General features: G+C 71.4%; 102 protein-coding genes and 4 pseudogenes (1 of these 106 cut by a window edge). 41 read left to right on the top strand and 65 right to left on the bottom strand.

What is annotated here, in order from left to right; genetic code table 11:
- A protein-coding gene (locus ACIQRW_RS33960) for an MMPL family transporter (RefSeq protein WP_403767971.1) crosses the window boundary here: on the top strand, positions 1-1,379 show its 3' portion. The gene continues 853 nt to the left of window position 1, outside the view; the window shows 1,379 of its 2,232 coding nt (coding positions 854-2,232); the start codon falls outside the window, past its left edge; it ends in the stop codon at positions 1,377-1,379.
- On the opposite strand, the gene ACIQRW_RS33955 is transcribed toward ACIQRW_RS33960, so the two are convergent.
- A complete protein-coding gene (locus tag ACIQRW_RS33955; RefSeq protein WP_403767968.1) occupies positions 1,357-2,250 on the bottom strand; it encodes an aminoglycoside phosphotransferase family protein in 894 nt (297 codons plus the stop codon). The two genes, ACIQRW_RS33960 and ACIQRW_RS33955, sit on opposite strands and share 23 nt — an antisense overlap.
- Positions 2,251-2,353: 103 nt before the next feature.
- On the opposite strand from ACIQRW_RS33955, the gene ACIQRW_RS33950 reads away from it, so the two are divergent.
- The gene (locus ACIQRW_RS33950; protein ID WP_403767965.1) at positions 2,354-3,232 is read left to right on the top strand and encodes an ATP-grasp domain-containing protein; all 879 of its coding nucleotides are present in this window, start codon (positions 2,354-2,356) and stop codon (positions 3,230-3,232) included.
- A gap of 250 nt (positions 3,233-3,482) precedes the next feature.
- Here the strand turns inward: ACIQRW_RS33950 and ACIQRW_RS33945 are convergent, their stop codons facing one another.
- The 3 genes from ACIQRW_RS33945 to ACIQRW_RS33935 form a co-directional block, all read right to left on the bottom strand.
- Positions 3,483-4,370, bottom strand: coding sequence for an adhesin (locus ACIQRW_RS33945; protein WP_403768097.1), 888 nt, complete (start codon positions 4,368-4,370; stop codon positions 3,483-3,485).
- Between the two features lie 174 nt (positions 4,371-4,544).
- The gene (locus ACIQRW_RS33940) at positions 4,545-6,470 is read right to left on the bottom strand and encodes an MFS transporter (RefSeq protein ID WP_403767963.1); all 1,926 of its coding nucleotides are present in this window, start codon (positions 6,468-6,470) and stop codon (positions 4,545-4,547) included.
- 162 nt (positions 6,471-6,632) lie between these two features.
- Positions 6,633-9,230, bottom strand: a complete 2,598-nt coding sequence (locus ACIQRW_RS33935; RefSeq protein ID WP_403767961.1) for a serine hydrolase — start codon at positions 9,228-9,230, stop codon at positions 6,633-6,635.
- A gap of 192 nt (positions 9,231-9,422) precedes the next feature.
- Between ACIQRW_RS33935 and ACIQRW_RS33930 the strand changes: the two genes are divergently transcribed.
- The 3 genes from ACIQRW_RS33930 to ACIQRW_RS33920 all read left to right on the top strand — a co-directional run bounded on the left by ACIQRW_RS33930 (position 9,423) and on the right by ACIQRW_RS33920 (position 11,681).
- Positions 9,423-10,142, top strand: a complete 720-nt coding sequence (locus tag ACIQRW_RS33930; RefSeq protein ID WP_003968450.1) for a GPP34 family phosphoprotein — start codon at positions 9,423-9,425, stop codon at positions 10,140-10,142.
- Between the two features lie 255 nt (positions 10,143-10,397).
- The gene (locus ACIQRW_RS33925) at positions 10,398-11,255 is read left to right on the top strand and encodes a helix-turn-helix transcriptional regulator (protein ID WP_010064569.1); all 858 of its coding nucleotides are present in this window, start codon (positions 10,398-10,400) and stop codon (positions 11,253-11,255) included.
- A gap of 219 nt (positions 11,256-11,474) precedes the next feature.
- Positions 11,475-11,681 carry a DUF397 domain-containing protein gene (locus ACIQRW_RS33920; RefSeq protein ID WP_265601053.1) on the top strand — a complete coding sequence of 69 codons (207 nt, stop codon included), beginning with the start codon at positions 11,475-11,477 and terminating at the stop codon, positions 11,679-11,681.
- A 119-nt stretch (positions 11,682-11,800) separates the two neighbouring features.
- Here ACIQRW_RS33920 and ACIQRW_RS33915 read toward each other — a convergent pair whose 3' ends face one another.
- Positions 11,801-12,709 (bottom strand): hypothetical protein, encoded by a 909-nt coding sequence (locus ACIQRW_RS33915; protein WP_403767957.1) that lies wholly within the window; start codon positions 12,707-12,709, stop codon positions 11,801-11,803.
- A 102-nt stretch (positions 12,710-12,811) separates the two neighbouring features.
- Between ACIQRW_RS33915 and ACIQRW_RS33910 the strand changes: the two genes are divergently transcribed.
- Both ACIQRW_RS33910 and ACIQRW_RS33905 read left to right on the top strand, forming a co-directional pair.
- Positions 12,812-13,594 (top strand): SDR family oxidoreductase, encoded by a 783-nt coding sequence (locus ACIQRW_RS33910; RefSeq protein ID WP_403768094.1) that lies wholly within the window; start codon positions 12,812-12,814, stop codon positions 13,592-13,594.
- A 427-nt stretch (positions 13,595-14,021) separates the two neighbouring features.
- A complete protein-coding gene (locus ACIQRW_RS33905; RefSeq protein WP_403767954.1) occupies positions 14,022-15,602 on the top strand; it encodes a sodium:solute symporter family protein in 1,581 nt (526 codons plus the stop codon).
- Positions 15,603-15,651: 49 nt separating this feature from the next.
- On the opposite strand, the gene ACIQRW_RS33900 is transcribed toward ACIQRW_RS33905, so the two are convergent.
- The 10 genes from ACIQRW_RS33900 to ACIQRW_RS33855 form a co-directional block, all read right to left on the bottom strand.
- On the bottom strand, positions 15,652-16,767 hold the full coding sequence (locus ACIQRW_RS33900; protein ID WP_403767951.1) for an ADP-ribosylglycohydrolase family protein: 1,116 nt from the start codon (positions 16,765-16,767) through the stop codon (positions 15,652-15,654).
- 199 nt (positions 16,768-16,966) lie between these two features.
- Positions 16,967-17,755: an inositol monophosphatase family protein gene (locus ACIQRW_RS33895; RefSeq protein ID WP_403767948.1), complete on the bottom strand. Its 789-nt coding sequence runs from the start codon at positions 17,753-17,755 to the stop codon at positions 16,967-16,969.
- Positions 17,752-18,378: a hypothetical protein gene (locus tag ACIQRW_RS33890; protein WP_403767945.1), complete on the bottom strand. Its 627-nt coding sequence runs from the start codon at positions 18,376-18,378 to the stop codon at positions 17,752-17,754. The genes ACIQRW_RS33895 and ACIQRW_RS33890 overlap by 4 nt, the downstream gene beginning before the upstream one ends.
- Entirely contained in the window at positions 18,375-19,232 is an 858-nt protein-coding gene (locus tag ACIQRW_RS33885) for a carbohydrate kinase family protein (protein WP_403767943.1), read from the bottom strand. The genes ACIQRW_RS33890 and ACIQRW_RS33885 overlap by 4 nt, the downstream gene beginning before the upstream one ends.
- A gap of 2 nt (positions 19,233-19,234) precedes the next feature.
- Positions 19,235-20,500 carry a DUF4145 domain-containing protein gene (locus ACIQRW_RS33880; RefSeq protein WP_403767940.1) on the bottom strand — a complete coding sequence of 422 codons (1,266 nt, stop codon included), beginning with the start codon at positions 20,498-20,500 and terminating at the stop codon, positions 19,235-19,237.
- Between the two features lie 70 nt (positions 20,501-20,570).
- On the bottom strand, positions 20,571-21,833 hold the full coding sequence (locus ACIQRW_RS33875; RefSeq protein WP_403767937.1) for a hypothetical protein: 1,263 nt from the start codon (positions 21,831-21,833) through the stop codon (positions 20,571-20,573).
- Between the two features lie 253 nt (positions 21,834-22,086).
- Positions 22,087-22,704: an AAA family ATPase gene (locus ACIQRW_RS33870; RefSeq protein ID WP_403767934.1), complete on the bottom strand. Its 618-nt coding sequence runs from the start codon at positions 22,702-22,704 to the stop codon at positions 22,087-22,089.
- Positions 22,705-22,755: 51 nt separating this feature from the next.
- Positions 22,756-25,170, bottom strand: coding sequence for a tetratricopeptide repeat protein (locus ACIQRW_RS33865; protein ID WP_403767931.1), 2,415 nt, complete (start codon positions 25,168-25,170; stop codon positions 22,756-22,758).
- Positions 25,171-25,182: 12 nt separating this feature from the next.
- Positions 25,183-25,353, bottom strand: a complete 171-nt coding sequence (locus tag ACIQRW_RS33860; RefSeq protein WP_403767928.1) for a hypothetical protein — start codon at positions 25,351-25,353, stop codon at positions 25,183-25,185.
- Between the two features lie 43 nt (positions 25,354-25,396).
- Entirely contained in the window at positions 25,397-26,194 is a 798-nt protein-coding gene (locus ACIQRW_RS33855; protein WP_403767925.1) for an SDR family NAD(P)-dependent oxidoreductase, read from the bottom strand.
- A 59-nt stretch (positions 26,195-26,253) separates the two neighbouring features.
- On the opposite strand from ACIQRW_RS33855, the gene ACIQRW_RS33850 reads away from it, so the two are divergent.
- Positions 26,254-26,628, top strand: a complete 375-nt coding sequence (locus ACIQRW_RS33850; protein WP_403767923.1) for a MerR family transcriptional regulator — start codon at positions 26,254-26,256, stop codon at positions 26,626-26,628.
- Here the strand turns inward: ACIQRW_RS33850 and ACIQRW_RS33845 are convergent.
- Positions 26,606-28,003 carry an MFS transporter gene (locus ACIQRW_RS33845; RefSeq protein WP_403767920.1) on the bottom strand — a complete coding sequence of 466 codons (1,398 nt, stop codon included), beginning with the start codon at positions 28,001-28,003 and terminating at the stop codon, positions 26,606-26,608. The two genes, ACIQRW_RS33850 and ACIQRW_RS33845, sit on opposite strands and share 23 nt — an antisense overlap.
- A 31-nt stretch (positions 28,004-28,034) precedes the next feature.
- A complete protein-coding gene (locus tag ACIQRW_RS33840; protein WP_403767917.1) occupies positions 28,035-29,375 on the bottom strand; it encodes an FAD-binding oxidoreductase in 1,341 nt (446 codons plus the stop codon).
- A gap of 166 nt (positions 29,376-29,541) precedes the next feature.
- Here ACIQRW_RS33840 and ACIQRW_RS33835 point away from each other — a divergent pair, with 166 nt between their 5' ends.
- Entirely contained in the window at positions 29,542-30,687 is a 1,146-nt protein-coding gene (locus ACIQRW_RS33835; protein ID WP_403767914.1) for a LuxR C-terminal-related transcriptional regulator, read from the top strand.
- Positions 30,688-30,893: 206 nt separating this feature from the next.
- Here the strand turns inward: ACIQRW_RS33835 and ACIQRW_RS33830 are convergent, their stop codons facing one another.
- Positions 30,894-31,091 carry a hypothetical protein gene (locus ACIQRW_RS33830; protein WP_403767911.1) on the bottom strand — a complete coding sequence of 66 codons (198 nt, stop codon included), beginning with the start codon at positions 31,089-31,091 and terminating at the stop codon, positions 30,894-30,896.
- Positions 31,092-31,512: 421 nt separating this feature from the next.
- Between ACIQRW_RS33830 and ACIQRW_RS33825 the strand changes: the two genes are divergently transcribed.
- Positions 31,513-31,824: a hypothetical protein gene (locus ACIQRW_RS33825; RefSeq protein WP_403767908.1), complete on the top strand. Its 312-nt coding sequence runs from the start codon at positions 31,513-31,515 to the stop codon at positions 31,822-31,824.
- Here ACIQRW_RS33825 and ACIQRW_RS33820 read toward each other — a convergent pair.
- The gene (locus tag ACIQRW_RS33820) at positions 31,821-32,066 is read right to left on the bottom strand and encodes a hypothetical protein (protein WP_403767906.1); all 246 of its coding nucleotides are present in this window, start codon (positions 32,064-32,066) and stop codon (positions 31,821-31,823) included. The two genes, ACIQRW_RS33825 and ACIQRW_RS33820, sit on opposite strands and share 4 nt — an antisense overlap.
- A gap of 142 nt (positions 32,067-32,208) precedes the next feature.
- On the opposite strand from ACIQRW_RS33820, the pseudogene ACIQRW_RS33815 reads away from it, so the two are divergent.
- A pseudogene (locus ACIQRW_RS33815) lies at positions 32,209-32,466 on the top strand (DUF6879 family protein); the annotation flags it as partial.
- Positions 32,467-32,478: 12 nt separating this feature from the next.
- A pseudogene (locus ACIQRW_RS33810) lies at positions 32,479-33,170 on the top strand (Scr1 family TA system antitoxin-like transcriptional regulator).
- Positions 33,171-33,382: 212 nt separating this feature from the next.
- Here the strand turns inward: ACIQRW_RS33810 and ACIQRW_RS33805 are convergent.
- Positions 33,383-33,679, bottom strand: coding sequence for a sulfatase (locus ACIQRW_RS33805; RefSeq protein ID WP_403767903.1), 297 nt, complete (start codon positions 33,677-33,679; stop codon positions 33,383-33,385).
- Positions 33,680-33,827: 148 nt separating this feature from the next.
- Between ACIQRW_RS33805 and ACIQRW_RS33800 the strand changes: the two genes are divergently transcribed.
- From ACIQRW_RS33800 to ACIQRW_RS33790, 3 genes are all read left to right on the top strand, one after another.
- On the top strand, positions 33,828-34,655 hold the full coding sequence (locus ACIQRW_RS33800; protein WP_403767900.1) for a helix-turn-helix domain-containing protein: 828 nt from the start codon (positions 33,828-33,830) through the stop codon (positions 34,653-34,655).
- Positions 34,652-34,852, top strand: a complete 201-nt coding sequence (locus ACIQRW_RS33795; protein ID WP_403767897.1) for a DUF397 domain-containing protein — start codon at positions 34,652-34,654, stop codon at positions 34,850-34,852. Before ACIQRW_RS33800 ends, ACIQRW_RS33795 begins: the two co-directional genes overlap by 4 nt.
- Positions 34,853-34,987: 135 nt before the next feature.
- Positions 34,988-35,593: a hypothetical protein gene (locus tag ACIQRW_RS33790; RefSeq protein ID WP_403767894.1), complete on the top strand. Its 606-nt coding sequence runs from the start codon at positions 34,988-34,990 to the stop codon at positions 35,591-35,593.
- 34 nt (positions 35,594-35,627) lie between these two features.
- On the opposite strand, the gene ACIQRW_RS33785 is transcribed toward ACIQRW_RS33790, so the two are convergent.
- Positions 35,628-36,026: a hypothetical protein gene (locus ACIQRW_RS33785; RefSeq protein WP_403767892.1), complete on the bottom strand. Its 399-nt coding sequence runs from the start codon at positions 36,024-36,026 to the stop codon at positions 35,628-35,630.
- Positions 36,027-36,100: 74 nt separating this feature from the next.
- Here ACIQRW_RS33785 and ACIQRW_RS33780 point away from each other — a divergent pair, with 74 nt between their 5' ends.
- Positions 36,101-36,664, top strand: coding sequence for a TetR/AcrR family transcriptional regulator (locus tag ACIQRW_RS33780; protein WP_403767889.1), 564 nt, complete (start codon positions 36,101-36,103; stop codon positions 36,662-36,664).
- Positions 36,665-36,686: 22 nt separating this feature from the next.
- On the opposite strand, the gene ACIQRW_RS33775 is transcribed toward ACIQRW_RS33780, so the two are convergent.
- Together ACIQRW_RS33775 and ACIQRW_RS33770 are read right to left on the bottom strand one after the other, a co-directional pair.
- Positions 36,687-37,328, bottom strand: coding sequence for a maleylpyruvate isomerase N-terminal domain-containing protein (locus ACIQRW_RS33775; protein WP_403767886.1), 642 nt, complete (start codon positions 37,326-37,328; stop codon positions 36,687-36,689).
- Positions 37,325-38,209 (bottom strand): NAD(P)-dependent oxidoreductase, encoded by an 885-nt coding sequence (locus ACIQRW_RS33770; RefSeq protein ID WP_403767883.1) that lies wholly within the window; start codon positions 38,207-38,209, stop codon positions 37,325-37,327. Before ACIQRW_RS33770 ends, ACIQRW_RS33775 begins: the two co-directional genes overlap by 4 nt.
- 136 nt (positions 38,210-38,345) lie before the next feature.
- On the opposite strand from ACIQRW_RS33770, the gene ACIQRW_RS33765 reads away from it, so the two are divergent.
- Entirely contained in the window at positions 38,346-39,335 is a 990-nt protein-coding gene (locus ACIQRW_RS33765; protein ID WP_403767881.1) for a GlxA family transcriptional regulator, read from the top strand.
- A gap of 49 nt (positions 39,336-39,384) precedes the next feature.
- Here ACIQRW_RS33765 and ACIQRW_RS33760 read toward each other — a convergent pair whose 3' ends face one another.
- The 5 genes from ACIQRW_RS33760 to ACIQRW_RS33740 form a co-directional block, all read right to left on the bottom strand.
- Positions 39,385-40,263, bottom strand: a complete 879-nt coding sequence (locus ACIQRW_RS33760) for an NPP1 family protein (RefSeq protein ID WP_403767878.1) — start codon at positions 40,261-40,263, stop codon at positions 39,385-39,387.
- 139 nt (positions 40,264-40,402) lie between these two features.
- Positions 40,403-40,537, bottom strand: a complete 135-nt coding sequence (locus ACIQRW_RS33755; RefSeq protein ID WP_403767875.1) for a hypothetical protein — start codon at positions 40,535-40,537, stop codon at positions 40,403-40,405.
- A gap of 88 nt (positions 40,538-40,625) precedes the next feature.
- A complete protein-coding gene (locus tag ACIQRW_RS33750; RefSeq protein WP_403767872.1) occupies positions 40,626-45,089 on the bottom strand; it encodes a trypsin-like peptidase domain-containing protein in 4,464 nt (1,487 codons plus the stop codon).
- 10 nt (positions 45,090-45,099) lie between these two features.
- The gene (locus ACIQRW_RS33745; protein ID WP_403767870.1) at positions 45,100-45,474 is read right to left on the bottom strand and encodes a CU044_2847 family protein; all 375 of its coding nucleotides are present in this window, start codon (positions 45,472-45,474) and stop codon (positions 45,100-45,102) included.
- A 105-nt stretch (positions 45,475-45,579) separates the two neighbouring features.
- A complete protein-coding gene (locus tag ACIQRW_RS33740; RefSeq protein WP_403767867.1) occupies positions 45,580-48,162 on the bottom strand; it encodes a bifunctional FO biosynthesis protein CofGH in 2,583 nt (860 codons plus the stop codon).
- A gap of 150 nt (positions 48,163-48,312) precedes the next feature.
- Between ACIQRW_RS33740 and ACIQRW_RS33735 the strand changes: the two genes are divergently transcribed.
- Positions 48,313-49,014 (top strand): HAD family hydrolase, encoded by a 702-nt coding sequence (locus ACIQRW_RS33735; protein ID WP_403768091.1) that lies wholly within the window; start codon positions 48,313-48,315, stop codon positions 49,012-49,014.
- Between the two features lie 102 nt (positions 49,015-49,116).
- On the opposite strand, the pseudogene ACIQRW_RS33730 reads toward ACIQRW_RS33735, so the two are convergent.
- From ACIQRW_RS33730 to ACIQRW_RS33720, 3 genes and pseudogenes are all read right to left on the bottom strand, one after another.
- Positions 49,117-52,603 (bottom strand): annotated as a pseudogene (locus ACIQRW_RS33730) (hypothetical protein).
- A gap of 210 nt (positions 52,604-52,813) precedes the next feature.
- Complete coding sequence (locus tag ACIQRW_RS33725; RefSeq protein WP_403767865.1) at positions 52,814-54,298, bottom strand: peptidoglycan D,D-transpeptidase FtsI family protein; 1,485 nt, start codon at positions 54,296-54,298, stop codon at positions 52,814-52,816.
- Positions 54,299-54,497: 199 nt separating this feature from the next.
- A complete protein-coding gene (locus tag ACIQRW_RS33720; protein WP_403767862.1) occupies positions 54,498-55,343 on the bottom strand; it encodes an LLM class F420-dependent oxidoreductase in 846 nt (281 codons plus the stop codon).
- 120 nt (positions 55,344-55,463) lie between these two features.
- On the opposite strand from ACIQRW_RS33720, the gene ACIQRW_RS33715 reads away from it, so the two are divergent.
- Positions 55,464-55,940 (top strand): sel1 repeat family protein, encoded by a 477-nt coding sequence (locus ACIQRW_RS33715; RefSeq protein ID WP_403767859.1) that lies wholly within the window; start codon positions 55,464-55,466, stop codon positions 55,938-55,940.
- Between the two features lie 61 nt (positions 55,941-56,001).
- On the opposite strand, the gene ACIQRW_RS33710 is transcribed toward ACIQRW_RS33715, so the two are convergent.
- On the bottom strand, positions 56,002-58,869 hold the full coding sequence (locus ACIQRW_RS33710; protein ID WP_403767857.1) for a GNAT family N-acetyltransferase: 2,868 nt from the start codon (positions 58,867-58,869) through the stop codon (positions 56,002-56,004).
- 114 nt (positions 58,870-58,983) lie between these two features.
- Here ACIQRW_RS33710 and ACIQRW_RS33705 point away from each other — a divergent pair, with 114 nt between their 5' ends.
- Positions 58,984-59,712: a siderophore-interacting protein gene (locus ACIQRW_RS33705; protein ID WP_403767854.1), complete on the top strand. Its 729-nt coding sequence runs from the start codon at positions 58,984-58,986 to the stop codon at positions 59,710-59,712.
- 67 nt (positions 59,713-59,779) lie between these two features.
- On the opposite strand, the gene ACIQRW_RS33700 is transcribed toward ACIQRW_RS33705, so the two are convergent.
- The 7 genes from ACIQRW_RS33700 to ACIQRW_RS33670 all read right to left on the bottom strand — a co-directional run bounded on the left by ACIQRW_RS33700 (position 59,780) and on the right by ACIQRW_RS33670 (position 68,453).
- On the bottom strand, positions 59,780-60,145 hold the full coding sequence (locus tag ACIQRW_RS33700) for a DUF6463 family protein (RefSeq protein ID WP_403767851.1): 366 nt from the start codon (positions 60,143-60,145) through the stop codon (positions 59,780-59,782).
- A 37-nt stretch (positions 60,146-60,182) separates the two neighbouring features.
- Positions 60,183-61,769: an APC family permease gene (locus ACIQRW_RS33695; protein ID WP_403767848.1), complete on the bottom strand. Its 1,587-nt coding sequence runs from the start codon at positions 61,767-61,769 to the stop codon at positions 60,183-60,185.
- Between the two features lie 227 nt (positions 61,770-61,996).
- On the bottom strand, positions 61,997-63,463 hold the full coding sequence (locus ACIQRW_RS33690) for an aldehyde dehydrogenase family protein (RefSeq protein ID WP_403767845.1): 1,467 nt from the start codon (positions 63,461-63,463) through the stop codon (positions 61,997-61,999).
- Positions 63,460-65,199: an amidohydrolase family protein gene (locus ACIQRW_RS33685; RefSeq protein WP_403767842.1), complete on the bottom strand. Its 1,740-nt coding sequence runs from the start codon at positions 65,197-65,199 to the stop codon at positions 63,460-63,462. The genes ACIQRW_RS33690 and ACIQRW_RS33685 overlap by 4 nt, the downstream gene beginning before the upstream one ends.
- Before the next feature lie 269 nt (positions 65,200-65,468).
- Entirely contained in the window at positions 65,469-66,590 is a 1,122-nt protein-coding gene (locus tag ACIQRW_RS33680; protein WP_073871763.1) for an LLM class flavin-dependent oxidoreductase, read from the bottom strand.
- Positions 66,591-66,699: 109 nt separating this feature from the next.
- Positions 66,700-67,497, bottom strand: coding sequence for an SDR family NAD(P)-dependent oxidoreductase (locus ACIQRW_RS33675; protein WP_403767839.1), 798 nt, complete (start codon positions 67,495-67,497; stop codon positions 66,700-66,702).
- A gap of 11 nt (positions 67,498-67,508) precedes the next feature.
- A complete protein-coding gene (locus ACIQRW_RS33670) occupies positions 67,509-68,453 on the bottom strand; it encodes a TIGR03619 family F420-dependent LLM class oxidoreductase (protein ID WP_403767836.1) in 945 nt (314 codons plus the stop codon).
- Between the two features lie 241 nt (positions 68,454-68,694).
- Between ACIQRW_RS33670 and ACIQRW_RS33665 the strand changes: the two genes are divergently transcribed.
- Together ACIQRW_RS33665 and ACIQRW_RS33660 are read left to right on the top strand one after the other, a co-directional pair.
- A complete protein-coding gene (locus tag ACIQRW_RS33665) occupies positions 68,695-69,099 on the top strand; it encodes a VOC family protein (protein WP_403767833.1) in 405 nt (134 codons plus the stop codon).
- A gap of 70 nt (positions 69,100-69,169) precedes the next feature.
- Positions 69,170-70,021, top strand: a complete 852-nt coding sequence (locus ACIQRW_RS33660) for an aldo/keto reductase (RefSeq protein WP_403767830.1) — start codon at positions 69,170-69,172, stop codon at positions 70,019-70,021.
- Between the two features lie 154 nt (positions 70,022-70,175).
- On the opposite strand, the gene ACIQRW_RS33655 is transcribed toward ACIQRW_RS33660, so the two are convergent.
- The 3 genes from ACIQRW_RS33655 to ACIQRW_RS33645 all read right to left on the bottom strand — a co-directional run bounded on the left by ACIQRW_RS33655 (position 70,176) and on the right by ACIQRW_RS33645 (position 71,741).
- Complete coding sequence (locus ACIQRW_RS33655; protein ID WP_403768088.1) at positions 70,176-70,520, bottom strand: DUF6924 domain-containing protein; 345 nt, start codon at positions 70,518-70,520, stop codon at positions 70,176-70,178.
- A 156-nt stretch (positions 70,521-70,676) separates the two neighbouring features.
- Positions 70,677-70,847: a DUF397 domain-containing protein gene (locus tag ACIQRW_RS33650; protein ID WP_403767827.1), complete on the bottom strand. Its 171-nt coding sequence runs from the start codon at positions 70,845-70,847 to the stop codon at positions 70,677-70,679.
- Positions 70,848-70,895: 48 nt separating this feature from the next.
- Positions 70,896-71,741 carry a helix-turn-helix domain-containing protein gene (locus ACIQRW_RS33645; RefSeq protein WP_403767824.1) on the bottom strand — a complete coding sequence of 282 codons (846 nt, stop codon included), beginning with the start codon at positions 71,739-71,741 and terminating at the stop codon, positions 70,896-70,898.
- 261 nt (positions 71,742-72,002) lie between these two features.
- Here ACIQRW_RS33645 and ACIQRW_RS33640 point away from each other — a divergent pair, with 261 nt between their 5' ends.
- The 4 genes from ACIQRW_RS33640 (at position 72,003) to ACIQRW_RS33625 (ending at position 74,558) form a co-directional block, all read left to right on the top strand.
- Positions 72,003-72,419: an ATP-binding protein gene (locus tag ACIQRW_RS33640; RefSeq protein ID WP_403767821.1), complete on the top strand. Its 417-nt coding sequence runs from the start codon at positions 72,003-72,005 to the stop codon at positions 72,417-72,419.
- Between the two features lie 111 nt (positions 72,420-72,530).
- Entirely contained in the window at positions 72,531-72,764 is a 234-nt protein-coding gene (locus ACIQRW_RS33635) for a hypothetical protein (RefSeq protein ID WP_403767819.1), read from the top strand.
- 88 nt (positions 72,765-72,852) lie between these two features.
- Complete coding sequence (locus ACIQRW_RS33630; protein ID WP_403767816.1) at positions 72,853-73,299, top strand: hypothetical protein; 447 nt, start codon at positions 72,853-72,855, stop codon at positions 73,297-73,299.
- A gap of 146 nt (positions 73,300-73,445) precedes the next feature.
- A complete protein-coding gene (locus tag ACIQRW_RS33625) occupies positions 73,446-74,558 on the top strand; it encodes a glycoside hydrolase family 43 protein (RefSeq protein ID WP_403767814.1) in 1,113 nt (370 codons plus the stop codon).
- A gap of 37 nt (positions 74,559-74,595) precedes the next feature.
- Here the strand turns inward: ACIQRW_RS33625 and ACIQRW_RS33620 are convergent, their stop codons facing one another.
- From ACIQRW_RS33620 to ACIQRW_RS33605, 4 genes are all read right to left on the bottom strand, one after another.
- Positions 74,596-75,492 (bottom strand): MOSC domain-containing protein, encoded by an 897-nt coding sequence (locus ACIQRW_RS33620; protein ID WP_403767811.1) that lies wholly within the window; start codon positions 75,490-75,492, stop codon positions 74,596-74,598.
- Positions 75,493-75,881: 389 nt separating this feature from the next.
- The gene (locus tag ACIQRW_RS33615; RefSeq protein ID WP_403767808.1) at positions 75,882-77,417 is read right to left on the bottom strand and encodes a multicopper oxidase family protein; all 1,536 of its coding nucleotides are present in this window, start codon (positions 77,415-77,417) and stop codon (positions 75,882-75,884) included.
- Positions 77,414-77,866: a hypothetical protein gene (locus tag ACIQRW_RS33610; protein WP_403767805.1), complete on the bottom strand. Its 453-nt coding sequence runs from the start codon at positions 77,864-77,866 to the stop codon at positions 77,414-77,416. Before ACIQRW_RS33610 ends, ACIQRW_RS33615 begins: the two co-directional genes overlap by 4 nt.
- Before the next feature lie 101 nt (positions 77,867-77,967).
- A complete protein-coding gene (locus tag ACIQRW_RS33605) occupies positions 77,968-79,083 on the bottom strand; it encodes an amidohydrolase family protein (protein WP_403767802.1) in 1,116 nt (371 codons plus the stop codon).
- Positions 79,084-79,171: 88 nt separating this feature from the next.
- On the opposite strand from ACIQRW_RS33605, the gene ACIQRW_RS33600 reads away from it, so the two are divergent.
- From ACIQRW_RS33600 to ACIQRW_RS33590, 3 genes are all read left to right on the top strand, one after another.
- A complete protein-coding gene (locus ACIQRW_RS33600) occupies positions 79,172-79,696 on the top strand; it encodes a MarR family winged helix-turn-helix transcriptional regulator (RefSeq protein ID WP_403767798.1) in 525 nt (174 codons plus the stop codon).
- Positions 79,697-79,843: 147 nt separating this feature from the next.
- Positions 79,844-80,290, top strand: a complete 447-nt coding sequence (locus ACIQRW_RS33595) for a PIN domain-containing protein (protein ID WP_403767795.1) — start codon at positions 79,844-79,846, stop codon at positions 80,288-80,290.
- Between the two features lie 123 nt (positions 80,291-80,413).
- Complete coding sequence (locus tag ACIQRW_RS33590; protein WP_403767792.1) at positions 80,414-81,022, top strand: hypothetical protein; 609 nt, start codon at positions 80,414-80,416, stop codon at positions 81,020-81,022.
- 109 nt (positions 81,023-81,131) lie between these two features.
- Here ACIQRW_RS33590 and ACIQRW_RS33585 read toward each other — a convergent pair whose 3' ends face one another.
- Positions 81,132-83,054: an AMP-dependent synthetase/ligase gene (locus tag ACIQRW_RS33585; protein ID WP_403767789.1), complete on the bottom strand. Its 1,923-nt coding sequence runs from the start codon at positions 83,052-83,054 to the stop codon at positions 81,132-81,134.
- An 81-nt stretch (positions 83,055-83,135) separates the two neighbouring features.
- Entirely contained in the window at positions 83,136-84,431 is a 1,296-nt protein-coding gene (locus ACIQRW_RS33580) for an acetyl-CoA C-acetyltransferase (protein WP_403767786.1), read from the bottom strand.
- Between the two features lie 100 nt (positions 84,432-84,531).
- Here ACIQRW_RS33580 and ACIQRW_RS33575 point away from each other — a divergent pair, with 100 nt between their 5' ends.
- Together ACIQRW_RS33575 and ACIQRW_RS33570 are read left to right on the top strand one after the other, a co-directional pair.
- Positions 84,532-85,854 (top strand): 3-oxoacyl-ACP reductase, encoded by a 1,323-nt coding sequence (locus tag ACIQRW_RS33575; RefSeq protein ID WP_403767784.1) that lies wholly within the window; start codon positions 84,532-84,534, stop codon positions 85,852-85,854.
- Positions 85,855-85,859: 5 nt separating this feature from the next.
- The gene (locus ACIQRW_RS33570) at positions 85,860-86,744 is read left to right on the top strand and encodes a MaoC/PaaZ C-terminal domain-containing protein (RefSeq protein WP_403767781.1); all 885 of its coding nucleotides are present in this window, start codon (positions 85,860-85,862) and stop codon (positions 86,742-86,744) included.
- Here ACIQRW_RS33570 and ACIQRW_RS33565 read toward each other — a convergent pair.
- Positions 86,741-87,385, bottom strand: a complete 645-nt coding sequence (locus tag ACIQRW_RS33565) for a TetR/AcrR family transcriptional regulator (protein WP_403767779.1) — start codon at positions 87,383-87,385, stop codon at positions 86,741-86,743. The genes ACIQRW_RS33570 and ACIQRW_RS33565 overlap by 4 nt on opposite strands.
- A 276-nt stretch (positions 87,386-87,661) precedes the next feature.
- Here ACIQRW_RS33565 and ACIQRW_RS33560 point away from each other — a divergent pair, with 276 nt between their 5' ends.
- Positions 87,662-89,317 carry an IS200/IS605 family accessory protein TnpB-related protein gene (locus ACIQRW_RS33560; RefSeq protein WP_403767777.1) on the top strand — a complete coding sequence of 552 codons (1,656 nt, stop codon included), beginning with the start codon at positions 87,662-87,664 and terminating at the stop codon, positions 89,315-89,317.
- A 5-nt stretch (positions 89,318-89,322) separates the two neighbouring features.
- Positions 89,323-89,700: pseudogene (locus tag ACIQRW_RS33555) on the top strand (alpha/beta hydrolase); the annotation flags it as partial.
- A gap of 85 nt (positions 89,701-89,785) precedes the next feature.
- On the opposite strand, the gene ACIQRW_RS33550 reads toward ACIQRW_RS33555, so the two are convergent.
- From ACIQRW_RS33550 to ACIQRW_RS33530, 5 genes are all read right to left on the bottom strand, one after another.
- Positions 89,786-91,171, bottom strand: coding sequence for a dicarboxylate/amino acid:cation symporter (locus ACIQRW_RS33550; RefSeq protein ID WP_403767775.1), 1,386 nt, complete (start codon positions 91,169-91,171; stop codon positions 89,786-89,788).
- Between the two features lie 445 nt (positions 91,172-91,616).
- Complete coding sequence (locus ACIQRW_RS33545) at positions 91,617-91,910, bottom strand: DUF4229 domain-containing protein (RefSeq protein ID WP_215106163.1); 294 nt, start codon at positions 91,908-91,910, stop codon at positions 91,617-91,619.
- 127 nt (positions 91,911-92,037) lie between these two features.
- Entirely contained in the window at positions 92,038-92,559 is a 522-nt protein-coding gene (locus ACIQRW_RS33540; protein ID WP_403767772.1) for a GNAT family N-acetyltransferase, read from the bottom strand.
- Between the two features lie 117 nt (positions 92,560-92,676).
- The gene (mqnE, locus tag ACIQRW_RS33535; RefSeq protein WP_265603948.1) at positions 92,677-93,840 is read right to left on the bottom strand and encodes an aminofutalosine synthase MqnE; all 1,164 of its coding nucleotides are present in this window, start codon (positions 93,838-93,840) and stop codon (positions 92,677-92,679) included.
- A 49-nt stretch (positions 93,841-93,889) separates the two neighbouring features.
- Positions 93,890-94,345, bottom strand: a complete 456-nt coding sequence (locus tag ACIQRW_RS33530; protein ID WP_018961621.1) for an Lrp/AsnC family transcriptional regulator — start codon at positions 94,343-94,345, stop codon at positions 93,890-93,892.
- 121 nt (positions 94,346-94,466) lie between these two features.
- Between ACIQRW_RS33530 and ACIQRW_RS33525 the strand changes: the two genes are divergently transcribed.
- Entirely contained in the window at positions 94,467-94,613 is a 147-nt protein-coding gene (locus ACIQRW_RS33525; RefSeq protein ID WP_007460445.1) for a hypothetical protein, read from the top strand.
- Between the two features lie 22 nt (positions 94,614-94,635).
- On the opposite strand, the gene ACIQRW_RS33520 is transcribed toward ACIQRW_RS33525, so the two are convergent.
- Positions 94,636-95,322: a UbiX family flavin prenyltransferase gene (locus tag ACIQRW_RS33520; protein ID WP_403767768.1), complete on the bottom strand. Its 687-nt coding sequence runs from the start codon at positions 95,320-95,322 to the stop codon at positions 94,636-94,638.
- A gap of 120 nt (positions 95,323-95,442) precedes the next feature.
- Here ACIQRW_RS33520 and ACIQRW_RS33515 point away from each other — a divergent pair, with 120 nt between their 5' ends.
- Complete coding sequence (locus ACIQRW_RS33515; protein ID WP_403768084.1) at positions 95,443-96,069, top strand: rhomboid family intramembrane serine protease; 627 nt, start codon at positions 95,443-95,445, stop codon at positions 96,067-96,069.
- A gap of 6 nt (positions 96,070-96,075) precedes the next feature.
- Here the strand turns inward: ACIQRW_RS33515 and mqnP are convergent, their stop codons facing one another.
- Positions 96,076-96,996: a menaquinone biosynthesis prenyltransferase MqnP gene (gene mqnP / locus ACIQRW_RS33510; protein WP_403767765.1), complete on the bottom strand. Its 921-nt coding sequence runs from the start codon at positions 96,994-96,996 to the stop codon at positions 96,076-96,078.
- The gene (locus tag ACIQRW_RS33505; RefSeq protein ID WP_403767762.1) at positions 96,993-98,450 is read right to left on the bottom strand and encodes a menaquinone biosynthesis decarboxylase; all 1,458 of its coding nucleotides are present in this window, start codon (positions 98,448-98,450) and stop codon (positions 96,993-96,995) included. The genes mqnP and ACIQRW_RS33505 overlap by 4 nt, the downstream gene beginning before the upstream one ends.
- Before the next feature lie 207 nt (positions 98,451-98,657).
- Between ACIQRW_RS33505 and ACIQRW_RS33500 the strand changes: the two genes are divergently transcribed.
- A complete protein-coding gene (locus tag ACIQRW_RS33500) occupies positions 98,658-99,014 on the top strand; it encodes a PLD nuclease N-terminal domain-containing protein (RefSeq protein ID WP_403768081.1) in 357 nt (118 codons plus the stop codon).
- Between the two features lie 135 nt (positions 99,015-99,149).
- The gene (locus tag ACIQRW_RS33495) at positions 99,150-100,463 is read left to right on the top strand and encodes an aldehyde dehydrogenase family protein (protein ID WP_403767759.1); all 1,314 of its coding nucleotides are present in this window, start codon (positions 99,150-99,152) and stop codon (positions 100,461-100,463) included.
- A 62-nt stretch (positions 100,464-100,525) separates the two neighbouring features.
- Here ACIQRW_RS33495 and ccsB read toward each other — a convergent pair whose 3' ends face one another.
- The 7 genes from ccsB to hemL form a co-directional block, all read right to left on the bottom strand.
- Positions 100,526-101,611 (bottom strand): c-type cytochrome biogenesis protein CcsB, encoded by a 1,086-nt coding sequence (gene ccsB / locus ACIQRW_RS33490; RefSeq protein ID WP_403767756.1) that lies wholly within the window; start codon positions 101,609-101,611, stop codon positions 100,526-100,528.
- Entirely contained in the window at positions 101,608-103,428 is a 1,821-nt protein-coding gene (locus ACIQRW_RS33485) for a cytochrome c biogenesis protein ResB (RefSeq protein ID WP_403767753.1), read from the bottom strand. The genes ccsB and ACIQRW_RS33485 overlap by 4 nt, the downstream gene beginning before the upstream one ends.
- Before the next feature lie 4 nt (positions 103,429-103,432).
- Positions 103,433-104,155, bottom strand: a complete 723-nt coding sequence (locus tag ACIQRW_RS33480) for a cytochrome c biogenesis CcdA family protein (RefSeq protein ID WP_251145395.1) — start codon at positions 104,153-104,155, stop codon at positions 103,433-103,435.
- Positions 104,156-104,219: 64 nt separating this feature from the next.
- Positions 104,220-104,822, bottom strand: a complete 603-nt coding sequence (locus tag ACIQRW_RS33475; RefSeq protein WP_403767750.1) for a TlpA family protein disulfide reductase — start codon at positions 104,820-104,822, stop codon at positions 104,220-104,222.
- Positions 104,823-104,889: 67 nt separating this feature from the next.
- The gene (locus tag ACIQRW_RS33470) at positions 104,890-106,146 is read right to left on the bottom strand and encodes a hypothetical protein (protein WP_403767747.1); all 1,257 of its coding nucleotides are present in this window, start codon (positions 106,144-106,146) and stop codon (positions 104,890-104,892) included.
- A 558-nt stretch (positions 106,147-106,704) separates the two neighbouring features.
- Positions 106,705-107,433: a histidine phosphatase family protein gene (locus tag ACIQRW_RS33465; RefSeq protein ID WP_403767744.1), complete on the bottom strand. Its 729-nt coding sequence runs from the start codon at positions 107,431-107,433 to the stop codon at positions 106,705-106,707.
- On the bottom strand, positions 107,430-108,701 hold the full coding sequence (gene hemL / locus ACIQRW_RS33460; RefSeq protein ID WP_403768078.1) for a glutamate-1-semialdehyde 2,1-aminomutase: 1,272 nt from the start codon (positions 108,699-108,701) through the stop codon (positions 107,430-107,432). Before hemL ends, ACIQRW_RS33465 begins: the two co-directional genes overlap by 4 nt.
- Before the next feature lie 331 nt (positions 108,702-109,032).
- On the opposite strand from hemL, the gene ACIQRW_RS33455 reads away from it, so the two are divergent.
- Positions 109,033-109,617: a hypothetical protein gene (locus tag ACIQRW_RS33455; protein WP_073746161.1), complete on the top strand. Its 585-nt coding sequence runs from the start codon at positions 109,033-109,035 to the stop codon at positions 109,615-109,617.
- Between the two features lie 184 nt (positions 109,618-109,801).
- On the top strand, positions 109,802-110,140 hold the full coding sequence (locus tag ACIQRW_RS33450) for a hypothetical protein (protein WP_403767741.1): 339 nt from the start codon (positions 109,802-109,804) through the stop codon (positions 110,138-110,140).
- On the opposite strand, the gene ACIQRW_RS33445 is transcribed toward ACIQRW_RS33450, so the two are convergent.
- On the bottom strand, positions 110,046-110,648 hold the full coding sequence (locus ACIQRW_RS33445; protein WP_403767738.1) for a TIGR03086 family metal-binding protein: 603 nt from the start codon (positions 110,646-110,648) through the stop codon (positions 110,046-110,048). The genes ACIQRW_RS33450 and ACIQRW_RS33445 overlap by 95 nt on opposite strands.
- A gap of 145 nt (positions 110,649-110,793) precedes the next feature.
- Between ACIQRW_RS33445 and ACIQRW_RS33440 the strand changes: the two genes are divergently transcribed.
- Together ACIQRW_RS33440 and ACIQRW_RS33435 are read left to right on the top strand one after the other, a co-directional pair.
- Complete coding sequence (locus ACIQRW_RS33440; RefSeq protein ID WP_403767736.1) at positions 110,794-111,615, top strand: DUF6597 domain-containing transcriptional factor; 822 nt, start codon at positions 110,794-110,796, stop codon at positions 111,613-111,615.
- Between the two features lie 118 nt (positions 111,616-111,733).
- Positions 111,734-112,468 carry a Mut7-C RNAse domain-containing protein gene (locus ACIQRW_RS33435; protein ID WP_403767733.1) on the top strand — a complete coding sequence of 245 codons (735 nt, stop codon included), beginning with the start codon at positions 111,734-111,736 and terminating at the stop codon, positions 112,466-112,468.
- Positions 112,469-112,558 lie beyond the last annotated feature (90 nt).

Raw genomic sequence — 112,558 nt, 5'->3', positions numbered from 1 at the left:
CGACCGTGGCGGCGGCCCTCGGGTCACTCCTGGTGTTCCCCCAGTACTTCCTCCGCTCGTTCGGCTTCGCGGGAGTCGGTGTCGTCGCCGTCGCCGCCGTAGCCACGCTGTTCGTCATGCCGGCCCTGTTCGTCGTCCTGGGGCACCGCGTCAACAGCGGCCGGCTGCCCTGGGTGAAGCGGGGGCGCGTCGATGACCGCACACCCCTGTGGGGGCGGCTGGCCCGCGCCGTCATGCGACGGCCCGCGATCACCGCCCTGCCCGCGCTCGCCGTGCTGCTGCTGGCGGCGAGCCCGCTGCTCGGCATCACCTTCGGCACCCCGGACGAGCGCGTGCTGCCCGAGGGCGCCGAGAGCCGCCAGGTCGCCACGGCGCTGCGGGAGGACTTCGACGGCAGCGAGGAATCGGCCCTCCACGTCGTCATCGACCAGCCGGTGGCCGAGGCCCCGTTGGCGTCGTACGCGGCCGGACTGTCCGGGCTCGACGGCGTCGTACGCGTCGAGACCGGCTCGGGAAGCTACGTCGGGGGAGAGTCCGCCGCCGACGGCCCCGGGAACCCCGCCCTCGGCCGGCCCGACGCGCAGCGGATCACCGTGGTGAGCGCTCTGGAACCGAAGTCGGACGCGGCCCAGAGCCTGGTGGAGGAGGTGCGTGCGACCGATCCGCCCGCCGGGGCGAGCCCGCTGGTGGGCGGTCCCGACGCCCAACTGGTCGACTCCAAGACCTCCATCGGCGACCGGCTGCCCATCGCCGTGGCCCTGATCGTCGTCACCACCTTCGTCCTGCTCTTCCTCTTCACCGGCAGCGTCGTGCAGCCCCTGCGGGCGCTGGTCCTCAACATCGTCAGTCTGGCGGCGACCCTCGGCGTGATGACCTGGATCTTCCAGGACGGCGCCCTCTCCTCACTGCTCGGCTTCACGGCGCAGCCGATGGAGATGTCGATGACGGTCCTGATGTTCTGCATCGCCTTCGGTCTTTCCATGGACTACGAGGTGTTCGTCACCAGCCGGATCAAGGAACTCCACGATCTCGGCGAGGACAACGAGTCCGCCGTGACCCACGGCCTCGGCCGCACCGGGCGCATCGTCAGTGCGGCGGCGCTCCTGCTCGCGGTGAGCTTCTTCGCCTTCGGCACGGCCGAGATCAGCTTCATGCAGATGTTCGGTCTGGGCAGCGGGCTGGCCATCCTCATCGATGCCATAGCCGTACGCGGTGTGCTCGTCCCCGCCGCGATGCGTCTGCTCGGCCGATCGGCCTGGTACGCGCCCGGCCCCCTGCGGAGGTTCCACGACCGGTTCGGGCTCAGTGAGAGCGCGCCCGGGGTGGTTCCGGCACCCGCCGTGAACGCGCCGCGCGTCAAGGACTCGACGGGGGTCTGACCCGCGCACGGGAGTGGTCGGTGAGGATCTCGGCGATCACGTGCGCCGCGATCCTCGCCATCACCGGGTTCGTTTCCCGGTAGTGCGCGAGCTCCATCAGGGCGATGGACAGCGCCCAGCCCCGCCCTCGCGTCCAGGTGGCGTCGTCGGCCGCGACCGCCGTACGGAACGTCTCCCTGGCCCCGGCCGTCAGCAGGTACCAGGCCGCGATCAGGTCGACGGCGGGGTCGGCGAGACCGGTGCAGCCGAAGTCGATGACCGCGGTGAGGCGGCCCTCCGCGACCAGGACGTTGCCCGGCTGGAGGTCCCCGTGCACCCAGACGGGCCGGCCCGTGAAGGGCTCCGCGGTCAGGGCCTCGTTCCAGGCGGCGGTGGTGCTCGCCCGGTCCAGGACCCCGTCCAGGGTCGCGAGCGCCTCACGGGTCGCCGGGTCGCGGGAGGCCAGAGGTTCGCTCCGGTAGGCGGGCGGGGCGTCCGCCGGGTCGACCCGGCGCAGCGCCAGCACGAACTCCGCCAGATCGGCCGCGAGCAGGTCGGAGCCCGAAGAGCCGTCGCCGGGCCCCGGGTTCGTCCCGTCCAGCCAGGTGCAGACCGACCAGGGCCGGGGAAATGCCTCGTCCGGAACCCCCTGGGCCAGCGGGAGGGGTACGGGGAAGGGCAGCCGCGATGCCAGCAGGGGCAGCCAGCGATGCTCCGTCGCCACATCCGCCGCACTGCCCTCGGTACGGGGCAGCCGTACGGCCTTGTCGACGCCCAGGCGGTAGATCGCGTTCGCGGTCCCGGTCGCGCCGGCCGCCTCCACGCGCAGGTCCGCCCAGTGCGGGAACTGGGCGGCGATCAGGCCGCGTACGAGCGACGGTTCGATGATCATGCGCCGATCGAACCAGGTGGCCCCGGGCCCGCACAACGGGTCCCCGCCCCGCCGGAGAAAAGCCGGTGCGGCGCGGCGTCCCCGTACGGGAGGATCTGCGGCCATGACCCGCCCGCCGCGCACCCTCGTCCTCCCGCCCCGGCTCACCGCCTCCGCCCGGACGCTGCGTGCCACCGCGCTGCGGCGCGGGCTGCGCGTCGTGGAGGCGACGGCCTCCGCCGTACCGGAGGGGCTGGGTGGTCCGGGGTGGGCGGAGTCGCCGGAGTGGCCGGAGGGTGCGGGGCCGGCCGCGTCCACCGTTGGCACCGCCAGCACCGCCAGCACCGGGAGCACCGGGAGCACCGGGGGCGAAGGGCACGCCGTGCATCTGCACGCCGGGCCCTCCTTCGCCGACGTCGTGGCCCCCACGCTCGGGATCGCCCTCCTGGAGGCCCCCGCCGACTGGCTCGCGCGGCTCCCCCGGGCGCTCACCCGGCGGGAGATCCGGGCGATGCCGATCGACGAGGCGTACCGGCTGCGACGCCCCGCCTTCGTCAAGTCGCCCAACGACAAGAGCATTTCGGCGCTCGTGTACGCGGACGGGTCCCGGCTGCCAGGACCGGATGCCGTGGACCCGGCGACCGTGGTGCTGGTGAGCGACGTGATGACGTTCGCCGTCGAGTACCGGCTCCATCTGCTCGACGGGGCCGTCCACGCGGCCGGGCAGTACGCCGAGTCCGGCCGGCTCCGGCTCGGGCCGGCGGACGGTGACGCGCTCGCCTTCGGACGGGAGGTCCTCGCGGCCGCCGGGGAGACCCTGCCGTCCGCGATCGTTGTCGATGTCGGCCGGGACGACGAGGGCCGATGGGCCGTGATCGAAGCCAACGCCGCCTGGGCGAGCGGGTGTTACTCGGCCGACCCGGGCCGGGCCCTGGACACGGTCCTCCGTTCCGCCGGACCCGCCACGGACCTGTCGCCGCACGACCGCGGCTTCGTGCGGTAGCCGGGAGGACCGGTCGGCCCTCGCGGGCGCGCACATCCGCACAGCCGCACAGCTTCACAGCTGCACAGCCGCACAGCTGCACAGCCGCACATCCGCACATCCGCACAGCCGCACAGCCGCCGAGCCAATCGGTCGCTCAGTGTCGCTCGGTCACTCAAGCACTCGCTCACTCAGGCACTCAAGCACTCGGTCACTCAGTCACACAGCCACTCAGGCACTCAGGCACTCAGCCACTCAGCCACTCAGCCACTCAGTGGCAGGACGCTCTCATCTGGGCCGCCGCGTGGTGCGCGCCGACGCGCTTCGCATCGCCCCAGTCGCGGCCCCGGTCGATGAGCTGGACGGCGAAGACCTCGCCCTTGACCGGGTAGCTGCGCACCGGGACCGCTCTCCCCCGGTGTTCCGTCTGGCGCACGGCGAAGCCGGTGTACGCGGAGTCCGCGTCGTCCGGGTCGGAGAGCACCCGGTAGACGGTCGGGTCCCCGGCGGCGTCGCGCGGGCTTCCGCCCCCGGGGACGAAAACGGTCAGCGCGCACTCGCTGAACCCCCGGCCCAGCCGCCAGGACCAGGTGGCCGTGGAGCCCCGGTCCTCGGTCGGGCTGCCCGACATCGGGACCGCGCTGAACCGGCCGTCGCACCCGCCGCCGTCGAAACCGCCGGAGTCGACCGTGTACCAGCCCGCGTTCCCGCTCTCGAAACGGCCGCGCTCCCGGTAGGTGCCCGCCGCGCAGCCGGGGCCCGCCCACTGGCTGAAGCCGCGGCCGCCACCGGGGGACACGGACGGGCCGGGCGGAGTGCCGCGGGGCGCGCCGGGCGCCTCCGTTTCCGTATCCGTGCCCGCGTCCGGACCCGGGCCGATCCTGGTGGGGGCCGCGCCGCCGACACGGTCGGGGAGCGCGCCCGCCCGGCCCGCCGCGTCCGTACGGGTGCTGCCGCCGCCCACGCTTCCGCCGCCCTGGACCAGCAGCGAGGCGACGGTGACCAGGCCTCCGGCCACCGCCACGACGCCCGCCGCGAGCAGCGCCTTACGTCGGCGGGGCAGGGTGGAGAGGCGACCCGTCAGCGTCTCGCGCACGACCCAGGAGCCGTCCGCTCCGGGCGCCCGGGACGCCCCCGTACCGCAGTCGGGGCAGACCATTCCGGGCAGCGCGCCTCGGCGCCCACCGCCGCAGTGTTGGCACGTCATGGCAGGACACCTTGCCAGGGCGCTGCCCGCGGAGGGAGATCCCGTACCCGATGGCCCGTACACGGGAGAGCGGGCAGGAGAGCGAGCGGAGCACCGAGCGGGACGCCGAACGGAACACCAGGGGGGTCAGCTCAGTTCTTCGGGGCAGGGCGTGCCCGGCTGGAGCTGGTACGGGGCCGCCAGCCGGTACACGCCCGGTCGTGGCGCGAGCAGTTCGGTCCACTCGTCGCCGTACGGGCCCTCCTCGACCTTGTTCAGGCAGCCGTTGGTGTTGAGATAGGTCTTCGGCGCGGTCTCGTCCGCCTTCGACCGCGCCTTCGACTCCTCGGTCTCCAGCGGGCGTTCCACGCTCTTGCCCTCCTCGTCGACGAGGGCGAGCCAGCGCGTGTACGGGATGCGGATCAGCACCCGGCCCGCCGACTTCACGGTGATCGTCAGCTCGTCCGCGCCCGCCCGCTCCACCGTCGCGGGCGGGTCGGCGAGCGGCACCGGGTCCAGGACCCGGAAGAGCTTCCAGTTCGCGTCGCCCCAGATCTCGCGCAGGTACGGCTGCCCCTGCTCGACCAGCTCCGCCTCCTGGATCGCCCCGTTGTCCGGCCGGTCCTTGGGCAGCACCACGTAGTGCACGGCCCAGCGGTCCAGCCACTCCCGGTAGTTCACCGGGTCGAGCGTGTCGTCGTAGAAGAGCGGGTTGCGCTTCATGTCCGCCTGGCGGTTCCAGCCGCGCGCCAGGTTGACGTACGGGGCGAGCGCCGATGACTCGCGGTGACTGCTCGCCGGCACCACCTCGACCCGCCCGCGCTCCGCCTCCACCTGCTGGAGCTGGTTGATCAGCGGGGCCAGTTCCCGGTTCCAGGACGCGGCGGGCGCGGTCCGGACGATGTCGTCGACGCCCTTGAACCCGATCCAGAAGTTGAGGCCCACGAAGGCCAGGACCAGGGCGTACCAGCGGCGGCTGCGCGGCACCGCGTACGGCAGGGCGGCGAGCAGCGCCACCCCGGCGAACAGCATCGCCATGCGCGTGATGTTCGACCCGATCTGCGAGTCGATGACGTACGTGAGCAGCGTGCCGACCCCGTAGACGGCGGCGGCGGTGCGGACCGTGCTCCAGTCGCGCGGTACGAGGACGTACACGAGGGCCGCGAAGAGGAACGGCAGCGACAGCGTCCCGAGCGACATCGGCTGCGTACCGGAGAACGGGAACAGCCAGGAGGACAGCCCCACCACGGCGACCGGGGCGAGCCCGATCGCGTACGCGCCGGGGCGTCGTTTGTGGAGGAACAGCGCCGCCGCGACGACGCCCAGGAAGAGTCCGGCGACGGGGCTGGACGCGGTGGCGAGCGCGGCGAGCGGGGCTGCGACGCCGGCCTTGGCCCACCGCTTGTACCGCCAGCGGTAGGGCCAGCAGAACACCGCGGCCACCGCGCCGACGGCGAACATCATGCCGAGCCCGAAGGTCACCCGGCCCGACAGCGCGTTGCACAGGAACGCGAAGACCCCGGCGAGCGAGCAGGCCAGCGGATTGCGGACGGCCGGGACCCGCACGAGGATCAGCGCGGTCAGCGCGGAGGAGACCGTGCCGACGATCATCATCGTCGTACGGACGCCGAGCAGCGACATCAGGTAGGGCGAGACCACGCTGTACGAGACGGGGTGCATGCCCCCGTACCAGGCCAGGTTGTACGCCGTGCCGGGGTGCCGGCCCACGAACTCGGCCCAGGCGTCCTGTGCGGCGATGTCGCCGCCCGTGTTGGCGAAGAAGAAGAACCAGAGGAGGTGGGCGACGGCGGCGGCGGCCGTCGCGATGGTGACGGGGTGCCGCAGCAGGCGACGGGCCCTGGCCGACGACGGCTCGGAGGCTGCGGGGCCCTCTGCGGGCCCCGCGGGCCCGGGAGTCCCGGCGGCCGTGGAGGGATCGGAGGAACCAGAGGAATCAAGGGGAGTCGGAGACTCCGGGACACGGGGGGACGGCACGCGTACGTGCAGGGCGTCGCCCACGGCCCCTGTGGTCTCGTCCGCCTCGCGGCCGGGCTTCGGCTCCGCGGTGGTCACTACGGCTCTCCCCGTCCTCCGCCGGCCCCGTACCTCTTCAAGGACGCGTCCCAGCGTCCCTGAGTTGTCCGGGGACGCTAACACGTACCCCCTGCACGTATCTCTGTCATAAACGGGGAGGGGCGGCCCACGGCGTCGCCCGCCCCTCCCCGCTCCGGTGTCTCAGCCGATCCTGGCCAGCTTGTCGCCGAAGGCCGGCTCGGTCAGATCGCTCTGCAGCACCACCGGTGCCGTGACCTTTCCGGTGCCGGTGCCCACGGTCACCATGCCGACCTCGCTCCCGGCCTTCGCGGCGTGGTCGATGCCCTCGCCGTTGTCCGTGACCTTCAGCTCGACCTCCAGGCCGGACCAGCCGACCGCCTTGAGGTTCTTGGTGGCGACCACCGGGGTCTGTCCGCCGAACCCGTTGTCGACGTACCCGACGACGTCGCCCTTCTTCACCACCGTCGCCGAAGTCGCGGCCTCCTGCGCGTCCTTGATCAGCTTCAGGCTGTTCTGGAGGGACAGCTCCAGGCTGTCGTAGACCCGCCCGGTACCGGCCTGCTGGCCCATGACCGCTCCGTAGATCCACAGCACCTTGCCGTCGACCTTGGTGTTCGCGGACCAGAGCAGATTGCCGCCCGCCGGGGTGGAGGACCCGGTCTTGATGCCGCTCACGCCCGGCTGCAGCAGGAGGTTGTTGTTGTTGTAGATCTTGCCGTCTATGCCCTCGATCTCGATCTCGGGCATGTCCACGATCCCCCTGAAGACCTCGTTGCGCATGACCGCCTGCGCCAGCTTCAGCTGGTCGGTGGCGGTGGAGACCGTGGTCTTCTCCAGCCCGCTCGGGTCCGTGTACGTCGACCCGGTCATGCCGAGCTCCTTGGCCGCGTCGTTCATCTTGTCGATGAACGCGTCCTCGGAACCCGCGTCCCAGCGGGCGAGCAGCCGCGCCGCGTTGTTCCCCGAGGGGATCATCAGCAGCTGGAGCATCTGACGCTGGCTGAGCTGCTGCCCCTTGGTCAGCGGGGCCGTCGACTCGTCGGGCCGCTTGGACTCGTCCTCGGCCTTCTGGTCGACGGTGATCGTCTCGCCCTCCTCGTCACCCTTGAGGGGGTGCTCCTGGAGGATCACGTAGGCGGTCATGACCTTCGCGACGCTGGCGATCGGGGCGGGCTTCTGCGCGCCCTCGGACCCGAGCGACCCGACGCCGTCGACCATCACGGCCGACTGCCCCTGACCCGGCCAGGACAGCTTCGTCGCGCCGCCCTCGAAGGTGTACGTCGGCTTCGCCGTGAGCTCCAGCGAGGGCTCCGGCAGCGGGCGCATCACCTGCACGATCGCAAAGACGATCAGCAGGAGGAGCACCAGCGGGGTCCAGATCTTGACCCGCCGGACGGCGGTCCGGACCGGGGTCTCCGCGGGCGGCGGGGTGTTCGTCAGCTCGGCGAGCAGGTCGAGCGGCGGCCTCGGCGGCAGCGGCTGCTGCCGGGTCCGCTCGGCCGCCGCCCAGGACGGCGCGGCGGGCGGCGGGGAGGCCGGGGAGGCGGTCTCCGGGGTGCGGACGGGCGCCTCGGGCCCTGCCTCGGGTCCGGTCCCGGTCCCGGCCCCGGTCCCGGCCCCGCGCTCCGGCTTGCGGGGCGCGGGGGCGGACCGTACGTCGGAGCGCAGCGGCACGAACGTGCTCGTGCGCTCCGCCTCGCTCTCGGGCTCGTTCCCGGGCTTGTTCTCGCTCTTGTCCCCGGGCCGGTCCAAGCTCGGGGGGAGCTTCAGCGCGGTCGTCGCCTGGTCGACCCGGTCGGCCGCGCCGACCGGCTTGACCGCCTTGAAGATGGCGGTGGGCTGATCGATTCCTCGCAGGTCGGAGGCGTCGGACGCGCTGTCCGGCTCCGCGTCGCCCTTCGGCTCGGTCTTCGGTTCGGGCTTGGATTCGGGCGTGGCGGTGGGCGTGGGGCCGGCCTTCGGCTTGTCGTCGGGCTCGCCCTTCGACTCCGGCTCAGCGTCCGCCGCGTCCTCGTCCGCCTCGGGCTTCGGCGTCGCGTCCGCCTCGGGCTCCGGCTTGCGCTCGGCGTCCACCTCCGCTGTCGCGGAGGGCTCGTCCTCGGCGTCGGACGCGGACTCGGCACCGGAGTCCGCGTCGGCCTCGGTGTCCGCCGCCGGCTTGTCCTCGGCCTCGGCATCGACCCACGCGGCCACCGCGGCACGCAGCCGGCCGTCCCCGGCCTCACCATCGGGCTCGGCAACCGTCGCCGTGCTGGGCGTCGCCGTGCTGGACGTCTCCGCGCCCGTGTCCGGGCTCGTGCCGCCCTCGGCGGCTCCCGTGCCCTCCGAAGGCGTACCGGCCTCCTCAGAGGCCGTGGAGGCCGCCACAGGCGCGCTCTCCGGCTCGGCGGCGGTCTCCGCGTCGGCCTCGGCCCCGGAACCGGCCGCGGAATCGACATCCGGCTCGGCCGCCGCCTCCGATGCGGTCTCCGGCTCGGCCGCTGCCTCCGATGCGGTCTCCGGCTCGGATGCGGTCTCCGGCTCGATCTCCGGCTCACGCGCCGCGGAAGGGGATTCCGCCTCGGGCTCGCGCCGGGCGGCGTCCTCCGGAAGTCGGGGACGGAAGACAGCGGTCGCGGTGTCGGACGTGGCGCCCGAAGCCGCGCCCGCATCCTCGTTCCCGCCCGCGTCCGTGTCCGCGCCGGGGTCACGGAACACGGCGAAGCGCGGGTCGCGTTCCTCCGCAGCCGTCCCCGACGACTTCTGCTGCTCCGTTTTGTCGGGGGACTCGCCCGCCACCGATGCCTCCTCATGCGCTGCGGGGTCACCCCGCGCTGTCCGAACCATCTACCAGTGTCCTGTGTGAACCCCTGGCCGAGCTGCTAGACGAGAACGACATACCTACTGGTTCCCTTACAAAGCAGGCAGGCGCTCTCGACAGACCAATGTGAGAGGGGTCACCCTGTCAGACATCCACGCGGGGAGGCATGGATGGGCAGGAGCCGCAGAACAATCCCGGAGGAGCTTTTGCTGCTCGCTCTGGACCCGACCACGGGTACCACAGCGCAGCCGCAGTCGCTCGACCTCGGCCTGGCCGGGGCACAGCTAGTGGAGCTGGCTCTGGCAGGACGGATAGCCCCTGACGGGGATCGTATCGCCGTGGTGATGCCACGGCCGACAGGAGATCCGACTCTGGACTCCGCACTGGAGCTGCTGCGCCGTCGTGGCAGCCCGGTTCGGGCGGTCCACTGGATCGGCGGGCCCCGCCTGGGGCTGCGCCAGATCTATCTCGCTCATCTGGAGCGGTGCGGCATGGTTCATGCCGTGGCGGGCCAGATGTGCGGAGTGCTGCCGACGACTCGCTACCAAGCGACGGAGACGGCGATCAGCCGGGACATCAGGAACCGGCTGGACAGCGCGATCCGTACCGGCGTACCGCCGGACCCGCGGACCGCGGCGCTCGCCGCACTGGCCCACGCGGTCGGACTCGGCAAGCATCTGTACCCCGGGAACGAGGGGCGCTCATCGCGCTCCCGGCTCCGGGACCTGATCAGGCACGACCCGATGGGCGGACTCGTGGCGCACGCCGTGATGGACGTCCAGAACGGGGTGGCCGTCCAGCCACGCCGTACGCAGCAGGCAGCGGGCGTTCCGTTGCAGCCGCAAGCACAGGCCCGTCGCGGCAGCATGGCGCACACCGCCGCGAGCTGACCGCACGGACCTGAGAACAGCACAACGCCGTACCGTCGCCTGTCGTCACAGGGCCCGGTCCGGGAGCCGCACCACGCACGGGGCAGCCGGTAGTCACCACCACCGGCTGCCCCGTGCGCTTGCGCGCCCTCCCGCACACCGGTGCGTACGCCCCCGCGCCCCGCGTGTGGCCGTTTCCCAGCGCGGCCGGGGCAAGGGGTGGCAATCTGCTGAGCAGTAGATACGCACAGCTACATAGCCGGAGGTGCCGTTTCCGTGCCGTCCAACGTCAATCCCACTGTCAGGCGACGCAGGCTGGGTCAGGAATTGCGTCGCCTGCGCGAACTCAAAGGCATGACGGCCGAGGAAGTGGCGGAGCGGCTGCTGGTCTCGCAGTCGAAGATCAGCCGCCTGGAGAACGGCCGCCGGTCCATCAGCCAGCGCGATGTACGCGACCTCTGCGGGGTGTACGAGGTCGAGGACCACCGCATCGTCGACTCGCTGATGCAGATGGCGAAGGACTCCCGCCAGCAGGGCTGGTGGCACGCCTTCGGCGACATCCCGTACAGCGTCTACATCGGCCTGGAGACCGACGCGGAGTCGCTGCGGGTCTACGAGCCGCAGATGGTCCCGGGCCTGCTCCAGACCCGGGCGTACGCCGAGGCGTTGATCAGCGGCGCGCTTCCCGAGGCCCCTCCGTCGGACATCGAGAAGCGGGTCAACGTACGGTCGCGACGTCAGGACCGGGTCAACGCGCCGGAGAACCCGCTGCGGCTGTGGGCCGTGATCGACGAGTCGGCGCTGCGCCGGGTGGTCGGCGACAAGCAGGTGATGATCGACCAGCTGGAACACCTCGTCGAGCAGTCCCACCTGCCGCACGTCACCGTGCAGGTCCTGCCGTTCGACATGGGCGCGCACCCTGGCATCAACGGCCAGTACGCGATCCTGGAGTTCCCGGACGCCGCGGACTCCAGCGTCGTCTACATCGAGGGTGTCACGAGCGATCTCTACCTGGAGAAGGCGAACGACGTGCAGCGCTACAGCGTGATGTACGAACACCTGCGGGCGCAGGCGCTGAACGTGGAGCAGACCCGGGAGTTCATCAGCAAGATCGCGAAGTCGTACACGAGTTGACGCGTCGGAGCCGGCGCGTCGGATATGAGCCATTCCGGAAGAAGCGAGTGGGCGGCGGTATGGTACACCGCCGCTCACTCGCCATGGAAGGCTTACCGGAGAAAGACCATCCGGACGAGTGAACGGCCATCTCATGGGCGGGGCTTGGCGAGTAGCGTCGATCACGCCAATCGGAATCAGGTTGGTGCGACCCACCCAACTCTCTGAACCGGAGTGAACATGGCAATTCTTCAGGGTGCTACGGACAAGTGGACGAAGTCGTCGTACTCCGGGGGCAACGGCGCGTGCGTCGAGGTCAAGTCCCCGGTCGCGCTGTCCATCGCCGTACGTGACTCGAAGGCCCCCGAGGGCCCCTCGCTCACCTTCGTCCCCGGTGCGTGGAACACGTTCGTGCGCGACGTCGCCACGGGCACGGTCAACGCCTGACCTCGCACGACCGCACCACCCCGCACCACCGCACCACCGCACCACCTGATGGAGCCCTCTCGACCGGTTCGCCGTCCTGGCCGAGGGGGCTCGGCACGATCCGGCGCCGTTCCGCGGCGTCACCGCAGCCGGTCGACGTACCGGTCCGTCCCCGGAACGGTCGGCACGAACGGCGCGACCAGCTCGACCCGCCCGAGACCCGTCTCCGCGACCGCCGCGTCCAGGCCGGTGAAGCGCTCCTCCCAGCAGCTCCGCGGATCCTCCTGGAGGAACCACAGCAGCGTCAGCCGGGTGTCGACCCCCTCGACCTGCTTCACGTACGTCATCCGGTCGCCGGGCAGGGGCGTCGGCCGGAACACCGTGACCATGGCCGCGGGCGACCCCTTCAGCCGCTTCGGAAGATGGCGCGAGCGCAGCCATTCCAGCAGCTCCGCCCGCTGTTCGGGCCCCTCCGCGTCGACGACCTGGAGGACGAGACCCGCGTACGGGTGGTCGAGCGCGTGGAAGTCCCGGGGGCCGGCGGCCCCGTCGCGGTAGACGGTGGCCTCGTGGTCCTGGAAGGCCGTGAACACGTGGGTCCGGTCCTGGTAGACCCGGCCGTCCCGGTTCAGCCGCTTGTTGATGGCGACGGTCCACTTCATGTGGTCGTCGTAGCGCCCCTCGGTCACCCAGTACGTCGACAGATAGCACCCCGCTCCGACCGGCCGGGCCACCGCCGACTCCTCCGGATACCGCAGCTCCTGGAGGTCCTTGGTGGCCACCCAGCGCCGCCCGGCGAACATCCACGGCATCGCCGTCGCACCCGCGTAGTAGTGGTCGTCCTCGTACCAGCGGTTGTACGCGTACTCATGGCCAGGATGCGGTTCGACCATGGTGATCAGGGCGTGCCCCGGGCGCACCCCGTACGGTCCCGCCCCCGCCAGCTCCGCGTACCGCTCGCTCCCCGCACCGCCGCCGCTGTCCGTGCCACTGCTCCCCGTGCCGCTTCTCCCCGTACCGCTGCCCCCCGTACCGGCGCCTTCGGCCATCGCCCCTGCCCGCCTTCCTCTTCTTCCGTCCTCTTCCATCGACTCCCGCATCCCCCTACTCTGACGGTTCGTCAGATGAACTTCCAGGGCCGGGAGGCGCCGATGTTGCTCGCGGGGAAGACCGTCATCGTGTCGGGCGTCGGACCGGGGCTCGGGCACCGGGTCGCTTCGAGCGTCGTCCGGGACGGCGGGCGTGCGGTGCTCGGGGCGCGTACGGCGGCGAACCTGGCCAGGTCGGCGGCGGAGATCGACCCCGAGGGCCGGCACACGGCCCACCGGTCGACCGACATCACGGACGAGGCGCAGCGCGAGGCGCTGGCGGCCCTGGCGGTGGAGCGGTTCGGGGGGATCGACGCGGTGGTCCATGTCGCCGCCTGGGACAGCTACTTCGGCGGACTCCAGGACGCGGACTTCACCACGTGGCAGTCGGTCATCGACGTGAACCTCCTGGGCACGCTGCGGATGACCCGGGCCTGCCTGCCCGCCCTCAGGGAGCGGGGCGGCTCGGTGGTGGTGATCGGCACCCAGTCCGCGGTGGCCGCGCCCTCCCAGGTGTGGCAGGCGGCGTACGCGGCGTCCAAGGGGGCACTCACCTCGGCGATGTACTCGCTCGCCCGGGAGCTGGGCCCGGACCGGATCCGGGTCAACACGGTGCTGCCGGGCTGGATGTGGGGGCCGCCGGTGCAGGCGTACGTCCAGTTCACCGCGGGCTCCGAGGGCGTACCGGAGTCCGAGGTGCTGGCCCGGCTCACCGAGCGGATGGCGCTGCCGGAGCTGGCCACCGACGGGGATGTGGCGGAGGCGGTCGCCTTTCTGGCCTCCGACCGGGCCCGGGCGATCACCGGCCAGTCACTGCTGGTCAACGCGGGCGAGCTGATGCGCTGACGCACGGGCCACCCAGCTCGCGCCCAGCTCGCGCAGGCGCCCCGGGCCGCCCGTCCTCACTCCCTCGCACCGCTACTCGTACACGAGGCGCCCTCCCTCTCGACTTCTCGGCCGCACGGGACCCGCATCCCGTGCGGCCTTCGCGCGTTGCCGCGTACTCCCGGACCTTCTCTGCACAGCCTGACGAAGTGCCCGCCCATCGTGTGGCCGCGGTCACGTTCGCGACAACGCCCCACAAGGTCAAGAACGAGTAAAATCGTTCGCCTTGCTGACCTGCGTTCACATCTATGACCAGCAGGCAGCCTTGACCGAGTGCCCTCACAGGGGGTTCAATCCCCGAAGTCCCCGCTCCCGCAAGGGGACGCCGCTGAACGGCCGTACCGACGAAGTGCGTTCCCGTTCACAAGGCGGACCCCTGGAGGGGGACATGAACAGTCTCGACTGGGCTGTACTCATCGGCTACTTCGGCGTGATGGTCGCGATCGGACTCTGGTCGCACAAGCGCGTGGACAACGTCAGCGACTTCTTCACGGCCGGCGGCAAGATGCCGTGGTGGCTGTCGGGCATCTCGCACCACATGTCCGGCTACAGCGCGGTGATGTTCACCGGCTACGCCGGCATCGCGTACCAGTACGGGATCACGTCCTTCGTGACCTGGTCACTGCCCATCGCCATCGGCATCTTCATCGGCGCGAAGCTCTTCGCGCCCCGGCTGAACCGGCTGCGCTCGCGGCTCCACGTCGCCTCGCCGCTGGAGTACCTCAAGAACCGCTACAACATCCAGACCCAGCAGGCGCTCGCCTGGTCGGGGCTGCTGCTGAAGATCGTGGACGTCGGCGCCAAGTGGGCCGCCATCGCCACCCTGTTGTCCGTCTTCACCGGGCTCTCCATCACCCAGGGCATCCTGATCACCGGGGTCGTCACCGGGATCTACTGCACCGTCGGCGGGTTGTGGGCGGACGCCCTCACCGAACTGGGCCAGTTCATCATCCAGCTGTTCGCCGGGCTGGCGATGCTGTTCGCCGTGATGAGCAAGCTCGACGGCTTCGCCACCCTGTGGACGGTCTGGGACAAGCTCCCGGAAGGGCACGCGGACCCGACCGCCGGCCCGTACACGGTGACGTTCCTGATGGCGTTCCTGTTCATCAAGACGTTCGAGTACAACGGCGGCATGTGGAACCAGGCCCAGCGGTACATGGCGACCGACTCGGCCGCCTCCGCCACCCGGTCCGCCCGGCTGTCGGCGATCCTGTGGTTCGTCTGGCCGCTGGTGCTGTTCTTCCCGATGTGGGTCGCCCCGCTGCTGGTCGACGCGCAGAAGCCGGACGCCTCCGACAGTTACGCCCTGATGACCGAACAGCTCCTGCCCCACGGCCTGTTGGGTCTGGTCATCGTCGGCTTCTTCTCCCACACGATGGCCATGTGCTCCTCGGACGCCAACGCCATCGCGGCCGTCTTCACCCGGGACATCGCCCCGACGCTCTCGAAGGCGGCGCGCGGCTGGAACGAGCGTGCCGGGCTGATCGCGGCCCGCTGGACCACCGTGGCCTTCCTCGCACTGTCGATGGCCATCGCGACGCAGATCAACTCCCCCGCGTTCAAGGACATCATCACCGTCGTGATCAAGTGGGTCGCCGGGCTGATGGGCCCGATCGCGATCCCGTTCATGCTGGGTCTGCTGCGCCCGTTCCGGAAGTCCGGGCCGACGGCGGCGCTGGTCAGCTGGGCCTCGGGCCTGTTCGCCTTCTGGCTGGTCAACTACCCGATCCACTGGGCCGTCGAGGGCGGGGTGCCGCTCCAGTACCAGGTGTCCGTGCCGCTCGCCGTCTCGCTCGTGCTCTACATCCTGATCGGCCACGTGAAGCCGGAGGACACCCCGGAGCGCGACGCGCTGCTGACCCGCATCAACGAGGGGGACGGGGACGACGACGGGGACGGCACGGCGACGACCGCCGTGATCCCCGCCCAGGACGGAGGCCCGGCCCCCGCCCCTCGGCCCCACGGGTAGTCGGCCTGCCCCGCCCCTCGGCCGCGCGGGTGGTCGGCCTGCCCCGCCCTCAGCCGCGCGGGTAGCGGGCCAGCCAGCCCGGGGCGACGGCGGCCGGGCTGTGCAGGGCGGGGCCCTGGGTCATCTCCATCGCGAAGTCGTCGGCCAGTTCGAGGAGTGTGGCCCGTCCCTCCAGCTCCGCGAGCCAGGCCGGCGGCAGCGCGGTCTCGCCGTGCAGCGCCCCGAGCAGCGCCCCGCAGACCGACCCGGTGGCACGGGAGGGGCCACTGTGGTTCACCGCGAGCCGCAGCCCGTGCCGGACGTCCTCGCTGACCAGCGCGCAGTACACGGCGACGGCGAGGACCTCCTCGGCGGCGTCGCTCGCGCCCAGCGCCTCGATCAGGGCCGGGCCCGGGATGCCCTGCCGCACGGAGCCGAGGGCCTGCCGCAGGGCCTCGGTCACCGGCTCGTGGCCGGGGCGCTCGGTGAGAAGGGCCAACACGTTCTGCACGGCCCCGTCCAGGCTCTCGCCGCGCGCGAGACCGTGCACCAGTACGGCGAAGGCTCCGGCGGCCAGCTGGGCGGCGGGATGCCCGTGGGACTGGGCCGCGCACTCGACGGCCAGCTGGAGCACGAGCCCCGGCTCCCAGCCCACCAGGAGCCCGAAGGGCGCGGACCGGGTGAGCGCGCCCGCGTCCCGTGCGGTGGGGTTCTTCGGCCGGTCGAGGGTGCCCATGACGGGGTCGCCGAATCCGCCCAGGCATTCCCGGGCCGGCTCGCGGCGGGCGTAGAGCCACTCCTCGGCGGCCAGCCAGCCGTTGTCCTCGCGCCGCTCGTCGGGCCCCCAGTCGTGCTGGGTGGCGGCCCAGCGCAGATGGGCCCGGTGCACATCGGTGGGCGGGTGCCAGGCCCCGGTGTCGCGGCGGACCTGGGCGCGGATCAGCCCGTCGACGGTGAAGAGGGTGAGTTGGGTGAGGGCGGTGACGGCGCCGCGTCTGCCGTGCGCCGGGACGTAGTCGACGACCCCCTCGACGCCGTGGGCGGCGCGGATCTCCTCCAGCACCAGCCCACTGACCCCGGCCCCGAGCGCGTCCCCGACAGCTCCGCCGAGCAGGGCCCCACGGACCCGGCTGCGGAAGTCCTGCTGTTCGGCCCGGCCCCAGACCGCCGTGGTCCCTGTGCTCACCCCGCACCCTCCCCGTCACCACGTACTCGCCCCGCGCGGGCCTCTGCGGGCGACCGCGCAAGCACTGTAATCGAACGGGAACGGGCCGTAGAGGGGGCGACCTGGGTACGTACGGGTATGTCGACGGACGTCCCGCAGGTCGTTTTTGACCGGGTCGGTACGCCGCGCCTCACCTGTTCCACAGCCCGTGGAGGGGCCGTCAGCTGTCGAGCGAATCCCAGAGCGCAACGAGCTCACGGGCGACCGGATCGGCGCCCGCAACCAGGATCGGGGAGTGCGAGGTGTAGGCGCCCCCGCCCGCTCCCAGCACCGAGCCGCCGCTCTCCCGTACCAGGGCGGCGCCCGCCGCCACGTCCCAGGGGCCGGGGCCGAGGCAGACGCAGGCGTCCAGCCAGCCCTCCGCCACCCCCACCAGATCCAGGCTCATCGCACCTTGCAGTCTGATCCGGTGGGCCACGTCGTACAGCCGGCTGATGAGCCGGGCGGAGCGTGTACGGCCGGAGCCCGTTCCCGTCAGGCCGACCACCGCCCCGGAGAGACTGCGGCTGCCCTGCACGCCTGCAGCCTGCGCTCCCCCGGCTTCCGTGGTCCAGCGCCGGCCGAGAGCGGGTGCATGCACCACACCGAGCACCGGCGTCCCGTCCACCACGCAGGCGAGCGAAACGGCGTACCCGGGGGCTCCACGGGTGAAGTTCATCGTCCCGTCGATGGGGTCCAGCAGCCAGCATGTATCGGGAACCGGGCCCGGGCCTGTCGATTCCTCCCCGACGACGGGGATATCCGGAGTGCGATCCACGAGAACGCGGGTCATCCGCCGCTCCACCTCGACGTCGGCATCGGTGACTTCCTCCCCCGAAGGCTTGAACCGCCTGTGCGTCCAGAGCCGGCCCGACCCCTCCCCGGCCAGCCACTCCACCCCGGCGTCCACGGCATCCCGGGCGAAGCGGTGCAGGGCGGCCGCGTCATACAGCGTGTGCCGGGGGCTCATACGGCGGCGACCGGTCGCTCTGCCAACTTCTCCGCGTGGGCGCCGTGCTCTCCCATCGCGTAGAAGCTGAACCGGTCGAAGGTCCACTCGTCGGGTACGCGGGTGCGCTCGGGTGCGGTCCGTACGAGTTCGAGTGCGGTGGCCTCGTCGGTGCGCCCGAGCGTGATGTGGGGTGCGTAGGCGTCGCCGGTATAGCGGTAGCCGTACCGGGCGAAGCTGACACGCTCGGACTCCGAGAACCTGGAGGTGTCCTTCGAGGTGTCGAACGCCTGCCGGTCGAGGCGAGGGGCAAGGCCGTCGAGGACGACTTCCTGGACCTTCTCCAGCAGCGCGGGCCGTTCGACGGACATGAAGAGCCAGCCGGTCGGTTGGTACACGATGCCGACGGACGCGAGCGACAGTTGCCCGGGCAGGCTCACGGACGCTCCGATCCTCGCCAGTTCCCGCTCGGGGTCCAGATCGTCCTCGAAAGGTCCCTGGAAAACGGTCAGGTGGGGCAGGTTGCCGTCCTCGCTCAGTGGCGGTTGCAGCGGGCGGTCACCGCCCAGACTCTCTTGCAGCCGGATGGCAACGCGTGTGTGATCCGCGCGGGGAAGCAGGGCGACGCCGAGCCACCTGGTCATGGATGAGCTCCTATCTTCGTGATTACGTGCAACGCGGCATCAAGCCCTCTGCGCAGGCATCCGGACGGCGGCTCGCCGAACAGCCAGCCGGCGATGACCCCGGCGTTGAAGGCGTCACCGCCCCCGGTACGGTCCACGGGCTCCACGGCTGTCGTCGGTTCGCGCACCAGCGCACCGGACGGTGCGGCCCAGAGGGCGCCCTCGGCACCCTGCGTCAGAATCACCTCTCCCGACAACCGCTCCGCGTAGTGCAGGGCGGTACCGGCGGCGTCCCCCGGCAGGGCGCGGGGAAGCCGGCCCGCCTCGTCGGCGTTCATCAGGTTCAGCCCCGGCCCCTCCGCCAGTTCGCTCATGTCCCGGCCGTTCCATTCGACCGAGACGGTACGGCCGGTCCGGCGAGCGAGACCCACAACACGGCCGAGCTCGGGCGTGGGGACTCCGACGACGTGGACATGGTCCACGGCCACCACGTCCGACTCCGTCACTGCCCGGAACGCCTGATCGCGGTCGGCACCGGCAAACGTCATCATCCGTTTGCCGGTGCCGGACGAGATCACGATGGCCATGCTTGTCCGCAAGGAGGTGTCCACGCGCATCAGCGCCGTGTCCACTCCTCCGTCCCGCAGATCGTCCAGGCACAGGCGGCCCAGCGCATCGTCGCCCACCGCTGACACGAGCCTGACCTCGCAGCCCTGGCGGGCCAACCCCAGGGCCGTGTTCGCCGCCGAGCCACCGGGACGCGCCTCACAGGCCTCGCCCCGGACCTTCTCGTGCTCCTGAGGGAAGTCCTCCGCCTGCACGATGATGTCGAAATTGGTCCCGCCCAGTACCAGGACGCGTTTCTCGCCGGTCACGGTCACGGGTCCCCCAGACGGTAGCTCTCGAACAGGACGTGGCGCACCAGCCGCTCCCGGCTGCCCCGGGTGCTCTGGAGAGGAAACGAGGCGTGTGCGATCAGCTCATCGACGGTGGTCTCCAGGCGGTCCACGTCGGTACCCATGTCGTGGAAACGACGCATCAGTTCACGGAAAAGGTCGTGCGGCCGGAAACCGATCGACGACAGCCAGGCACGGTTCGCGATGAGAACGTTGGCAGCCGCCGACCGTAACCGTGCCTGGGCCGGGGCCGGAAGCATGTCGGAGTTCAGCAGCTCGAAGTAGTCGTCCTCGTCCCGCGCATGCATCCGGAGGTTCTGTCCGCCGACGGCCAGGACGTCCCGGTTCAGATGGAAGAGTTCGAGACCCAGGTGATGCGGCACGTCGAGAATTCGTACTCCCCTCTCCCGTAGCCCTGCCTCGTCCGTGGCGAACGCGGTGAGGACGTTGGCGAACATGTCGCTGTACCTGGGTACGGCGATTTCCGCGCCTGCCGGGTCGGCAAGGAATTCCTCGGCCGTCGCGCCGCCCCAGCGTCCACCTCGCGCGGCGAGAAGATAGAAGTTCCGGCCCCCCATCGAGTGGCCGAGGCGGCCCACGGAGGCCACCCGGTGCGCCAGCTCCCCATCCTCCTCGATCATGCTCCGGAGCCGTTGCTCGTTGTAGATCGCCAGGTCCAGTCGCCCCTCCGCGACCTCACTGACCAATTGGTCCGACCACGGAAGCTGTACACACACCAGGCGGTGGTTGCGTCGGGCCAGCACCTCGTCGAAGCCACATCCCAGAATCAGCGCCTTCACCACGATCAGCGTGGAATCGGCCAGGCGGCTCGTGCCGGGCGTGTTCTGCACGGCGGCCAGTGCCTCACGCCCTTCGCTCTCGGCGAACGACGAACTGGTCCGTCCGTACCAGGCCGCCAGCTGGGTCAGGGCGTTGAGACAGGGCTGCACGTCCTCGGCGGAGATCTCGTCCCCCGAGCCGTCGTGGGCGTGGCTGCCGAAGTTGCCGTAGTTCTGGATCGTGCGGATGGCGAGCACCATCTTGGCCGGTACGACCCCTTTGGCCGTGAGGACCGTGAGCAGGGATTCGAGCGTCGGCTTGGATCCGATGGCTTCCCTCATCGCAAGGTCCAGGAGGATCGCCTCCGCCGCTCGCCGTGCCGTACTGAGGAACACCTCGGGATCCGATTCGGCATAGCGCAGGGCCTTCTTGTAGAGCCGGAGAGACTCGCCCTCGTTGACCGTCACGTCGACCGTGTCCTGTTCGGCAGTTCGTACCTGATGCTAACAACTTGGCTGAGGGGGCAGTCGGTTGATCTCAATCGTCGGAGGTGCGGCTCCCGCGCAGCGAGGCGAGGACGAGGCGGCCGTACCGAGTGGTGAAGGCGGCTGCCGTGGCGACGAAAGCAACGGCCAGGGCAAGCAGGAGGTGGCGGGGGTCCTCGTCGCCGAGCACCTGCAGGATGCTCAGTGCGGTGCCGAGCGGCAGGCCGAGGATCGTCAGCACACCGAGGGCACCGGCGATCTGCTGCCCGTCCTGCGTCTGGACGAGCCGGGAGTAGTCGGCGGCCTCGGCGAGGATCTCCTCGAACCGGGCGGGCAGCCGGTACTGCTCGTGATAGGCGAGCAACAGTTCGTTGGCCGGGCCGTGAGCGGTGAGGTGTTGACGCCAGTAGGTACTCCGGAACCCTGCGATGTCCCGTTCGAGTTCAGTGACGCGGCGGGCCAGCCCGGGGCCGTCGAAGACCCCGGAGAGCCCGTCGGTCAGCTCGTCGATGTGGTCGCGCTGCGCGATGCCGAGAAGGAGGGCGTCCAGGTAGACGGAACGGACGTGCAGGGCGGCGAAATCGTAGAAGTCTCCGTCGCCCTCGTCGGGCCGGTGACCGAGGAACGCGGCACCGTGGCGCAACACGAGCGCACTCCAGTCGGCCGAGATCCGCACGGCACGCTCGGTCTGGCCGGGCAACTGCTCCGGGGCGGTGGGAAAGTCCGCCTCGTTGGAGCGGGAGGCCAGCGCCCAGAGCCAGCGGTCGGCCGTCTCCGGAAGCGCACCGCCCGAGCGCAGAGCAGCGGTCTCGGTGGGGCCCGGGGTCAGAAAGGCAACGGTGTACGGGTGCGTGGCGGCACCCAGGGCCATCGGCGAGGCAACGCCTGCGAGAAGGACGTCGGGAGCGAGCGGGCCATCCATCGGATCGGGCCCGGCGCCCGCCCGGCCTCCCAGCGCCCGGAGCACATCCAGTAACCGTTCCGAGGGGACGCTGAGGTGCAGGACGGCCTGTGCGTGGTGCGGATGCAGCTCCGTCGGGGTGCGCAGGATCTCCAGGCCGTGCAGATGGAGTGGGCCGTGGACGACGTCGACGAACAAGTGCCAGCGGCGCGGCCGTTGCGGTGACCCGTACAGCGCGCGCCCCGCAGCTGGGGTGAAATACGTCTGGCGCGAGCCCACATCCGTCCGGTGGCCGCCGACCTCGAAGGGAATGGGCCCCTCGGCCCACACGTCGGGGTCGGCGTGGAGCCGGACCGGAATGATGAGGCTGACCGACTGCCGTAAGCCGACGCCGGAACCCACGTCGGCGGTCATCCGTGCCCTGCCCGGTACGTGCGACCTCCGTGCCCACGGTGTTCGCGCACCGACACCCCCGTCTTCAGTGTTCGCTGTACGAAGCAGGGAAAGGTTACCGGGTTCCTCTCAGCACATGCCAAGGATTCTGTTGCCGCTCGTACATCGCCACGTCCCCGCGCCACGGTGCTAACCGTGCGCCCGGACCGAGCGCCCCGGTACGTACGGGTATGTCGACGGACGTCCGCAGGTCGCTTTTGACCCGGTGAGGAGGTCAGCGTCCGGGGCAGGTCCGAGCCGCCGCTGTCGCCAGCACGGCGTCGGCCAGCTCCCCGGCCGTACGTCCGCCGCCGGTGTCGACCGTGTCCAGACCCAGCGCGTCCACGGCCTCCAGCATCAGCGCCTGAAAGCGGACTGTACGGGCCAGGAACCGGTCCATGAGGTGCCGTTCCGCTTCCGTGGCCTCCTCGTAGCGCCCCGCCGCCCGCACCCGGTCGCGTACGACCGTGTCGTCGGCGGTGAGCCATACGGCGGCCGTACGGGGAACCGTCAGCCGGGCGACCCACGCGGGCCAGAGCGCCGAGCCCTCCAGGACCAGGCCGGGAGCCCCGGCCCCCGCACGGTCGGTGATCAGCTCCTCGATGCGCGGTCGGAGCCGTTCGTAGTGGTCGAGGACCGAGGCGAGGAGTTCGTCGGTGGTCAACGTCCCGTAGTGCTCGGCGACATGCGGCGGCACCTCGTGCTCCGGGGTCCGCCAGGGCCGTCCCGGGTGCCGGGCCAGGCCGTCCGTGGAGCGGTGCTCGAATCCGAGCCGCTCCGCCACCGCCTCGGCGACGGTCGTCTTCCCGGTGTTCGAGGTCCCGCCGATCAGCACCACCCGCACATCGCGCATGCCTCCGACCATAGGCCCGGGCGTCGGACAGCGAACGGCAGACGGCAGGGCCTACGGTCTCCCCACCGCCCCCAGCCGCTCCCGCTGCGCCCGCGCCCACGCGTAGTCCGGGTCCAGCTCCAGCGCCCGGTCGAGGTCCGCCAGCGCCTCCGGGGTCCGGCCGAGCGCCTCCAGCGCGAGGGCCCTGCTGCCGTGCGCCCAGGCGTAGTCGGGGTCCAGGGCCAGGGCCCGGTCGTAGCAGGCGACGGCCTCCTCCGGCCGGCCCGTCGCCCGGTACACCTCGCCCCGCTCCCCCTCCGTTCCGGCCAGGCCGGGGGACAGCTCCTCGGCCCGGTCCAGGTCGGCGAGGGCGCCCACCGGATCGCCCAGGACGGTGCGGACCCGGGACCGCCTCACCAGCGCCCAGGCGTACTCCGGCCACAGCGCGATCGCCCGGTCGAAGTCTTCGAGCGCCTCCTCGTGCCGGCCCAGCGCATGGCGGACCAGGCCCCGGCTGCCCAGCGGCACGGCGTCGGACGGGTCGAGGGCGTGCGCCCGGTCCAGGACGGTCAGGGCCTCCTCCAGGCGGCCCATCCGCCGGTAGGTCTCCCCCCGCTCGCGCACCGCCCAGGCCCAGGAGGGCGCGATCTCCTCGGCCCGGTCCAGATCGGCGAGGGCCTCCTCGTAGCGGCCGAGCGAGCGCAGGATCACCGCCCGGCCCTGGTGGGCGCGTTCGCTGCGCGGGTCCACGGCGATCGCCCGCCCGTGGTCGGACAGCGCGGCGTCGAGCTCCCCGGCGCGGAAGCGGTGCCAGGCGCGCACCACGAGGGCGGCGGCCCGGTCCGTGTCGGGCAGCTCGGCCCGGGTCAGCAGGAGCCCGAGGGCGGCGGTGGGGCGGGGGCCGTGGTCCGTTATGGCGGCCAGCAGGTCCCGGCCCCAGTCGCGCAGTACGGCGCTGTCGGCGTCCTCGCCCGCCTCCGCGAGGGTCCGGGCCCAGTGGCGGGCGCGGGACGGGGCCTGCCCGCACAGCTCGATCCCGGCGCGCAGGGCCTCGGGCAGCGCGGTGCGGGGGCGGGCGCAGAGCCGGTGGTAGAGCACGTCCAGGGCCGCCCGGCGCCAGGGCTGCTCGGCCCAGAGGCGTTCCGGGTCGATGCCCTCGGCCGCCGCGTCCCGCCGGGCGACGAAGGCGTCGGCCAGCCGGTCGTGCGCCGCCTTCCACCGTCGCGGCGAGCCGGTGCGCTGGAGGCGGAGTATCGGGGCCCGGACGACGGCGTGGTAGCGGGAGTGGCCGGAGTGCCGCTCGGCGACGAACGGCAGCTCGTGCAGCCAGTCGTAGAGATCGGGCACGGCGTGCGGCCCGTTCCGCGGTGCGGCCACGGCGACGGCGACCAGGTCCTCGTCGAACCGGCGCGGCAGCGCGCAGGCGAGCGCCGCCGCCCGGCGGGCCGGGTCGCTCTCCCCGGCCAGGAAGCGTTCGACGGCGGTGGCGTTCGCCTCCCCGGCCGCCCCGGGGTTGGCGGCGAGCGTGGAGACCAGGACGGGCAGCCCGCCGGAGAGCCGCAGCACCTCCCGTACGACGGACTCCGTCACCACCCCGCGCCCGTGCAGGAGTTGGCGTGACTCGGCCTCGGTGAACGGCCCGAGCGGTACGTCGGCGACCAGCCGGCTCCGGTCTCCCCAGTGCACGGGGTCGAGGCGGCGCTGGCCGGCCAGGGTGAGCACGAGGTTGGCGGGCAGGTCGCCGTACCGCCCGGGGGTCAGCAGGTCCGCCAGCCACCGGTCCAGTTGGGGTGCGGTGCGCTCGTAGGTGTCCAGGAAGAGGGCGATCCAGGGCACGGTGTCCGCGACCCGGTCCAGCTCGGCGACGAAGACCGGGGTGAGGACCCGTACCGGGTCCGCCAGCAGCAGCGCCTCCTCCTGCTGCCGGACCCGGCCCCCGAAGATGACCGCCCGCAGTCCGCCCGCGCCCCGCGCCACGACCGCCGGGTCGATGCCCCCGGCGAGCGCCCCGACGACGGGTATCGCCCCGGCCGCGATCAGCCCGGCCTGCGCGGCGGCGAGCGCCCCGGGGGAAGGGGCCCCGCCCGGCGTCTCGCTGTCCGCCGCGAGCCGGCCGGCCGCGTCGTGGCGCGCGCGCCGGTAGGTGGCGAGCAGCCGGTCCAGTGCCTTGAGCGGGTATCCCTGCTCGGCGAACTGCGCGGCAAAGTCGGCGAGTACGTCCGGCACGGAGTCGGCGCTCTCGTCGACCGACGCGGTCAACGCCCCGAACTCCCCTGCCGCCTCGCGCCATTCCCGTACGAGCGAGGTCTTGCCGACCCCGGCGTTGCCCCGCACATGGAAGACGAACCGGTGCCGGGGGTCCTCGGGCGGCAGCGCGAAATTGGCGCGGTACAGGTCGAGTTCGGCCTGCCGCCCGACGAAGGCGGCGCGGCGCTGCCCTTCGACGATCTGCTGGAGGGAGAGGCGGCGGGGGCTGGGCGGAGGCATGGAGCCAGTCTGTCAGCGGACCCGGCTGTCCGGGAGCCGGGCGTCCGGGAGCCAGCCGTCCGGGACCCGGGCGGCCAGGAGCCGGGCGGCCATGGTTCTGCCGCCCGCGCCCCGGGCGGCCATGATTCTGCCGCCCGTGACCCGGGGGGCCGTGATCCTGCCGCCAGTGACCCGGGCGGCCATGACCCTGCCGCCCGCGCCCCTGGCGCCTGCCGGCCCGGGCCCGTCAGACGCCGAGGCCCTGGCCGAACCCGCCGTCCACGGTCAGTTCCACTCCGGTGGTGAAGGTGGCCTCGACCGCGAGGTACAGCGCGGCGGCCGCGACCTCTTCCACGGTGCCTCCCCGGCCCATCGGCGTGGAGGCGTTGCCCTGTTCGACGAACTCGGCGCGCTGCTCCTCGGTCAGTTCGGCCACGCCCATGGTGGGGGTGAGGATGAAGCCGGGGGCGATCGCGTTGACGCGGATCCCCTGGGGAAGCAGCTCGGCGGCGAGCACCTTCGAGAAGGCGGCGACGGCTTCCTTCGCCGCGGAGTAGGCGCTGAGACCGGGGAATATCCGGTCGTTGGAGACGGTGGTGAACACGATCGAACCGCCCTCGGCCATCAGCGGCGCCAGCCGCTGGACGGTGAAGAAGGCCCCCTTGGCGTTCACGTCGAAGATGCGGTCCCATGACTCCTCCGTGACCTCTTCGAGCGTCTGGAACTCCGCGATGCCCTGGTTGACGAACAGGTAGTCGATACCGCCGAGGCGGTCGGAGACCTGGTCGCGGAGGGCGTCGATGGCGTCGGCGTCGGTGGCGTCGGAACGCACCGGGTGCGCCAGCGGCGTGCCGAGCGCCGCCTGCGCCTCGGCGAGCCGCCGGTCGCTGCGCCCGGTGTACATCACTTCGGCGCCGCGGTCGGTCAGCGCCCGGACGATGGCCCGGCCCATGCCGATGGTGCCGCCGGTGACGACCGCCTTCCGGCCGGCCAGGGCCTTCGGGTCGATGGGGGAACGCTGCTGGGTCTTGCGGTTCGTTGTCATGCCGGTGAAGCTAGACCTTGACATTGACGTCAGAGTCAATCTTCTGTGCCGGGAGTCACATGTTCATCGGCGAGCTGTCGAAGCGCACCGGTATCAGCACCAGGAGCCTGCGGTACTACGAGCAACAGGGGTTGCTGCGACCGCGGCGACGGACCAGTGGCTACCGCGAGTTCAGCGAGCCCGACGTCGCCGCCGTACGCCGGATCCGGATCCTGCTCGCGGCCGGACTGAACACCGACCTGATCCGGGAAGTGCTGCCCTGCATGGCCGAGGAGGGCGCCATCCTGGCGCCGACCTGCGAGGAAATGGCTCAGGACCTCAAACAGGAGCGTGAGCGCATGGGCCGCTCCATCGAACAGCTCCAGGCCGCCCACTCCATGCTCGGCTCGATCATCCACGCGGGCGAGGCGATCACCGGCGGCCGACGCGCCTGAGCCATCGGCCCCGGCGCGGCCCGGAGCCCGTACGCCCGGCCGGGGTGAGGGCGGCCAGCGCGGCGATCAGTGGGAAGAGCGCCACCACACCGAGCGCCGTGGAGAGCGGCATCGACTTCGCCAGCGCGCCCGCGGTGGCGCTGCCGACGCCGCCGCCGACGAAGAACGTGAGGTTGAGCAGCCCCATCGCACCGCCGCGCCTGGCCGGTTCGATGTGACCCGACATCAGCGCGGTGGTGAAGACCTGGGTGACGGAGAACGCGGAGAAGCCGAGCGAGGCGCCGAGGATCAGCAGCAGCACACCGGAGCCGGTCAGCGCGCCGGCGAGGGCCGCGGCGAAGGCGAGCGAGACCGCGGCGAGGAGCCGGTTGCCGTGGCCGCCCGCGGTGAGCCGGCCGGCCAGCCTGGAGAGCACCGCACCGACGACCGCGCCGGGCAGCAGCCGGACGCCGACGGACAGGATGCTCCAGCCGTGGTCGCGGACGAGGAGCTGCGGTACGGCGTACATCGCGGCGAACAGGCCGCCGTACACACCGATGCCGATGACGGCGGCCTTCAGGAACACGCGGTCGGTGACGAGCGCGCGCGGCACGAAGGAGGTGTCGCTGCCGCGGGTGCGCCGGGTGAGTCCGGCGGCCGACAGGACCAGTACGGCGGCGGTGGCGATCACCAGCCGGGTGCTGAGCGCGAGCGCGGAGGACTGGATCAGCACGAGGAACGACATGGCGGTGAGCGTCAGCAGAGCGGCGCCCGGCAGGTCCATCGAGCGGCCGGAGTTCTTGCGCGCCGGCGCCCCGGCCAGGCACAGGGGAACGATGAGCAGGGAGAGCGCGGGCAGGACCAGCGCGATGCGCCAGGTCACCCACTCGGTGAAGACACCGCCCGCCAGGGTGGCGCCGGCCGAGAAAATCGCCATCGTCGCCCCGAATCCGGCGAACACCTGCGGCCGCCGGTCCGGCGGCACCGAGGCGGTGAGCGCCATGGCGCAGGCCGCCATGGCACCGGAGCCGGCGGCCTGGACGAAGCGCCCGGCCACCAGGACGCCGAGGTCGGTCGCGACGAGGCAGATGACGGCGCCGACCGCGAGGGCCAGCGAGCCGAGCAGCAGGGCGGCGCGAACGCCACGAGTGTCGGCGAGGCGGCCGAACAGCGCGGTGCCGACCCCGAGGGCGAGGGCATGGGCGGTCAGTACCCAGGCGGTGGCGGTGGAGGAGGTGTTCAGGGAGGACGCCACGTCGGGCAGGGCGATCCCGGCGGCGGTGACTCCGAAGACGACCGGGCCGAACAACGCCCCGTAACGCAGCCCGTCCGAGCGGGCTCCCGGGGAGGAGGCGGTGCCGGTCGACGCGGTCGACGCGGCCTCGTGCGTGGTCACGATGGACTCCAAAGGATGACGGCCGACTCGTTCACGGGCGCGGCGCGATGTTGTGGTTGAGCCGGAAGAGGTTGTCGGGGTCGACCACGGCCTTCACGCGCGCCAGCCGGCCCAGGGTCTCCGGGTCGAAGCACTCCGCCGCCGCGTCGGCCGTGTCCGCCCCCGCGAGAAAGTTCAGATAACGGCGGCCCGTGCTCCAGGGCTCCATCGCCCCGAGGACCACGTCCGGCGAGTCCGGGGGCGAGAGCGTCGCGAGCGTGAACGCGCCCTCGCGGACGCCGACCGCGTTGGGCACCTCGGCGGGCCGGGAGAGCGCGCCGCCGAGGTGCCGCACCTCGACCATCAGATCGCCGCACGACGAGCCGGCGCCGGCCACCCGCAGGAGCGCCTCGGCGGCGTCGCGGCCCAACTCCCGTAAGACGATGTTGCGTTCGTGGTACGGCAGCGGATGCGTCGGATCCTGGTGGATGTCGGCCACCGCCGCGTACGGCATCTCGGCGACCGAGTCCGCCAACGGCGTACCGCACGCGCGCAGCGGACGGACGAGCCGCTCTCCCTCCTCGGCCCGGCCGGTGAACGCGATCCGCACATGCGCGGCGAACGTTCCCCGGAGGAACTCCGGCACGTCCGGCACGTCCGGCAGCCGCAGGAGCGACAGGGAGGAGGTCATCTCCTCGGGGACGGTCGCGGTCCACTGCCGCCAGGTGTGCAGGGCCTGCGCCGCCTGCTCACCGGGGAAGTGGATCCCGCCGCCGTAGAGCCGGCGCACCGGCATCAGGCCGAACCACAGCCCGGTGACGATGCCGAAGTTCCCCTTGCCGCCGCGCAGCGCCCAGAAGAGGTCCGGGTGCCGGTCGCGGGTGACCTGGCGGATGCTCCCGTCGGCGGTGACGACCTCGATACGGGTCACGTGGTCTGCGGCGAACCCGAACTGCCGCCCCAGCGGCCCGAGTCCACCGCCCAGCGTGTAGCCCACGACACCGACCAGCGGGGACGACCCGTTGAGAGGGGCGAGCCCGTGCGGTGCGGCGGCGGAGATCACCTGATGCCACTGGACCCCGGCCTCCGCGTATGCCGTACGGGTGAGGGGGTCGACGGCGACCGCGTTCATCCGGCGCGTGGAGACGAGGACACCGCCGCGCGCGGACGCCGCGATGCCGTGGCCGGTCGCCTGAACGGCGACCGGTATCGCCTCCCGGGCGGCGAAGGACACCGCGGCGGACACGTCCCCGGCCGACCGGGCGGCGACGATCACGTCGGGCCGGTGCCGGGCGATGCGGTTGAACCCCGCGAGCTCCGTCTCGTACCCCGCGTCCCGCGGAGTGAAGACCTCACCCTTGAGCCGTGCGACGAGCCCGTCCAGGGAGCTCACGGCAATTCCCGGATGTACGGATGGTTCGGGTGGTCCGGCCACGATCACGTCCTTCCTCTCGCGCCGAGCGTCGGCGGGTGAGGAGCAGTGTTCTCGTCCGGAAGGGCCTCTCCCATCCCCTACTTGAGGGGTTGGAAGGGCCCGGCGGAACTGGCACATTCATGGGATGACCGGTTCGACGACCTCCCGCACCTCGGCCTCCCGTACGTCGGTCGGCCGGGCGGAACTGCTCTTCCGGACCGCGAGGGCCACCGACGCCCTCGGCATGTTCGCCGAGGCCTCGGCCCACCTGCGACGGCTCATGCCGTACGACGCGGCGGTATGGCGCGTCACCGACCCCGTGACCGGCATGATGACCGCCCCCATCCGCGCGGAGAACCTGGACGAGGGCGGCTGCGCCGTCTACTGGGAGTCCGAACTGTTCACCGAGAACGTCAACCTCTTCCGCGACCTGGCGCGGGCCCCCGTGCCGGTCGCCGGGCTCCGGCAGTCCACCGGTGACCTGCCCGCGCGCAGCGCGCTCTACGAGACCTTCATGCGCCCGCGGGGATTCCACGACGAATTACGAGCGGTCCTGCGCGTGGGGGGCAGCCCTCAGGGTCACATCAGCCTGTTCCGGACTGAGGGGCGCCCGGCCTTCGACGACGCCGAGACCCGGCTGATCGCCTCCGTCGTCACTCCGCTCGCCAAGCAGCTGCGCTCGTTCGCCGAGCCCGCCCCGCAGCCGCAGCCGGATGACCAGCACGGCCCCGGGCTCCTCCTCTTCGACCCGAACGGCACTCTGCTGTCGTTCAACGACGACGCCCTGGCCTACCTCGACACGCTCCCCGAAGGCCCCGCCGCCCCCTCGCCCCAGGGCATCCGCGTGCCGTCCTGGATCCAGGCGACCGCGATGAAGGCCCGCGCGGTGGCCCAGGAACGGGACCGCGGCCAGGCCCGCGCCCGGGTACGGAACCGGGCCGGCCGCTGGCTGGTCTGCCACGCCTCCTGCCTGCGGGAGGCGGGCGGCGGACCGGGCGCCTCCGCCGTGGTGATCGAGCCCGCGAAGAGCTCGGAGATCGTCCCGCTGATCGTGGACGCGTACGAGCTCACCGACCGGGAGACCGAGGTCACCCAGTACATCGCCCGCGGCCTCCCGACCGGCGAGATCGCCGCACAGCTGCACCTCTCCCCGCACACCGTCCGGGACCACATCAAGGCGGTCTTCGAGAAGGTCGGGGTCTCCAGCCGCGGCGAACTGGTGGGCAAGCTGTTCACCGAGCACTACGCGCCCCTGGCCGAGAAGACCATGACCCGGGTCCGTACGGACTGACGGCAGGTGGGCCCGCACCTCTTCCCGGGGGCGCCGCTCTGGCTCCGATCCGCTTCCGGGTGGCCGTCGCAGCGTAGCCTCACCTCCTAACCCAGCACGAGGCCCCCGGCGGTATCTCCGGGGGCCTCTCGCGTGCTCGCCGGTCCTGGGGGGAGGCCGGGGCGGGGTCTCGTGCGCTCCGTGGTGCCACCGGAGGCCGGGACGACCTATGCGGCGAGGGGCGGCTCCTCGTCGTCCGCCGGGGGCGGCACGTCGGGCTTCTTGAAGCGCTGCCACGAGTCCCGAGCGCGTCCGGCCGAGTCGATGACGTCGGGGACCTGGTCCAACAGCGCCTTGATCGCGATGAGGAACACTGAGGCCACGCCAGCGACGGCGAGAATGGTGATGATGGCGGTGTCGTCCACCGATCCCTACCTTCCCTGTCATGGGTCGGATCGGGTGCGCAGGCAGCCTCGATCCGAACCCTACGGTTCGGACCGAGACACCCGCGCTGACACACGAACGCGCAAATGTTCTCGGGACAGACTGAACTGGCCCAGTCTGTTTACAGCGAGTGAAGCAGCGCTACGTCTTCTCGCTGAGACTTGGCGTGTGTCGGACCGGGAAGGGTCCCGCAAGCCTACGAGTGCGTGGCGTCTGAAGTCAGCATTGCGCCGACCCTCTCCACGTCCAGTGCCATGCGACCTCTGGACGTTCTCATTTTAGCGCAGGTGCTCAGGGCTGGGATAGTGCAACTGGAGTTCAGCCGCGCCGGGTTCGGCGCGGTCGGGCCATTGCGGGCTATCAGCGCACAGGACCGCTCATTCCCCACTTATGATCCTCGGCATGACTACACAGAACCCCAATCCCGCCTGTATGTGCGGTAGTTACTCGTTCGAGGTCCCGGTGCACGAGAACGTCGGTGGCGACAAGGTGTGGCAGCTCAAGGCCACCGGGTGCGCCGCGACGACCCAGAGCAGGTTCGCGCCGGGGCACGACGCCAAGCTCAAATCGCTGATCATCCAAGCCGGAGTCGGCGGCCACCAGGTCCGGCACATCACCCGCGACACGGTGGTGGCCAAGGACGCGTTGAGAGTGGCCGCCGACCTGGGGTGGGAGGACCTCGTGCGGGACGCCATCGCCCGGGGAAGCAGCTAAGTCTTGTCGGCCTCGGTCACCGGCTTGATGCGATCCATCGGCACGTCCCACTCCTGACCACCGCCCTGGGGTCGCATGAATGCCTGACGCTTGTGCAGCTTGCCGTTCGACTTGCAGCGCTCCTCAATCACGCCCACCAGCCGACCCGTGCGCTCCGAGACCGTGTCCATCACAAGGGTTCCGCGCGGGTAGGGCAGCGCGCCGTGTCTGAGGGTTGTTGCTGGCTTCCGCTGCTGGGTCACTCTCGGCCCCCTCGCTGAAGCGCTACGGCCAAGCGGGCTACCACGTCGGAGCGCACGCCCTCAAGCTCAACGAGATTCAGCGCGGGGGACGCGAGGTCTACCCGCAGTGAGGGAAGGACGATCCCGACTTCGGCCAGCGCCCCGGCACAACGCGGCGGTCGGCGAGGACATACGCTACCTCTGGCGCGAGGACGCGGCCGATCTGCCCGCCGAAGACTTCTGGATCTTCGACTCACGCATCGTCGCCCTGCTGCGGTTCGACGACCAGGACAACATCGTAAACATCGAGCTGATCACGGAGCCTGCCGAGGTCGTTCGGTACGCCATCGTCCGCGACGCGGCCATGCACCACGCTTTCCCGTACGACCAGTTCGCGGCGCAGGTGGCCGTGACCGAATAGCGCGCGTGACCGGTGAGCACCGACTACCAGCAGGCAAGGGCGGCCCTCGGTGCGCGACTGCGCGAACTGCGGTTCTCGTGTCCTGATGGTCGGCTCACCGGTCAGCAGCTTGCCCAGCGGCTCGGCTGGCAGGGCTCCAAGGTCAGCAAGCTGGAGAACGGCAGGCAGACGGCCACCCCCGAGGATCTGAAGGCTTGGACCGACGCGACTGAGCAGCCGGACGTATACGCCGAGCTTGCCGCCCTGCTGGCCGGGTTCGAGTCCCACATCCGGTCATGGCGCAGGGCGCCGGCGAACGGCTTCAGGCCGCTGCACGAAGGCTTGAGTGCGGAGATCGACCGCACCTCAGAGATGTGGATCTGGGAAGAGTCGGTGGTCCCGGGTCTGTTGCAGACGCCCGAGTACGCCCACCACGTCGTCCAGCGCTATTCGAAGCTGCTGGGCGGAGCCAGCGACATTGAGGCCGCCGTGCGCTCCCGGGTGCAGCGTCAGGAGTGGCTGTACCGCCCTGGTCGCAAGCTGCACGCCCTGATGTGGGAAGCCGCGTTGCGGTCGCTGATCTGCCCGCCCTCGGTGCTGGCCGCCCAGCTCGATCGCCTCACCGGAATGATCGGGTCTGGCGCACCCTCCGCGAGTCGGCCGTGTACGGGGCCGACGCCCACAACGTCATCAACTCGGCCAGGCGCGCGCTGAACCCGTGTTGAGACGATCGGACACGTCCTTCTGAGGGTCAGCGGCGGCACCACCGGCGGCATTCGGGACGCAACGAGGAGGCGTCCCGGAGGGCTTTGAATAAACGATCTTCGGTCTGCTCCCGCTCCTGGTCGCGGGGTTCGACCAGGCTGCTCTTGTCGGCGGCCTGCCTCTGCTGCGGGAGCTGGAGAGGTGGCTCTGGAGACAGGTCTCCCCGCGCCCGTCACCGGTCACCGGCGTCCGGCAGCCGTTGCCCCCGGCTGTGCGCGACGAGCAGCACGTCCCGCAGGGACAGGAGGGCCTGCGTCAGCGCGAACCGCACGGCGACCTCGCCGGCCGCCTGGTCCGCCAGCACTTCCCGCGCCCCTTCCAGTACGACGTTCCCGCACTCGATCTGCTCCTCCTCCATGTCGTCGGCGAGTCGGGAGAGCCTGCTGTTCGGGTCGCCGGTGCTCAGGTAGCAGGGCTTGCCTTCGAGGGACCTCCAGGGGAGGAGGCGCAGCTGCGAGGTGTCGTTCATGTCGTTTCGTTCCTTAGCGCGAGGAGGTGCCGCTGACGGGTGGTGATCACTGTTCGTGGCCCCATCGTCACGGTCGTCGCCCTACGCTCGACAGAGGCACGCGATTGCCTGCGAACAGGACAACGGCGAGGGGCTCAGGGAGTCAGGGATGACCGAAGTCGCGGAAGCGGAAGCGGAGTCGGGGCGCGCGGCCCTGGGGAGCGCCCTGCGGTACTTACGGCAGAAGGCGGGGCTGTCGCTCGGCCAGCTCGCCGAGAAGAGCCGGTACGACAAGAGCTACCTGTCACGCCTTGAGGCGGGGAAACGGCTCTCCAAGCCGGCGGTGATGGAGGACCTGGACCGGTTCTACGACACCGGCGGGCTGCTGGTCGAGCTGTGGAAGGTGGCGCGGCGGGAGGTCTTCAAGGACAAGTACAAGGAGTTCATGCGGCTGGAGTTCGGGGCTCGCATCATGCACAAGTACGCCCTCGGAATTCCTGGGCTGTTGCAGACCGAGGATGTGGCGCGCGCCCTGTTGTCCGGCGACCAGGAAACGGAGAGCGAGGCCGAGTCGGTCGAGGAACAGGTCATAGCGCGCCTGGGCCGCCAGCAGTTGCTCTTCCGCAGTCCGGCCCCCACAGTCCGCATCATCATGGACGAATACGGGTTGCGCCGTCCGGTGGGCGACGCGAAGGTGTGGGAAGCCCAGTTGGAGCACCTGATCAAGATCGCGGAGCTGCCGATGGTCACGCTTCAGGTGCTGCCGTTCTCGGCCGGGGCACATCATCTGATGAACGGCTCCCTTACGCTCCTGTGGCAGGAGGACGGGAGCGCCGTTGCCTATGTGGAAGGCAATCAGTGCTCTGAGTTGCTGGAAGATCCGGAAGACGTCACGCGCGCCCGGCTGTCCTACGATCGGGCACGGGATCGAGCGTTGCCCCCGCCCGACTCCATCGCGTTCATCAGGGGCGTCCTGAAGGAGTTCAGAGGATCATGAAGCGCACGCCCGACCTCTCCACCGCGACCTGGCGCAAGTCGAGCTTCAGCGACGGGGGCGACAACAACTGCATCGAGGTGGCCGACGGCTACCCCGGCCTGATCCCCGTACGCGACAGCAAGGCCCCCGCTGGTCCCGTGCTCCTCGTCGGCGCCCCCGCGTGGGCGGCCTTCGTGGAGTTCGCGGCCGAGCGCTGACCCTCACCGCCGTACACCGCGGGGCCCGCGCCCCAGCCCTCCCCGGGTTGGGGCGCGGGTCCTCGCGCCTACTCAACCGCCCCCTGAGTACCGGCGCTCATGATCCCGCTCCGGCCGTTGCCTAGCGTGGCGCGCATGGACACGGAAGCGACCGCAGCAGACACGTCAGCCACGGACTCGTCACCCGCCGACAGCTCGCGGTGGTTCAACGGCTGCGCGATCGCTGTGGTCGCCTTCATCGTGCTGATCCTGCTGGGCGCGGCCGCGGTCACGGAGTTCGAGAAGAGCCTCGACGGCGACGGTCAGATGGAGCAGCCCGGCCTCTCGGGCAGCGTCTCCCAACCACTCGGCCCCGGCACAACGACCCGGTACGAGGACGGCCTGTGGGTCACCATCAGTCGCCCCGAGCCCCATGGCGACGGCACCTACAGCCTCACCATGACCTTCAAGAACGGCACCGACGAGGAACTGCGCCTCAACGGTGACGGTGACGCGTTTCCCCCGCCCCTCGTCGTCCGGGCCGGTGAGTCCGGCGACGACGACGCCAGCCTCTACAGCGTGACCTGGCTGAACTCGCGGAAGTCCGCCGCCGCCCTCGTACCGCCCCTCCCCGAGGGCGAGGAGCGCACCGTCCCGATTCACTTGAAGCCGGCCCGGGAGGGCACCCCGGTCACGGTCGAGGTCACCCCTCCGGACGCCGGTTACCGGGAGACGTCCCACTTCCAGGTCACCCTGGGCTGAGCCACGGGATCGCCCTGGCTCTGGCCGGGCCCCGTCAGCCCCCGGCCCGCACCCCGGCCCAGGCGCGGGCGGCCGTCACGTCCTGCGTGGCCATCGTCGGGCAGCCCCACAGCTGCTCGCCGCTGTGGATCGATGCCGCGCGCTCCGCGGGGATGTCCGCCGGCGCCACGAAGGCGAGGCCGCGGCAGAGTTCCGTGAGGCCGGGCCGGATCAGCTTGAGGGTCCGGACGCGTTCGGCGGTGGACGTACCGGATGTTGATGGAGCGGGGGTGCGCCCGTCCGGCGGTGCGGGCATCAGGAGGATCGCCGCGAACGGCTCGGCGCGCTCGGTGAGAGCGCGCAGTTCGTCGAGGACGAGCGCTTGTGCCTGGTCCATGGGCAGCCCCGAGATGTCGATCTCCCGTGGCGGCCGCGCTGCTCCCTGTAGGTCCATCAGCCGACCCTAACAGGATTAGCGACCACCGGTCACTAATACCGTCCCACCTCTCCCTGCGTACGCTTGCCCCGATGAACAGCACCGGAAAGAACGGGCCCGGGCGGCCGCCGCGGCTGAGCAGGGAGCGGATCGCCGATGCCGCCCTGCAAGGGGACGTGGCGACGCTCACCATGCGGGAGCTCGCGACGAGGCTCGGGGTCTCGCACTCGTCGCTGTACCGGTGGGTGCCCGATCGCGACGGCGTACTGGACCTCGTCAGCGAGGTCATGGTCGGCCGGGTGCTCCCCGAGGACGAACCCGACGCCGGGACCTGGCTCGACTGGCTGGAGCGGCTGGCGTGGGCGATGCACGACGAGTTCCTGGCGGTACCCGGCTACGCCGCGCATGTGGCCCGCCCGCACCGCCACCACCTCGCGTCCTTCGAGCGGCTGCACGACAAGGCCGTCGCCGCGTTCCGCGCGGGCGGCGCGGACATCCGGCAGGCCGAGCAGAACTGGTCCGTCTTCGGCCTCGGCGTGGTCCGTTGGCTGGCGGCGGCGGGCAGCGCCCCGGCGGAGCCGCCGTTCGCCCTCTACCTCGGCACGCTGCTGCGCGGCCTGCCCCGGCACGACGAGGAACACCGCCCGCGCCCATGACCTCGCCCACGGCCGCCCGCCGTCAGCGCACGGTGCCGTCCCACTGCCACTCCGCGCGCCGGGGCAGCCCGGGGAGCGCGGCCCGGCCTGTGCACCACAGCAGCGTGTCGGACGGGAGGTGTCCCGAAGGCGCGCCGGGGAAGAGGCGGGCCAGCACGGCGGCACTGGTGAGGTCGGGCGGGGTCCAGGGGGCGCCCAGGGCGCGGGTGATGTCGTAGGTGTGGAGGGTCAGTTCGGTCATCGCCATGGCGGCGAAGCCGATGGCGTCGGAGTGACCCCAGGGGTGCCAGGCCCGTACGTCCGGCGCCGTGTCGCGGATGGTGGAGCCGGCGAGAGCCGAGGCGATGCGGAGGCCGCCCAGGCAGTCGGCGACGGGGGCCTCGGGGTCGAGGGAGGCGAAGAGCGTGATGTAGCGGTCGGTGGGGCGGGCGATGAGCAGGCCCGCGTAACCGGTCAGGCCGAGGGCGAGGTGGTCCAGGGTCTGGCGGCAGGTCCAGTCGAGGCCGTGGGCGGGACGCGACCAGTCCCGCCCGGCCGCCTCTCCCAGGGCGGCCAGGCTGTCGTCGGTGGCGGTCGCGAGCAGGTCCGCCCAGCGCGGGGCACAGGCCGGGGGCGCCGCCGGGGCCGGACCAGGGGAGGCGACGGCCGTTCGGGGCTCCGTCATGCGCCGGCCTCCCTCTTCCTCAGGACCTCGATGACGCTCGCGTAACTGTCGGAGCCGTGGCCCGCGTCCCGGGTCCGTTCCATGGTGGCCTTGAGGAGTTCCGGCAGGGCGTTGTCGAGGCCCCGGGTCGCCGCGGCGTGCAGGAGGTGATCGATGGTCGCGATCTGTACGTCGACGGTGGCGTCGTCACCCGGGTAGCGGCCGGCGTCGACCTGGGCGGCGTAGGTGGTGAGGAACCCGGTCACGGCGCTCAGCCAGCGGATCGCTACCGGGGTGAAGGCCGTGGCCTGGATCTTCTCCGCGCCGACCAGGGCGGTGCCGTGCAGCCAGCCGGTCAGGGTGGACCACATCAGGCCGAGGAGCGCGGCGTCGTAGAGGGAGGCCAGCCCCGGCTCGGCGCCCAGGTGCAGGGGGTCGCCCAGGGCCGCCAGGGTCGGGCGGTGGGCTTCGAGGACGGTGCGCGATCCGCTGTAGAGGAACATCGTCTCGGGGCTGCCGACCCCCGGCGGAGTGGTCATGATCGCGCCGTCGAGGTAGTCGACGGAGTGCGAACGGGCCCACTCGGCGACTTCCTGGGCCTGCTCGGGCGACCCGGAGGTGAGGTTGACCAGGGATCTGCCCGCCAGGTCGCCCGCGACGGGGTCGAGGGTGGCGTACAGCGCGTCGTAGTCCAGTACGCACACGATGACCAGCGGGCTCGCCGCGACGGCCTCCCCGGGGGTCGCGGCGAGCCGGGCGCCTCGCTCGGCCAACGCCCGCGCCTTGTGCGCCGAACGGTTCCACACCGTGGTCGGGTGCCCCCGCTCCAGCAGGGTGGCGGCCAGCGCCGATCCCATCTGCCCCAGCCCGATGACCGTCACGGCCGAACGCTCGGTACCCATGCTCCGACAACTCCCTGTCCGTCTGCCCACGCCTGGGCCGGTTGATCACGTACGCACCACGCTCGCAGCAGGAGAAGGGCGGGAGAAGTGACAGCAGTGACGGCGACCACCAAATTCCTGCCATACGCTGCACCGCATGAGCGCTGGTTCTGTCGCCGTGGTCGTGACCGAGGGAATCCACCTTCCCTCCTGGGACCTGTACGAACTGAGCATCCCCTGCACGGTGTTCGGGAAGCCGCAGCCCGACCTGGCGGACCCCTGGTACGACCTGCGGCTGTGCTCCACGCGGGAGCCGGGCGCGGAGACTCCCGCGACCGGCGCCGGACTCTCCCTGCACACCCGCTACGGCCTCGCCGACCTCGCCGGCGCCGACACGGTCATCGTGCCCTCGGTGCCCGACCCCTGTGTCGACGAGGGCCGGCCGCTGGACCCGGCACTGATCACGGCTCTCCGCCTCGCCCACGACGCCGGCGCCCGCATGGTCTCCCTGTGCACGGGCGCCTTCGCCCTCGCCGAGGCGGGCATCCTCGACGGCCGGCGCGCGACCGCTCACTGGATGCACACGGCTCAACTGGCCGACCGCTACCCGAAGGTGCGGGTTGACGACTCGGTCCTGTACGTGGACGACGGCTCCGTCCTCACCAGCGCCGGGCTGACCGCCGGACTCGACCTCTGCCTCCACCTCGTACGCCGCGACCTCGGCGCGCACGTGGCCAACCAACTGGCCCGCCGGATGGTGGTGCCGGCCCACCGCCCCGGCGGCCAGGCGCAGTTCATCGACCAGCCCATGCCCGCCACCGACGACCGGGGCCTGGCGCCCGTGCTGGACTGGGCCCGGGCACACCTCGACCAGCCGCTGACGGTGGAGGGCCTGGCCCGGCGGGCCGCGATGAGCCCGCGCACCCTCTACCGGCGGCTCCAGGCGGCCACCGGGGTGACCCCGTTGCAGTGGTTGCTCCAGCAGCGGCTGCGACGGGCCCAGAGCCTGCTGGAGTCGACGGACCTGCCGATCGCCAGGATCGGGGAGCTGAGCGGCCTCGGCACCGCGAACAACCTCCGCCACCACTTCGTCCGACAGATCGGGGTGTCGCCGAGCGACTACCGCCGCGCGTTTCCGCTGGCGTGACGCACGCCCTGGCCGCCCGGGACCCGGGCCTCGGGCGGCGAGGGGGGCCTCAGGCCCAGGGGTCGAAGGGGATCCCGGCGGGCTTGGAGTTGTTGAGCAGATTACGGAAGCGGTCGTCCTTGTCGGTGACCTTGATGGTCGCGGACCCGAAGTCGGCGTTCATGAGCCTGTCGCGCAACTCCGTGCTGGGGAAGCCGTTCCAGTCGACGACCGGGGGGTAGCGCCAGTTGCCGTAGTGGTTCTCGGGCGGCTCGTCGTTGCCGTTGGCGAGGCGGAAGAAGTGCGTGCTCGGACCGTCCTTGTGGTAGACGGCCTTGGGGTGCGAGCCGTCGAACCGCACCTGCGAGCGCGGGTAGGTCTTCACGGTGCTGTGCTGCGTCGTCGAGACGTAATCCACCTGGTTGGAACCCTGGTTGACCCAGGAGATCACATGCTCGAAGTCGTGACGGTGCCCGCCGAGTCCGCTGCCGTGGACGGCCTGGTCCTTCTCGAAGTAGCTGGCGTAGACGATGCCGCACCAGCCGTTGTTGCACTTCGACCGGGCGTACGTCTGGGAGTTGTCCAGGTCCCACTGGTCCCGGCAACTGCCGTTGATCGCGCCGCTCGTCTTCAGACCGGGCGCGAGGGTGCCGTCCGGGCCGATCGCGGGTGTGGCATAGCAGCCGTCGCCGTCGTAGTCGAAGGCGGGCGAGAACGCCTGCTCGTAACCGCCCGCGTTCTGGGGGAGGCTGCCCGGCGGGTCCGCGTGGGCGGCGGAGGCGGTGCCCAGCACGAGGAGGCCTGCGGCGGCGAGGACAGCGGCGGTGCGGGTGGTGCGCTTGCGGGCGGCGCCGGCGGAACGGTTGCGGAGGGAAAGCGGATCGCTCGCGGCGGCCGGGTCGGCGCCTCGGTTCCCGGCGGGCGTTGGCGGTATCGGCGGAGTTCGCATGGTTTCTCGCTCCTGACTCATCGGGCACATCAGCACGTGGCGACGGGGATCGACCTCCGCAAGAGTTGCCCGGGTCATGACAGAAAAAACGGAGGGCCGACTCCCACCCGCGTCACGGGTGGCGCGACGCCGGGCCGTGCTACGCCTGGAACGCGGCCAGCACGGCGCGCGACAGCGGGTCCAGCTCACTCGGGTCCTTGACGGTCCGGGCGTAGTCGGCGGCGACGGCGTCGTACGACTGCCGGGTCGTGTCCAGGTGCGGGGGTTCCATCACCCCGTGACGTTATGCCGACCCCAGGACGGACGGCTATGGGTGTGACCGAGCTGCGTGGATCCCCCGGAGTACCGGAGTGCAGGTCGGCTCAGGCCGGGCAGATCCCTTCGGGCAGGCCCGAGGGCAGGCCGGAGCGCTCCTCCGCCGTCAGGTCGCGGCCGACGACGGCGCACAGGTGCCGCTTCCAGAGCTCGGGGTCCAGATGGATCAGGTCCAGACGGCCGCGCTCTCCGTTGCCTCCCCCGAAGCTGCCTCCGGAGAGCGTACGCAGCAGTGTCCTGCCGTCCTTGGTGGCCGCCAAGAAGTGCTGGTGCGCCGCGAAGTCGTACGTCTGGAAGGCGTTGGGGTCCGAGAGCTGCTGGAAGCGCACCGAGCCACCGTTCGCGACGAAGAACTCACTGTCGGCTCCGGTGAAGCCGAAGGCGTATCCGTCTCCGGTGAAGTGTTCGTCAGACCCCAGCGGCCCGAGCGGTCCGACGAGTCTGGCGGGCCGTTCTCCGGTCGCCGTCGACCACAACTCCAGCATGCCGCCAGGCGACTTGGCGGCGGCGTACCGACCACTGCTGTCCCGGACCGCCCGTTCGATCCTCGGGCCCAGGCGGACGCGCAGTTCCTTGTTCTCCTTGCCGGTACGCAGATGAACGGCGTGCAGGACCGGGGCGCGGGCGACCATGACCTGCACATAGCCCTTCTCTGTATGGGGGTTCACCGCGAAGCCCGAGTCCGGGGCCTCCGGGCGCCCGGAGCCGAAGAGCGGCGGGTTCTTCTTCGTGAGACCCAGCGCACGGGCGTCGATGACGGGGGACAGACGGCGGCCGGTCCTGGCGTCCCAGTGCTCGATCCGGCTGCCGGAGAGGGTCACGAGTTCGTCGCCGCCCCGGAGGAAGGCGAGCGTCAGCGCTTCCGGGGCGCCGTCCCGGTCCTCCGGGGGCTCGTGTGTCCTGACCTCCGCCACCTGGCGCAGCGACGGTATCTCCCGGATCTGGACCCGGTCGCTGTCGACCACGTCCGCCAAGAGCGTTCCGCCGTCGTTCACCAGCAGGTCGTGCTCCACGGCCCGGTCGACCACCACGGCGGACGTGGGCCGTTTCACCTCGGTGGTGATCCGGCCGGTCGCCGCGTCGACGAGCGCCAGCATCTCGCCCTTGTCGGGTTCGTCCAACTCCCTGATGCGAGCTACCAGGGACTTGCCGCCGTCGACCAGGCGCGGAGAGCCGACGAGGATGTCGGAGCCGTCGACGCCGCGCGGGATCAGCGGCTGGGCCGTCACGTGGTTGGCACCGTAGGGGACCACCGGAACGACCGGGTGGCTCGCGTCCTGGAGGAGACGGCCGACGACCAGGTCCGGCGAGGCCACCTCGGCCCGTGTCACGCGACTGCCGCGCCGCGTGCCGACGATCATCCACGCCTCATTGTGGTTCACCGCGAAGCGCTCGCCCTTGTCGTCGACGGCGATGCCTCCGCAGTCGCTGTTGTACCCGGTGTCGTACGTGTAGCTGTTCAGTGGCCGCCCGTCCTTCACGCGCAGAGCACGGTAGACGGCGACGTCGTCGTCGCCCTTCTTCACCTGACGGCAGTAGACCAGGACGCCGCCGTCACCGGACAGCGCCGTGGCCGAGCCGAACATCGCACTGTCGTCGACGCCGTCCGCCAGTTCACGGGCCTTTCCCGTACGGACGTCCACCGCGTCCATCACGAGGTCGCTGCCAGCCGCCGCGGAACGGCTGACCACCAGGGTGTTCTCGTCGGGTCCGAACCACACGGACTCGCTCCTCGCCACCGGCCTGCCCGGCACGTCCTGACGGCCCCCCGTCGCCAGATCCCACAGCGTCAGACGGCCTTCCACCATCGTGACCAGGCGTCCGGCGTCCGGCGAGAGAGCCATCAGTATCTCCTCCCCGAGCAGCCAGTTCATGTCCTCGGCGATCTGCCCGAACTCCGTGCCTCGCAGCGTGCGTTGCGGACGGACAAGGTCCTCGGGACGGTCGGCGGCGAGGTCGACCTCGTACCGGACCAACGTGCCCGCCCCCGACACATGAGCGATCTGCCGGCCGTCCCTGCTGACCAACGGGTGGAAGGCCATCTCGTCGAGGTCCAGCTGGAGCCGATGGACGCGCCCTCCGGGCCGGCGGACGAACAGGGTGGCGCGCCCGTTCTCGGTCGTCACGAGCGTCACCGCGCCGTCCACGCTCATCGCCACGTCCCGGATGCTTCCCTCGGTCCCGCTCAGGATCCACGCGGCGTTCTTGACCTGGTCGTACCTGCGGAGCACGGCGTTGCGGGCCTCGTTCGTGGGCGCGAGCCCGTAGGCGCCCAGGGCGATCAGCGCACCCTGTCCCGGATCCTGCTTGGCGACCTCGTCGGAGTAGTTGGCCAGCAGCCGCGACCGCCCGTCCTCCTCGCGCTGCGTGCTGACGCGCTCCTGGTAGACGAGGAACGTGCCGAGGCCGACGATCAGCGCGAACACCGCGGCCACCGCGGTCCAGGCCGCGCGGCCGCGGGCCCGCCGCAGACGTCGCCGCTGCCGCGCGCGCTCCAGAAAGTCACGCTCGGGCGCGTCGAGTTCCGTCTCACGGCCCCTCACCCAAGCTTGGATGTAGGCGAGTTGAACCTCTCCTGGCAGCAGGGCGGGCGGCCTCTCCTGCTGCGTCCAACGGTCGAGGTCATGGTCCAGCTCCGCGCGGCCCGTCAGGAACCGTTCGTCCTCCCGCACCTGATCCCTCAGCGCGGGCCACACCTCGATCAGCTTCTCGTGGGCCAGCTCGGCGGTCTCCGGCTGTCCGTGGCCGCCGCGCAGCACGAGCAGCCGCATGCCGGCGAACGACCTGGCGAGCTCCCATCCGGCATCGCCCGCCTCGTCCCGCGTGAGCCTGCGGCGCAGCGGCGTCCCGCTCCCGGGCAGCACTCTCACCAGGCCCCTGAGCAGCCTGGCGGCGGCGACCCGCTCGCTCTCGCCGACGTACCGCTTCCAGGCGGTTTCGCAGTGCTCCTGCAGCGCCCCCTCGACCCCGTTCAGCGCCTTGTACGTCGATGTGCGCAGCCGGCCGACGGACCGGTTGTCCCACAGCTGCTTCAGCAGGAAGCCGAGGAGCGGCAGATTCTCCGGCTCCCGGCATGCGTCGTCCAGGATGCGGTCGGCCAGTCCCGGGTCGTACTCCACCGCCGGAGCCTTCTCCACCGGTCTGGTGATCACCTCCTGGAGTTGCTTCCGTGACATCGGAGTCAGCGGAAACAGGTGGCTGTCGCCCACCAGAGGGCCAAGGCGAGGATGTCTGAGCGCCGCGTCCATGAAGTCGGACCGGAGTGTGACGAGCAGCAGGGACCCGGCCGTCGGGCCGCCTCCCGGAAAGAGGAGTCCGGCGACCTCGTCGGCCTCCTCGTCGCCGAGGTCCAGGAGCGCCTCGGCCTGGTCGAGGACGACGAGATACCTGCCGTCGGAAGCGCCTCGCAGAATGTTCAGCGTCCTCACCAGGCCCTTGCCCGCGAGCCACTCCTCCACCTGGTCGACGCTCTCCGCGCGCCGGTCCCCGTACCGTCCGGTGCGTACGGCTTCGTAGAGGTCGACGGCGAGGCGGGAGAGCAGGGAGCCGTCGGCACCGGCGTTCACCACGACCGCGTCGTAGCCCGGCCGGTCCTCGTCCTCCCCCGTGCCGCTCCCGCGCCGCATCCGGGGAACCACTCCGGCCAGCGCCAGCGAGGACTTTCCGCAGCCGGACGGTCCGAAGAGCGTGACGGCCCCGTGCAGCTCCAGATCTTCGGCCACCTCCTCGATGTCGCGGTCACGACCGAAGAAGATCTCCTCGTGGCGCTCCTGAAAGGTGTCGATGCCCCGGAACGGATGCGCGGCCAGCCGGCGATCGAGATCGGGCAGCTTGGCCAGCGCCGCTTTCACACTGATCGCGAAGGACTGCTGGGTGTCGTCCCGTTTCCGCTGGGCCGCGACGACGATGCCGACCACCGCGCCGCGCTGCTCGTCCCAGACAGGACTGCCGCTGTAGCCGCCGGTGATGTGGGTCGTCCGGCTGTCGGCGCGGGAGAGCTGGATCCAGTCGCCCGACGACTTCCCGCTCAGCTCTCCCCGGTGCCAGACCACGCCCAGCTCGTCGTCCGGGAATCCCACGATGCGCACCGGCCGGTGCGACACCGCGGCGGAGGCGGCCAACGGCAGCGGACGCGTGCCGGCAACCGTCTCGCGCAACCGCAGCACCGCCACGTCCCCGCACTGCTTGGGCGCCTCCGGTATCCACTGCTCGACCTCGGCGACGACATGCCGTTCAGCGGCCCCGTCGATGAGCGGGAAGTCGAGTCGCACCTCCTCGCCGGCGGCGACGTCGAGGTCCCTTCTCCTCCCCAGCGCGTCGGACACGACATGCGCACAGGTCAGCACCCGGTCCGATGTGACGAGGAAGCCGCCCCCGGCGATCGTGCCGTTCTCTCCTCCGACCCGGACGACCGCCGCGTTCAACGCCTCGTCGGCGTTCAACGCCTCGTCGGCGCTCAGCGCCTCTTCGCCCGACACCATGGACTCCGCGTCCCCCCGTGAGCCGGTCATCTCAACTCACTCAACTCACGGCCGGCGAAGGCTCGTTCGGATCTACCGCGTCACCCTTGTGCCACGTCAGACTCACCGAGAAGTTCGCCGCCGTCGCGGTACTGGCGATCACCACGTCCGCCTCGGCCGACAGCGACACACCGAACTCCAGCGTGATCTCGTCCGGCGCGTTGGCCATGCCCCGGAACCTGCCGACGAAGCTCTCCGCCACCGGCCGTACCGTATCCAGCATCTGCCCGAACGACCGCTCCGCACGGGCTACGGAGCGGTCTCCGCGGCCGACCCGCACCAGGGACTCGTCCACCTCACGGATCTGCACACGGATCGCCTCGTCGCTGCCGTCCTCCAACGGCACCTCGACCGTGCGGACAGGGCTTTCGCTCACTTCGACCTCCAGCGTTCGGGAGGGGCGATCCTAGCGAAGGCAACTGTCCGCACGGTCAGGGTGGTTGAGGTTCGGCGCGGCGGCCGCACCTCGCCTCCCCCGCTCTCAGCTCGGCAGCACCGGCAGCAGTTCCGGCAGATGGCCGTCCGAGGCCGTGGCCGCCGCGACGCGTTCGGCCGGGACCTCCCCGTACAGGGTCGTACGGGGGCGGGACGGGCGGCCCGCGAGTTCGGCGATGGCCTCCAGGCCCTGGATCGAGCGGTACGAGCCGTAACTCGACCCCGCCATCCGGGAGATGGTCTCCTCCATCAGCGTGCCACCCAGGTCGTTCGCGCCGGAGCGGAGCATCTCCGCCGCGCCCTCCGTGCCGAGCTTCACCCAGCTCGTCTGGATGTTGGTGATGTGCGGGTGGAGCAGGAGTCGCGCCATCGCGGTGACCGCGCGGTTGTCGCGGTCGGTCGGGCCGGGGCGGGCGATGCCGGCCAGGTAGACCGGGGCGTTGGTGTGGATGAAGGGGAGGGTGACGAACTCCGTCAGCCCGCCCGTCTCCTGCTGGAGCCGGGAGAGGGTACGGAAGTGGCCGAGCCAGTGGCGGGGCTGGTCCACATGCCCGTACATCATCGTCGAGGACGAGCGCAGGCCCACCTCGTGGGCGGTCTTGATGACCTCCAGCCAGGTGGCCGTGGGCAGTTTGCCCTTGGTGAGGACCCAGCGGACCTCGTCGTCCAGGATCTCCGCCGCCGTGCCGGGGATCGAGTCGAGCCCGGCCTCCTTGGCGGCGGTCAGCCAGTCGCGGATCGACATGCCGGTGCGGGTCGCCCCGTTGACGACCTCCATGGGCGAGAACGCGTGCACGTGCATGCCGGGTACGCGTTCCTTCACCGCACGCGCGATGTCGAAGTACGCCGTGCCGGGCAGGTCCGGGTGGATGCCGCCCTGCATGCAGACCTCGACCGCGCCCACGTCCCACGCCTGCGCCGCCCGGTCCGCGACCTGGTCCAGGGAGAGCGTGTACGCGTCGGCGTCGGTGCGGCGCTGGGCGAAGGCGCAGAAGCGGCAGCCGGTGTAGCAGACGTTGGTGAAGTTGATGTTCCGCGTGACGATGTACGTGACGTCGTCGCCGACCACGTCCTGGCGCAGCGCGTCCGCGATCCGGCACAGCTCGTCCAGCGCCGGACCGTCCGCGTGGAGCAGGGCGAGCGCCTGCTCGTCGGTGAGCTTCGTCGGGTCGTCGGCGGCCTGGCTCAGCGCCTGGCGTACGTCGGCGTCGATGCGGGACGGGACCATGCCGGGGGCCGCCGCCTCACGGAGCGCCTCCCAGTCCCCGTACACCTCGTCGAAGTCGTTACGGCGGTCGCCGGTGCGGCCCTCGGTGTCGATGGTGGTGTGGAGGTCGGTGCGGCCGAACGAGGTGAAGCCCTCGTCCGGCTCCTGCCAGGGCAGGCCGACGGGGATCGCGTCCTCGCGGGCCAGGCCCGTCTCCGGGTCGGCCAGGGCGCGGACGTGCGGGAGGAGGCGGGGGTCGAGCCAGGGCTCGCCGCGCTGGATGAACTCGGGGTAGATGGTGAGGCGTTCGCGGAGCTGGAAGCCCGAGTCCGCCGTCTTCCGCGCCAGTTCGTCGATGTGCGGCCAGGGGCGCTCGGGGTTCACGTGGTCGGGGGTGAGCGGCGAGACCCCGCCCCAGTCGTCGATGCCCGCGCCGATGAGGAGCGCGTACTCGGCGTCCACCAGGTTCGGCGGGGCCTGGATCCGGGCGGACGGGCCGAGGATGTGCCGGGCCACCGCGATGGCGGCGGCCAGCTCCTCCAGCTCCGCGTCGGGCATCCCGCGCATCGCCGTGTCCGGCTTGGCGCGGAAGTTCTGCACGATGACTTCCTGGATGCCGTGGTAGGCGCGGGCCGTCTTCCGCAGCTCGAAGAGGGAGTCGGCCCGTTCCTCGTAGGACTCGCCGATCCCGATCAGGATGCCGGTGGTGAAGGGGACGTTGGAGCGGCCGGCGTCCTCCAGAACGCGCAGCCGTACGGCCGGTTCCTTGTCCGGGGAGCCGTGGTGCGGGCCGCCCGGCTCGGACCACAGGCGGGTCGCCGTCGTCTCCAGCATCATCCCCATCGAGGGGGCCACGGGCTTGAGGCGCTGGAGATCGGTCCAGGTCAGCACGCCCGGGTTGAGGTGGGGCAGCAGGCCCGTCTCCTCCAGGACCCGGATCGCCATCGCCCGTACGTACGCGAGCGTGTCGTCGTACCCCTCCGCCTCCAGCCACTCCCGCGCCTCGGGCCACCGGTCCTCGGGGCGGTCCCCCAGCGTGAACAGCGCTTCCTTGCAGCCCATCGCCGCACCCTCGCGGGCGATGGCCAGCACCTCGTCGGGCGACAGGAACATGCCGTGGCCGGCCCGGCGGAGCTTGCCGGGGACGGTGACGAAGGTGCAGTAGTGGCACTTGTCACGGCAGAGGCGGGTGAGCGGGATGAAGACCTTGCGCGAGTAGGTGATCACGCCCGGCCGGCCCGCCGCCTCCAGGCCCGCGTCACGGACGCGTGCGGCGGACGCCGCCAGATCCGTCAGATCGTCGCCGCGCGCCTGGAGCAGGACGGCGGCCTCGGTCACGTCGAGGGCGACACCGTCGCGGGCGCGTTTGAGTGCGCGCCGCATGGCGTTGGAGGTGGGGCGTCCGCTCTGAGCATCGGTCATGAACCGAGCATACGAGCGAGCTGCGCGCGCGGGACCAGGGCCTCGGGTGACGATTCGCTCCCCTCGGCGTGCTCGTGGTCACTCGTGCGGGCCGACTCACCCGGATGAGGGCCCGCCGGCGGTCTCCTCACGCTTAGTGTCGGAACGGTGATGGAAACGATCGTCCTCGACATCGGCGAAACCCTCGTACGCGACGACCGGCACTGGGCGTCCTGGGCCAACTGGCTCGGCGTACCACCGCACACGCTCAGTGCGCTGGTGGGCGCGGCCGTCGCCCAGGGCCGCGAGGCCACGGACGCGCTGCGCGTCCTGCGGCCCGATATGGACGTCGAGGAGGCCTACCGTGCGCGGGCCGCCGCCGGGCGCGGAGAGCACCTCGACGAGTCGGACCTCTACCAGGACGTCCGGCCCGCGCTGGGCGAGCTGCGGGCCGCCGGCATCCGGGTCGTGGTGGCGGGGAACGGCACGGTCCGGGCCGGGGAGCTGCTGCGGGGCCTGGACCTGCCCGTCGATCTGGTGGTCACCTCGGACGAGTGGGGCGCCCGGAAGCCGGACCCGGCGTTCTTCGCGCGGGTGGCCGAGGTGGCGGGCGCGGCCCCGGAGGCGACGCTGTACGTGGGCGACCACCCGGCGGAGGACCTGTTCCCGGCCGCGGCGGCGGGGATGCGGACGGCGCACCTGCGACGGGGACCGTACGGGCACTGGTGGGCGGAGCACCCCGACGTGGTGGAGACGGCGGACTTCCGCATCGCCGCTCTGACGGAGCTGGTGGGCCTGGCGCTCCCGGCGGACCCGGCCGGGGACGAGGAGCCGCGGGCGGAGCGGCCGAGGACACTGCGGGCGGTGCGCTAGGGGGACTTGGCACCTCCCGCGAGCCGGCCCCCGGAAACCACGGCGGCCTCCCACCGGATGTCCGGTGGGAGGCCGCCCCTGGTCGCGGTCCGGCCGAGCGGCCTAGGCGGCGACCGCCTTCGTCGCCTTGCTGACCGCCGACCCACTGGCGTGGCCGGTGAGGTGCGCGGTGACCTTCACCGTGATCGTCCGGCCCCGCTGGGCCGCCTTGAGCGGCAGTGTGGCGGCGGTGGCCCCGGAGATGGCCGCGCCATTGGCGTACCACTGGTAGGCCCAGGACGACGGCTTCGGCGCCCACGCGCCCCGGCCTACGGTGAGCGTGGACCCCACCTTGGCCGTGCCGGAGATCACCGGCGCGATCGTCGCCTTCGGGGCGTCGCCCTTGGCGACCGTGACCGCCGCGCTCGTCGCGCTGCCGTCGGCGTGCCCCGTCAGCCGGGCGGTGACGGTGACGGTGATCTTCTTGCCGAGCTGCGACGCGGGCACGGCGTACGTGGTGGCCGTCGCACCGGAGATCGCGACGCCGTCCGCCTTCCACTGGTAGGCCCACGAGGAGGGCTTCGGCGCCCAGGCGCCGCGGCCGACCCCGAGCGTCGCCCCGACCTTGGCGGTGCCGGAGACGACCGGCGCGACCGTGGCCTTCGGGGCGTCGCCCTTGGCGACCGTGACGGCCGTCGAGGTCCCCTGGGCGTCCGGGTCGCCGGTGCGGCGAGCGGTGACGGTGACGGTGATCTTCTTGCCGAGCTGCGTCGCCGGTACCGCGTACGTGGCGGCCGTCGCACCGGAGATCGCCGCACCGTCCGCCTTCCACTGGTAGGCGTACGAGGACGGCGTCACCGTCCAGGAACCGGTGCTCGCGCTCAGCGTCGCGCCGACCTTGGCCGCCCCGGTGATCACCGGCGGCTGGGTGGAGGCGAGCCGCGCGGGGGTGACGGTGAACGAACCCCGCGGGTGCTCGACGCCGTTGTGCGTGATGACGGAGACGCTCCAGACGCCGGTCGAGGCGCCGGTCAGGTCGAGGACCGCTGTAAGCGTCCTGCGGTCGGCGGAGACGGCGGTGGTCGTTGACTCCACCTTCTTGCCGCCGAGGCTCAGGCGGACGATGTCGTCCTTGTGCAGCGCCGTGCCCGTGAGCGTCACCGTGGCTTTGCCACCGGCAGCGGCGGTGGTCGGGCTGACCGTCCCGATGGTGACCGTCTCCGCGCCGCAGCGGATGCCGGAGCAGACGGCCTCCGCCGAGTACGAGGTCTTGGCGGCGGTCTCCGGAAGCGACAGGACCAGGGTGCTGGGGGTGGGGTCCTTGGAGTAGGGCTCGCTGACGGCGCACTGGTAGCCGGTGGGGATGTACCTGGTGCAGCCGTTGTTGAGGCTGGCGTCGTAGAGCGAGGGGACCGCCGTCGCCTCGGCGCCGTCGGTGTCGCTGATCTTCATGTCGAAGCGGTCGCGGTAGGCGGTCGGCAGCGCCGCGCAGAAGGTGCTGTGCGCCTCGTCGAGGGTGCCGGTGACGGGGCCGTACCCGTAACTGACGTTGGGCACCGCGACGCATCCTTCGGCGGGGCCGGCCGCGGTGGCGATGCGCACGGCGTCGAACCGGTAGTCGAGCGCGGCCTTCAGTCCGGCGCGCACGGTGACCAGGACCTGGTAGGTGGTGGAACCGGTGACCGCGCACGCCTGGTTCCGGTTGCACAGGGCCTCGCCGTTCGCGCTGTACACCACCACGTTCGCGGTTCCCAGGGCGTCGCGCACATCGACGTGCACGGTGTCCTTGGCATCGGTGGTCGTGATCTGGCGGCAGCGCAGCTCGCCGGGTGCGCCCATCGCGCCGCCCGAGGAGGGGCCGCCGGCCCGGACCACCGGGTTGGGCGTGCAGCCCTTCGCGGTGGCGGTGACGTCCCTTCGGGTCAGCGTGTAGGTGGTCTTGCTGTCCCGGCCCGTGAACAGCACGGTGTACGCGGCGCCGGGCTTCAGCTCGCAGGTGGTCCAGGTGCTGGTCGAGGGGTAGATCGAGCAGGCCTGGACGCCCTTCTCGTCCAGCACCGTGAACTCGGCTGTCAGCGTCTGCCCCGGCGCGGCCTGAAGCTGGATGTTCTCCCACCCTCTGTGGGCGTCGGCGGGGATGCTCAGGCACTGCGAGAAGACTCCGTCGCCCGTGGTGATGCGGGCGGCCGGGCTCTGTGCGGTGAAGTCGCCGGCCGGGAAGGCCGGGCAGCCGGAGGGGACGTCGGTGCGGTGCAGCGCCAGGGCGTAGGCGCCGGTCGCCGGGTCGTCGTCGGTGGAGATCTGCAGCCGGAAGGGCGCCTTGCCGTCCAGCTCGCAGGTGCCGGACCTGAGGGCGGACCCCTCGCACTGGTATGCGCCGCCGGCGTCGTACACCGTCGTATCGGGGTGCGGGCCGGGCCCGCCGAGGGGCTTCAGCGCGGCCATCCGGGCCCCGGTGGGAAGGTCCAGGGAGACGCAGTCGATCTCCCCCGCCGAGGCGAAGCCGGACCGGTACAGCCCCATGGCGGCGGGCCCGCAGCCGGCGTCCGACGCGCGGTCGATGACGAGGGTGGCCTGGTCGGTGTAGACCGTGTAGTCACCGGCCGAGGGAAGATCGCACCCGTCCCAGGAATTGCAGACGGTCTTGCCGGCGCGGTCGTAGACCGCGAGCTTGGTACGGGAGGTGTCGACCGCGTAGACCTCGTGGGGGCCGGCGTGGGCCGCGGTGAACGTCTTGCAGCCGGTGGCCGGGGTCACGGTGGTGGGCGCGGAGTTGTAGGCGTTGACCGGGATCCGGGCGCAGCCGACCGGGTCGGAGATGCGGCGGACCTTCAGCTCGTACTCGGCCGGGAAGCCGCCCTCCGCGTCGACGACGTGGGACAGGACGCGGTAGGGGCCGTCGCCCGGGAGCACGCAGCCATCGCTGTCGTCCTCGTTGAAGTGCGGGCAGATCCGGGCGCCGGTCTCGTCGGTGATCCAGGAGAGGCCGTGGCCGGACCTCGTGGTGGTGAGGTTGTCGGTGAGCCGCTCGCCCGGCTCCGCCTCGATCCGCACGCACTGGACGGCCGTCGGGCCCGCGCTCAGGGCCACGAGGGGCGGGGTGTCCCAGCCGGTCGGGATCGGGGCGGCGCAGCCCTCGTCCGTGCCGATCGGGACCAGGCCGAAGGTGAACTCACTGGTGTCCGCCCAGCTGTTGAGCAGCCGCAGCGTGTACGTGCCGGTGCGCTCCAGGCGGCACCAGCCCTCGCCCCACTCGGGGTCGTAGCAGTCGACCTGCTCCTCGCCATCGTAGACCGTGGTGTACACGTTGTGGCTTCCGGTGCCCGACTCCAGGAGGCGGTGCAGGCCGGGCTTCGCGACGGTGAAGGTGTAGCAGGCGGTCCCGTCGGCGGGGAGGGTGAGCGTGTTCCCCTCGGGCGCGGGCTCGCCGTACGCGGAGAGCGGGAAGGACGGGCAGTCCTCGGCGGCGGCGGTCGTGGCGGCGGTGGCGGTGGCGGTGCTCGCCCGCGCCGCCCCCACCGGGACCAGCAGCGTGACCAGAACGGTGAACGTGAGCAGAAGTGCGGTGTACGGCCGCGGATCTCGCGGCCGTACACAGAGGTGGTGGCATGGGTCCGTTCCCCCCGGAGCGGTGAAGGATGTGCTCCGGGTCTCCGCGGACAGCTCGCTCGGCGGGCCTCTGAGCACAGCGATATGTGCCCGCCCTGTGAAGGGGCGGGCACATGATGATCGCACAGCTGAGCGACCGGACGACATGTCAATTCGGAGCCGCCGCGACGGTCCCGATCCGGCCCGATCCGAACGAGAGGCCCAGGGGGTCTCAGTCCCCCAGCACCGCCTGCATCACGCTCTTCGCGATCGGGGCGCCGAGCCGGCCGCCCGAGATGTCGGAGCGGGAGATGTCCATGTCCGTCGGGTCGATGAACACGGCGACCGCGACCGAACGGCCGTCGTCCTTCTTGCCGTAGCTGACGAACCAGCCGTACGGGACCTCGTCGCGGACGTTCACGCCGCGCTGGGCGGTGCCCGTCTTGCCGCCGACCGTCACACCGTCGATCAGGGCGCGCTGGGCGCTGCCCTCCTTCGCGGTGTACTCCATCATCTCCTGGACCTTCTTCGCCGTCTCGGACGAGACGGCCTGGCTCATCTCCATCGGCTCGTTCTTCTCCAGCGTGGAGAGGTCCGGGCCGCGCAGCTCGTCGACGATGTAGGGCTGCATCAGCTTGCCGTCGTTGGCGAGGGCCGCCGTGACCATCGCCATCTGCATCGGGGTGCTGGTGAGGCTGCCCTGGCCCATGCCGGTGAGGGCCGTGCCGGGCTTGTCGAGCTTCGGCGGGTAGAGGCTCTTCGTGGCGAGCATGTCGCCGAACTCCTCCGCGTACACGTCCTCGTTGAAGCCGAACTTCTCCGCCGTCTCCCGCATCCGGTCCTCGCCCAGTTCGGACGCCGCGTCGAGGAAGACGTTGTTGCAGGAGTACTGCATGGCGGTCTTCATCGACGCCTTGTTGCACAGCGCGTCGCCCGCCTCGCTGCCGATCTTGTTGCTGGAGAGCGGGAGGGGATACGGCGAGACCGCGTCCGTCTTGGCGTCCACGTCCGTGACCACGCCGTGTTCCAGCGCCGCCGCGGCCGTGAGGATCTTGAAGGTGGAGCCGGGCGGGTAGGTCTCGCGCAGCGGGCGGTTGGCCAGCGGCTTGCCCTTCTTCTTCTCCAGCGCCGTGAAGCGGTCGCTCTCCTTGAACGAGATCCCGGCGAAGGTCTCGGGGTCGTACGAGGGCGTGGAGACCAGGGACAGCACCTTGCCGGTGCGCGGGTCCAGGGCGACCACCGCGCCCCGGGCGCCCAGGTCCGTCAGGCCCTTGTAGGCCGCCTTCTGCGCCTTGGCATCGATCGTGGTGATCACGTCGCCGCCGCGCCGGGGCTGCCCCGTCAGGATGTCCTTGGCGTGCCGGAAGGCGAACCGGTCGTCCTGGCCGCTGAGGACGCTGTCGTAGGTCCGCTCCAGCAGCGAGGTGCCCCGGGACTGGGAGGCGTACCCGGTGACGGGCGCGTACATCGCACCGTCCTTGTTGGTCCGCAGGAAGGCGTAGTCCCGGCTCTCGGTCTCCTTCGATCCGGTGATCGCCTTGCCGCCGACGATGATGTCGCCGCGCGGGGTGGCGAACCGTTCGAACCGCACCCGGGCGTTGTGCTCGTGCTGGGCCAGCTCCTGGCGGTCGACGTGCTGGAGCCAGTTCGCCCGCAGCAGCAGGGCCAGCACCAGCAGCCCGCAGAAGATGGCTATGTGCCGCAACGGCCTGTTCATTCCACTCCCCACCCGGGCGGGCTCCGGTCCGTACGGCGGGGCGCCCGCCGACCGGGCCCGCGTATGCGTTCCCCGATGAACAAGGATGCCTTGTGGGCGCGCCCGGTTGCACCGGCGGCCCCGGGCACCCCTCCGCGGGGGTACGCGGCGTAGCCGTCAGAGAACGCGGCGTGACCGTCAGGGATACGCGGCGTAGCCGTCAGAGAAACGCGGCGTAGTCGTCCAGCGTCCGCAGGACCTCCGCCTCCTCCGCCGGGGGCAGCTGGAGCACGACCTCCTCGATGCCCAGCTCCGCGTAGTGGGCGAGCTTCCCCGGGCTGGGCAGCACCGCGTACGGCACCACCTGGAGGCCCTTCGGGTCGCGCCCGGCCTCCTCCCAGGCCGTCCGCAGCTTCGGCAGGGACTCGGTGAGGCCCCCGCCGCCGATGGGCAGCCAGCCGTCCGCGTACTCCGCGATGTGCGCGAACAGCTTCGGGCCCGCCCCGCCGCCGATCAGGGTGCGCGGGCCGTTGACCGGGCCGCGCGGCCGCTGGGCCGGCTTGGGGTGCGCCTCGCTCGCCCGCACCGACCCGAACGCGCCCTCGTACCCGGTCGGCTCGTCCGCCCACAGGGCCCGCATCAGGGCCATCCGGTCCCGCCCCTGCTCCCGGCGCGTCGACCACTCCACCCCGTGGTCGGCCGCCTCCTCGACGTTCCAGCCGTAGCCGATGCCGAGGGTGAACCGGCCGCCGGAGAGGTGGTCCAGGGTGGCCGCCTGTTTGGCCAGGTCGATCGGGTCGTGCTGGGCGACCAGGGTGATGCCGGTGCCCAGGGCGAGGCGCTCGGTGACGGCGGCGGCCTGGCCGAGGGCGACGAACGGGTCCAGGGTGCGGCCGTACTCCCGGGGCAGCTCACCGCCCATCGGGTACGGCGTGGAGCGGATCACCGGGATGTGCGTGTGCTCGGGCAGATACAGCCCGCCGAACCCCCGCTGTTCCAGCTCGCGGGCGAGCCTGACCGGGGTCACCGTCTCGTCGGTGAGGAAGATCGTTGTGGAGATCCGCATCGAGAACACCTCCGTCGTCCGTCAGCGCGTCATGCGTGCGAAGGGCCAAGGTATGCCGTACGACAAGGAAATCCGAGACCGTCGTCCGTGTGCGTCGGGAGCGGGCGGAGAGGAGTTGCGATGGGGCCGGGACCGGGACCGGGGCTGGGGTACTTCCTGTTGCCGGCGGGCGGCGCGCTGAGCCTGACGGGGGTCGTCACCGGCAACGGCACGCTGATCAGCCTGAGCTGGATCATGTGGGTGCTCGGGATCCTGCTGCTGTTCCGAAGCCGTTCCCGCCGCCCCGTCGATCCGGGGAAGCTCGCGGCGGCGGCCGCTGCCGGGGACGCCCGGGCCGTGCGGGGGCTGCGGGCGCTCGCCCTGACCGCGCGGGCCGAGGGGCGCCCCGACACGGCCGAGCGGCTGCTGCGGCAGGCGGTGCGGGCCGGTGACGTGGAGTCGATGTGGGAGCTGGGCCGCCTGGTCGAGCACCGCGAGGGGCTGGCGGCGGCGGAGCCGTGGTTCCGGATGGCGGCGGAGGCCGGGCACGCGGTGGCCAAGCGGCTGTTCCGGCCGGGGGGCGCACTGCACCCGGACGGGGCGGACCCGCAGCCTTAGGCACGGGGCGGACCCGCAGCCTTAGGCACGGGGCGGGCCCGGCGCCTCAGGCCCCTCCGCGCTACGCGAGTCGCAGCGCGGCCTCCCTCGTCAGGAACGCGAGCCGGGCCGTCTTCTCCGGCTTCACGATCTCCGGGCCCAGCTCGAATCCGGCCCGGACCATCCGCGCGAGGGCCTTCTCGTTGCGGGCGTCGGGCTCAACGACGACCCGCAGGCGGGCCGGGTCGCCGAAGACGAAGCCGATGAACGCGGTGAGGAGGGCGTCCGTGTACCCGGTCACCGCTCCCTCGCCCTCGGCGGGCGCGATCAGCAGGTGGATGCCGAAGTCGCCGGGCCGTACGTCGTAGCACTCGCCGACCGGGTCGGCGTCCGGCTCGTACGTCTGGAAGAGCGCGGCCGGGACCCCGTCGCGCAGGGCGAGGTAGGCGTGGTGCGTGGCGAGCGAGTCGACGTACTCGTAGATCTCCCGCACCTGCTCGCGGGTGTGGCCGCCCATGCCCCAGAAGCGGGCCCGCTCCTCGGTGACCCAGCCGTGCAGCAGGTCCAGGTCGGCCGCGGGGTCGACGGGGACCAGGCGGACCGTTCCGAAGCCCTCGACCTTCTGCTCGTGGACGGCCGCACGGAGGGCGGGGACGGTGGGGTCGGCGGTGGCCGCGGTGGCGGTGGTGGCGGTCATGGCGGGGGTCTCCTCCGGGTGGCGGGTCGTCGGGTGCAGCAGGTTCCAGTCCGTGACGACCGGGATGAGCGCGCCCCGCGCCCACAGCGGCGTCTGGTCGCGGTGGTGGGCGGATCCGGGGACTCCGGACGCGCCGAACGGAACCACCCACCGGCTGTCCTCGCGGCGGGCCAGGTCCCAGACGTAACGGGCGGCCGGGCCCCGGGCGAACAGGTCGGTGACGCCGGGGACGGCGGAGGTGGACAGCACGCAGTCGTGGTCGCCCGCGAGCCCCGGCCTGGCCTCCTCGTCGTCGGGCGTGAGGTCCGGCAGGGCCTGCCAGGGGGACAGCCGGTGCAGCTCGCCCCACGGTCCTGGCGGCGTCTCCTCGGCCGCCGCGGCGACGGCCTCCGCCGAGGCCGCGACCAGCGCCAACCGGTCCTCGTACGGCAGGAGTCCGACGGTGAGCAGGCTCTCCAGGGCGTAGCCGATGCGGGGGACGGCGGCGAGCCAGGGGCGGAAGAGCGCCGGGTACGCGGCCGAGCGGCACGGGTCGTCCGCACCCGTGACGCCCTTGAGGGCGGGGTGGCAGGACAGCCGGTGGACGACGTCGGTGCGGAGGCGGGCGTAGAGGGTCGCGTCGGTGCTGTCCGCGTCCATGTGGCGGTCCCAGCGCAGCAGCCGGTCCCGGAGGCGCTCGGCGGCGGGGCCGAGGTCGGGGGACCCGGCCAGCAGGGACAGCAGGGGGCGGGACGAGGCGAGGCGGGTGTCGGTGTGGACGGCGGCCAGCGCGGCGGGCGACCAGTCCGTGCGCGCGCCGAGCAGCTCCCGGATGCGGCGGGCCCGGTGCGGGGGCGCGAACTCCACCCCGAGCGGGGCGGCGAGGCCGCGCTCATTGGCCATCACGGCGATCCCGCCGGGGCCGACCGCCCCGGTACGGGGCAGGGGGACGGCCTCGCCCTCGCGCCAGCCGTACGCGGGGTCATCGGCCGGGACGACCCGCAGCCTGTTGACGTACGGGCGCACCGGGACGTGTCCGGCGACCCGGTGCAGGGTTCCCCCGGCGGTGTCGGCGGCCAGGACCACGTTGACGGGTTCGACCCAGCGGTCGAGGGCGGTGTCGAGGTCGGCGACCGTACGGGCCCGGAGCAGTGCGGGCAGCACATCGAAGCCCAACTCGCCGGTGACGCGGGGCGGGTGGCGGAGGCTGACGGAAAGGCCCTCGGCGGAGGCGTCGGCGTCCGGGCCCCCGCCCGGGCCACCGCCCGGGCCTCCGGTGATCACCGGCCCCCGGTCGGTCTCGATCACCTCGACCGTCTCCGGGTCCGACCCCGCCACCTCGATCGTCTCGGTGTGGGCGTGGACCCGGCGCCAGCCGTCCGGGCCGAGCGCCTCCACCCCGCCGTCCGGAGTGCGGCGCAACTGCTCCCGGTAGAGGTCCTGATAGTCGGCCATGGCGTTGGTGATCGCCCAGGCGACGCCGCCGCTGTGCCCGAAGTGGGCGATGCCGGGGATGCCGGGGACCGCGAGGCCGACGACGTCGAACTCGGGGCAGGCGAGCCGGATCTGCTGGTAGACGCCGGGGGCCTCGATGAAGCGGTGCGGGTCGCCCGCGAGGAGCGGGGCCCCGGTGGCGGTGCGGGCGCCGGTGAGCAGCCAGCCATTGCTGCCGGCGGTGCCGGGGCCGTCGGTCGCGAAGAGGGTCATCCGGTCGTCGCCGAGCCGGCGGGCGACCTCTTCGCGCCAGAGTTTGGTCGGGAAACCGGCGAACAGGATGTGCGTGGAGAGCCAGACGCCGAGCGGGGTCCAGGGCTCCCAGCGGCCCGGGGCGAGGCCCACCGCAGCGAACTCGGGTGTGCGGGAGGCCCCTTCGGCGAGTCCGTCGTTGACGCCGTCGACGTACGCCCCCACCCAGAGGGCGGTCTCCGGCCCGAGGCGGTCGAAGCAGCGTCGGGCGGTGTCGGCGAGCCGGGCTCGCCGGACGAACCGGTCCCAGTCGACGGCTTCCGCACCGAGGCCGGAGGCGCTGGTACCGAGCAACCGGTGCCGCTCGGTCTCCAGTTGCCAGGCCCGGTCGAGGGCGGTGACGTACCCCTGGGCGCGGGCCAGCGCGAGGGCGTCGGCGGCCCGCAGGTGCGGTATCCCCCAGTCGTCGCGAAAGACCTCGAAGTCCTCGCGGGACGCTTGCGCGTCGCCCTGGGGCGCCTCGGAACCGGTGCTTGCGCCCGTGCCCGGTCTCTCGCTGTCGACGCCGTTCGTCATCGTTTCGCCCATCCCCTGCATCCGGTGGTTTTCAGCCACTCCCCAGCCCCCGGAATTTAGGTTAGCCTAACCTAAAGTGACCTTTTGGGCAGTGGGCCGGGGCACCGGGGCGAGGCAGGAGACACCGTGGGGCATGGCTGGGAAGGCGTCGTTCTCAAACTGTTCAGGGGGCGTGACTTCACCTTCACGGTGACCGGTACGGAACAGGTCACGGACCGCTTCCGCCGGGTGCACGTGACCGACGGCGGGCTGCTCGCCGCGACGGGCGGGGCGCACCCGACGATGTGGGTGCGGCTGTGGTTCGAGAAGGACGGCAAACCCCATCAGCGCGCCTACACCCTGGTCGATCCCGATCCGGAGACGGGCACGTTCAGTCTGGAATTCGCCCTGCACGAGGGCCCTGCCTGCGACTGGGCGAAGACCGTCGGGATCGGCGAAACGATCGACGCGACGCTTCAGGGCACCGGCTTCGCCCTGCCCGACCCTGCGCCCTCGCGGCTCTTCGTGATCGGTGACGCGGCGGCGCTGCCGGCGATCAACTCCCTGCTGGACGCGGTCCCGTCGACCCCGGCGACGATCTGGTTCGAGACCGCGCACGAGGAGGACCGGAAGCTGCCGTTCCGCCTCGACGGGGCCCACCACACCCTGCACCACGTGGAGCGCCGCGAGGCGGGCGCGCAGCTCGTCTCCGAGGTGAGGGCGGCCCTGCCGGAGCTGCTGGGCGAGGACCGCACGGACGCGTACGTCTGGGTCGCCTGCGACACGGCGACCACCCGGACCCTGTCGGCGTACCTCCGTAAGGAGCTGGGCCTGCCCAAGGACCGGGTGAACGCGCTGGGTTACTGGCGGCCGTAGGTCCCGGACTCTTCGGCGCCGGGGCGGTCCCGGGGGTTCCGGCCGCTCCGGCGCTCGCCGTGCGCGCCTACGCGCTCCCGGACCGCAGCGACCTGCGCAGCAGGACGCCGCCGATCCCCACCAGGCTCGGAAACCCGCTCTTCGGCATCGCCACCGTGCCGACCACGCCGACGGCGGCCAGGGCGATGCCCGCCGCGCGCTGGGCCGGGATGTCGTCGTGCTCCTCCGCCGAGCGCAGCAGCCGGCCGCCCAGCCACAGGGTGGGGGCGGCGGCCATGAACCAGAAGGCGGCGGCACGGTCGCCCCGGTCGGGCACGGAGTCGACCACGTCCCGCCCCAGGTCGGCGAGCACGTCGCGGTAGATCACCGCGCCGATGGCGCCGTGGGCGATACCGACCACCTGGAGCCATCGCCCCGTCGAACCTCGCGTCATGGCCTCATCGTACGAGGCGTCGCGCGGCCCCGGGGGATCAGTCCTCGACCACGAGGGCCGGGGTCTCCTTCGTCAGGATCTCGCCCCGGAAGAACGCCGGGCTGCGGCGCTCCATCGCGACCATCAGCACCACGCCGAGGAGCAGCAGCCCCACCCCGATGACGAACACCGATCCGACGCCGAGGACCGAGGATCCGGAGCCGTACGCCGGGTCCCACATGTCGTAGAGGGTCTTGGCGAAGACGGCGGCGAGCAGGGCGCCGCCGAGCAGCGGGAAGAGGCCCTTGAAGACGAGGTCCCGGGCGGAGCGGGTCAGTTCGGCGCGGAAGTACCAGGCGCAGGCGAAGGCGGTCAGCGCGTAGTAGAAGCAGATCATGAGGCCGAGCGCGTAGATGGTGTCGACCAGGACGTGCTCGCTGACCAGGGTCATCACGGTGTAGAAGACGCCGGTGCCGATGCCCGCCGTGATCGTCGCCCGGCCAGGGGTCTTGAAGCGGGGGTGGACCTTGGCGTACGAGGCCGGCATCGCCTCGTACGCGGACATCGCGAGCACCGTGCGGGCGACCGGGATGAACGTGGTCTGGAGGCTGGCGGCGGCCGAGGCGAGGACCGCGAGGAAGAGCAGGACGCCGAGGCCGGGGCCCATCACCGGTCCGGCGAGGGCGGCGAAGACGTTGTCGGAGGTGTCCGGGTTGGCGAGGCCGAGCCCGGAGGTGCCGGAACCGACGGCCATCTGCGCGGCGATGCCGGTGGCGAGGTAGGAGCCGACCAGGACGACCATCGCGATGAGGGCGGCGCGGCCGGGGGTCTTCTCGCTGCCGGTGGTCTCCTCGTTGGCGGTCAGGCAGGCGTCCCAGCCCCAGAACATGAAGATCGAGAGGGACAGCCCGGCGGTGAAGGCCGCGAAGGACTGGACGGCGAAGGGGTTCAGCCAGGACCAGGAGAAGTCGAGCGAGGAGGCGAAGTCCGGTCCGCCGCTGCCCGCCTTGCTCAGGGCCATCGTCACGAACACGGCGAGGACGACCAACTGGAGCCCGACCAGGGCGTACTGGATGCCCTTGGTGGCGGTCATGCCCCGGTAGCTGATGGCGGTGGCGACGGCGATGAGGACCAGGCAGGTGAGGATGTGGACCGGCTTGCTGTCGTCCAGGGCGGCGACCGACGCGCTGCCGGTGATCTCCCCCGCGAGCAGCCAGAAGTACGAGGTGGCGACGCCCGCCAGGTTGGACAGCACGATGATCGTCGCGATCACCAGGCCCCAGCCGCACATCCAGCCGACGCGCGGGCCGAACGCCTTCACCGTCCAGGTGAAGGAGGTGCCGCAGTCCGGCATCGCCCGGTTCAGCTCGCGGTAGGCGAAGGCCACGAGCAGCATCGGCAGGAACCCGGCCAGGAAGACGGCGGGCATCTGCACGCCGACCTCTCCGGCGGTGGAGCCGAGGGTGGAGGTCAGGCAGTAGACGGGGGCGACGGTGGAAACGCCGATGACGGCGCTGCCCATGAGGCCGACGGAGTTCCCGCCGAGCCCCTTGCCCCGGACGCCACCGCGGCCGTCACCACCGTCGGCCGGGGCACTTCCCCGTACCGTGTCTCCGGCCCCTGGCCGTGCGTCCAGCTGAGTCATGAGGAGGACGCTATGCGCTGCGATATCCACATCCGGAGCGTGAGACTGCAACGTCTCACCCTTGGATATATCAGCCAACTCCTCCTGAACACCTCATCAATTCAAGGTCACATTCACGCGAAGCCTTGCAATGCATGCCACTCAGCGCGGCGTGACGACGTACGGTAATCGCAGCACTGTCCGTTTTGTACTGATTCAAAATTTTCCCGCGCCCCGTGGAGGCGCTCTCAGCCGGGCCAGACGATCGCCTGCGTCTCGCTGTAGGCGTGCAGCGCGTACGAGCCCACGTCCCGCCCCACCCCGCTCTTCTTGAACCCGCCGAACGGGGCCTCCATGTTCCGCCCGACAGTGTTGACGCCGACCCCGCCCGCGCGCAGCCGGCGGGCGATCCGGAAGGCGCGGGCCACGTCGCCGGACCACACGTAGTCGATGAGGCCGTAGTCGCTGTCGTTGGCCAGGGCGACGCCCTCCTCCTCGTCGTCGAAGGGGACGACCACCACGACCGGCCCGAAGATCTCCTCGCGGACCACCCGCATGTCCGGGGTGCAGTCGGCCAGCAGCGTGGGCGCCGCGTAGAAGCCCCGGTCCAGGTGGCCGGGCCGGACGCCGCCCGTGACGACCCGCGCGCCCTCCTTCCGGCCGAGCTCCACGTACGCCTCGACGCGGTCGCGGTGGGCGGCGGAGATGACCGGGCCGACGACGGTGGCCCGGTCGCGGGGGTCGCCGACGGTGAGCCGGTTCGCGTACGCGGTGAGCGCGGCGATCAGCTCGTCCTGCCGGGACCGGTGGACCAGGACGCGGGTCGGAGCCGTACAGATCTGTCCGCTGTAGAAGGAGAACGTCGTGCCGATGCCCGCGACGGCGGAGTCCAGATCGGCGTCGTCGAGGACGAGCGCCGCCCCCTTGCCGCCCAGCTCCATCAGCTGCCGCTTCATCCCGCGCCCGCACACCTCCGCGATGCGCTGCCCCACGGCGGTGGACCCGGTGAAGCTGACCATGTCGACATCGGCGGAGTCGACCGCGGCCTCCCCCACCTCCGCGCCCGACCCGGTGACGACGTTCACGACGCCCGGCGGAACACCCGCCTCCGCGAGGGCGGCGGCCATCCGGTAGACGGAGAGCGGGTCCTGCGGGGCGGGCTTCACCACGACCGTGTTGCCCATCGCGAGCGCCGGCGCGATCTTGCCCGCCGGGTTGGCCCAGGGGTTGTTGTACGAGGTGATGCACGTGATCACGCCGACCGGCCGGCGGACGGCCAGCGCCCCGAAGATCCCGGCCCGCCCCATCGGCCCGGCCTCGTTGATCTGGGGTGCGACGGCCTCCTCGACGGGTTCCAGAGCCCCGCGCGCGTACCGCCGGAAGCGGGCGATGCCCACCCCCACCTGCATGGACCGGGCGGTGGAGGCGGTGGCGCCGCTCTCGGCCCGCGCGACCTCGGCGTGGGCGGGGAAGTCCCGCTGGACGATGTCGGCGGCCCGGTCGAGGATCGCGGCACGCTCCTCGGGCCGGGTCCGCGACCAGGGCCCGAAGGCGTCACGCGCTGCCGCGGCGGCCTCGTACACCTGGGCGCGGCTCGCCTCGGGGGCGAGGCCGACGACCTCCTCGGTGGCGGGGTCGATGACCTCGTAGTGCCCGGCGGCGGGCTCGGTCCACTCCCCGCCGATGAAGAGCCTGCCGGGGCTGCTGTCGCTCACGCCGTACTCACCGTCCGGGTGTCGCGGCCCGAGCGCAGCACCGTCCCCGGCACCGCCCCCGTCACCTTGTCGTCGCGCAGGGTCTCGACCCCGTTGACGCGTACGGAGACGATCCCGATGGCCTTGGAGTCCAGGCGCGGGCTGTCCCCCGGCAGGTCGTGGACGAGGGTGGCGGGCCCGGCGTCGATCCGCTCGGGGTCGAAGAGGACGAGGTCGGCGTGGAAGCCCTCCTCGATCCGCCCGCGCTCACGCAGCCCGAACAGGCGGGCCGGATCGTCGGTGAGCATCTTCACGGCGGCGGTCAGGGAGACGAGTTTCCGCCCCCGCAGACAGTCGCCGAGGAAGCGCGTGGTGTACGGGGCCCCGCACATCCGGTCCAGGTGCGCGCCCGCGTCGGAGCCGCCGAGCAGGACGTCCTCGTGCTCCCAGGTCCGCTGCCGCAGCGCCCAGGAGTCCGGGTCGTTGTCGGTGGGCATCGGCCACAGGACCGTTCGCAGGTCGTCGGCGGCGCAGATCTCGACCAGGCAGTGGAAGGCGTCCTGGCCGCGCTCGGCGGCGATGTCGTTGACGACGCGTCCGCTGAGCCCCTCGTTGGCGGCGCTGTAGGTGTCCCCGATGACGTACCGGCCGAAGTTCGCGAGCCGGCGGAAGACCCCGGCCTCCTTGCTGTCGGCGCGGCGCAGCATCTCGGCGCGGGTGCCGGCGTCCCGGAGGCGTTCGATGCGCTCGGGGACGGGGAGGGCGAGGATCTCACCCCAGCCGGGGATGAGGTTGAGGGCGCAGAAGGTGCCGAGCGACATGTTCATCGGGGTGAGGATCGGCATGGTGAGGGCGACGATCCGCCCGCCGGCGCGGCGGGCCCGCTCACTCGGGATCAACTGGCGCGGTACGCGTTCGGGGACGGCGGCGTCGATGGTGAGGACGTTCCAGTTGAGCGGGCGTCCGGCGGCGGCGGTCATGTCGACGAACAGGTCGATCTCCTCGTCGGAGAACTGGTCCAGGCACCCGGCGACGATGGCTTCGAGCTGGGTCCCCTCGTGCTCCCCGACCGCGCGGGACAGCGCGAGCAGCTCCTCGGGCCGGGCGTGCCGGGAGGCGACGGGCTCGCCGTCACCGTCGGAGTGGGTGGAGGACTGGGTGGTGGAGAGCCCCCAGGCCCCGGCGTCCATCGCGTCGTGGAAGAGCGCGAGCATGGCGTCCATCTGGGCGGGGGTGGGCTGGCCCCCGACCGCGTCCGCGCCCATCACATGCCGGCGCAGGGCGCAGTGCCCGACCATGAACCCGGCGTTGACGGCGATGCGGCCTTCGAGGGCGTCGAGGTACTCGCGGAAGGTGGACCAGGTCCAGTCGACGCCTTCCTCCAGCGCGGCGAGCGCCATGCCCTCGACCCTCGACATCATCCGCCGGGTGTAGTCGGCGTCCTCGGGCCGGTCGGGGTGGAGCGGGGCGAGGGTGAACCCGCAGTTGCCGCCCGCGACGGTGGTGACGCCGTGGTTCATGGAGGGGGTGGCGTAGGGGTCCCAGAAGAGCTGGGCGTCGTAGTGGGTGTGCGGGTCGACGAAGCCGGGGGCGAGGACGAGCCCGTCGGCGTCCTCGCTGGTGACGGCCTCGCCGGTGAGGGTCCCCGGCTCGGCGACGACGGCGATCCGGCCGTCGCGGATGCCGACGTCGGCGGTGTAGGCGGGCCCGCCGGTGCCGTCCACGACGGTCGCGCGGCGGATGAGGTGGTCGAGCATGACGGTTCCCTTCTCGGGGTTCCTTCTCCGGCTCGGTGGGACAGCCGGGGCGCGCACGCTTTCGGCCGCGGTACGCACCCCGGCTCATCAGGGCGACGGTCCGGGAAGACGCCGCCCGGCCTATCCAGGCGCGGCTTTCAGCATCTCCGGCGTTTGAGGCGGGCCTTTCAGCCTCTCCGGCGTTTGAGGAGCGGGGTCCGGGGCGGAGCCCCGGATACCAGCCCCGCCGGCGCTTGAGGCGCGGGGTCCGGGGCGGAGCCCCGTGCGGGTCAGCCCGCGGCCCGGAACCGCGAGGTCCGATGCACGGGATCCGTATCGATCTGCGGAATCACGTGCTCCCCGATCAACCGGATCGTGTTCATCGTGTCCTCGGGACTGATCCCGATCGGCAGCCCGAAGCTCAACTGGTCCGCCCCCGCCCGATCCCACCGCCGGCACTGCTTCAGCACCTCGTCGGGATCCCCGCAGATCATCAGCTCCTCCGCGATGAGCAGCTCGACGATCTCCTCGGTGTACTCCGGCAGCAGCTGCGGCCACTCCGGAATCCCCTCCGGCCGGGGGAACGTGTCGTGGTAGCGGAACAGCAGCGACTGGAGGTAGTTGAGCCCACCGCCGACCGCGATCTCCACGGCCTCGGCGTGCGTCTCGGCGCAGATCGCGGTGGACGTCACCATCACGTTGTCGTTGACGAACGCGCCCACCGGCTCGGCGTCCTTGACCGCGTTCTTGTAGGACTCGACGACCCACTCCATGTCGGAGACCTTCTGCACGCTGAAGCCCAGCACGCCGAGCCCCTTCTTGCCCGCCATGGCGTACGAGGACGGCGACCCGGCCGCGTACCACATGGCCGGATGGGACTTCCCGTACGGCTTCGGGAGGATCTTGCGCGGCGGCAGGGACCAGTGCTTGCCCTGGAAGCCGACGTACTCGTCCTGGAGCCACATCTTCGGGAATTCGGCGATCGTCTCCTCCCACAGCTCCTTCGTGTGGTTCATGTCGGTGATGCCCGGCATGAACCCGAGGATCTCGTGGCTGCCCGCACCCCGCCCGGTGCCGAACTCGAAGCGCCCCTCCGAGAGATGGTCGAGCATCGCGACCTTCTCGGCGACCTTCACCGGGTGGTTGACGGGCGCGAGCGGGTTGAAGATGCCGGAGCCGAGGTGGATGCGCTCGGTGGCGTGCGCGAGATAGCCGAGGTACACGTCGTTGGCGGAGAGGTGCGAGTACTCCTCCAGGAAGTGGTGCTCGGAGGCCCAGGCGTACTTGAAGCCGGACTTGTCCGCCTGGATGACGTACTCGGTCTCCTCGATCAGCGCCTTGTGCTCTGCCTCGGGGTCCACCTTGGCACGCGCGGCGGGCACGTACCCCTGAACAAAGAGCCCGAATTCCACGGAGGTTCACCGTCCTCAAGTCTTCCGACAGCTTTTCTGACGCACCGTCAGATTGCGATGCGACCGACTGTTCCACCGCCACCGCGACCCGTCAATACCTGACGTCTCGTCAGAACGGGCTGACCCCCGCCAGCCACCCGCCGTCCACGACGAACGGCTGCCCGGTGACGTACGAGGAATCCGGGCCGGTCAGGAACAGGACCAGTGCGGCGACCTCCTCGGGCCGGCCGATCCGCCCCATCGGCACGAGCTTGCGGTAGTACGCGTCCAGGGCCGCGCTCGACGTCGACAGGTCGGCGTCCGCGTCCAGCAGCGCCGGGTTGCTCATCGCGGTGTCGACGGCCCCCGGGCAGACGGCGTTGACCCGGATGCCCTTCCCCGCCAGCTCCATGGCGGCGACCTTGGTCAGCCCCAGCACCGCGTGCTTGGTCGCGGCGTACGCGCCGACCAGGGGCATGCCGGTGAGACCGGTGTACGAGGACGTGTTGACGATCGTCCCGCCGCCCGCGGCCTCGATCTCGGGTGCGACGGCGCGTATCCCGAGGAACGCGCCCGTCATATTGACCCGCACCACCTGCTCGAACTCGGCCAGCGGGGTGTTGACCAGCTCGTTGAAGCGCAGGATGCCCGCGTTGTTGACGAGTCCGTCGATCTTCCCGAAGGCGTCCTTGGCCGCCGCGACGGCTGCGGCCCAGTCCTCCTCGCTCCCGACGTCCAGCCGCACGAACCGGGCGGCGCCCTCACCGAACTCCTCGCCCAACTCCTTGACCAGCGCCTCGCCCTGCTCGACCAGCACGTCGGCGACGACGACTTGCGCGCCCTCGGCCGCGAAGAGCCGCGCCTCCTGCTCGCCCTGCCCGCGCGCCGCCCCGGTGACCAGGACGACCCGCCCGTCCAGCTTGCCCATGTCCGTCTCCTTCACGTACCGAGGTGGGGGGCCACGTCCGCACCGAACGCCGCCATCTGATCGGTCAGTTCGTCCACGCTCCGGCTCCGGAAGCGCACCTGGATCTGGTGCACGCCGATCGCCGCGTACTCCCGCAGCGACTCCGCGAGGGCCTCCGGCTTCCCTGTGAGCGTCCGCCGCCCCACGGGCCACCCGGGCTCACCCACGTACAGCGGTTCGGTGATCGCACCGACGACGATCGGGGCCTCGACCCCCGCCTCCTCCCGCAGGGCGTGCACCCGGGCGATCTGCGCGGGCAGCCGGTCCCGGGCATCGCCCTGCGGCAGCCACCCGTCCCCGCGCACGGCGGCCCGGCGGGTGGCGGCGGGCGAGGAGCCGCCCACCCAGATCGGCACCCGCTCCTGGGCCGGCCGGGGCAACTGCCCGAGCCCGCCGAACGAGAACCGCTCCCCCGCGAACTCCGGGTACTCCTCGGGCCCGAGCGCGGCCCGCAGCGCGTCGATCGACTCGTCCAGGACGCCCCCGCGCCCATCGAAGTCCGCCCCGACCGCCTCGAACTCCTCCCGTACGTGCCCGGCCCCGACCCCGAGGATCAGCCGCCCGCCGCTGAGGTGGTCGAGGGTGGCGTACTGCTTGGCGGTGACGAGCGGGTGGCGCAGTCCGACGACGGCGACATGGCTCATCAGGAGGACGCGCTCGGTGACCCCGGCGAGAAAGGCGAGCGTGGCGACGGGGTCGTACCAGACCGTGCTCATGCCGTCCGCCAGCCGTCGCGGGATGGCGACGTGATCGCAGCCGGCGATGTAGGCGAAACCGCCGTGATCGGCGGCGCGGGCTGTGCGGACAAGATCGGCGGGGGTGGCCGCCGCCTCCCAGGGTTCCGCGTAGATGACGCTCTGCGACTGGACCGGGAGCTGCATCCCGTACGACAGCGGCCCGCTGGGCAGTATCGGCACGGCGGCCTCCTTCCCCTCCGGCCCGGGGCGGTCCGCCCCGGGTGACGGCCGCCATCGTCATACCTGACGGACCATCAGACAAGGGCTGGGGCACATTCGGGGCGCATCGGCGGCGGGTGCCGATGAGTTTCACGGCCGCCGGCGGTCAGTAGTGGTAGGCAGGACGGACCGACGGACCGGGGGCGACCCGGTCGGCACGCGGCACGCGGCACGCACGATCGGCAGAGCAAGGAGAACGACCATGACGACTTCCACCGACGACAGCTCCGGCACCACCAGCACCGGGGGCATCACAGGCCTCGGGATCATCATCGGCAGCACCGACTCCGAGGCCCTGATCGCCTGGTACCGCGCCGCACTGGAGCCCCTGGGCGCCCGCTGGGCGGAGCACTTCCTGATCGTCGGCCCCGGGGCGATCATCGGATTCGACGAACGGGACGACGTGGCGGACAAGGCCGCCGAACCGGGCCGACAGCTGATCAACCTCACCGTGCGCGACATCCGGGCGGCCGAGAAGCACCTGAACTCCCTCGGGGTGACCTGGGTGCGGCCGGTCGAGGACACCGGGGGCGGCTGGTTCTTCTCCACGATCGTGGACCCGGTGGGCAACTACCTCCAGCTCCTCCAGGGCCCGGGAACACCCTGAACCCCCTCCTCCGCACGGCACGGGCGGCTACGTTGTCGAGGCCATCCGAACCAAGGGGATTCCAGCGAAGATGCCGAACACGCCATCGACGACGACATTCCGTATCGGCGGAGACCTGACCGTGGGGCGGCTGGGGTTCGGTGCGATGCACCTGCCCACCGAACGGCCCGAGGACCGCAAGGCGGCCATCGCCGTGGCCCGCCGGGCGGTCGAACTGGGCATCACGCTGATCGACACGGCCCACATGTACGGGAACGGGGCCAACGAGGAGCTGCTGGCGGAGGCGCTCCATCCCTATCCGGACGACCTCCTGATCACGACGAAGGTCGGCGTCGTCCGGTCCGCCGAGACGGGCGACTGGGCTCTGAACGGCCGCCCGGAGTCCCTGCGCGCGGAGGTGGACCACGCCCTGCGCCGGCTTCGCGTGGACCGGATCGAACTGCTCCAGCTCCACCGTATCGACCCGGAGACCCCGCTCGCCGACCAGCTCGGGGCCCTGCGGGACCTGCGCGAGGCGGGCAAGGTGGGCCGGATCGGCCTCTCCGAGGTGACGGCCGCCGAGCTGGCCGAGGCCAGGAAGATCGTCGACATCGCGAGCGTGCAGAACCGCTACAACCTGACCGACCGCGAACACGAGCCGGTCCTCGCGGCGTGCGAGGCGGCGGACATCGCCTTCCTGCCCTGGCGGACGGTGGCCTGGGGCAAGGCGGGCGACCGCGCGGAGGTGGCGGCCGTGGCAGCCGAGCTGGGCGTCACCGCGACCCAGGTGTGCCTGGCCTGGCTGCTGGACCACTCCCCGGCGATGCTCCCGATCCCGGGCACGTCGAGCATCGCCCACCTGGAGGAGAACACGGCGGCGGCGGACATCGCGCTCACGCCGGAGCTGCGGGCACGGCTGGACGGCATCGCGGGGGCGGCATGACGGAAAGGCGCCCGACGGACACGACGACCGCCCCCGGGCCGAGCGAGCCGACTGAGACAGCCGAACGGGCCCGCCGCATGCATGCCCTTCGCGGCCTTCAGGACATCGCCCGGGATGGTGGCCTGGATATGGACATCCTCCTCGACAAGCGTCACTACCGAGGTGGGCCGTCGGCGTGACCGTCGCCGGTGGTGTCGTAACCGGGCCCGCCGGGGACGGTCACCACGCCCCGTACGACCCCGTCCCGGTCAGCGGCGGCGTCCTCGGCGAATTCCGGGAAGTCCACATTCGCGAGCTGAAGATTCCCGTGGACCATATGGACGGCGTCCGGCACCACACGCACCTCGCGGGGCGGCGGGGAGTCGATGAGCTCCTGGTAGTAGACCGGGTCGACGTCCTGGTCGTCGTCCGCGCCGAGATCGAGCGCGAGCAGCGGACGCAAGGGGGAGCGCATGGTGACGCCGTCGGCGAGGAACGACCTTCTCCGAGCTCGCGGAATCGGCCGTCTACGGTGCGGCCACCCGGGGGCTGATCAAGGCCGCGCTGGATGCGCTCGACCCACCCGACTGCCACTGAGATCAGCCCGCACCATCCTGCTGGGGCGCCATCCCGGAGCGCTGGGAAGCACGGCCGACTCCAGCCAGTCAGCCGTTCCTCAGAGAGAGCCGTCCCGTACGGCGATGACGAAGGCCCGCCACTGCGCCGGGCCGAAGGTGTGCGCGCCGAGGGCGCGGTCCTTGCTGTCGCCGACGGCGACGAGGCCGTCGGGCGTCGACTGGGTCTCGACGCACGTTCCCCCGTTGTCACCGCTGTACGAGGATTTCACCCAGGCACTATCAGGAAGGCCGTGTCGCGCCATCTGCTACGTCCACCTCTACGCTCTGTTCATGAACTCTCGCTTCACCGCCGAGACTAGTTCCATGGAGTGCCGTGTAGCGAGCGCCGATGCCCTCAACTCGTCGAAGGCCAACTGGTAGCGCTCCACAGGCTGATCTTCCTCCAGGTACAAGGCGCCATCGAGATAGTCCAAGTTGACGACGTCGAGGTCCATCGGATCGGGGTAGCTGTAGATGTTGAACGCCCCGTCAGCGCCCGCGTGCCAGCCCTGTGCGAACGGCACCACCTGGATCGTCAGCCTCGGCGGATTGCTCATCAGCAGGATCTTGTCGAGCTGAGCCGCCATGACGGCCGGTCCACCGACCTCCCGACGCAACACCGCCTCGTCCAGGAGACAGACGTACTGTGGCGGGTTGTCCCGCGCGAAGATCTCCTGCCGGCTCCGACGCACTTCGATGTACGAGTTGCGCTCCTCCTCGGTCACGTCCTTGTCGACGGACCGAATCACCTCCGTGGCGTACTCGACCGTCTGGAGCAGGCCCGGCACGAGCATCGGCTGAAACGTAAGGATCCGTGCGGCGTCGGACTCGATCGACAGCCGCTCCTGGAACCCGGCCGGAAGTATGTCGCTGTACTGCGCCCACCACCCCTTGCGCCTCCCTTCCCGCGCAAGCGTGGTCAGCGCCGTCCGCAGCCGCTCGTCCGACACTCCGTACAGCGCGAGCAACGCCTCGATCTCCAGCTTGCTGACGCCCTGACGGCCGTTCTCCTGGCGGGAGATCTTGGGCTTGTCACCGCCGATGCGCTCGGCGGCGTCCTCCATCCTGACTCCGGCCTTCTCGCGGAGCCGCTTCAGCTCGGCACCGACGCGTCGGCGTCGCACGGTTGGGCGTGGATGGCTTGGCATGTGGTGGTCCCTCCCCTGACGCAGTGGCTCAGTGTTACCCGCCCACCACTGCTTCGCGCAACTCTCGTTATATGCACAAGCGTTCACCCACACAGGCGAATCTACAATTTTGCAACTGAATCGGTTGCGATGAGCGCCCACGGCAGTCCACTCTGTTGCCCACCACGCAAAGCAGCGTTCTGGTCACATGGCGTTGCCCTGCGAGCCAAACTCTTTTCCCGTACGCCGGAGGAAGCCGTGCTCACGAACACCGACCCCGCCCCACCCGACTACCACCAGGAACTCGTCGCCCGCCCCGAGACCCTCGCGATCATGCGGCGCATCGTCAGCGCGCACCTGGACCTCTGGGGCCTGCGGGAACTCAGCGACGCCGCCACGCTCTGCGCCCACGAGCTCCTCACCAACGTCATGCGGCACACCGGGTCGCCGCTCTGCACGATCACGCTCCGCCGCAGGCCCGACGGCGTACGCGTCACCGTCAGCGACTCCGACACCCGGCCGCCCGAACGCCGCGACCCCGAGTGGAGCGAGGAGAGCGGGCGTGGGGTCCTCCTGATCGCCGCGCTTGCCGCCCAGTGCGGCACGGTGATGCGGCGGGACGGCAAGGACGTCTGGGCCGACATCCTCGCCCCGACGCCCGCGTACGCCGCGTGAACAGGCCCTTGCCGCGCACCTATTGGTGCCACACCGACACACCCGGCAGCCAGGCCGCACCGCTGCCCGAGCGACCTGCTCACCACCGCGCCCGGCCAGGCCGTCGCCTGGATGCGTGAATCCGTACGAGGGCTGACGCCTGACCTCGACCGTGACGCCCGGCACCGGGCCCGGTCCTGGCTCGATGACCGTCACACCATCGAGGCCGCCGTCCGCTCCCTGCGGCGGGGCCAGGGGTACGCGTACGAGCTGCCGACCCACGAGGGGACCTGGCGCTGGACGGCGTACCCGGTCTCCGCCCTCAACCTGTTACCGACCGACGCCCCACGCAGGAGTCACGGATGACCGACATGGACACGTACACGGAAGCCCCCACGCCCGCCCCCTTGTCCCCCTCCGCCGAGTTGCGCGCCGCACTCAGCGAGGCCGGGCTGTGTGCGCGGGGGTCACGGACGCGGACGCGGGGAACGGCGTACGGATCGCCCCCCTCGACCCCGCCGACGCACGCCAGCTCGCCCGCCTGATCCGCACCGGCACCAAGCGCGCCCTCAAGACCGCCCGCGCCCTGCGGGAGATCTGCGAGGGGTACCGGATCGACCTCCCCGGGCTCCGGGTCCGGCAGGGCCGCATCGCTCTCGGCCCTGTCCGCATCGACGCCGCGGCACGCCTGGCCCGGCTCCTGGGTGCGGTGCCGCCGACCACCGAGCAGCCGGGCGCGGACGCGGGCACCGTGATGGCCATGCTCGACCACACCTTCCCGCAAGCCACCGGCGGCGGCACCCTCCCCGTATCCGTACGGGAGAACACCCCCGGCCTCCTGGAGCTGGGCTCGATCGACGCCAGGACCGCGCGACGACTGATCCGCGCACTCCAGTTCTGAACGGTCTTTCCGTGCAGAGTCGTTGACAGAGCCATCCCCTGACGAGATTCTGCGAGAGCGCTCTTCTATCGATGTAAATCGTCACGGCAGTCGTCACCGCCGCCACCGTTGCCGTCATCGAATCCCCCCACCCCAGGAGCGACCCCATGCGCAAGTTCAGAAATCCCTTCCGCCGCCCGTCCGGCCTCGGCGCGCTCGCGCTGGCCGGCGCCCTCGCCGCGACGCTCTTCCTGTCGCCCCCCGACACCGCCCAAGGCGCGCCCGCCCCCCGTGAGGTGACTCCGCAGGGGCAGACCAGCCTGCGCGCGGCCGACCCCAGTGTGCTGCGGGTGGGCAGTACGTACGTCGGCGTCCAGTCGACCGGCGGCGGCATCGTCGTACGGCAGGCGTCGTCCACGGACGGACTGGCCACCGCGCCCGCCCGGCAGGTCTGGTCGGACAGCCGCGGCCGGGGTGAGGTCTGGGCGCCCGAGATCGTGATGGACGGCGGCCGGTACTACATCTACTTCGCTGCCGGAGTCGGAGCCGCCCACCGCATGTTCGTCATCAGCTCCGCCTCCCCGGACAGCGGGTACGGGACCGAGACCCAACTCGCCCTCCCCGACGACAAGTGGGCCATCGACGGGACCCTGTTCACCTTCGAGGGCCAGCGCTGGTTCGTCTGGTCCGGGTGGGCGGGCACCACCAACGTCGAGCAGAACCTCTACATCGCCCGGATGAGCAGTCCGACCCAGCCGACCGGCGCGCGGTACGTCATCTCACAGCCGCGCGAGAGCTGGGAACGGGTCGTCGGCAACCCGTTCATCAACGAGAGCCCCGAAGCGATCAAGGACCCGAACGGGCAGCTGCACATCGCGTACTCCGCCAACGGCAGCTGGAGCGACCAGTACTGCCTGGCCGACCTGCGGCTGCGCAAGGGCGGCGACCCCACCTACGTATGGGACTGGTACAAGTCGAACGGCTGCCTGTTCGGCTCCAACCGAGCGACGATGATGGCCGGTTGGGATCCCACGCTGCACGTGAACGGGCCCGGCCACCACACCTTCGTACTGCTTCACGGCGACATCAACACCAGCCCGCCCGCCGGCCCGAGGTTCCCGTCGATGTACCACGCGGTCGCGAAGGGCACCCCGTACTCCTGGGCCAACCGCCACTGGTACACCGGCAGCTTCGCCTGGTGGGGCAACACCACCTACTCCCGTGCCAACGTTCCCGGCCCGAACAGCGATTCAGGATGGAGCCTGAAGTTCTTCGAGTGAGGTGCCGGGAGGAGAGTTACGGGGGGGGCGTGAGGAGTCACGCCTCCGCGTCGCCCCACTCCACGACGTCCACCTCATCGCCCACGGACAGCTTTCCCGGCCGCACCACGGAGAACTTCGCGCCGAACACCACCCCGCCGCCCGACGCCCGCCGGTAGCCCGCGAGCGTTCGCAGCGGCTCCAGGCCGCCTCGGGCCCCGGCCCGCTGGTCGACCAAGGTGACCGCGCAGCGCACGGCGAGTTTGGCGTAAGCCAGGTCGGCCGCGCCGATGGTCATGCGGCGGATCCGATCCTCGGAGTGGGGCGCCGCCGACCGGTCCACCCCGTGGCTCCCCTCGGGGTGGCCGTCGATGACGATGTTCGGGCGGAAGCGGTCCATGGCCAGGGGCGGGGCGCCGCGCTCGGCCATCCGCGCGTGCAGGTGGGCGAGCGAGGCGCGGGAGAGCAGATGCACGGCGCTGCTGTCGGCGTAGCCGGAGGTGCCGGGGGTCAGGCCGTCGGTCTTCCGGTCGTGCTCCGGCGGTACGCGGACCAGTCGGCTCGGGGTGCCCAGGAGGTCCGAGAGCCAGGCCGCTGCCTCATCCCCCTGGTCGATGCCCTGGTACGTCGCGCCGAACAGGTCGACGTCGCGCCGGGGGGCGTCCACGGTGACGTCGAGGTGCAGCTCGTCGTCACCACCGCGAACGCCGCCCCCGCCATCACCGCTCTCCCGCTCCGCCGATGCGAGCGTGAGCCTGCTGCCGTCGGCGCTGACGGTGGGCCGGACGAGGGCGAGGCGGGGGTCGCGGCGTTGGGTGCGGTAGACCCCGCCGGCGCTGACGACCATGAAGCTGCGGTCGTGCGCGAGACCGGCCGGCGTGAGGTACGTGCTGTCCACGGACGTTCCCGCGCACCCCTTGACGGGGTAGGTGAACAGATCGACGACGGTCGCCATGCGGCCCGCTCCTTCGTGAGGTCCCCTGCCCCCGGAACTTCCGCCGTCGGGCCCGTACGGCCAGGGTGCCAGGCCGGGCCGATCTTGCTCACCGGCTTTTACGCCAAACCGCGGCGCGCCACACCGTCGGACCGCCGCCCCCGGCTCAGCAGTCCGGGATCACCGCCCCGTTGTTGTCGCGGGCCTCGTCATTGCCCCAGCGGTCTCGTGACGGGTGCGGTCGTGGCCTGGCAGATGCGCGTTCCCGCCGCCGCGCCCACTCCGGCGACCGGGGACGACCTGCGGGAACAGGCCGGGTGAACTGAACCCCGACGGGTTGCGCCGCCTCGGCGTTCGGGGCGGCGCAACCCGGCGGGGTGGGGAGTGCGGACGCCGGGCCGCGGCGGGGCTCAGCCGTGGTGCGCGTGCTCGCCGTCCGCGGGAGACCGTGGCGGCCGGCCCGCGCGCTGCCCGGGCTCCAGGACCACGAACTGGCCCATCATGCCCTGGTCTTCGTGGTACAGCATGTGGCAGTGGAACATGTACGGGAGGTCGGGGTCGGCGTAGTCGGTGAACCGCATGACGAGGCGCATCACGGTTCGGGGAGGCAGCAGGACCGTGTCCTTCCACCCGGACAGCCCCGGGGGCGGCTCCTTCCCGTCGACCGACAGGACCTGGAACTGCACGTCGTGCACATGGAAGCTGTGCAGGGTGCCGTCGCCGCTCCGTACCTCCCAGATCTCGGCGGTGTCCTTGCGCACCTCGACGTCGATGCGGTCCAACTCCATCCGCTTGCCGTTGATCCGGTGCTCGGCGAGTTCGAAGGTACGGGTTCTGATGGCCGAACTCGCCGCGATTCGGGGGATATCCGTCAGCCGTTCCGGTATCCGGTGCGACGGGGCCAACGTGGGGGCCGCCCGCAGTTGCAGTACGTCGAAGCGGTCCGAGCCGCCGTCCCGCTGGACGAAACCGCTCCCGGTGGAAGGGGATTCGCTGCGCAGCACCACGCGTTCGCCGGGTACGACCCCGACCACGATCTCGGCGCGCTCGCCCGGCGACAGTTGCACCCGGTCGGTGAGGTGGGGTGCGGGCAGCAGCCCACCGTCGGAGGCGACCTGGTGGAACTCGCGTCCGCCCGCGAAGCGGAAGTTGTAGACCCGCGCGTTGGAGCCGTTCAGCAGACGCAGCCGTATGCGTTCGGTGACGACGTCCAGGTAGGGGCTGTGCACCCCGTTGACCAGCAGTTCGTCGCCGAGGAACCCGGTGGTGCCGGCCATCTGCTCGTCCAGGTCCAGTCGGCCGTCGACGAACCGCCGGTCCTGCACGATGACCGGGACGTCGTCGATGCCGTAGCGGTGGGGCAGCGACTTGGCCGTGGTGTCATCGTCATCGTCATCGATGAGGAACATTCCTGCCACACCGCGATAGAGGTGCTGGGCCGTCTTCCCGTGCGGGTGCGGGTGGTACCAGAGCGACGCGCCGGGCTGGTCGATCCTCCACGTGGGCGACCAGGTCGCACCCGGCTCGATCATCCGGTGCGGGCCGCCGTCCATCGTGGACGGCAGATGCATGCCGTGCCAGTGGAGCGAGGTCGCCTCGTCCACGCCGTTGGCCACGTTGAGCAGCACGGTCTCACCGCGCGCGGCCCGCAGGGTCGGGCCGGGATACTCGCCGTTGACGCCCCAGGCAGGAGAGCGCCTGCCCGCGATGAACTCCCGTGTGCCCTTGCGGATGTCCAGTTCGAAGACCCGTCTTCCCTCTCTGTCAATCCGGGACTCGGCGAGCGGTGGCGCCTGCACACGGTTGGTGAAGGCGATCCTGCCCACCGTGTCGATGCTCCTGCCGGTGACAGCCGTCCTCAGCGTCGGCAGCCCCAGGCCCAGGGCCGGCAGCGCCACGGCCGCTCCCCCGATCAGGCGGAGCGTCTGCCGTCGGGTCGGGGTCACGACGCCTCACCGACCCGGGCCGGCCGGCCGTCGTTCCGGACCTGCGTCAGCAGCATGGCGCTCGCGCCGAACATCAACACCCCGACCGGTACGTGCAGTTCCCGCACACGGGCGAAGCCGAGCGCCATCTGCACCAGGGTGAACACCAGCATCGGAGCGCTCTTGAGGAGCAGACGCGGCGAGCCTCCACCCGGCTTCCAGGCCAGGATCGTCGCGCCCAGGTTGAGCAGCACCGCGAGGAGGACGGCTCCCCCCATCACGCCGTGCAGCTCCCGGCCGACGGGGACGGAGGCGAGCAGGAGCCCGGCCGTGGCCGCCTGCGCCAGGATCACGGCCGACTGGAGAACGAGCGTGATCTGCATCAACCGCATCAACCGCATCAGCCGCTGGGACGGGGGGCGTCCGGCGGGTGATGCGGGCGCGGGTTCGAGCATGGACGGTAAGGACATGGGGCGCTCCGGGGTAGAGAGGAGTGGGCAGGGCGCCTGCGAGGGGCAGCCCCGGGCCGCGTGGGTGTCAGCGGGATCGGCGGACGCCGCGCCCGCGTATGTCAGCGGGATCGACGGATGCCGCGTCGCCAGACGTCGACGACGGAACGGCTCGCGACGATGTCTCGCGTCGGGTCGCCGTCGACGAGGACCAGGTCGGCGCGGAGCCCCGGGGCGATACGGCCCCGGTCGGCCAGCCCGAAGCACCGGGCGGTGACACCGGTGCCGGCGGCCAGCGCTTCGAGCGGGGAGAGGCCGGCCTGGACCAGCAGTTCCAGCTCGCGGTGCAGGCCGTCGCCGTGGCTGGGGGCGAAGGGGTTGGCGTCGGTACCGGCCAGCAGCGGCACACCTGCCCGGTGCAGCGCCCCGGCCGCGTGCGCCGCACGGCTGAGGCGGTCCGAACCGTCGCCGCCGATGGACTCGAAGTAGGCGAGCGTGCTCACCACGAAAACGCCCCGTCCGGCCGCCCGGGCAGCCAGGACGTCGGTGACCGGATCACCCGCGGGGGTGTCGGCCCAGACGTGGGCCAGTCCGTCGACGCCGACGTCCAGGGCGAGTGCGGCCTCCCTGGCGGTGCACGCATGCGCGATGGTCTTCAGTCCCGCCGCGCGGGCGGCGTCGACGAGAGCGGCCGCGGTGTCCCGCCCCAGGGCGGGCACCGGTGTCCCGGCCATCGCGCCGTCATCGATCACGATCTTCAGGTAGTCGCTGCCCTCGGCCGCCCGGGCGGCGACGAACGATGCGGCCCGGGCGGGGTCGGCAATCGTGTCGAAAGGTCCGACCGCGTCCTCGGGGTTCTCCAGCATGGTGGATATCGCTGCCATGACTCCCGTCGGATGGCCGCCCGGTGCGGTGGCCAGGACGCCGGCACTGCGGAGATCGGCGACGTCATCACGGTCCGCGGCCAGCTTTCGCTGGCGCCGCAGGTTGGACGGCAGGCAGAACATGTCCAGCTCGGTGGTCACGCCGTAGGACAGCGCCCGGGCGAGACTGCCGTCGAAGGTGTGGGTGTGCGCGTCGATCAGCCCCGGAAGCAAGGTCCTGCCCGCACCGTCGACTTCGACGTCCGCGCGACGGCCGTCGGGCTCGGCGATGTGGCCGTCGACGATGAGGACGTCAGCGCCTTCGACGGCCCGCACGCCGTCGAAGGCGCGCACATCACGGATGAGAGTTCGCACAGCGGTCTCCTCGAATCCTTGTCCAGGGGATAGTACGCCAGGGGATAGTACGCCAGCGAACTATCCCCTGGCGAATAGACTTCGCTTCATGAGCGAGGGTGCCGCGGACGCGGTGGACGGAATCGTCGAGGACTGGCGACGGGAGCGGCCGGACCTGGAGGTGTCCGCGCTGACGACCGTCGGCCGGCTGGCGTTCGTCGCGGAGAACGTCATAGGCCCGGTGGGGGAACGCGCCGTGGAACGGCACGGCATCGCCAAGGGCGACTTCGACGTGCTCGCGACGCTGCGGCGCACCGGTGCCCCGTACGCCCTGAGCCCGTCCGCGCTCTCCTCCGAGCTGATGATGTCGCGGGCGGGGATGACGAAGCGGATGGACCGGCTGGAGAAGGCCGGACTCGCGGAACGCGTCCCCGACGCCGACGACCGCCGCAGCTTCCGGATCACCCTCACGGCGGAGGGCCGCCGCGTCGTCGACGCCGCCCTCACCGACCTCGCGGCCGACCTGTCGGCGCTGGTCTCCGACCTCACCGACACCGAGCGCGAAGGCCTCGACCGAGCGCTCCGCGCCCTCCTGCGCGCGGGGCGGGACCTGTCACCCGAGCACGGGGACTAGGGCCTGTCTGACAATTCCCGCCTGCCTCACGACGCCATGCACGCACTCTCGCCGCACCGATCCCATGGGTGCCATACGACTTCCCGACCTGGGCCTGCCCGATCTCACCGATGAGGAGATCGAGGGCGTGCTCGAAGGAATGGGCTCGTGAGCCTGGTCGCCATCGCCGACACCAACGCCCTCTACCGCCTCCTCGACCCGAGGCTCACCGGCCATGAGGCGCACGCGAAAGCACTGGGGGCGATCAGTCACCTGATCATCTCCCCTCTCGTCCTGGCCGAGCTGGACTACCTGATCAGCACGAAGGCGGGCGCCGACAAGGCCCTGACGGCAGCGCGGTTCATCGAACGCAACACAGCCACCCGGCGGTTCGAGATCCCTTCGGTCGGCGCGCACCTGAGCGCGGCGATCGCCGTCGCGGAGGGATGCGTGGACGCTGACGGGGGCAAAGGCATCGGCCTGACGGACGCGATGAACATCGCGCTGGCCGCCGCCTACGGCACCGAGCTCATCTTCACCTCCGACCGCCACTTCCGTATGGTCCGGCCTCTGACCGGGCACAAGGCGTTCCGGTTGCTGCCCGACGACCTCTGAGAAGGGCGCCCGCCCCAGCCCGTCCGCTCCGCCTTCACCCGGCGGAGTGGAGTCGGCCGCCCGGAGGGGTGGTACGGCCTCGTTGCGCGACGCTCCCGTGGCGGTGTGCCGAACCATGAGCGCATGTCACGGAACAGTCTGCGTTCGCTGGCCCGCCGCGTGGTTCCCACCCTGCTGGTCGCCCAAGTCGTCTTCCTTCCCCTTCAGCCCGCCTCGGCGGCCGCGCACACGGCGCACCCGTGCGCGTCGTCCGCCGGGTGCGGTTCGGTCGTCGTCGCGCCCGTCTCGCAGGCGGCCCCGGAGCACGGTGACTGCACCAGTCCGGAACCGGTCGTGTGCCTGATCCGGAGCGAGACGCCGCAGGAGCGCGAGGTCGCCCGCGATCAGCGGATGCGCTATCACGGCCTCCTCGCGGACATGGAACGCACGGAGTGCGCCATGCGCGCCGAAGGACGCTCGGAGGAGGACATCGCCCGCGCTCTGGTCCAGATGCGCAATGACGCCAAGGACATCGTCCGCGCCGGCATGACCCCGGAGCAGGTCGCGGAGCTGGAGGCGCGCAACCAGAAGAAGTACGGGAACCCGCTCGGCCCGACGGCGGACCAGCTCTACCTGAAGTACGGCTCCTGGGAGAAGGTCTCCGAGGCCGCCACGCGTTCGAGCGCGGCCGTGGACCGGGAACTGGGCCTGGAATTCCGCCACTGCTCCTGTGACGTCCTCCAGGCGGCCTGACCGGCCCCGCCCACACCCGGAGGGGGGCGGGGCCGGTACACGGAGTTGAACCCCGCTCTCCTAAAGCGGGTGTCGCAGGTGGCAACCTCCTCAGCCCGCCCCCGCCCCCTCACTTCCGGTACAACGTCTCGATCTCCCCCGCGAAGTCCCGCGCGATCGCGTCCCGCTTCAGCTTCAGCGACGGCGTCAGATGGCCCTTCTCCTCCGTGAAGTCCACCGGCAGGACCGTGAACTTACGGATCGACTCCGCGCGGGAGACCAGGCGGTTGGCCTCGTCGACCGCCTTCTGGAGCGACGTGCGAAGATCCTCGTCGTGGACCAGGTCCCGCATCGGGATGTCCTCCTTCTTGGTCATCCGGCGCCAGTGCTGGAGGCCGTCCGGCTCCAGGGTGATCAGGGCCGTGATGAACGAGCGGTTGTCGCCGACGACCATGCACTGGCTGACCAGGGGGTGGGCGCGCAGCCAGTCCTCCAGCGGGGCCGGGGTGACGTTCTTGCCGCCCGACGTGATGATGATGTCCTTCTTGCGGCCCGTGATCGTCAGATAGCCGTCCTCGTCCAGCGCGCCCAGGTCGCCCGTGGGGAACCAGTCGCCCGGCAGGAGCGACGGGCTCACCTCCGACCGTTCGCCGTCCCAGTAGCCCCGGAAGACCTGGCCGCCCCTCAGCAGCACCTCGCCGTCCTCCGCGATGCGTACCGACGTCCCGGGCAGTGGCCAGCCGACCGTTCCCAGGCGGGGTTTGAGGGGCGGGGTCACCGTGTGGGCGGCCGTGGTCTCCGTGAGGCCGTAACCCTCGAAGATGCCGATGCCCGCGCCCTCGTAGAACGCGGCGAGCCGGCGGCCGAGCGGGGAGCCGCCGCAGATCACGTACCGGACCCTGCCGCCGAGCGCCGCCCGGATACGGCGGTAGACCAGCGGGTCGTACAGGGCGCGTGCGGCGCGCAGGCCGAGGCCGGGGCCGGGTCCTGTGCCGTGTTCGGCGGCCTCGACCGCCTTGCCGTAGCGCTGGGCTATGCGGGCCGCCCGGTCGAACGAGGAGGCCCGGCCCATCTTCTCGGCCGTCGCCCGGCCCGTGTTGTAGACCTTCTCCAGGACGTACGGGATGGCGAGCAGGAAGGTCGGACGGAAGCCCGCCAGGTCCGCCAGCAACTCCTCCGTCTGGATGGACGGGGCGTGGCCCAGGCGCACCCTGGCCCGCATGCAGCCGATCGCCACCATGCGGCCGAAGACGTGCGAGAGGGGGAGGAAGAGGAGAGTGGAGGCCGGGTCCTTCGAGACCGACTTGAAGACCGGGTGGAGGAGTTCGATCGCGTTGTCGACCTCGGCGAAGAAGTTGCCGTGGGTCAGGACGCAGCCCTTCGGGCGGCCCGTGGTACCCGAGGTGTAGATCAGGGTGGCGGGGGTGTCCGGTTCCAGGGAGGCCCGGCGGGCCGCCACCGCCGCGTCCGGGATGTCCTTGCCGAGGGACTTGAGCCGGCCGATCGCCCCGGTGTCGAACTGCCACAGATGCGCCAGGTCGCCGAGCTGCTTGCGCTCCTGGCTGATCAGGCGCCCCTGTTCCTTCGTCTCCACCGCGCACGCCACCGCGCCCGAGTTCTGGAGGATCCAGCGGGCCTGGAACGCGGAGGAGGTCGGGTAGATGGGGACCGTCACCAGGCCCGCCGCCCACGACGCGAAGTCCAGCAGCGTCCACTCGTACGTCGTCCGGGCCATGATCGCGACCCGGTCCCCCGCCCGCAGGCCCTCCGCCATCAGGCCCTTGGCCACCGCCAGCACCTCGGCGGCGAACTCGGCGGCACTCACGTCCCGCCATACGCCCCCGGCGTCCTTGCGGCTGAGCACCGGGTCCGAGGGCGCCTCCCGGGCGTTGTCGAACGGGATCTCGGCCAGCGAGCCGCGCTCCACGACCGGTGCGAACTTCGGTACGGAGACCTCCTGGACCCTCCCGTCGGGGCCTCGCTTCTTCGTCGGCTCGACCAGAACGGGCGTGGCTGCGGGGGCGGTTGCGGCAGCGGAAGGTGGCGTTGACACGTGCGGCTCCTCGGTTCGGGGGTCGGGCGGGTCGGTTCGCCGGGTCGTCCGTCCGGCAGGGGTGCGGAAGAGGCAAGCGGGTCAGGGGCGTTCGAGGATGGCTGTCACCCCCTGGCCGCCCGCCGCGCAGATCGAGATCAGGCCCCGGCCCGGCGCGTCCCTTTCCGCGAGGAGTTTGGCGAGGGTGGCGACGATCCGGGCGCCCGTCGCGGCGAAGGGGTGGCCGGTGGCCAGGGAGGACCCGGCCACGTTCAGCCGGGCCCGGTCCACCGGGGCCAGTCCCTGCTTCTCCCAGGCGGCGAGGGTGGCCAGCACCTGGGAGGCGAAGGCCTCGTGGATCTCGTACAGGTCGAAGTCCTCGATGCCCAGGCCGGCCCGCTCCAGCAGGCGCGGCACCGCGTACGCCGGGGCCATGAGGAGGCCGTCGTCGCCGTCCACGTAGTCCACGGCCGCCGTCTCGTACAGGGAGAGGTAGGCGAGCGGCTCCAGACCCCGCTCCCGCGCCCACTCCTCCGTCGCCAGCAGGACCGTCGCCGCCCCGTCCGTCAGCGGGGTCGAATTGCCCGCTGTCATGGTCGGGTTGGGGTCAGCGGTCCCGAACACCGGCTTCAGGCCTGCCAGTTTTTCGACCGTCGACCCCGGACGCAGGTTCTGGTCGCGGTCCAGGCCCCGGTACGGGACCACCAGATCGTCCAGGAAGCCCCGTTCGTACGCGGCCGCCAGGCGCTGGTGGCTGGTGGCGGCCAGCAGGTCCTGGTCCTGACGGCTCACCTGCCGGCGGCGGGCGGTGACGGCGGCGTGCTCGCCCATCGACAGTCCGGTGCGGGGTTCGGCGTTGCGCGGGATGTCCGGGACGAGGTGGCGGGGGCGGACGGCGGCGAGCGCCTTGAGGCGGGCGGGCGTCGTCTTCGCCCGGCGGGCGGCGAGCAGGATGCGGCGCAGTTCGTCGTTGACGCCGAGCGGGGCGTCGCTGGTGGTGTCGGAGCCGCCGGCGATCGCCGAGTCGGCGGACCCGAGCGCGATCGTGTTCGCGGCGGCGATCACCGCCTGGAGGCCCGTGCCGCAGGCCTGCTGGATGTCGTACGCCGGGGTGCGCGGGTCGAGCGCGGAGCCGAGGACCGTCTCCCTCGCCAGGTTGAAGTCGCGGCTGTGCTTGAGGACCGCGCCCGCGACGAACGCCCCGACCCGGTCCCCGGCCAGGCCGTAGCGCTCCACGAGGCCGTCGAGCGCGGCCGTCAGCAGGTCCTGGTTCGAGGCGGTCGCGTACGGGCCGTCGGAGCGGGCGAAGGGGGTGCGGCTGCCGCCGATGACCGCTACGCGGCGCGGCTGGGGCAGGGCGAGGGGAATCGACGGGCGCGGGCTCGTCACCGTGACCATCTCGTCTCGGTAGCTCCGGGATTGTTCATCTCGACCAGCTCCTGACTCTTAAGTAACCTTACTCAAGAGTAAATCTACGACCGAGCAGGGAGTCAGGACAATGGCCGATCGCTATCTGCACCTCACCGGCACAGCACCCGGCCGCTTCCTCACCCGGCGGCTCGGCCTGCCGCAGCCCGCCCCGCTGCGCCGCTGGACGCTTCAGACCCCGGGCCTGGACGGGCCGCTGCTGCACCTGACCGCCGGGGCCTCGACGATCCGGGACGGGCTGGAGAAGGTGCTGGCCACGACCGGGCTCACCGTCGAGGCGCGGCCGGCGCGGCTCGCCGGGATCGTCCTGGACGCCACGGGGGTCGCCTCCGCCCGGGGACTCGCCGAGGTGCACGCGGCCCTCCATCCCGTCGTACGGTCGCTCGCTCCCGGTGGCCGGATCGTCGTCCTCGGCACGCCGCCGACCGTAGAGGACCACCATCAGGCCGCTGCCCAGCAGGCGTTGGAGGGTTTCGTCCGGTCGCTGGGCAAGGAGATCGGGCGGGGCTCCACGGTCCAGCTCCTGCGGCTGCCGGCCGACGGGACGCCGGAAGCCGCCGAGTCCACCCTCCGCTTCCTCCTCTCCCCCCGCTCCGCGTACGTCAGCGGCCAGGTGATCGAGCTGACCGCCGCCGCACCCGGCCCCGTGACGGACCGGGACGCCCCCCTCGCCGGTCGTACCGCCGTGGTCACCGGCGCGGCCCGGGGCATCGGCGCGTCCGTCGCCTCGGTGCTCGCCCGCGACGGGGCGCACGTGATCGTGCTGGACGTCCCCGGGGCCCAGGACGACCTGGTGCGCACCGCCGACCGGCTCGGGGTTACCGCGCTGCCGCTGGACATCACCGCCCCCGACGCCGCGGCCCGCATCGCCGCCGCCGCACCGGACGGGCTCGACGTCCTCGTCCACAACGCGGGCATCACCCGCGACCGCCGCCTCGCCAACATGCCGGCCGAACGCTGGGCCCAGGTCATCGAGGTCAACCTCGACAGCGTGCTCCGCACCACCGACGAACTCCTGGCCTCGGGCGCCCTGAACCGGGGCGGCCGGATCGTCGCCACCGCCTCCATCGCGGGCATCGCGGGCAACGACGGCCAGACCAACTACGCGGCCAGCAAGGCGGGCGTCATCGGCCTCGTCCGCTCGCTCGGCCCGCGCGCCGCCGCCGAGCACGGCGTCACCGTCAACGCGGTCGCCCCCGGCTTCATCGAGACGAGGATGACCGCCGCCGTGCCGTTCCTCATCCGCGAGGCGGGCCGCCGGATGAACTCCCTCTCCCAGGGCGGGCTTCCGGCCGATGTCGCCGAGGCCGTCGCCTGGTTCGCCCAGCCCGACTCCGGCGCCGTCAACGGCCAGGTGCTGCGCGTCTGCGGCCAGAGCCTGCTGGGGGCGTGATCCCGATGACCTCACTCAGCGCCTCACTCGCGCGCGGGGCCCTCGCCTCGCCGTTCAAGCGCGCCGGACGACCGGACGCCGCGCTGCCCCCCGGCCGCCTCACCCGCCCGGCCGCACCCGTCGCGCCCGGCCCCCTCGCCGCGTACGGGACGATCTGCGGGTACGCGGAGTCCGGGGCGCTGCCGCTCACGTACCCGCATGTGCTGGCCTTCCCGCTCACCATGCGGCTGATGACCGGGCGCGCCTTCCCGCTGCCGGTGCTCGGGCTCGTCCACACCTGGATCGAGATCACCCCGCACCGGGTCGTGGGGCCCGCTGAACCGCTCGAACTTTCGGTGTACGCGCAGGAGTTGACGCCGCACCGGCGGGGCACCGAGGTCACGATGACGACCGAGGCCCGGGTGGGCGGGGAGCTGGTGTGGGAGTCGCGCAGCGGCTATCTGTCCCGCCACCGGCAGGCCACGCCGGGCCGGGCGGCGGGGAGCCGCGCGACGCCGGACCGGGTGACAGCCGTACAAGGCCCCGTCACCGCCGTCCCACCGGCCGCCGACGCCCTGCCCGCCCGCGCCGAATGGCGGCTGCCCGGTGATCTGGGACGGCGGTACGGAGCCGTCTCCGGGGACCGCAACCCGATCCATCTGCACCCGCTGACCGCCCGGCTGTTCGGCTTCCCCCGGGCCATAGCGCACGGCATGTGGACGGTCGCCCGCTGCCTGGCCGAGGCCGGCGACCCGGCCCCGATCCGTTCCGTACGGGCCGGCTTCAAGGCCCCCGTCCTGCTGCCCGCCACCGTGACGTACGCGGCCGACGCCGCCGGGAACGCCTTCGAACTGCGCGGCCCCGACGGGCGCGTGCACCTCGTGGGGTCGGTGGGCCGAGAGGCTTCCTAGGCGGCCGGGGGCTGCCAGGGGCGGGCGTGCATCAGGTTCTCCAGGCCCGCCCAGGCGAAGTTCATGAGGGTCGCCGCAGCCTCCTTCGCCGAGACGTCCGGGGTGTCGTTGGCCCAGCCCGCCAGCGACTCCGCGGCCCCCACCAGCGCCTGCGCGAGCCCCGCCACATCCCGGTCCGCGAGTGCGGGGTCGCTGTGCGCCTCGCGGGCGGCGGCCCCGATCAGCCCCGTCACGAACGCGACGATCTCGTCCCGCATGCCCCCGAGCTCGCTGACGAACGGCTCCCCGTGCGAACGCGCCTGGCGGTGCAGGACCGACCAGCCGTCCGGGTTCTCGGCGGTGTGGAGGAAGAACGCCCGCAGCCCCGCCCACAGTTGGCCGTCGGCGGGCAGCCCCGGCTCCACCCCGGCCCGCACCGCCTCCAGCAGGGCGTTCGCCTCGCGCCGGATGCAGGCGGAGAACAGCTCCTCCTTGGAATTCAGATACAGGTAGACCAACGGCTTGGACACGCCCGCCAGCTCCGCGATCTCGTCCATCGAGGCGGCCCGGTAGCCGCGCTGCCCGAAGGTCCGCACCGCGGCGTCCATCATCTGCTGCTCGCGCACGGCGCGCGGCATCCGTTTGCTCTTCACTGCACCCACGTCCGGATCCTCCCCGCCCCCACTGCCCTGCTCCCGCCCCAGGGTACGGCGGCGCGCGGCCCGGCGTCGTGGCGAGCGATCACCGACGGCGGGGACGGCCCGATGCGACCGGCGGAGGAGAGGGGTCAAAAACTGCTGCTGGTTTGGTGTGCATGAATGGGTTGTAGCGTCCGGGAGTGGGTCCGGTGGCGGGACGGGTGAGGGCGAGAACAGGCGTTCTGGGGTCGAATGGGTGACCTTGGTGGTGGTTGCTCGTTGTGCTGAGTGACGGACTGTATGGCCTTGGGGTGGGGGTGTGTGGCGGTGGGGGGTGTGCGCGGGTTGGCGGGGCCGTTTGTGGTGCCGGGTCCTTCGGGGGTGGCGGTGCGGGACCGTCTCAAGCACCTCACCCCCGAGGACGAACGGGTGCTGCGGGCGGTCGGCGAGTACCAGGGTGTGCTCGCTTCCCGAGATCTGAAGGTTCGCTGCGCAGACGGCCTGGAGCATGGTGCTGATATCTGGGCTGCGCGTAAGCGGGGTCTGACGAAGGTGTCGTCGTCGCGGATCGCCGGGGCGCTCACGAAGGCCACCCATGATCAGTGGGCGCTGGCCCGGCGCTGCCAGGCCGCGCACATCCGGTCGCTGGAAGCCGGGATTCGGACACTGCACCACCGGCTGTCGCTACCGGTAGGAGCGAAGGGCACCCATCGTGCGGCGGGTGGCTACCGGTCCAAGGGAGAGTGGTTCCGTAAGTCCCGCCGACTGGCGGACCTGGAAGCACGGCACGCCACTGTGGTGAAGGACTGGCGTGCGGGTCGGGTGCGGGTCGTGCGGGGCGGCAAGCGGCTCCTCAATACCCGGCACCACCTAGCGGAGGCCGGGCTCACCGAAGAGCGGTGGCGTGGGCGGTGGGAGGCGGAACGCTGGTTCCTGGCGGCGGACGGTGAGTCGGGGAAGCGGTTCGGAAACGAGACGATCCGCGTCACCCCCACCGGCCAGGTCAGTATCAAACTGCCCGCCCCACTTGCGCACCTCGCCAACGCCAAGCACGGGCGCTACACCCTCGCCTCAGTGGTGGTGTTCGTGCACCGGGGTGTGGAGTGGGCCGACCGTATCGAAGGCAATCGGGCTGTCGCCTACCGGATTCACCTCGACACGGGCCGGGGCCGCTGGTATGTGACCGCGTCCTGGCAACGCCCTCTCGTGCAGGCCATCCCGTGGGAGGCCGCCCGGGCCGGGGGTGTGATCGGTGTCGACACCAACGCCGATCACTTCGCCGCCTACCGCCTGGACCAGTACGGCAACCCGGTCGGTGAACCGCACCGCTTCGCCTACGACCTCTCCGGCACCACATCGCACCGTGACGCGCAGATCCGCCACGCCCTGACCCGGCTCCTGCACTGGGCCAAACAGTGCGGTGTGGCTGCGATCGGTATCGAGGACCTCGACTTCAGCGCGGAGAAGACCCGGGAGAAGCACGGCCGCAGGAAACGCTTCCGGCAGCTGATCTCCGGCATCCCGACCGGGAAGCTCAAGGCCCGGCTGGTATCGATGGCCGCCGAACAAGGTCTGGCGATCGTCGCGGTCGATCCGGCCTACACCTCGATATGGGGTGGACAGCACTGGCAGAAGCCGCTGACCACACCCCGACGAAAGATGTCCCGTCACGATGCCGCCGGTATCGCGATCGGGAGACGCGCCCTCGGACACCCGATCCGGCGTCGGACGGCACCGCCCCCACACGACCGGAGAGATCGTGTCGGGCATCGGACCGCCCAGGCCGGGCAAGGTGCACGAGAGCGTGAGGGAACCCGCCCACCCGCCACGGAACACGCCCCCAGAGACGTGCCACCGAACGGGACGCGAAAGCGGCAACCCAGCGCACCCAAAACCGTTCGGGATGCGCCCAGAACACATGAATGGGTCCAACACCCACTCATGGACACTGGCTAGGAACGGTCAACATGGACGGCACGTTCTTCGACCCGGTCGCCGCCAGGGGGCTGGGCGGGCGGCCGTTCCTGATGCTGGGCACCGACCCCGGGCACGGTCCCGGCTCCGACACGTCCTGGGACGACGCCTGGGACCGGCTGGACGGCTGGAAGCGGTGGCTGACAGTGCGGGACTCCGGGCACTTCACCTTCACGGACACCCCGGAGATCGGTGAACAGCTCGGCATCGAGGACCCGGACGCGCCGCTCTCCGCCGCCCGCTCGACCACGATCACCCGGAGCTATGTGACGGCCTTCTTCGACCGGAGCCTGCGCGGCCGGCCGGCCCGGCTGCTGAACGGCCCGACCCCGGCCAACCCCGAGGTCCTCTTCCAGCGCCCCTGACCGCGCGCGGACACGACGGCGCCCCCGGCCCACGTACGAAGACGTGGGCCGGGGGCACTGACAGGACTGCCGGGGCCGAGAGGCGCTAGGCGGTGACGGGCACCGCGCTCTTGGGCTCCGCGTCGCGGACCTCGTCCTGGTCGCTGTCACCGAAGGAGTCGATCGGGGACGCCGAGGCCGAGTTGTACGCGTCGTGGTCGAGGATCTTCTCCCGGGCCGAGACGATCACCGGGACCAGCGCCTGGCCGGCCACGTTGGTGGCGGTGCGCATCATGTCCAGGATCGGGTCGATGGCCATCAGCAGGCCGACGCCCTCCAGCGGGAGGCCCAGCGTGGACAGGGTGAGGGTCAGCATGACCGTCGCGCCGGTGAGACCGGCGGTGGCCGCCGAGCCGATCACCGAGACGAAGGCGATCAGGAGGTAGTCGCCGATGCCCAGCTGCACATCGAAGATCTGCGCGATGAAGATCGCCGCCAGCGCCGGGTAGATCGCGGCGCAGCCGTCCATCTTCGTGGTCGCGCCGAACGGGACGGCGAAGGAGGCGTACTCCTTCGGAACGCCGAGGCGCTCGGTGACCTTCTGGGTGACCGGCATGGTGCCGACCGAGGAGCGGGAGACGAAGGCCAGCTGGATCGCGGGCCAGGCGCCCTTGAAGAACTGGAGCGGGCTGACCTTGGCGACGGTGGCCAGGAGCAGCGGGTAGACGCCGAACATCACCAGGGCGCAGCCGATGTAGACGTCGGCGGTGAAGGTCGCGTACTTGCCGATGAGGTCCCAGCCGTAGTCGGCGATGGCGTAGCCGATGAGGCCGACGGTGCCGATCGGGGCGAGGCGGATGACCCACCACAGGGCCTTCTGGAGCAGCTCCAGGATCGACTGGCTGAGGGTGAGGATCGGCTGGGCCTTGTCGCCGAGCTTGAGGGCGGCGATGCCGGCGACGGCGGCCATGAACACGATCTGGAGCACGTTCAGCTCGGTGAACGGCGTGATCACGTTGTCCGGGACGATGCCGGTCAGGAAGTCGATCCAGCTGCCCTTGGTCTCGGAGAGCGCGCCGTCCTTCGGCGTGAGGCCGGTGCCGGAGCCCGGGTTGGTGACCAGCCCGATCGCGAGGCCGATGGCGACCGCGATCAGCGAGGTGATCATGAACCAGAGCAGCGTGCGGGTCGCGAGCCGGGCGGCGTTGTTGACCTGGCGCAGGTTGGTGATCGACACGAGGATCGCGAAGAAGACCAGCGGGGCGACGGCCAGCTTCAGCAGCTGGACGAAGAGCGAGCCGATCTCGTCGAGGGTGGTGACGAGCCAGCCGAGGTCCTGGCTGCGGGCCAGCCAGCCGAGCAGCACACCCAGGACCAGACCGACGACGATCTGGGCCCAGAACGGGAACCTGGATATTCGGGGACGGGACCCGGAGCCGGAGCCGGTGGGCTCCTCGGCCTCGGGGGCGGCGGACGCGGGGTTCGCGGACACGGACACACTCCAACTGGGGACGCATCGGGACGCACGGAGGCAACCGTGCGGTCGTGCGGTGGAACGGGGACGGGGTCGCGGCGCCCGCGTCGGGGGCGGCGCCGCTGCATGATGCCGTATCAGACCTCGCGGCAACAGACCGCGGACATACAGCGGCAGAGATCGACATGCAGGCGCGCCACGAGCGGGATGCTCGCGGCATGACGGGGGCGCGCTGCTGTCTTCACGTCGAATACGTTAACACTTGAACTTTGGGAACCTCAAAGCCTTTCTTTGGCTTCCGAGCAGAGGTCCGCCGCGCGGGAATGGCTGGAAAGCGGCGTAAACCAGCGGAGAACGCCGCGGACCCCGGTGCTGGAGCCTGTTGGCTCCCGCCCGGGGTCCGGCGGAGAAGGGGTGCGCGCGGCGCGCGTGTGTGAGGAAGCTTACGTGGCGCCTACAGGCGTTACTGGACCGCATCCTCGCGGGTGCGGTTGGCGTCGAGGCGCGCCTTGGTGCGGTCGACGGTGGAGACGATCTGCTCGGACATCTCGTCGCGCTGCTTGCGCAGCAGCACGTAGCTGAGCGGGGCGGAGAGCAGGAGACCGAGGAGGATCACCCAGACGACGTTGGAGCCCCCGAGCCCTGCGGGCACCAGCCCGAAGTGGACGGCGACACCGGCGGCGAGGAAGCAGCCGACGAAGATCAACAGGCGCAACGCCGTGTAACGGATCAACGCGCTCGGCTTGGCAGCGGACACGGCTGGCCCTCTCTCTTCCCATGGACTCTCGACACGCTTCTGCCCGTCCAGTGAAGCATGGCCCGAATTCTCTCGGTTCAGGGGGTTGCCGGGGCCCGGCAGCACCGCACGATCCGCGCCCCGGGCCTCACAGCCGGAGCAGCATGACGATGTCGTCCCGGTCGTCGTCGGGGGCGACCCGGATCGCGTCCGGCACCCGGCCGACCTCCTTGTATCCGCAGGCGGCGTAGAAGCGGTCGGCGCCGGTGCCGCCCCGGCAGGTGAGGCGGATCGCCTCGATGCCCTCGACGGAGCGGGCGGCGTCGGCGGCGGCGGCCATGAGGTCGCGGCCGTACCCCTTGCCCTGGTGGCGGGGGTGGACCATGACGGTGTAGAGCCACAGCCAGTGCTTCATCAGCCGGTGGTCGTTGAGGGTGAGGAAGGCGGTGGCGGCGACGGCGCCCTCCTCGTCGCGGCCGACGAGCAGCCGGGCGCGGCCCTGCTCGATGGCCACGAGGTGTTTGAGCAGGTCGGGCCGGACCTCCTCGGCCGTGACGGGCGGAACGAAGCCGACGGCTCCGCCCGCGTTGGTGACATCGGCCCAGAGGGCGGTGATGCCGTCGCGCAGGGCGGGGGTGAACGAGGGATCCAGCTCGAAGGTAAGTGCCATAGTGGCAGAGTAACTATTACAGCCCGCATGGCTCAACTCTGTCCGAAACGCGAGAAAGCCCCGGCCGGGGACGGCGGCCGGGGCTTTCGTTCGGTGCGGGGTCGGACAGGACGGGCGTCAGACGCGCATCGGCTGCGGCGACTCGCGCCGGTCCGCCTCGGGACCCGGGTACTCGCGCAGGATCTCGTACCGGGTGTTCCGCTCGACCGGCCGGAAACCGGCGTCGCGGATCAGGTCCAGCAGATCCTCGCGGCCGAGCTTGTTCGGGGTTCCGAAGTCATCGGCATCGTGCGTGATCTTGTACTCGACGACCGAGCCGTCCATGTCGTCCGCGCCGTGCTGCAGCGCGAGCTGGGCGGTCTGCACACCGTGCATCACCCAGAACACCTTGACGTGCGGCACGTTGTCGAAGAGCAGCCGGGAGACCGCGAAGGTCTTCAGCGCCTCGGCGCCGGTCGCCATCGTGGTGCGGGCCTGGAGCTTGTTGCGGACCTTGCCGTCCTTCATGTCCACGAAGTCGTGCTGGTAGCGCAGCGGGATGAAGACCTGGAAGCCGCCGGTCTCGTCCTGCATCTCCCGCAGCCGCAGCACGTGGTCGACGCGGTGACGGGGCTCCTCGATGTGCCCGTACAGCATCGTCGCGGGGGTCTTGAGCCCCTTCTCGTGCGCGAGGCGGTGGATGCGCGACCAGTCCTCCCAGTGGGTGCGGTGGTCGACGATGTGCTGGCGGACCTCCCAGTCGAAGATCTCCGCGCCGCCGCCGGTCAGCGATTCGAGACCGGCCTCGATCAGCTCGTCGAGGATCTCGGAGGCCGAGAGGCCGGAGATCGTCTCGAAGTGGTGGATCTCCGTCGCCGTGAACGCCTTCAGCGCGACGTCCGGGAGGGCTTCCTTCAGCGCGCTGAGCGAGCGCGGGTAGTAGCGCCACGGCAGCGTCGGGTGGAGTCCGTTGACGATGTGCAGCTCGGTGAGGCTCTCGCCCTCCATCGCCTTGGCGAGGCGGACGGCCTCCTCGATGCGCATCGTGTACGCGTCCTTCTCGCCCGGCTTGCGCTGGAACGAGCAGTACGCGCACGAGGCAGTGCACACGTTGGTCATGTTGAGGTGCCGGTTGACGTTGAAGTGCACCACGTCGCCGTTCTTGCGCGTGCGCACCTCGTGCGCCAGCCCGCCCAGCCACGCCAGGTCGTCGGAGGCGTAGAGGGCGATCCCGTCCTCGCGGGTCAGCCGCTCGCCGGCCCGGACCTTCTCCTCCAGCTCGCGCTTGAGTCCCGCGTCCACTAGGGCGCCTCCCATATCTCCGTGTATCAGACTCCGACCAACCGTACGCCTACGCCTCTTCGGGGAGTTCTCCGACCCGGTTCTCCCACTTGGTGGAGAGCACGATCGTCGTACGCGTCCGGGAGACGCCCTTCGTACCGCTGAGGCGGCGGATCGTCTTCTCAAGACCGTCCACGTCGCCGACCCGGACCTTCAGCATGTACGAGTCGTCGCCCGCGATGAACCAGCAGTCCTCGATCTCCGCGAGGTCCTTCAGCCGCCGCGCCACGTCCTCGTGGTCGGCCGCGTCCGAGAGCGAGATCCCGATCAGCGCGGTCACGCCGAGCCCCAGCGACGCGGAGTCGACGGTGGCGCGGTAGCCGGTGATGACCCCGGCGGTTTCCAGCCGGTTGATGCGGTCGGTGACGCTGGGCCCGGAGAGCCCCACGAGCCGTCCCAGCTCGGCGTACGAGGCCCTGCCGTTCTCCCTGAGGGCCTGGATGAGCTGCCTGTCCACCGCGTCCATATGACTGAAACCTTCCATTGTTCAGCAGTACCGCGAGTTTACGTGTAGAATCTAAGGCATGTAGGGCTGAGGCCCTGCAAATCTTCTAGAACATCCAAGAAATGCTTTCGAATCTTCAGGAGTGAACTTCACCGTGTACACGATCGAGATGGCCTACGCCCGGATGCGCGAGCTGCAGGACCTGGCCAACCGCTCGCGTGCCCACCAGCCCGCCGCCGCGCACCGCGTCGACAAGACCCGCACCCCGCGCGCGCACAAGAAGCGCTGACCAGGACCTGACTGAACAGGACCTATCGGTCCTGAGGGTCTCGGGAACCGCCACCGAGCTCTCCTTCCCAACGGCGGTAGAGCCGGTGCGGCACGCCTCCCGCGTCCAGCACCCGCCCCGCGACGAAATCCACCAGATCCTGGATATGCGTCGCACCCGCGTAGAACGCCGGAGAGGCGGGCAGCACGATCGCGCCCGCCTCGTCCAGGGCCACCATCTGCTTCAGCGTCTGGCCGCTCAGCGGAGTCTCGCGCACCGCGACGACGAGCGGGCGGCGCTCCTTGAGCGTCACGCTCGCGGCCCGCTGGAGCAGATCCTTCGACAGACCGAGCGCCACTCCGGCCACACAGGCCGTCGAGGCCGGCACGATGAGCATCCCCTTCGCCGGGTACGACCCGGAGGACGGCCCGGCCGCCAGATCACCGGCGGGCCAATGACGTACGCGCTCCAGCGCCGCGTCCCCCACCGCGAACGCGTCCGGCTTCCCGTCGGCCCCCCGCTCCAGCCAGGCCCGCAGATCCTCCCGCCAGTGCCCGTCCCGGAACGCGATACCGGTCTCGTCCAGCAGCGTGAGCCGCGAGGCCCGGCTCACCACCAGGTCCACGCTCTCGCCCGCCGCCAGCAGCCCGCGCAGAACCGCGGCCGCGAACGGGGTACCCGAAGCACCGGACACCCCGACAATCCAAGGCCGCCGCTGCTGATCAGTCACTGAAGTCCTGGATTCCACACCTGCGAGCCTATCCGGCACGCCCTCGCGCCCGGCACCCGGAACCGGGCGGGCGCCGCAGACGTTCACCGAGTGACGGGCAACCGGGGGCAGGGGCAGACCATGGGCGACTACTGGACCACCGACCGCGCCACGGGCAACGGCACCACCGGCGGTGCGCGGGCCCTGACCGCCGGGCTCCTGATGGCGGGCTGGGTGGCCCTGCTCTGGATCCTCGAAGGGATCGACACCGCCACGGGCAACGCCCTGGACACCTACGGCATCAGCCCGCGCGAGGCGGCGGAGCTGCGGGACGTGGTGCCCGCCGCGTTCCTGCACAGCGGCTGGGAGCACCTGGCCTCCAACAGCGTCCCGCTGCTGGTCCTCGGCTTCATCGCCGCCCTCGCGGGGCTGCGCCGGTTCGCCGCCGTCGTCGTGACGATCATCCTGGTCAGCGGCCTCGGCGTCTGGCTGACCGCCCCGGCGAACACCATCACGCTCGGCGCGTCCGGCGTGGTCTTCGGGCTGCTCGGCTATCTGCTGGTCCGCGGCTTCGTGGACCGCCGCCCCTGGGACGTCCTCATAGGCGTCGGCGTCGCCGTGGTCTACGGCTCACTGCTGTGGGGCGTCCTGCCGACCGACACGAGCGTCAGCTGGCAGGGCCACCTGTTCGGGCTGGCCGGCGGCGTGGCGGCGGCCTTCCTCTTCCGCCGCCCGCGCCGCGCCCCGGACAACCTGGTCACGGTCTGAAGGACCTCACGGCGTCAGGCCGCGCACCAGCAGGTCGAGCAGCGCGCAGGCGAACAGCGCGATGCCGATGAAGCCGTTCACCGAGAAGAACGCCCGGTTCAGCCGGGACAGATCGTGCGGCCGCACCACCCGGTGCTCGTAGACGAACGCCACCGCGACGATCGCCATGCCGATCCAGTAGAAGACCTCGGCGTCCGTGGCAAGACCGAACCACACCAGCAGCCCGGTCGTGACCGTGTGGCACACCCGCGCGCCCCACAGCGCGGCCGGAATCCCGAAGCGCGCCGGAAAGGACAGCACCCCGTGGGCCCGGTCCGCCCGGACGTCCTGGCAGGCGAAGATCAGGTCGAAGCCGCCGATCCAGATCCCCACGGCGAGCCCGAGGATCACCGCGTCCCACGACCAGCTGCCGGTCACCGCGAGCCAGGCGCCGACCGGCCCGATGGCCTGCGCGAGTCCCAGGATGGCGTGCGGGAAGTTCGTGAACCGCTTGCCGTACGGATAGACCACCATCGGCACGACGGCCAGCGGCGCCAGCACCAGGCACAGCGGGTTGAGCAGGGCCGCCGCGCCCAGGAAGACGGCCAGCGCGACGAGCGCGCCGGTCCACGCGGACTTCACCGACACCGCGCCGGTCACCAGCTCACGGCCCGCGGTGCGCGGGTTCCGGGCGTCGATCTCCCGGTCGATGATCCGGTTGGCGGCCATCGCGAACGTCCGCAGCCCCACCATCGCCAGCGTGACGAGCAGCAGCGTGCCCCAATGGATGGTGCCGTCCAGCAGGAACATCGCGGTCAGCGCGGCGATGTACGCGAACGGCAGCGCGAAGACCGAGTGCTCGATCATCACGAGCCGCAGGAAGGCCTTCACCTTGCTGTCCGAGGGCGCGGGCCCGGGAACGGACGCCGCTTCCGCCGTACTGCTCACAGCCCGTATTCCTTCCAGCGACGGTCGACCTTCGCCGCCGTCTCCGGGTCGGAGACGACCATCTCCGGCCATCCGCCGTCCCGGGTGTAGCCCTCGGTGGGCAGCTTCCTCGTGGCGTCGATGCCCGCCTTGCCGCCCCAGAACTGCTGGTACGAGGCGTGGTCCAGGTGGTCGACCGGCCCTTCGGTGACCATGAGGTCGCGGGCGTAGTCGGTGTTGCCGAGCGCCCGCCAGGCGACCTCGTGCAGATCGTGGACGTCGCAGTCGGAGTCGACCACCACAATCAGCTTGGTCAGCGACATCATGTGCGCGCCCCAGATCGCGCTCATCACCTTCTGGGCGTGCTTCGGGTACTTCTTGTCGATCGAGACGATCGCGCAGTTGTGGAAACCGCCCGCCTCGGGGAGGTGGTAGTCCACGATGTCCGGCACGATGATCTTCAGCAGCGGCAGGAAGAAACGTTCCGTGGCCCGGCCCAGCGGCCCGTCCTCGGTCGGCGGGCGGCCCACCACGATGGACTGGAGCAGCGGCCGCTTGCGCATGGTGACGCAGTCGATGGTCAGTGCGGGGAACGGTTCCTGCGGGGTGTAGAAGCCTGTGTGGTCCCCGAACGGCCCCTCGGGGAGCATCTCGCCCGGCTCCAGCCAGCCCTCGATGACGACCTCCGCCTGCGCGGGGACCTGGAGCGGCACGGTCTTGCAGTCGACCATCTCGATCCGCTTGCCCTGGACGAACCCGGCGAAGAGGTACTCGTCGATGTCCCCGGGCAGCGGCGCGGTGGAGGCGTACGTCACGGCGGGCGGGCAGCCGAAGGCGATGGCGACGGGCAGCCGCTCACCGCGCCTCGCCGCGACCTGGTAGTGGTTGGCGCTGTCCTTGTGGATCTGCCAGTGCATCCCGATGGTGCGCTTGTCGTGCCGCTGGAGCCGGTAGAGGCCCAGGTTCCGGACGCCGTTCTCGGGGTGCTTGGTGTGGGTGAGGCCGAGGTTGAAGAAGGAGCCGCCGTCCTCGGGCCAGGTGAACAGCGCGGGCAGCTGGTCCAGGTCGACGTCGTCGCCGGTCAGCACCGTTTCCTGCACCGGCGCGTCGCCGGACTTCACCTTCTTCGGCGGCACGTGCACCATCGAGCCGAGCTTCCCGAAGGCCTCCCGCACCCCGACGAAGCCCTGGGGCAGCTCCGGCTTGACGAGTCCGCCGATCTTGTCGCTGATGTCGCTGTACGACTTCAGTCCGAGGGCCTTCAGGAGGCGCCGGTCGGTACCGAAGACGTTCATGGCCAGGGGCATCGAGGACCCCTTGACGTTCTCGAACAGCAGGGCGGGCCCGCCCGCCTTGTTGACCCGGTCGACGATCTCGCCGACCTCCAGGTGGGGGTCGACCTCGACCTTGACGCGCTTGAGATCACCATCGCGCTCAAGAGCCCGGAGCAGGGAGCGAAGATCGTCGTAAGCCATGCGGTCCAGTTTGTCATCCCCGCCCCCGCGGCCCCGCCGGGGCTCCCCCCGCGCCGCGCGCCGAAACGCCGCCGACCGTCCGCACACCCGCCCCGCGGGTCCGGCTCCGGGCCCCGGTTCCTTCATGCCGAGCCGGTACCCTGGCCGCGACACCGGGCTTCATTTCGCCCGCCGCCGCTTCCTGGGGGACGCACCATGAGAGCCCTGATGTTCATCGTCCCGCTGGCTCTGACGATCTACGCGTTCATCGACTGCCTGAACACCACGGAGGAGGACACCAAGCATCTGCCGAAGGTCGCCTGGGTCTTCATCATCCTGCTGTTCTGGATCGTCGGCCCGGTCGTGTGGCTCGCCGCCGGCAAGAAGCGCCACAACAGGGCCGGAGGCACGGGACCCGCGTCCTGGCAGCGGCGCGGGCGGCAGCAGTGGGTGGCCCCGGACGACAACCCGGACTTCCTCAAGTCGCTCAAGGACGACAAGGACGCCGAGGCCGAAGCCGAGGAGGAGCGGGGCCGCCGCGACGGCGGTACGGCCCCCGACGACAAGACCCCGCCCACGTCCTGACCGGGTATTCCGGCCCGCCGGGGTGATCTTTCCGACCGGCGCGGTGAGCACGTCGTGGGGGTGTCGTCGGCCATCCTCGGAGGGGTAGCAGCAGCGCGGGCCCGCCCGCGCGCCCACCCCTGAGGAGCCCCCCACATGTCCGAGACCCCCGCCGAACTCGTCGCCCGCCTCCGGGCCTCCTTCCGCACCGGCCGCACCAAGGACCTCGCCTGGCGCACGGACCAACTGGAGCGGCTGCGCTCCCTCCTCACCGAGCACGGCGACGATCTCGCGGACGCGCTACGCGCCGATCTCGGCAAGGGCCGCAAGGAGGCGTACCGCACCGAGATCGACTTCACGGTGCGGGAGATCGACCACACGCTGGAGCACCTGGCCGACTGGCTGCGCCCCGAGCCCGCCCCCGTACCGCCGCACCTCGCCCCCACGGGCGCCGAGGCCCGTTCCGTGCTGGAGCCGCTCGGCGTCGTCCTGGTCATCGCGCCGTGGAACTACCCGGTGCAACTGCTGCTCGCCCCGGTCGTCGGCGCGCTCGCGGCGGGGAACTGCGTGGTGGCCAAGCCCAGCGAGCTGGCGCCCGCGACCTCCGCCGCCGTGGCCCGGCTGCTGCCGCGGTATCTGGACCCCGAGGCGGTCGCGGTCGTCGAGGGCGCGGTCGAGGAGACGACGGCCCTGCTGGAGCAGCGCTTCGACCACATCTTCTACACCGGCAACGGCACGGTGGGCCGGATCGTGATGGCCGCCGCCGCGAAGCATCTGACGCCCGTCACCCTGGAGTTGGGCGGCAAGTCCCCGGCCTTCGTCGACCGGGGCACGGACCTGGCGGCGGTGGCCGCCCGGCTGGTCGCGGGGAAGTTCCTCAACGCCGGGCAAACCTGTGTGGCCCCCGACTACGTCCTGACCGACCCGGAGACCGCGCCGGCCCTCGCGGACGCGCTGGCGGGCGCGGTGGAGAAGCGGTTCGGCGCGGACCCGGCGGACCACCCCGAGTACGGGCGGATCGTGAACGAGCGTCACTTCGACCGGCTGACCGGGCTGCTGGACTCCGGGCGGACGGTGGCGGGAGGCGTCCACGACCGGGCGACGAAGTACATCGCCCCGACCGTGCTGGCCGACGTCGCCCCGGACGCGCCGGTGATGGGCGAGGAGATCTTCGGACCGATCCTGCCGCTGATCACGGTGGACGGCCTGGACGCGGCGATCGGCTTCATCAACGACCGGGACAAGCCGCTGGCGCTGTACGCGTTCACCGACTCCGACACCGTACGGGAGCGGCTGCTGGCGGAGACGTCCTCGGGGGCGGTCGGCATCGGCCTGCCGCTGGCCCATCTCACCGTCTCGGACCTGCCGTTCGGCGGGGTCGGCGAGAGCGGCATGGGCAGCTACCACGGCCCGTACTCCCTGGAGACGTTCAGCCACCGCAAGGCGGTCCTGGACACCCCGCTGGGCTGACGCGGCACATGCGGCGGCCCCGGACGGTTGTCCGCCCGGGGCCGCCGTGGTGGTGTGCCGGCTCAGACCCCCGCGTAGGAGTGCAGGCCGGAGACGAAGATGTTCACGCCGTAGTAGTTGAACAGCCAGCAGGCGAACGCGACGAGCGCCAGGTAGGCGGCCTTGCGGCCCTTCCAGCCGGCGGTGGCGCGGGCGTGCAGATAGGCGGCGTAGGCGACCCAGGTGATGAAGGACCAGACCTCCTTGGGGTCCCAGCCCCAGTACCGGCCCCAGGCGTCGCCCGCCCAGATCGCGCCGGCGATGATCGTGAACGTCCACAGCGGGAAGACGGCCGCGTTGATCCGGTACGAGAACTTGTCCAGCGAGGACGCCGAGGGCAGCCGCTCCATGACCGAGCTGGCGAACTTCCCGGGCGTGCCGCCGGAGGCGAGCTTGCTCTCGTAGCTGTCGCGGAAGAGGTAGAGGACCGTGCCGACCGCGCCGAGGTAGAAGACGGCGCCGCAGATGATCGCGGTCGAGACGTGGATCCACAGCCAGTACGAGTGCAGCGCGGGCACCAGCTGGTCACTGTCGGTGTAGAGCGTCGTGACCGCGATGCCAAGGTCCAGCAGGACGGTGGTGACCAGCGGGAGGCCGATCCAGCGGACGTTCTTCTTCAGTGCGAGCAGCACCAGGTAGGAGCCGACCGCCACCGTCGAGAAGGTGATGGAGAACTCGTACATGTTGGCCCAGGGGGCCCGCTGCACCGACAGGGCGCGGGTGGCGACGCCGCCGGCCTCGACGAGGAACGCCACCACGGTCAGCGAGACCGCGATCCGGCCCCACAGGTCGCCCTTGAACGTGCCGCCGGCCGCACCCGGGCCGTCGGGCACGTCACGCGTACCGGTGGCGGAACGGGTGATGACCTCGGGCCGGTCCAGCACGGCCGTGCCACCGGCACGCGCCTTCCCCCCGGTGGCGGCGGAGGCGGCGGCGCCCGCTCCGGAGGCGGACAGCGCGGCGGCGGTGCGGCCGACCTTGCTGCGGCTGCCGAGCACCCACTCCGCGATGTGAGCGAAGAAGGCCAGGGTGTAGACGGCCATCGACGAATAGATCAGCACATTGCTGGTGTTCGCCAGGCTCTCGTTGGTTGCGGCGGCGAGATTCACTTCTCAGCCCCTTCGGCAGGTGCTTCGGCAGGATGTACGGGCCGGCTCCCGGCCTCGTTCGTGGCATCGGTCGTGGCGCCGGTCGTGCCGGGCCCGTCCGGCGTGTCCGGTTTCTCCGGCGTGTCCGGGGCCTCCGCGGCGGCGGGGGCGACGGGCGCCGTGGTGACCAGAGCGGCCGACAGGTCGCCCAGTTCCTCGGGGAGCCTCGCGGACTCGCTGCGGCCCAGGCCCGCCATCTCCACGACCGTGACGCCGTCGGCGCCCCGGACCGCCCGCACCCACACGCGGCGGCGCTGGATGAACAGCGAGCCGGCTAGGCCGGCGATGGCGGCGACGGCTCCGCCGAGCGCCCAGCCGTTGCCCGGCTGCTGCGAGATCTGGAAGCTGGCCCACTCCTCGACCCCGTCGAAGGTGATGGATCCGGCGCCGTCGGGCAGGTCCAGCTTCTCGCCCGGCATCATCATCTTCTTGAGGAGCTCGCCGTCCTCGCCCTTGAACTCCTTCATCTTGGACGTGTCGAGCTGGTAGACGTTCTGCGCCAGCCCGGAGTCGACGCCCAGGGAGCCCTGGTAGGCGCTGAGCGCCAGCACGGGGAAGTCCAGGGCGGGGAACTGCGAGAACATCTGGCCCTTGCCCTCGCCGGCGAACGTCGGCACGAAGAAGGCCTTGAAGCCCAGCTGGGTCTTCTTGCCGTTCTTGTCCTTGTAGCCGTCCATCACCTTGATGGCGCCGGACGAGGTGATGTTGTTGTCGATCGGCAGCAGCGGGACCGCGGACCGCGAGACGACCTTCCCCTTGCCGTCCCGGACGGTGACGACGGGCGCGTAGCCGTGGGCGATCAGATAGACCTTGGTGCCGTCCACGACGAGCGGCTCGTTGACCTTGATGACGCCCCTGCGCTCCGCGCCCTCGGCCCCCTCGGTGTACGTCACCCGGGCCTCGAAGGTCCGCGGGGTGCCGCGCTGCGGGCCGCTCTTCTCGTACGTACCGACGAAGTCGTCGAGCACGAAGCTGAACGGCGCCAGCGAGTCGGAGTCGTAGAGCGAACCCGACTTGAAGTCGTCGTACTGGGTGAGCGTGTTGGAGAAGCCGTCGCCCTCGACGATCAGCTTGCCGCCCTCGGACTTGAAGAGCTGCCCGGAGGCGAAGGCCACCAGCATCACGATCAGGGCGATGTGGAAGGCCAGGTTCCCGGCCTCGCGGAGGTAGCCCTTCTCGGCGGCGACCGCGTCGCCCACCACGTGCGTCCGGAAGCGCCGCTTGCGCAGGACGGCGAGGGCCGCCTCACGGACCTCCTCGGGCTCGGCCCCGGTGCGCCAGGTGGTGTACGCGGGCAGCCGGGTCAGCCGTTTCGGCGCGCCCGGCGGGCGGCTGCGCAGCTGGCCCACGAACTGGCCGGTGCGCGGCACGATGCAGCCGATGAGCGAGACGAACAGCAGGATGTAGATCGCGGAGAACCACACCGAGCTGTAGACGTCGAAGAGCTGGAGCTTCTCGTAGATCGGGGTGAGGGTGGTGTGCTGGTCCTTGAAGGCCTGCACCTTCATGTCGTCGACGCTGGTCTGCGGGATCAGCGACCCCGGGATGGCCCCGAGGGAGAGCAGGAAGAGCAGGATCAGCGCCACCCGCATCGAGGTGAGCTGACGCCAGAACCAGCGCGCCCAGCCGATCACGCTCATCGCGGGTACGCCCGCCCCGGTGTCGGGGCGTTCCTCGCGCGGCGCGGTGGAGAGCCGTTCGCCCGCCGCGCCGTGGGCGGAGCCCTGGTCGCGCTCGGCCTCGCGCTGCCGCGTCTCCGTGCTGTTCGACTTGCTCATGAACTCAGATCCCTACAACGAAGCCGGTGGTCCAGCTCTGCATGTGCTGCATGAACGTGGCCCACACGCCGGTCAGCAGCAGGATCCCGGTCACGATCATCATGCCGCCGCCGATCCGCATCACCCACGCGTAGTGGCGCTTGACCCAGTCGAACGCGCCGAGCGCCTTGCGGAAGGCGACCGCGGCGAGGATGAACGGGACACCGAGACCGAGACAGTACGCGACGGTCAGTATCGCGCCGCGTCCGGCGGTGCCCTCGGTGAACGCCAGCGTGCTCACGGCCGCGAAGGTCGGCCCCATGCAGGGGGTCCAGCCGATCCCGAAGAGCGCGCCCAGCACCGGTGCGCCGGCCAGCCCGGTCACCGGCCGCTTGTGGAACCGGAACTCGCGCATCGTCACCCCCGGCAGGAGCCCCATGAAGAAGATCCCCATGAGGATCATCAGGACGCCGAGGATCTTGTTGAGCACCCCGGCGTGCGACTGGAGCTCCTGGCCGAAGTAGCCGAAGAGGGCCCCGCCGGAGACGAACACGGCGGTGAAGCCGAGCACGAAGAGGGCGGCCCCCGTGACGACCCGGCCCCGGCGCGCGTCGGCGAGGTCGGTACCGCTGACCCCGGTGACGTAGCTCAGATAGCCGGGCACGAGGGGGAGCACGCACGGGGAGAAGAACGAGATGAGGCCGGCCAGCAGGGCGATCGGCAGGGACACCAGGAGGGTCCCGGTCATGACGGTCTCGTTGTACGCGGCCAGCGTGACGGCCTCGTGGTGGGCGGCGAGCGGGATCACTGGATCACTTCTCCGCGATGATCGGGTCGATCATCTTGCGCAACTCGTCCGCGTCGAGCGCCTGGAGCGTGCGGGCCGCGATCTTCCCGTCCCGGTCGATGACCACGGTGGACGGGATGGCCTGCGGGTTCAGGGTGCCCTTGGGGAAGCGGAGGATGAGCTTGCCGATCGGGTCGTAGAAGCTCGGGTACTCGACCCCGTAGTCCTTCTCGAAGTTGATCGCCTTGTCCCGCTCGGGGTCCCGGGTGTTTATGCCGACGAACCGGACGCCCTGGTCCGCCGTCTCCTCGGAGACCTGCGCGAAGTACTTCGCCTCCAGTCGGCAGGGGCCGCACCAGGAGCCCCAGACGTTGAGCACGACGACGTTGCCCTTGTAGTCGGCGAGGTCGAGCGGCTTGCCGTCCAGACCCTCGCCGTCGAGCTTCGGCGCCGCCACCCGGTCGCCCTTCGCGACGGTGGAGATGCCCCCGCTGCCGGCGACGAAGTTGGTGTTGCCGCCGCCTCCGGCCTTACTGCCCCCGCCGCACGCGGACAGCGTCAGGGCACCGGCCACAGCGGTGGCGGCGAGCAGGGTGAAGCGGCGTCGGGACGCGCGGCCAAAGCTCATGTGAAAAGTTTCGCATGGCAGATTCCGGGCTTCCCCGCGCCCCCCTCGGTGCCCGTAAAGCCCCTTGTCAAGCCTGTTTAAAGAAGGAGTTCCAGCCGCCGGCGGGCGCCTGTCCGACGTCCAGCGTCCGGAGCTTGGCGAGCACGGCGGGATCCTGAACGTCGAGCCAGTCGACGTACTGCCGGAACGAGACGAGACGCACGTCGTCCTTGTCCGCCACCTTCTTGATCACTTCTTCCACGGCGTCCATATAGATACCGCCGTTCCACTCCTCGAAGTGGTTGCCGATGTAGAACGGCGCGCGATTCGACTCGTACGCGCGCTGGAAACCGGCGAGATACGCGCCGGTCGCCTGGGTGCGCCAGCCCGGATAACGCGAGGGCATGCCCTTCGTCGAATTCTGCGACTGATTGGCGAGGATGTTGTAGTCCATCGAGAGCACCTCGAAGGAGTGCCCGGGGAACGGCATCGCCTGCAGCGGCAGATCCCAGACGCCGCCGCGCTTCACGGGCCAGGTCTGACGGCCGCCCGGCGAGCTGGCGTCGTAGCGCCAGCCCAGTTTGCTCGCGGTCGGCAGGAGATTGTCCTGACCGAGCAGGCAGGGTGTGCGGCCGCCGATCAGTTCCTTGCGATAGTCGAACGGAAGCGGATCCTCGTTCTCCCAGCCGGTGTTCGTCCGCCATTCCGTGACGAAGGACACAGCCTGATTGATCTCGCTGTGCCATTGCGCGGGCGTCCAGCGCTCGACGGATCCGGAACCACCGCAGAAATGCCCGTTGAAGTGGGTGCCGATCTCATGGCCGTCCAGCCACGCCTGGCGCACGTACTTCAGTGTGTCCTTGACGTGATCGTCGGTGAGATAGCCGATGTCGGAGGCGCCGCGGGGGTTGTTCGGCGGACGGTAGAGGGATTTCTTCGACTCGGGCAGCAGATAGATGCCGGAGAGGAAGAACGTCATGGCCGCGTCGTGCTCCTTGGCCAGTTCGAGAAAGCGCGGGAAGAGCCCGTTGCCGACCTCGCCCGCACCGTCCCAGGAAAAGATCACGAACTGCGGCGGCTTCTGGCCGGGTTCGAGCGGGACGGGCGCCTGCGGCTGGTTGGGCTGTTTGCCGGTGTCGGCGGTCGAGCCGTCACCGATCAGCCGGACCTTGTTCTTCGGCGCGCCGTTTCCGCTGCCGCTGCCGCTGTTGCCGGTGTCGCCTTTGCCGCCCTGGCCGGACCCTCCGTCGCCGGAGGAGCCCGAGGCGCCACAGCCGGCGAGGCCGATCGCGGCTGCGGCGCCGAGCCCCGCCCCGAGCAGGCCCCTTCGATTGATGTCGCGCATACCGTCCCCATCTGCGGTCGTTTTATCTCAATCTCATACAAACTGCTGAAGGGTTAGATGGGGCGCGTAACACGTCGGTTCCGTGCATTTGGGGACTTTCTTTACGCTTTACCTTGCAGCCCGACCGACCGTCCGCCCGGCCCGGGCGCGACGTCCGTACGGCGCTCGCACGCGCTTACGAGCAGCCCTGATGGGGGACGCGGGAGTGGCCCTTCGCAGTTCTGCGGTCGGCCGACGGATCACCGACCGGTTTCGGGGTCACCGATCGGCGCCGACGGATCGGCTTCCCTGGATCGTCGAACTCATGCGCGGGTGGCTTCGAACTGCCGGGCGAGCCGGGCTGTCCGGGGGCCGGTGACCGGCCCGGGGGGGGCGGCGTCTTCCGCACGGGCCGCGTCACTCAGCGGCCGGCCTCACCGGGGTGGCGCGCTCAGCCGGTCTCCGGTCGGGCGTGGTCGTGTGTGTGGGGGGTGGGGTAGGTGGTGCGGAAAAGGGGACGGGACCGCCCGCCGCGGTGCGCGGCAGCCGGTCCCGTACGTCCCGTGGCGTGGCGTCGGACTACGCGCCGAACGCCTTGGACTGTCCCTTCGCGGCCTTCCCCTTCACCGGCTTGGCCCCGGCCAGCAGGTGCACGGGCACCAGGTCGCGGGCCGGCTCCGAGTAGCCGACCGAGACGATCCGGTCGCCCCGGTAGGTGAAGCTCGTCAGCGAGGCCAGCGTGCACTGCCGCTTGCGCGGGTCGTGCCACAGGCGGCGGCGCTCGACGAAGGAGCGCAGGATCCAGATCGGCAGCTGATGGCTGACGCAGACCGCCTCGTGGCCGCGCGCCGCGTCCCGGGCGGCGTCGAGCGCGCCCATCATCCGGACGACCTGCTCGATGTACGGCTCACCCCAGGACGGCTTGAACGGATTGGTGAGGTGCTTCCAGTTGTCCGGCTTGCGCAGCGCGCCGTCGCCGACGCCGAAGGTCTTGCCCTCGAAGACGTTGGCCGCCTCGATCAGCCGGGCGTCGGTGGCGAGGTTGAGGCCGTGCGCCTTGGCGACGGGGGCGGCCGTCTCCTGGGCGCGCTCCAGCGGGGAGGCCACGACATGGGTGATGTCGCGGTTCTCCAGATGCTCGGCGACCCGGTCGGCCATCTTCCGGCCCAGGTCGGAGAGGTGGTAGCCGGCACGGCGCCCGTAGAGCACGCCGTCCGGGTTGTGCACCTCACCGTGCCGGACCACGTGCACCACGGTCAGCTGCTCGTCGCGGTCGGCGCTCTCGCGGTCCGTGCTCTTCCCGCTCATGCGGTGGCCTCCGCCGCGGCACGGGCGGCGGCGGGCAGGGCGGCGGCGATGCGCTCGACCGCCCGCTCGTCGTGGGCCGTGGAGACGAACCAGGACTCGAACGCCGAGGGCGGCAGGTAGACGCCCCGCTCCAGCATCGCGTGGAAGAACGCGGTGAAGCGGAAGACGTCCTGCTTCTTGGCGTCGTCGTAGTCCCGGACGGGCTCGTCCGTGAAGAAGACGGAGAACATGTTGCTCGCGGCGGACACGGTGTGCGCGACGCCCTCCTTGGTGAGCGCGTCGCCCACCAGGGAGCGCAGCTCGGCGGAGACCGCGTCGATCTTCGCGTACGCCGCGTCGTCCAGCAGCCGCAGCTGGGCGAGCCCGGCGGCGGTGGCGACCGGGTTCCCGGAGAGGGTGCCCGCCTGGTAGACCGGGCCGGCCGGGGCCAGGTGCGCCATCACGTCGCCGCGACCGCCGAAGGCCGCTGCGGGGAAGCCGCCGCCCATCACCTTGCCGAAGGTCATCAGGTCGGGCCGGACGCCGTCGACGCCGTACCAGCCGGCCTTCGACGTACGGAAGCCCGTCATGACCTCGTCGGAGATGTACAGCGCGCCGTTCGCCGCGCACAGCTCCTTGAGGCCGGCGTTGAAGCCGTCCGCCGGCGGGACGACGCCCATGTTGCCGGGCGAGGCCTCGGTGATCACGCAGGCGATCTCGCCCGGGTGCGCGGCGAAGGCGGCGCGCACCGCGTCCAGGTCGTTGTACGGCAGCACGACGGTGTCCCCGGCCGTGGCGCCCGTGACTCCCGGGGTGTCGGGCAGCCCGAAGGTGGCCACGCCCGACCCGGCGGCGGCCAGCAGCGCGTCCACGTGCCCGTGGTAGCAGCCGGCGAACTTCACGATCTTGGCCCGGCCCGTGAAACCGCGGGCCAGCCGGATCGCCGACATCGTCGCCTCGGTGCCGGAGGAGACCAGGCGCACCTGCTCGACGGGCTCGATCCGCGCCACGATCTCCTCGGCGAGCGCGACCTCGCCCTCACCCGGCGTACCGAAGGAGGTGCCCCGGGAGACCGCCTCCTGGACGGCGGCGATGACCTCGGGGTGAGAGTGGCCGAGAATCATCGGCCCCCACGAGCAGACGAGGTCGACGTACTCACGGCCGTCGGCGTCGGTGAGGTACGGACCGGTGCCGGACACCATGAACCGGGGCGTACCGCCCACAGCCTGGAAGGCACGCACGGGAGAGTTCACGCCGCCGGGCGTCACGACGGACGCCCGGTCGAACAGCGACTGCGAAACTGGGGCTTCGTATGAATACGCCACTTTGGTCCTGATCTGCGATTCGGGTATCGGGAGGCCGGGCCGGGAAATCACTGACAATCTCGGCCACCGGTGAGCAGGGAGCGCGCTCCCCTCGTATCACGAAAGAGCGTCAGCCCCCTCGCGTCTGCGAAACTGGGGCGTCATAGGGAAAGCTCACACATGCCATGGTGTCAGAGGCACGGACGGTCTTGCGGGCAGGTGTTTCACCGCACGCCCGCGGGGGAGGTCACTGACACGATGATCGGGTTGCGCGGCGGGGGCTGTGTCTCCTAAGAAGTAGTCGGGTGGATGAGATATGCATCGCGGTGGCGGAGTGGGCGAGGGGACCGACGACCTGGGGCCCGAGCCTGCCCGGCGAGGGCGGCACCGGCGCAGGGCCGAGCGTGCTCAGAGCAGGGGCGCGGACAGCACGCCGCCCCCCGGGACCAGGAGCGGGGGCGGGATGGGGGTGACGTACAAGTACTTCGGCGCCCCGGACGGGGCCACCGCGGCACGCGTGCCCATCTCGATGCGCCCGGAGGAGCTCGGCGGTGACGAGCTGGGCATGGGCGGCATGTTCACCAAGATCAAGCCGGAGACCGTGGCCGCCATGGTCCTGACCGGGATCCAGGGCATACCCCTGCACAAGGTCCCCCCGCTCGAACTGGTCGTCCTCCACCCCGACTACGCCGTGGTCAAGCTGCCGATGACCGTCGTCGACCCGCTGCGCGGCGTCGGCGAGGAGTCGGTCGGCGCGGCGGCCTTCATCTGGTCCACGGTCCCCGACCGCGGCGGCCCGCGCGACGCCTTCAACGTCTACCAGCTGCTCCACGAGTGGCAGGACTTCTCCCACCGGCTGCACGACGCGGGGCACCAGGCGTACTGCCTGGTCTGGCCCTGACCCGGGGACGAGCGGAGTTCGAGCGGCCTCGTGCTCCGAACCCGGCTGCGCGCGGCGAGGTGGTGCGGTGCCCGCAGCCGGCCGGTTCGAGCCAAATGTGGTGAGGATTTGGCCGACAGCCGGTCTTCAGCCGACCCGCCGGGCACGCCGATGCACAGGACACCCGACCATCTGGAGGTCCGCCGTGGGCGACGTTCTGCTGGCCCTGTCCATCCCCGTGCTCGTCTTCGGCGGCGGCATCTACGCGGCCTGCGACTGCTGGTGGCGCCGTAGGCATCCGGCGCCCCCGTCCCCGTACACCCATCGGGCGGCCCGGCTCGCGGAGCAGGAGATGCTGCTCCTGGCCGAGGAGATCGTCGACGACGCGCACGCCGCCCTCGGCCCCCTCTACGACGCCCCGCGCCCCGCCGGACCGCCCCTGGGCAGCCTCAGCCCCCGGTCGTCCCGGGCTTCCCGGCCGTCCCGCCCGGACGCCACCCCGGATCGCGCCCCGTCACCGCCAGCAGCCGCTCGAAAGCGGTAGCCCCCTCCCCCACCGGGAACGGCTCACCGAACACCTTCATCTCCCGGGCCTGCGGAGCCATCGCCGCGAACCCCGGCCCCAGTTCGTCGAGCACGCGCTCCTCCGGCACGAAGTCCGCGCCCGTCGCCCGCGCCAGGTCCCAGGCGTGCACCGTCAGATCGCCGAGCACCATGAGACCCACCGTCCGGGCCGGCAGCCCCATCTGCCCGGTCGTGCCCTCCTCGACGCCCGGCACGCTCCACGCCTCCACCAGCCGGGCGGTCTCGTCACCGAACCTGCCCCGCCAGTCGCCCGCCACGAACTGCGGCTCCTGGCCGAAATCCACCTCCTCGCGGGCCGCGAGGGCCTGGAAGTTCACGACCACCTGGAACAGGTGGTTCACCAGCGCCCGTACGTCGTACTCGGCACAGGGCGTACCACCGCCCAGCTGCCCGTCGTCGATCCCCCGCACGACGGGCAGGGCCCGGTCCGCGGCGGCTTCCAGCAGTTCACCGATCGTCTGTGTCATGCCTCCACCCTGCGCCCGCACACCGCCGACGTCTTGAAGAAACACGACAGGCGTGCGGCGGACGCGGGACCAGGGCCTTTCGTTCGGATCGGGCCGGACCCCGCGAGCCCGTCCCGATCCGAACGCAAGGCCCTAAAATCGGGTCATGGCCGCCGGACCTCGCCGCGACACCCGGGGCATCGTCGACGCCCCGGACCTGTTCACACACGTGCGCTTCCGCCGCCGGGAGCCGGCCGCGGGGCTGCGCCCGTATCTGGAGCACTACTGGCTGATCGACTGGGACCTCACCGAGCCGTACGCCGCCCATGTGGTCCCGCACCCGTCGGTGAACCTGGTCTTCCAGCGGTACGAGGCCGGGGACGGCCCCCGGGAGCGGTCCGGGTACGCCGAGGTCGCGGGCGTCGACCCCGGGCTCTTCGCCCGGAAGCTGGCCGGGCGCGGCCGGGTCTGCGGGGTGCAGTTCCGGCCCGGCGGGTTCCGCCCGTTCGCACCCGGACGCCCGGTGTCCGCATGGACGAGGCTGCGGTCCGACGCGACCGGGGCGCTGCGGCTGCCGCCGCCCGTCCGGGGTGTCCTGGACCCGGACGACGAGGACGCGCGGGTCGCGGCGCTGGACGCCTTCCTGCTGGCCCTGGAGCCCCGCCCCGATCCGCAGGCGACGCTGGCGATGGCCGTCGTCGACCGGGTGCGCACGGACCGCACGGTGCTGCGGGTCGACCGGCTCGCCCGGGACGCCGGGCTCTCCGCCCGCTCCCTGCAACGGCTCTTCTCCGCGTACGTCGGCGTCGGCCCCAAGTGGGTCATCCTCCGCTACCGCATCCACGAGGCGCTGGAACGCGCCGGATCCGACCCGGCCGTCGACTGGGCGCGGCTCGCGGCGGACCTGGGCTACAGCGACCAGGCCCATCTGGTGCGGGACTTCACCGCGACCGTCGGCGTGCCCCCGACGGCGTTCGCCCCGCGTTGACGGCGGCCGGGCGCGGCTCCGCACGCACATCCACCCGCGCACCCGCACGCCCGTCCGGTCCGCGCACGCCCCGCCAAATCCCTGGCAGCCCGTCCCGCCCCGGTGGCATCCTGGCCGGGTGAACGGACCCGAGATCACCCTCGAAGTAGCCCCTGAACTGCGGCTCTTCGTCCCGCACGACCGTCGCGGCGGGCCCACGCCCCTCGTCACGGACGGCTCCTCGACCCTCGGCCATGTCGTCGAGTCCCTCGGCGTCCCGCTCACCGAGGCCGGAACGCTCCTGGTGAACGGCGCCCCGGTGGCCCGCTCGCATGTGCCCGGCCCCGGCGAACACGTCGACGTACGCGCCGTGGAACGCCCCCAGCAGGTCCCCGGCGCCCCCCTGCGCTTCCTCCTCGACGTCCATCTCGGGACGCTGGCCCGCCGCTTGCGGCTCCTGGGCGTCGACGCGGCGTACGAGAGCGAGGACATCGGCGACCCCGCCCTGGCCACCCTCTCCGCACGGGAGCGGCGCGTCCTGCTCTCCCGGGACCGCGGGCTGCTGCGCCGCCGCGAGATCTGGTCGGGCGCGTACGTCTACAGCGACCGCCCCGCGGAGCAGCTCCGCGACGTCCTCGGCCGCTTCGCCCCGGCCCTGGCCCCGTGGACCCGCTGCACCGCGTGCAACGGCACGCTGGCAGGGGCCGCGAAGGACTCCGTGAGCGGACTCCTCGAACACGGCACCCAGGAGGCGTACGACGTGTTCGCCCAGTGCACGGAGTGCTCCCGGGTGTACTGGCGCGGCGCCCATCACGGCCACCTGGAGACGATCGTGTCCGAGGCGATGGCCGAATTCGGGGGCGCGCCGGCCTAGGTCGTGTCCGCAAAGTCTCGTCTGGCCCGCGGCGTCTGGCACGCACTCTCGCGGCGTTGCCGAAATGCCCGAGTAGCTCCGCTACTAGGA

The organism is Streptomyces sp. NPDC091287 (genome assembly GCF_044768525.1).
Lineage (GTDB): Bacteria > Actinomycetota > Actinomycetes > Streptomycetales > Streptomycetaceae > Streptomyces.
Note: the sequence above shows the minus strand (reverse complement) of the source record. Positions and strands in the feature narration are given on the sequence as shown.

What these genes read in the sequence shown, in the direction of transcription:
- ACIQRW_RS33500 (WP_403768081.1), top strand. Translation starts at nt 98,658, where the DNA reads ATGTTCATCGTCCCGCTGGCTCTGACGATCTACGCGTTCATCGACTGC.
- ACIQRW_RS33910 (WP_403768094.1), top strand. Translation starts at nt 12,812, where the DNA reads ATGTTGCTCGCGGGGAAGACCGTCATCGTGTCGGGCGTCGGACCGGGG.
- ACIQRW_RS33600 (WP_403767798.1), top strand. Translation starts at nt 79,172, where the DNA reads ATGAGCGAGGGTGCCGCGGACGCGGTGGACGGAATCGTCGAGGACTGG.
- ACIQRW_RS33760 (WP_403767878.1), bottom strand. Translation starts at nt 40,263, where the DNA reads ATGCGAACTCCGCCGATACCGCCAACGCCCGCCGGGAACCGAGGCGCC.
- ACIQRW_RS33725 (WP_403767865.1), bottom strand. Translation starts at nt 54,298, where the DNA reads ATGAACAGGCCGTTGCGGCACATAGCCATCTTCTGCGGGCTGCTGGTG.
- ACIQRW_RS33635 (WP_403767819.1), top strand. Translation starts at nt 72,531, where the DNA reads ATGCGTGAATCCGTACGAGGGCTGACGCCTGACCTCGACCGTGACGCC.
- ACIQRW_RS33440 (WP_403767736.1), top strand. Translation starts at nt 110,794, where the DNA reads ATGGCCGCCGGACCTCGCCGCGACACCCGGGGCATCGTCGACGCCCCG.
- ACIQRW_RS33860 (WP_403767928.1), bottom strand. Translation starts at nt 25,353, where the DNA reads ATGGCCGCCCGGGTCACTGGCGGCAGGATCACGGCCCCCCGGGTCACG.
- ACIQRW_RS33685 (WP_403767842.1), bottom strand. Translation starts at nt 65,199, where the DNA reads ATGCTCGACCACCTCATCCGCCGCGCGACCGTCGTGGACGGCACCGGC.
- ACIQRW_RS33710 (WP_403767857.1), bottom strand. Translation starts at nt 58,869, where the DNA reads ATGGGCGAAACGATGACGAACGGCGTCGACAGCGAGAGACCGGGCACG.
- ACIQRW_RS33915 (WP_403767957.1), bottom strand. Translation starts at nt 12,709, where the DNA reads ATGGCCGAAGGCGCCGGTACGGGGGGCAGCGGTACGGGGAGAAGCGGC.
- ACIQRW_RS33610 (WP_403767805.1), bottom strand. Translation starts at nt 77,866, where the DNA reads ATGTCCTTACCGTCCATGCTCGAACCCGCGCCCGCATCACCCGCCGGA.
- ACIQRW_RS33480 (WP_251145395.1), bottom strand. Translation starts at nt 104,155, where the DNA reads ATGACCGGGACCCTCCTGGTGTCCCTGCCGATCGCCCTGCTGGCCGGC.
- ACIQRW_RS33825 (WP_403767908.1), top strand. Translation starts at nt 31,513, where the DNA reads ATGACTACACAGAACCCCAATCCCGCCTGTATGTGCGGTAGTTACTCG.
- ACIQRW_RS33515 (WP_403768084.1), top strand. Translation starts at nt 95,443, where the DNA reads ATGGGCGACTACTGGACCACCGACCGCGCCACGGGCAACGGCACCACC.
- ACIQRW_RS33715 (WP_403767859.1), top strand. Translation starts at nt 55,464, where the DNA reads ATGGGGCCGGGACCGGGACCGGGGCTGGGGTACTTCCTGTTGCCGGCG.
- ACIQRW_RS33870 (WP_403767934.1), bottom strand. Translation starts at nt 22,704, where the DNA reads ATGCGCGATGTGCGGGTGGTGCTGATCGGCGGGACCTCGAACACCGGG.
- ACIQRW_RS33660 (WP_403767830.1), top strand. Translation starts at nt 69,170, where the DNA reads ATGCCGAACACGCCATCGACGACGACATTCCGTATCGGCGGAGACCTG.
- ACIQRW_RS33665 (WP_403767833.1), top strand. Translation starts at nt 68,695, where the DNA reads ATGACGACTTCCACCGACGACAGCTCCGGCACCACCAGCACCGGGGGC.
- ACIQRW_RS33835 (WP_403767914.1), top strand. Translation starts at nt 29,542, where the DNA reads ATGACCGGTTCGACGACCTCCCGCACCTCGGCCTCCCGTACGTCGGTC.
- ACIQRW_RS33770 (WP_403767883.1), bottom strand. Translation starts at nt 38,209, where the DNA reads ATGGGTACCGAGCGTTCGGCCGTGACGGTCATCGGGCTGGGGCAGATG.
- ACIQRW_RS33485 (WP_403767753.1), bottom strand. Translation starts at nt 103,428, where the DNA reads ATGAGCAAGTCGAACAGCACGGAGACGCGGCAGCGCGAGGCCGAGCGC.
- ACIQRW_RS33790 (WP_403767894.1), top strand. Translation starts at nt 34,988, where the DNA reads ATGGACACGGAAGCGACCGCAGCAGACACGTCAGCCACGGACTCGTCA.
- ACIQRW_RS33865 (WP_403767931.1), bottom strand. Translation starts at nt 25,170, where the DNA reads ATGCCTCCGCCCAGCCCCCGCCGCCTCTCCCTCCAGCAGATCGTCGAA.
- ACIQRW_RS33495 (WP_403767759.1), top strand. Translation starts at nt 99,150, where the DNA reads ATGTCCGAGACCCCCGCCGAACTCGTCGCCCGCCTCCGGGCCTCCTTC.
- ACIQRW_RS33505 (WP_403767762.1), bottom strand. Translation starts at nt 98,450, where the DNA reads ATGGCTTACGACGATCTTCGCTCCCTGCTCCGGGCTCTTGAGCGCGAT.
- ACIQRW_RS33800 (WP_403767900.1), top strand. Translation starts at nt 33,828, where the DNA reads ATGACCGAAGTCGCGGAAGCGGAAGCGGAGTCGGGGCGCGCGGCCCTG.
- ACIQRW_RS33625 (WP_403767814.1), top strand. Translation starts at nt 73,446, where the DNA reads ATGCGCAAGTTCAGAAATCCCTTCCGCCGCCCGTCCGGCCTCGGCGCG.
- ACIQRW_RS33530 (WP_018961621.1), bottom strand. Translation starts at nt 94,345, where the DNA reads ATGGACGCGGTGGACAGGCAGCTCATCCAGGCCCTCAGGGAGAACGGC.
- ACIQRW_RS33735 (WP_403768091.1), top strand. Translation starts at nt 48,313, where the DNA reads ATGGAAACGATCGTCCTCGACATCGGCGAAACCCTCGTACGCGACGAC.
- ACIQRW_RS33805 (WP_403767903.1), bottom strand. Translation starts at nt 33,679, where the DNA reads ATGAACGACACCTCGCAGCTGCGCCTCCTCCCCTGGAGGTCCCTCGAA.
- ACIQRW_RS33945 (WP_403768097.1), bottom strand. Translation starts at nt 4,370, where the DNA reads ATGGTCTGCCCCGACTGCGGTACGGGGGCGTCCCGGGCGCCCGGAGCG.
- ACIQRW_RS33930 (WP_003968450.1), top strand. Translation starts at nt 9,423, where the DNA reads ATGGGCAGGAGCCGCAGAACAATCCCGGAGGAGCTTTTGCTGCTCGCT.
- ACIQRW_RS33560 (WP_403767777.1), top strand. Translation starts at nt 87,662, where the DNA reads ATGGCCTTGGGGTGGGGGTGTGTGGCGGTGGGGGGTGTGCGCGGGTTG.
- ACIQRW_RS33795 (WP_403767897.1), top strand. Translation starts at nt 34,652, where the DNA reads ATGAAGCGCACGCCCGACCTCTCCACCGCGACCTGGCGCAAGTCGAGC.
- ACIQRW_RS33575 (WP_403767784.1), top strand. Translation starts at nt 84,532, where the DNA reads ATGGCCGATCGCTATCTGCACCTCACCGGCACAGCACCCGGCCGCTTC.
- ACIQRW_RS33590 (WP_403767792.1), top strand. Translation starts at nt 80,414, where the DNA reads ATGTCACGGAACAGTCTGCGTTCGCTGGCCCGCCGCGTGGTTCCCACC.
- ACIQRW_RS33465 (WP_403767744.1), bottom strand. Translation starts at nt 107,433, where the DNA reads ATGAGCGGGAAGAGCACGGACCGCGAGAGCGCCGACCGCGACGAGCAG.
- ACIQRW_RS33855 (WP_403767925.1), bottom strand. Translation starts at nt 26,194, where the DNA reads ATGACAACGAACCGCAAGACCCAGCAGCGTTCCCCCATCGACCCGAAG.
- ACIQRW_RS33740 (WP_403767867.1), bottom strand. Translation starts at nt 48,162, where the DNA reads ATGACCGATGCTCAGAGCGGACGCCCCACCTCCAACGCCATGCGGCGC.
- ACIQRW_RS33920 (WP_265601053.1), top strand. Translation starts at nt 11,475, where the DNA reads ATGGCAATTCTTCAGGGTGCTACGGACAAGTGGACGAAGTCGTCGTAC.
- ACIQRW_RS33470 (WP_403767747.1), bottom strand. Translation starts at nt 106,146, where the DNA reads ATGCGCGACATCAATCGAAGGGGCCTGCTCGGGGCGGGGCTCGGCGCC.
- ACIQRW_RS33775 (WP_403767886.1), bottom strand. Translation starts at nt 37,328, where the DNA reads ATGACGGAGCCCCGAACGGCCGTCGCCTCCCCTGGTCCGGCCCCGGCG.
- ACIQRW_RS33955 (WP_403767968.1), bottom strand. Translation starts at nt 2,250, where the DNA reads ATGATCATCGAACCGTCGCTCGTACGCGGCCTGATCGCCGCCCAGTTC.
- ACIQRW_RS33455 (WP_073746161.1), top strand. Translation starts at nt 109,033, where the DNA reads ATGCATCGCGGTGGCGGAGTGGGCGAGGGGACCGACGACCTGGGGCCC.
- ACIQRW_RS33780 (WP_403767889.1), top strand. Translation starts at nt 36,101, where the DNA reads ATGAACAGCACCGGAAAGAACGGGCCCGGGCGGCCGCCGCGGCTGAGC.
- ACIQRW_RS33890 (WP_403767945.1), bottom strand. Translation starts at nt 18,378, where the DNA reads ATGACCAGGTGGCTCGGCGTCGCCCTGCTTCCCCGCGCGGATCACACA.
- ACIQRW_RS33765 (WP_403767881.1), top strand. Translation starts at nt 38,346, where the DNA reads ATGAGCGCTGGTTCTGTCGCCGTGGTCGTGACCGAGGGAATCCACCTT.
- ACIQRW_RS33700 (WP_403767851.1), bottom strand. Translation starts at nt 60,145, where the DNA reads ATGACGCGAGGTTCGACGGGGCGATGGCTCCAGGTGGTCGGTATCGCC.
- ACIQRW_RS33720 (WP_403767862.1), bottom strand. Translation starts at nt 55,343, where the DNA reads ATGCGGATCTCCACAACGATCTTCCTCACCGACGAGACGGTGACCCCG.
- ACIQRW_RS33540 (WP_403767772.1), bottom strand. Translation starts at nt 92,559, where the DNA reads ATGGCACTTACCTTCGAGCTGGATCCCTCGTTCACCCCCGCCCTGCGC.
- ACIQRW_RS33905 (WP_403767954.1), top strand. Translation starts at nt 14,022, where the DNA reads ATGAACAGTCTCGACTGGGCTGTACTCATCGGCTACTTCGGCGTGATG.
- ACIQRW_RS33695 (WP_403767848.1), bottom strand. Translation starts at nt 61,769, where the DNA reads ATGACTCAGCTGGACGCACGGCCAGGGGCCGGAGACACGGTACGGGGA.
- ACIQRW_RS33750 (WP_403767872.1), bottom strand. Translation starts at nt 45,089, where the DNA reads ATGACCGGCTCACGGGGGGACGCGGAGTCCATGGTGTCGGGCGAAGAG.
- ACIQRW_RS33895 (WP_403767948.1), bottom strand. Translation starts at nt 17,755, where the DNA reads ATGAGCCCCCGGCACACGCTGTATGACGCGGCCGCCCTGCACCGCTTC.
- ACIQRW_RS33475 (WP_403767750.1), bottom strand. Translation starts at nt 104,822, where the DNA reads ATGAGCTTTGGCCGCGCGTCCCGACGCCGCTTCACCCTGCTCGCCGCC.
- ACIQRW_RS33875 (WP_403767937.1), bottom strand. Translation starts at nt 21,833, where the DNA reads ATGACCGCCGACGTGGGTTCCGGCGTCGGCTTACGGCAGTCGGTCAGC.
- ACIQRW_RS33675 (WP_403767839.1), bottom strand. Translation starts at nt 67,497, where the DNA reads ATGGGCAAGCTGGACGGGCGGGTCGTCCTGGTCACCGGGGCGGCGCGC.
- ACIQRW_RS33570 (WP_403767781.1), top strand. Translation starts at nt 85,860, where the DNA reads ATGACCTCACTCAGCGCCTCACTCGCGCGCGGGGCCCTCGCCTCGCCG.
- ACIQRW_RS33445 (WP_403767738.1), bottom strand. Translation starts at nt 110,648, where the DNA reads ATGACACAGACGATCGGTGAACTGCTGGAAGCCGCCGCGGACCGGGCC.
- ACIQRW_RS33950 (WP_403767965.1), top strand. Translation starts at nt 2,354, where the DNA reads ATGACCCGCCCGCCGCGCACCCTCGTCCTCCCGCCCCGGCTCACCGCC.
- ACIQRW_RS33850 (WP_403767923.1), top strand. Translation starts at nt 26,254, where the DNA reads ATGTTCATCGGCGAGCTGTCGAAGCGCACCGGTATCAGCACCAGGAGC.
- ACIQRW_RS33620 (WP_403767811.1), bottom strand. Translation starts at nt 75,492, where the DNA reads ATGGCGACCGTCGTCGATCTGTTCACCTACCCCGTCAAGGGGTGCGCG.
- ACIQRW_RS33785 (WP_403767892.1), bottom strand. Translation starts at nt 36,026, where the DNA reads ATGGACCTACAGGGAGCAGCGCGGCCGCCACGGGAGATCGACATCTCG.
- ACIQRW_RS33580 (WP_403767786.1), bottom strand. Translation starts at nt 84,431, where the DNA reads ATGGTCACGGTGACGAGCCCGCGCCCGTCGATTCCCCTCGCCCTGCCC.